Source organism: Granulicella sibirica, from assembly GCF_004115155.1.
GTDB classification, from domain to species: domain Bacteria; phylum Acidobacteriota; class Terriglobia; order Terriglobales; family Acidobacteriaceae; genus Edaphobacter; species Edaphobacter sibiricus.
On sequence record NZ_RDSM01000001.1, the window covers coordinates 517,267 to 632,609 of the forward strand.

Genomic DNA, 115,343 nt, shown 5'->3' on the forward strand with positions numbered 1-115,343 from the left:
ACGGTAGGCTTGTCAGACATCGAAAGGAGCTGGTGAAGAGCTTCCGCGCTGATGAAATGCTGCATCATTTCCCTGCGCCGATCTGCTCGCCGTCTCCCACGCAGCGCTGCAAACACGACGAACAAAGCGGCAAACGCAATAAGCAATGGCACGAGCATATTTATCCTTCCCGAATCCGCGAGTACCGAACTCGGCCACCACTTTCCGACGTGCGATGCCTCGGCAAACCACTCCATCATGGTTGCCAGCCACCGCCAAGAGCACGGAACGACCCAACTGCGGCACGCGCGGCGTCCTCTCGGCTTACCGCCAGGTCATCCTTGGCAACCAGTAGTTGCCGGTCAGCGTCCAGCACATCTGTAAGCCCGATGACACCGGCGTTGTACGATTCCTGGGATCGATCACGAACCCGTTGCAACTGCGCGATCTCTCGAAGTAGCTCCGTTCTGCGCCTTTCCGATTGGACAAGCAAGCTAAACGCATCTTCCACATCTTCCGCTGCGTGTAGGACAGAGCTTCGGTAACGCACCAATGCTTCTGCATTCACCCCTCGTGCCTGCTTTACTTCAGCGTCAACTCTCCCGAAATCAAACAGCCTCCAACGCAGGCCGGCGACTCCGATTGGCTGAAAACCCTGCTGCTCAAAAAGGTGCGCGGGAGCTAACGCCTGCGAGCCAACAATGCCGGAGAGCGACAACTTCGGGTAGTACTCGGCGAGCGCCTGACCGATGCGTGCATTGGACGCAGCCACTTCTCGCTCCGCGGCGATGATGTCCGGACGCCGGCGGAGCAGATCCATCGGTGCCCCCGCGTTAGGGATATTCGGAATGACCGGGATGTCCGCCTGGATTTTCAGTTCCGCGGCATACGTGCCGGGTTGTGCCCCCATGAGGACGTCAAGACGGTTGAGTTGTGCCTCCAGCACCGTCTCGAGTAGCGGGATGGTAGCCGTCGCACCAGAGAGCAGAGCCTCAGCCTGCGCGAGCTCCCGATCGGAAGCAACGCCCGCTTCTCGCCGCTGCCGAACAAGATCAACGAGGTGTCGGTCAGTGTCGATTTGCTCATGAGAGAAGCTCAACCGAGCCTGGGCACCTCTAATTTGGAGATAGGCGTCCGCCGCTTCCGCAGCCACCGAAATACGCGTGCCGGTGCGAAGGGCCTCGGCTGCCTGGGCCTCGGCGGTCGCAGCCTCGGATCCCCTCCGCAGACTGCCGAAGATATCTGTCTCCCAGCTGGCGGAAACGCCAAGGTCATAGTAATTTTGGTCGCGGTCGTAACCCGGAATGATCGGCGAAAGACGACCGACCTGGCTTTCCGTGGATTGCGAAAGAGAGGTTGTCGAGCCGTACGCGGTGCCAGCGGGGAGACGCCGTGCGCCCGCTTCTTTCGCGACCGCGCGCGCTTGTTGAACCCTTGTCATCGCCGCAGCCAGGTCGAGGTTTTCGCGCAGCGCCCTCTCGACGACTTCGGTCAGCTTTGGATCTTGAAATCCATCCCACCACCGGTCAAGCGCAGGAGCAGGCAGCGCGTCCGTCCGTGCCTCAATCGCAGGGGCGTTATGGAACGGCTGCAACTGTACCGACGGCTTCTGGTAGTTCGGTCCGACTCGGCAGCCACTTATCCCCGCAAGAGAGAGGACTACTCCTAGCCGGAAAACAACATTCCACTTTGCCAGGTTCGACGGATCGATGGCATTGCCGTAGCGTAACTGGATTTCGAGTTGCCGAGAAGGATTGCACCGGGTCATAGTTAGTGAATAATATTTTATTTCGTTACTTGTTGTCAACGAAACTCGGGTAAGTCGTGAATTCAGAATGCAGGTGGCGTGACAAGATATGGCAAAAAGGTCACTAATTCACGGTACTCCCTCCTTCGAGCCATCCTATAGGAATGAATGACGATTTGACAATTTTGTCACACGTATATAAATTCACCGGGAGAGGCATCAGGAGAGCAACCAGTGAGGATTTCACAGAACAGTCTTTTAGCCTTGGCAACTGCCGCTGCCGCGCTCGGCCTCGCCGGATGTCATCGCAAGGTGGAAGCCGATCCGAGAACTGAACCGCAGCTGGTTCGTGCTGCCGAAGTCGGACTTTCATCCGACGCCGCTCGCGTTTTTACTGGCGTGGTCACTGCCAGGGTAGAAAGCAATTTGGGCTTTCGGGTGCCGGGAAAAATTACAAAGCGTCTCGTCGACACCGGCCAGGTTGTCCATGCGGGGCAACTGCTGATGACGATCGACCCGACGGACTACGCCCATGCTGTGACCGCCAGGATGGAAACGGTCGAAGCCGCCAAAGCGCGAGCGGTGCAGGCAATCGCTGATGAGGCTCGCTACCGGGGCCTGGTTAAAACGGGTGCAATCTCGGCATCCACGTATGACCAGATCAAGGCGGCGGCAGATGCAGCGGAAGCCGAGTTGCGAGCCGCTGAAGCACAGCAGAAGGTAGCGATGGACGAGGGCGATTATTCAAAGCTCATCGCAGATTCAGACGGAGTCGTCGTCGAGACGACAGCCGAGCCGGGTCAGGTAGTCTCTGCCGGTCAAACCGTGGTGAAGCTTGCGCATGCGGGGCCACGGGAAGCGGCAGTCAACCTTCCGGAGACCATCCGTCCAAAGCTGGGCTCGACCGCCTTCGCCGCGGTCTACGGTCAAACAGACCGGGTGCCGGCAAGACTGCGGCAGCTCTCGGATGCAGCCGATCCACTCACCCGTACCTACGAGGCACGCTATGTCCTCGGCGGCAAAGATGCGAATGCTCCCATCGGAGCCACGGTAACCATTCATCTGGAGAGCGAAAGTCAGGCCCTGTCCACAATTCCTGTCGCCTCCATTATTGATCTTGGTAAGGGGACAGGAGTTTGGGTTGTAAACAGTTCGACGAACACAGTTTCGTTTCATCCGGTTCAGATTCGCAGCATGACCGAAGAAGAGGCGATCGTGAGCCAGGGCCTGCGTCCCGAAGACAAGATCGTTGCGCTTGGCGCTCATCTTCTCCATGAGGGCGATAAAGTCCGCGTGGAAGAGCAGCAAGCTGAGGTCTCTCGATGAATCCGCACGATACCGATCACAATCAATACCAGTTACACGAAATTACGGGTCCGGAAGTACGCGAGAAGGCAACCTCAACCTTTCTCAACCTTTCTTCCCTTGCCGTCCGGGAAAGAGCAGTCACCCTCTTCCTTCTTATCGCCGTGCTGGGAGCCGGTATTGTTGCCTTCTTCGGGCTTGGGCGCGCGGAAGACCCGACCTTTACGGTGAAAGTCTTCACGGTCGCGGCGGTCTGGCCAGGAGCCACGGCACAGGAGATGCAAGACCTCGTTGCGGAGCCGCTTGAAAAACGCATGCAGGAACTCCGCGATTACGATCGCGTCGAGACGTTCACTCGCCCCGGTCTCGCGCTGATGAAGGTGTCCCTCAAAGACAGCATGAATCCGAAAGACGTGCCCGAGGAGTTTTACCAGGCACGTAAGAAGCTCGGCGACGAGGCGCACAAGCTCCCTCAGGGAGCCTATGGGCCATTCATCAATGACGAATACTCCGACGTCACGTTCGCCCTGTATTCGGTCGAAGCGCACGGCCTGCCGCTGCGCATCCTGACCCGCGAGGCTGAGGCGCTCCGTCAAAGGCTCCTCCACGTTCCGGGCGTGAAAAAGATCGACATCGTCGGCGAGCAACCGGAAAGGATCTTCGTCGAATTCTCTTACTCTCGCCTTGCGAATCTTGGAGTAAGTCCCCAGCAGATCTTCGACGCCCTCACCCGCGAAAACGCTGTTACTCCTTCCGGATCGATCGACACCCATGACCAGCAGGTGTTCATCCGCCTGGACGGCGCCCTGAACGATCTACAAAAGATCCGGGATACACCGATCGTTGCTGGCGGACGTACGTTGTCGCTATCGGACGTCGCCGAGGTCAAGCGAGGCTATGAAGATCCGGCTACGTTCATGATCCGCCATAACGGCGAAAATGCCTTGTTGCTTAGCATCGTGATGCGTGAAGGATGGAATGGTCTGGATCTTGGCAAGGCTCTCGAAGCGGAGCAGAAGAGCATCGCAAACGCTCTTCCGGCGGGATTTGCTTTCAGCAAAGTCACCGATCAGGCGGTAAATATCACCGAAGCGTATGACGAGTTCATGCTGAAGTTTTGCGTAGCGCTCGCGGTCGTCATGATCGTGAGCTTGATCAGCCTCGGCTGGCGTGTTGGTATCGTCGTCGCCGCTGCTGTCCCCGTTACGCTTGCGATCACATTCGTCATCATGCTGGCGACGGGGCGCGTCTTCGATCGTATTACTCTCGGCGCTCTGATCCTGGGCCTTGGCCTTCTTGTAGATGATGCCATCATCTCGATCGAGATCATGGTCGTAAAAATGGAAGAAGGCTGGGATAGAATCCGCGCAGCCGGATATGCCTGGAGCCACACGGCTGCTCCAATGCTCTCAGGAACAATTGTCACGGTGGTTGGACTCATGCCGGTCGGCTTCGCGAAGTCCACGGCTGGCGAATATGCCGGCAATATCTTCTGGGTGGTCGCGTTTGCTTTGCTGACATCCTGGGTCGTTGCGGTCACGTTTACGCCGTACCTTGGCGTCAAGCTTCTCCCGAGTCTTGAACCCATTCCCGGCGGTCACGCGGCGATCTACGCGACGCCCGGTTATCAAAAGCTGCGGCGCATGGTGAAGTGGGCTGTGCATCGGAAGTTCCTTGTGGCAGGTTCAGTTGTCGTCATCTTCCTGATGGCATTCGTGGGTATGGGTTCGGTTCGTCAGCAGTTCTTTCCAGCTTCCGATCGGCCTGAGCTATTGGTAGAAGTCACCCTGCCCCAGGGAAGCAGCATTGAGACGACAAACCAAGCCAGTGCGAAGGTAGAGACCTGGCTTCGTCGTCAACCCGAAGCCAAGATCGTTACCGCGTATATCGGAGCAGGCGCTCCCCGCTTCTTCCTCTCCTACAATCCTGAACTCCCGAATCCAAACTTCGCAAAGATCATTATTCTGACACCGAGCGAAAAAGACCGCGAGACGCTGAAGATGCGGTTACGACAGCAGGTTGCCGCCGGCATCGCACCAGAGGCGCGTGTTCGTGTCACTCAACTTGTCTTCGGCCCATATACACCGTGGCCGGTTGAGTTTCGCATCATGGGACCGGACATCGGGAAGGTGCGCGGGATTGCGGAACAGGCTCGCCAGATCATGGTGGCCAATCCGCATACGCGTCTGGTGAACGCAGACTGGGGAGAGAAGGCGCCGACCGTCCATTTCGTTCTGGACCAGGACAGGCTCCACTTGCTTGGTCTCACGCCGTCAGAAGCTGGCGTTCAGATTCAGTTCCTCCTGACAGGCGTACCAGTGACGCAAGTGCGTGAGGATATCAGAACGGTCGATCTCGTCGCCCGCAGTGCTGGCGGAGACCGATTCGATCCGAGCCGGTTGCAGGACATGACCATTATCAGCCATGACGGGAAGCTCGTCCCGATCAGTCAGATCGGCCATGTCGAAGTTCGGCAAGAAGAGCCGATCTTGAAACGGCGCGACCGCACGCCAACGATAACCCTGTCTTCCGATATCGACGAAGCGTTCCAGCCGCCACAGGTTTCAGCTGAGATCATGCAATCTCTTCAACCCCTGATTAAGAGTCTTCCCGCGGGCTACAAGATTGAAGTAGGTGGCAATGTCGAGGAAGCAACCAAGGCCAATGTAGCGCTGCAGGTCGTCTTTCCCATGATGATCATCCTCATGTTGATCGTCATCATGCTTCAGGTCCGGTCGTTCTCGGCGATGTTCATGGTGGTGCTTACTGCCCCATTGGGACTCGCAGGGACTGTACCGATCCTGCTGCTCTTCCATCAGCCGTTTGGCTTCAATGCGATCCTTGGATTGATCGCCTTGGCCGGAATCATCATGCGCAACACCCTCATCCTGATCGGACAGATCAAGACCAACCAGGAAGAGGGCTTGGACAACTATGATGCCGTGATCGAAGCCACCGTCCAGCGGGCACGTCCCGTGCTGCTCACAGCGCTTGCTGCCGTTCTTGCCTTCATCCCGCTAACCTACTCTGTGTTCTGGGGATCAATGGCATATACGCTCATAGGCGGCACAATGATCGGCACCGTGCTTACCTTGCTATTCCTTCCTGCTCTCTATGCGATCTGGTACGGCGTAAAGCCGGCGCCTGTGCCAGCAGGTAAAGGAGAGGTTGTATTGGCGGAAGCATAACGCTAAGGCTGGCGACGGGATTTCCGTATCGCGCCGCCAGCCTCGTGCTCGGGCCACATACCCGTCCCACCTGAAGGCCGATTCGTGGCTTTCCTTCATAGCGAAAGGACCTTGTGGGAGCATCGATGGCGAGCGAGAGCACTGCAAACGCAAATTTCGTCTACGGTAGTTCGGCTAAACTTCAGCCGACTTCTTTGAATGGCAAGGTTGCCCTGGTAGTTGGTGGTACGCGCGGAGTAGGCGCTGCGATCTCCCTTGCGCTTGCGCGTGCGGGAGGGGAGGTTGCTGTAACTTACTCGGCTTCCGAGACGAGAGCCAGAGAGCATGTCCAGGCTTTAGTGAGCGCACGTGGCAATCGTGCAACGCTATTCAGGCACGATCCCGGTGACTCCAAACAAGCCCTACCATTGGTACAGGAGGTCACGAGAGAATTTCGACATCTCGATATTTTGATTCACACATCTTCGTTCGCACTTCACGGCAAGACGATCGATGATCCCACGATCAACAATCAGGCACTCGACCTGCAGTGGCAGGTGAATGTTCACGGATATATCGCCGTGGTACGCGCCGCGGTCCTGCGGATGCGTGCGGGCGGCCGCATCATCGCTCTCAGTTCGTCGCTGGCTCAGAGAGTTGGCATCGCTGGAGCAGCAGACTATGCAGGCACTAAAGCTGCTGTGCTTGGCTACACAAAGGGTGTGGCAAGAGACCTTACATCGCGCGGTATTACCGCGAATGTGGTTTTGGCAGGCACCTTAAAGTTCGAAACGCCGAAGACACGGCGCGGTCCGGTGAACGGCCCATACTCTCAGGAAGATGTCGGGGACGAGACCGTTACAAATGAAGATGTGGTGAGGGCTGTTATGTTCCTGGCATCTCCTCTTGCCGGAGCGATTACGGGTACAGCACTCGATATCACGGGAGGGGATCTTGCTTAGAGGTTGTATAGCCCTGATCGAACTCCCGAGGTATATTGCGCTTTCAGCTTGAATCTTGGCCTTTGAATCGATTGGCGTATCGCTATACTCTAGAACTCATCGGTTCGCTGCGAGTCGGGCGAAGCTGGAAGGGTCCTATGAGGCGGTCCAAGGCAGATAAGGCGATTACCCATTCAAAGATTCTTACCGTGGCCGCAAAGCGCTTTCGTGAGCGGGGTCTGGAAGGAATCGGAGTTGCGGATGTGATGAAGGAGGCCGGTTGCAGCGTCGGGGGCTTCTATAAGCATTTCGGATCTCGAGATGAACTCGTTGTGGAAGCAATGGCCGAGGCGTTCAAGGATGTCGACCGCTGGGAAGAACAAGCTGCAGACCTTCCGGCGTTCCTGGAGGCGTTCCTCTCAGATGCCGACAGCAAACGTGCCGCGCTTAACTGCGCCGTGACCGCCTTCGCTGGAGATGTTCGTCACGCCAGCACAAGCGTGAAGACGGTTTACACCCAGCGCGTGAAGCACACGATTGGCTACTACAACCACGGTCTAAAGGGTGGCGACGCGCAATCGAGACGCACACGAGCAATCCTTCTTCTAAGTGCAGCGGTCGGTGCGGCATCCCTGGCGCGTGCCGTGAACGACAAAACCCTGTCTCAAGAAATCCTCAAAGCTGTCCGAGACGAGTTCATCGATCTCGCACAACGGCCTTTGCCTCGACCCAGCAGACTCTCAGGAGCGCCCAATGACGATAGAAAACCGGGGCCTCTGGCTGGAAGAAATTGACCATGCCACTATCTGGCTACTGGCACTGAAACGCCCCGATAGCCAGAGGGCACTCGCATGCTTCAGGGCGCAAGAGACCGCAATACCAAATTGGCGACGGCCGTCGCATCTTCTTCGAGATGATCCAGATTCTGTTCGAGCAAGATCGGGTGAAAGAAGGACTGCATCGTATGTTGAATCGCTCGGCAAGCCTCCTCCAATGAAGTCTTCCGCTCGAATTCCCCAAGTTCGCGTCCGCGAATCAACACCCGCCGGATAATACCGATGAGGTCGTGGTTGTAGGCCTCGAGATTGCCCCAACGTTCCTCGAAAGAGGCCGTCACAATGTCGTGCATCTTCCGGTCCTCAAAGAAGAGCCGGGCTCCGCTCAGCGCTAAACTTTTGTAGATCTTTCGGATACTCTCAACCGGAGAAGCGGTCTCTTCCACAATTTTTCGCAAAGCCCCGGTTCGTTCCCCAAGACACAATGCACAGACAGCCTCGCCGATCGCCTGCTTAGAGACGAAAAACTTGTAGATGTAGGCGGGTGATAGGCCAATCGCCTTGGCCAGATCAGCAACGGTGGTCTTTCGATAACCGTAGTGACGGAAGTGCTCTCCAGCGGCCCGAAGAATTTGCTCCCGCCGCTGATGTTCCGCGGGGCCCCGCTGCCCTGGATTCGTTGCCGTTTGATCGAACTCGTTTACCGTGGCCACCATCTCATAACAATAGTCTCTTTAGCGTTTTTTGGCTACGGATGATGAAGCTCCACATCCGTCACACTTGACACAAAACTAGCAAGAGGAACTGTGCAAGCTCGTCTAGCCACGCTGGTGTATCGCCTGAAAGATGGGATTCTCGACAGCTAGTTGCCTCTGTCGCTCCGCGGGCTGGAGCTAATCGGCAAAGAAGAAGTTCCGGAGTTCAATTTGTCCTAAGCTTGCTGCGTCGGTTCTTCTCCCCTTGGAATCGCACGTGAACAGTTCTCTCGAGGAGGCGACCTGGAGGCCGTTCATGCTTTCATAGCGCGTCACGTCCTCAATCAATTCCACCCCACCTAATACATCCGGCTTGCTTTGAACTCGCCGTAAGAGGCCATCTGGGCCGAAATATGCGATGTGGGACTGAAAGGGAGTTTCGACATTTCCTGGAAAATCTACCCTAAGCACCCGCCAGACTTCGCCTCGTTCGTCCCATGGTGCAAGCTCCTCAGTACGGAACCCAGGCAGGGTGTACAAGAAAGGACCAATGGCGGCATGCCGGATCACATGAGCCATGAAAAAGGCACTTCGAAGGTTGTCCCAGTCCGACATCGAAGGCTCCTGCAGCAACGCTTGTCCTGGATGCGCGAGCGACGCCAGCTTAGTCCTGTGCAGATGGAAACTAGAAATTCGGCTCGGCTCTATGATCAGCTTTCCTCCGTTATCGGGCAAGATGATGATCATCCGTTGACTGCGGAGGGAGAGGAGTAGCCGAGACCGAGGTACGATCGTGTGCCATCTGTCTGGCTCACGCAGCCTTCCCTGCGCGTCGACATCCGTGAAGAAGTCGGAGAACCGATTCCATTCCGCTAAACCGCCATGTGCGTCTACGACGAAACTTAGTAGATTTTTCAATGATGTCTTCCTTGATAGAGTCGCACTCCGAAGCAGTAGCGAACGCACTCATCCTTCTGTTTGGCCAAGACAGAAGGATGAGTGTGTAGAGCGCCTTCAGGGATCCGCGATTCGGGATAAGCGTCAACATGCTTCTCAGCTCGCTCAAGATAGCCGGCTTGCCTGTCAAAACGATCAAGCGCCATCGCACCTTCAAGGCATTGTCAGATCAGACCCGGTGTCCAGGTCGAAGACGTTGTCTCAGTGACCATGTCGTTGCATACATGATCCCTAAGCTGATGTGGCGCAAGCTCTACCAAGGCAATTCTTTTCCATCATGGATGAATTTGCCGTTTGGCCCGTCTTCACCAGTGAGGGCGAGCTCAACGCTCGTCTTTGCTCCATCAGCGATTTCAAGTTGGGCATGCAGCGTGCCCAGATCTGTCTTCACCCATCCCGGATGCGCCGAATTCACTTTGATCTTGGTGTCTTTCAGCTCCGCAGCAAGATGAACGGTGAATTGGTTCAGAGCCGTTTTAGAGGCGTTATAAGCGAACGCCTTCATGGGAGCGATGGGACTGTTCGGCATCGCTTGAAGAGTCAGCGATCCGAGGATGCTCGAGACATTCACAACGCGCCCAGCGGCGCTCTTCTTGAGGAGCGGCAATAATTCTCTGGTCACAGAAATGACCGACAAAACGTTGGTACGGAACACGTTCTCAAACTCGGCGTCCGTCGTCGCGATGGTGTGGGGATGCAGAATCCCACCTTCGCCACCGACACCCGCATTGTTCACCAGGATATCCAGGTGCCCGAACTTGTCGGCGACAAACTTTGCGGCTGCTTTACGATCTTCCTCTTTGTTGACATCCAGGGCGACGGGGTACGCCTCGATGTTCTCTGATGTCAGCGTCTGAGCTGCCTGTTGAGCCGCATCGAAGGTTCTGGCAGCGACGATCACGATTACATTCTGCTGTCCAAGCTGACGAGCCGTTTCAAGTCCAATTCCGCGGTTCGCTCCGGTAATAAGTGCTACTTTTCTTTCGCCAGGCATGTCATTGCCCTCCTGATCAGATTGGATACTGAAAGGCTGAACCGGATTCGACAAAAACGACCATTCGTTCGCTTTTATTGTTCTGCATTTTGGATTACGTTTAGACTCTTATAGGACGGGCTAACGTATACGATATTTCTTATATTCTTCGAATATCCATTCTCCTCAGCTATTTTTACTCCTTAGTAAAATTCTCTCCTCCAAGAATAGGTAGATATTTAGGGTATGAGTATAATCTATAAAGTTACCGCTCGGCACGGTACACCGGCTTTCGTTTGCTGCTCCAACATTTGCGAGCTGTCCGCATTACCGAGGACGCCGATGCAGATCAATATCGGAATCCGTCTTCAGGCTGCCGTACTTACGCTTGCAGAAGCGTTCAACGTCACTCGCGCCGCGGAGCGTTTAAGAATCACACAGCCTGCCTTGAGCAGACCGGTTGTCGAGCTCGAATCCCGGCTGGGGTTTCCCGTCTTTATCCGAGGCCAGAAACGCGTCCACGCTGCCCCGAATCCCCGATTGCGGATCCTCTCTTGACCGCCGTGGACCTAGGACAGTGCCTCAACTTCAGCAAGGACTGGGTGTGGGATCACTGCTGGAGAAAGACTCCCAGGCTTTCCGTCATACCAAGAGCTTGGGCAAGATGCATCTTCCGGATGACCTTGTCACCGAACTCAACGCGTGGAAGTTGGAGTGTAAAGAAGCATCCTGCCGGGGTAGTCTCTGCAGGAGCGAGGCCCACCGGAGATGCTCTCCAGATGACGCGATGTTTCCGACCGCGGAAGGAGGGTTCATCGACACCTCCAACTACCGCGAAAGGGTCTTGAAGCCTCTCGGGGAAACAGTAGGTATTGAGAAGCTGAACTTCCAGATCATCCGCCGCACGATCGCAACTCACCATGATGGCCGGTGACACCGCACGACTATCATGGCCCTGTGGTAAAGGTAGCGATCGCTTCGTATGTGTTGAGATGGTTGCCCGCAATATCCGTGAGGTACCAGTTGGGATTTACTACCTCGAAATCGTAAATCGTACCTGCTGCGAGCGGAGAAACGGGTGTGAGCGAGACCGTCGTGTTATCGGTCGATATGCTCAGCGTAGTGGGGATGACAGCCTGCGTGTTGTGGTTGAGCAGAACAACGTGATTGCTGTCGATCAGCACTGGGTTCATTGGCTCGCTGAAAGTCACTTTCAGCGGTGTTCCCATGGATACGCCGGTGGTCGCGTCCGCTGGAATAAAGCCTGCGACGGTTGGGCTCACGAAGTCTACTCCCGAGCCGGTGGTAAAGGTACTTGTGACTAGAGCGATCGGATTGCCCGAATAATCCGTAACGCCAGTAATGCTGTAGGTGTATTGGGTATTCGGTTGCAGAGTGTTAGCCAGAAACACGCTGACCTCTGTGTCCCCGATGTTCTGCCCAGTCGCGATGTACAAAGGATTTCCGCCCTGTGGCTTAAGGGTGACGTTGCTCAACGAATTCTCCGAGAGCGGCTTATCGAAGAGCAGGCCAAGGCTGGTTGCGTTGAACGGCCCCTCGCCAGTGTTCAATGGGACATTTGTTGCTCCGCTTGGGGGATTCGTGCGAAGTAGCGTTGGACCAGTGCTGCTCGGCCCGCTGCCCGTGGTGAACTGAACGTACCCCGTATAGGTATTGTTGCCCGTAAGATCAAGAGCTCCGACACACTGATAGCCATAGCTGGTGTCTGCGGTCAAGGCTGAGACCGGCTTTATGGTCACCGATTCCATGTCCGAGGAGAAGAGGAATGTGGATGGCACGCGTGCGTTGGTACCCGTGAGGCTGACATAAGTCTGGTCAGCGCTGACACTGCTGGGGTCGACCGGCTTCGAATACCGGCAGGAGAAGGTCGCATTGGTTCCGATATCCGTGGTTCCGTAGCCAAAATCAAGCGTCACGTTCGCGGCGCTGAAGTCCGGTGCAGGCGCTGTGGTGAACTGGGATGAGGCTTTCGCAAGCGCGTTGCCCGCGTAATCCTCTACCCCGTCGACACTTACCTGGAGAGTCGTCGAAGGGGGCAGAGGATTCACCGGGGTAAACGTCGCCCCGATGAAGTCGTATCCGCTTGTCCCGTAGTCGGAGCTCAGCGTAAGTGTGCCCGGTATGCTTACGCTTCCATGCATCACTTTTACAGTATCCGTGGTCACTGTAGTCGCGTCGACGGGTTTGGAGAACACCAGCCGAACCATGCCATTCGTGCCGACATTCTTTGATCCATTCGGCGGCCCAATCTTCACCGCACCTTGCGAGGTATCCGGACCCGCCGTCGTGGTGAAATTGATGCAGGTTCCCTGCGCGGTCACCCCATTGGTGCCCTTGATCGATCCGCTCTGGCATACATAGTAGGCGGTCGAGGGCAACAACGGCGTGGCTGGTGCAATGCGCACCACGGCCGGCGATAGAAGGGTCACGTTCAGCGCAGGAATGGCCCCATAGTAGCTGTAAAAGGACGCCGAGCTCAGTGTGGACGCATCGATGGGCAGGCTGTACTGCTCATCGAATACGGCGTTCGTCGGGACATTCGTCGAAGAGGAAGCCGGGCTCCCCGCAACGATGATCGGCGCACCCATCGGATCGGGTACCGCCTGCACATAGAAATAGCCGGACCTCGCCTGGATAGCGTTGCCGTTCGTATCGTAGACATTCGAGAAGAACCACTGGACGACTGCCCCCGCCGGGAAGGGTACCTGCGGCGTATATTGCACCTCGTATCCGCTGGCGACTGCCTGTACCGTTCCCGGATATACCTCTCCGTTCACCGTGACAACCAGGTTTCCCTGAACGGTGGAGGGGTCGACCATCTCGTTGACAAAGAGCGTAAGCAACGAATCAGACGGAACGTTACCCACTGAAGACGGAGCCGTCGTCGTGACGTATCCGGTGGCGTTTGAAGTGGCGCTCATCGTCTGGAATGTACTATCGAAGGTTGTGGCTAGACCGTTGCCCGACATATCGGTAATACCCCCGGCAGGCAGAGTCACGGTGTACTTCGTACTGCCGTAGAGTGCCCCGGTGTTGAAGGTCACGGTAAGGTTATCCGGCGAGAAGCTCACGCTCCCATAGTTCTGAATACTCTGTCCCGCTGAGAGCAACGCGCTGCTGCCGCCATAGCTTACGCTCGATGGGTTGATCGACTTGTTGAAGGTGACGGAGACCTGCGTCGTGAGAGGAACGCCGGTTGCATTCGCCGCCGGATTGATCGAGACGACCTTCAAAGGAGTGGTGTCGGGTGACGCCGAGCTCACCGTGAACGAGAGAAGCTGCGAGTAGCAACTGCCGTTGAGGAAGACATCACCCTGCACATCCGAGGGGCCGCCGCAGGAGACAACATAGATCTGCGCTCCAGCCGGATAGGGGGCGACCGGGGTAAACGTGACCTGGTTACCACTGACCAAATAGGTGCCGGCCAGACCGAGGCTCCCGTTATAGGTATTCAGGACGCGCAACGTACTATCGTTGACCGAGGCCGGGTTCAGTATCTGGCTGAACGTCAGGATGATCGCCTGCGTGTTCGCTACGTTCGCCGCACCTGACGGGATGTTCGTGCTGGCGAGCGTCAGCCCATCGGTACCGGCGGACGTCCCGGTTCTGAAGTTTGTGTTCGAAAGTGTCGCGGGATTTCCATTGGCATCGTTGAAACCGCCTGCCTTTACGGTGTAGGTGACGTTCTGGCTCAGCGGGTTCGTTGGGACGAAGGTGAGTGTCTGCGTGTCCGTCAAGCCGATGGTGCCCGCGACGGCTTGACTCAGGTTGTCGAGCACCTGGATGGAGCTCTGCGTCCAGCTTGTGGGATCGATCGGGGCGCTCGAAGTTGCCACGACGTGCGTGTCGAGCGGGATACCCGTTGCTCCCGCGCCCGGGCTGACCGTAATCGAGGGCCCGGTCGTGTTCGTTCCCGCGCCGGTGGAGAAATAGATAGTGAGCCCATTGCCATTGTTGCCGTTTGCATCCTGGAATCCATAGCCGGCTGCAAACTCGTACTGTCCATTCGGAGCGATCGCGTGCAGCGGTTCCAAGGTCACGCTCAATCCATTCGTGGCAGGAATCACGCTGATCGGAATGTTTTGACCGGTGTCGTCCCGGTACATCCGGAAGCTACTGGTCGTCACCGTGATCGGATTCAGCGGCTTATTGAAGTAAAACTTCGGCGAGATGTTCGTCCCGACCTCAGCGCCGTTCGGCGGATCATAGGCGACGACCTGTGGCCCGGCCAGATCGAACGTGGCTCCCGTTGTAAAGCTGTTGGTCACGGTCGAGAGCGTGTTTCCGGCAGGATCCTTCACCCCTGCGATCCGCACCTGATAGGTGGTATTCGGCGTCAACGGGGTCTGCGGCGTCAACTGAAGGATGGTGTTCCCATTGCTGGTCGTGGTAGTGATCGGGACGGAATTGACTCCCGCCAGAAGCTCCACACCACTAAGAGTGTTCGGGTCGATTCCACCCGTGAACTGCGCTTCAATCAGCACGTTCACTCCGACTCCTGTCGCTCCACGCAGCGGGTTCAGATACTGCAGCGTGGGTGCCGAGGATGCCGCCGCAAGCCCTGCGGTGAATGAGAAAGAGTTGCCCTGGAGCTGGTTGCCGGCAAGATCCATCCCGGAGTAGACCTGCAGCACGTACTGTCGTCCCGCAGCCAGCGGGGCGTTCGGAACGAGATACGCCACGGACTGGTCTGCGCTGAAGGTAAGTGTCGCCGGGACATAGGTGCCAAGGAGGTAGTCGTAGATATCAATATTTCGGGTATTCAGGGTGGTGATATCCATTGACTCGCTGAACTGCACGGTAACCGTCGCGTTGACCGGAACCGTCTCTCCATCACCGACGCTGCTGTAAACAATCGTGGGCGGCGTGAAGTCCGGACCCGAGGCGGTCTTGAAGTGCGAGGAGAACGACGCCGCGTGGCCCTCGCCGTCGAGCACACCCTCGAGCGTCATGGTCAGGTCCGCGTTCACCGGCAGAGGCGAACTTGGGACAAACTGCACGCGCGTGTTATCCGTGCTGATCATGTAGCCGCCAGGGAGTGACGCGCCTCCATTCGCGACCTTGAAGGTATTGTTGTTAATGCTTGCCGGATCGATAGCCTTGCTGAAGACGATCCCCGGCGTTGCGTTCACACCGATGTTGATCGCCCCGTTATACGGTACGGCGCTCACGATCGTCGGGACCGTTGTATCGTCCGCACCAGTCGGGAAGAAGTAATATTCCGTCTGCTGCGCAGGAACGCTTGTCGTGCTGCGCAGCCCGCTCTCGATTACCAAATATACCGGAGACCCTGTTAGATCGCTCTGCGGAATAATCCGAATCGTGTTTGGCTGCGGCTGCGAGAGGGTGGCAGCCAGATTGGATCCGCCGTTCCCCTGGTAGGTGAGGTATATGTTCGTCGCGTTGACTGTGCCCGGATCGATCGGAGCACTGAACTGAAGTTCGAAGATCGAGTTTGGTACGGTGCCTCCCCCTGCAGCGGGATACGCGGCCTGGAGTGTAGGAATGGTCATACTGGTATCAGCTGCCACCGTGAAGTAGCCCCCCGTCGCCGTGAAGCTACTGCCGTAGGTGGCATCCACGAGATCGGCTGTCACGGTCCACTGGATGAGCGCCCCCGCGACGTAAGGCGAGCTTGGAGTGAACTGCAGGGTATAACCGCTATCGAGAACCTGGATAGCGCCAGGGATCAACACGCCGTTCTGCGAGACTTTCAGGGCGGCATTGGCGCTTGACGTGCTGATTGGCAGACTGGTGAAGAGAACGAGCGGAGAGTTGGCCGGCACGGACGTAGCGCCGCTGCCCGGCCGTGCCGTCACGATCGTGCCGTGGGTATTCGAGTCGACCGGTGCCGTTGTGAACTTGCTGCTGAAATTTGCGACTCCCTGCCCCGACATATCCTGCAGATTGCTTTTGATCAAAGCCGTCATCGCCGTACTCGCGGGCAATGGGTAGCAGTTGAACTGCAGCGTCGTGTTGTCCTGCGACTTCATGTAATTCGTACAGTTCAGGTTGTCGCCGGCGTAGAGCGCAAAGTCCGTTCCACTGCTGGTGGGATTGATCGTCTGCGGATTGAAGGAGCGGTTGAAGGTCGCAACGACGGGAGCGTGCAGACCGATGTTCGTACTATCGGGTGCGGGAGAGAAGGCCGTCACCGCGAACGGTGCGCTCGGCGCGATCGACGTTGCGTTCGTGGTGAAGTAGAGGAGTGTGTTGACGTTCCCGAGCGACTCTCCGGCCGTATCCACGGGACCGCCATAGCTGTTGACGTTGATCTGCGTATTCGCCGGGAACGGGCTATCCGGGGTGTAGATCACCTGGCTTCCGTTCACCTTGTAGCTCCCGGCAATCTGGCTATAGCTCGCGCCGGTGTTTAGGACCTGAATGGTATTCGCGTTGACCGTAGCTGGATCGAGCGGATGGTTGAAGGTCAACGTGATGCTTGTACTCGTGGCCACCCCCGTCGCCTGTATCGCGGGCGTGCTCCTGACAAGTTGCAGACCGCTCGTAAAGCTGACGCCACATGTCTGAACGGTGGCTTCCAGGCGGAAGGCGTCAATGTTGTCGTTCGTCGTGGAGTAGACCATCGAGAGCGTGTTCACCCCCGCGTTGAGTGAGGCGACAGGGAGGGCGACGTTCAACGGCACGAGGGAATACGTGTCGATGGGCTGCGTAATGGGAGTGCCGTTCAATTGCAGGCCCCCGGTGATATCAACGGCCATCGAGCCAACAAGGCAAAGATTCGAGAGGTTATAGCCTGTAAGGTTGAACGTCCTTGAGAAGACACCAGCCGTATTCCCCGCAGGACTGTCCGGATTCAGCGTAATCCAGGAGGAGTTAGGCCCATTCGATGCGTAGCTTGTAGACCAGTCTCCATCTCCCGGCCCATCGATCTTCGCCGCGACCGGAGCGTTCGATCCTACCGTCACCACCCAGTTCGCGTCGCTTGTGTTGTCGGTCGTGCTGAGCATGCCCGAAGCAAGGAAGCCCGTGGAAAGAGAGATCGGCGTAACGGTGGTGGTCGTGGTGAACTGGCTATTGAAATTCACCCCAACGTTGCCTGCGAAGTCCTGATACCCGGTGAGCGCTACCGTGTACTTCGTCATGCCTTTCAGAGAGTTCGTTGGAAGGAAGGTAAGGGTAAGCTGGTCGCTCGACAAAGTCGCAGTGCCGGGTATTGGGACGCCACCATCGGGCGTCACCGTCATGGTCCCGGGGAAGTCCGGATCGACCGGTTCGTTGAAGTGAATGGCCACCTGTGCGTTCAACGGTACCGTGCTCGTTCCATCCGAGGGACTGACGCTGGCTACCTGGGGTGGAGTCGAGTCCGACGAGGCGCCTGTGATGAAATACGCGTAGTTGCCATAGAGGGTGTTGCCATCCATGTCGAACGTGCCGCCGCTGAAGGCGAAGGCGTAAGCCGTGTCGGGGAGCAACGGCATTGCCGGCACGAAGGTCGCGCTCAGCCCGTCCGCCGCTACGTTCACCGTGCCGCGCAGGTATTTGCCGCTGTCGTAGTCATACAGGAAGAGGTTGCTGGCATTGACGTCGATCCGGTTGACCGGCTTCGAGAAGTTCACCTGGGGAGTGAAGTTCGTACTCATGTCCGGCTGGAAGTACCCGAAGCTCACGCCCGAACTTCCGTTCGTCGTGTCCGGTCCAGCGCCCGTAGTGTACGCGAAGGAGCCGGTGCCAAGGACGTTGCCCGCCGCGTCGGCCAGTGGCGCGCCATAGTTCACCGTATAAGCCTGGTTCGGTGCGAGCGGCTGAGAGGGAGTGAACGTGACGATCGTGCCTGCTGTGCACTGATACGAGTAGTAGAACGAATACCCGTAGAAGCAGTTCGTGTTGGTGTTCCAACTGTATGAACCCGGGATGCTATTTACCCCGTCGCTTACTGTCAGACCGGTCTGCGTCGACTGATCCATCGGCGTGTTGAACTCGACCTGGATCGTAGCGTTTGTTCCCACGTTTTTGATATCGGCGATTGGGTTCACCGCGACCACCTGGGGCGCGGTCGTGCTCGCCGTGAAGCCAGTGGAGAAGAGAGTGGCGTAAGCATCGAGTGCATTTCCTGAAGCGTCGGTGATGGCGCTCGTCAGGTACAGTTCATAACTGGACCCGACGGCGAGGGGCACCGTCGGGATGAACGTAAGCACACGGCCCGAGGCATCCAGGCTGATGGAGCCAGAAACGCTGATCTGTCCTTGGACGCTGCTCTCGAGGTACACGTTCACGTCGGTGGCGGTAAAGCTCGTCCGGTCCATAGGCTGGCTAAAGACCGCGGTGATCTTGGTATTGATCGGCACTCCGCCTTCGTAGTAAGCGGGGCTGGAGAAGAGCACCGTCGGTGGAGACACCGTCGTTGGTTGGACGGTGAAGCCCGCAGGGACTGTCTCTACCTCACCACCGGTCGTCACGGTAACGTCTCGCGGTCCGAGGTCCGCATCCGCGTCGATATTCAGGGTGGCTGTCAGGGTGGAGGGACCATTGACCGTCACCGGGCCCGCCATCCCGTCCACGCCGGTGCCCACCGTAATGCCCGGTCCGAAGCTCACCTTGGTGGACGCGCCCCAGTTGGTGTACTGCCCCGTGATCACTACCGTGACCGTCTGGTTTGGCGTGCCGATGTTCGGGTTGATCACGGTGATGACGGCAGTGCCTGGTAGCACAGTGAACCCGCCGGAGAGCGTTTCCGTCTCGCTCGCGGTCGTCACGGTTATGTCGCGCTCGCCCGCGTAGGTGTTTGCATCGATCGTGATGTTGGCCGTCAATTGGGTAGCGTTGGCTACCGTTACGGAGTTCACCGTGACTCCAGAGCCTAAGCTGATCGTGGAGACACCCTGCTTGAACGTCGTGAACTGGCCCGTAACGACAACGTTGGCCGTGTCGCCGACCTTGAGCGATGCGGGTGTAGCGGAGATCAAGCCAGGCTGGCCTGCGAGCACGGAGAAGCCGCCGGTGATCGACGCCGTCTCACTGCCCGTGGTCACCGTCACCGTCCTCGATCCTAGGGTCGCTGACGGACTGATGGTTATATTCGCCGTCGCGGACGTGGGGCTATTCACGGTTAACGAGTTTGTTGTGATTCCGGCGCCAAAGCTCGCCGTACTGGTGCCATTCAGGAAGTTGGTCAGCACGCCCACGAGGCTTACGCTCAGGTTGGTTGCGCCTTGAGGACCCGTCGACGGAGACACGTTTCCGAGCTTCGCGCTGCCAAGCGTGACGCCGAAGCCACCAAGGATGGTGCTCACTTCTCCCCCGGTGGTGAGGGTTACATCGTAGCTGCCGATCGGGGTACTGGTCGGGACGGAGACCGTCACATTGGCGTGGAGGGCATCGACCACGCTGACGCTGGTCACTGTGATCCCTCCGCCAAAGCTGGCCGACGTCACGCCGCTCATGTAGTTGGTCTGGCTCCCGGTGACGAGCACGGTCACCGATCGCCCCTGTCCGCCGCTTGCGGGGCTCAGGCTGAGGATGGCCGCGGGACCGTGGACCACCTGGAAGAGCGTGCTGCTTGAGACCACCTCGGTGCCGGTCGTAATCACGACGCTGCGCGATCCGAGAGCCGTCGTCGGCTGCACGGTGATGTTGACCGAAAGCGAGGTCGGACTGAGAGCGTTTACGGAGTTCACTTTGATTCCCGGGCCGAAGCTGGCTGTCGAGCCGGATCCAAAGTTAGTGTTGATCGTCGTGATCGTGACGGTCTCGGTCTGTCCAAGCGCTCCGGTGGCGGAGTTGATAAACAACATCTCCGGCTCAGTCTGCGTGATCTCGAACGCGTTCACCTCGGTTGCGACCTCGCCGAGTGTGGTCGTCGTGATATTGACCAAGCCAGGCGTGGCGTAGCTCGAAACCGTGATGGTAGCGGTTGCCAGCGTCGTGGAGTTCACATTGAAACTGTTGATGGTAACGCCCGGGAACGCAAGTTGGGTCAGCCCCTGCTGCCAGTGCGTGTTTGTCCCATGAAGCGCGACCGTGTAACTCGAGCCCTGTCCTCCACTCGATGGAGAGACGCTGCCGACCGCCGCCGGACCGGGGCTGATGGAAACCGCGTTAGGAAGCGTAAGCGTCTGCGTGCCATTGCTCACGGTCAGCGTTCGCCCACCGGGGCTGGTCAGCGGATCGACATAGGCATCTACGGTCAACGACGTATCGCTGGTCACAATCGTGTTGGAGAGCGTGATGCCCGCACCGTAGTCGACTGCCGGAGGATTCGAGGTCCACTGCGTCGCCTGGCTCAGAATGGTGAAGGTCACTCGACTCTGCTGCTGTATCGAACCAGGTCCCGAAGAAAGAAGAAGCGGGGTGCCTGCCTGGACGACGAATCCATTGTTGATCGTGGCGACCTCACCTAGCGTCGTCGCGGTAACGTACGTGGGCCCAATCGGCGCAAGTGCAGGCAGGGACAATACAAGCGTGGCGTCCGTCGGGCTGTTGACCACAACGCTCGCAGTCACGATGCCTGCTCCGAACTGGAATCGAGTCGCAGGTCCCCAGTGCGTATTCTGCCCTGTCACTTCTATCGTCAACGTGCTTCCCTGTAACGCCGTGTTCGGCATCAGCGCCGAGATCAAGGCAAGGCTGGGCGTTACGGAGAAGCCGACGCCGCTGGCCACGACTGTTCCCATGGTCGCCGTAATAGTTCTTCCTCCGAGCGGCGCCAGTTGGTCGATGCTGATATTCGCCGTTGCAATGGTCGGGCCAAGCACGGTAATCCCGTTGACCGTTATGCCAGACCCGAAATCGAACAGGGTGTTGGCGTCGAAGGTCGTGTATTGACCGATGATGTTGATCAGTACGTTTGCTGAGCCCTGCATCGCCTGTCCGGGGTCGATGACGCTCAGCATCGGGGTTACGCCGCCCGGACCGGAGGTGGATGAGACGACCGTGAAAGTGGCGGTCTCCGTCTCCGACCCCGTGGTGAAGACGATCAAGCGGGTGCCTGAAGCCGCCGACGGAAGAATCGTGATATTCGCAAGCGCGCTTGTCGGGCCGGTCACCTGGAAGGTGTTTACCGCTATGCCATCGCCGAACGTCGCCGTCGTGGCGGCATTGATCGGGCCTGGATCCCAGTGTGTATTGGAACCTGTGAAGCTGATCGTGAAGGTCTGACCAGTCAGCCCCTGCGAAGGCACGTAATACGTGATAGCAGGAACCGGCGGTGGCGGAACGTAAATCTGGAAGTTACCCGTAAGGACCTGCGTTCCGGTACGCACGAAAACAGTCCGATAGCCGATCGGCGCGTTCGGATCGATAGAGATGACCGCATTGAGCGTCGTGGAGTCCTCTACCTGCTTCGTCACCAATGTGATACCCGGTCCAAAGTCGGGCGTCGTGGTCGAGTCCCAGTTCGTGTAAGCCCCGTGGATCGTGACCTCGAGTCCATTCGTGCCGGGCTGCCCATAATTCGGGTCAAGCGCCGTCACGACCGGGATGCCACCCGTAAGCACGAAGCCTCCGGTATCCACCAGCGCCTCGCCTGCGGTAATCATGTAAATGGAGCGTGCCCCCGGGAGTGCTGTCGGAGAGATGGTCAGGTCGACCGTCGCGCTCGTCGGGCTGTTGATGATGACCGCATTGATCTTGATGTCGGTGCCATAGCCCGGAATGCTGAACTGCGTAATGTTCTGTGCCCAGTGAGTTGCCGAGCCGGTGATCTGGACACGACCTGCTGACCCTGGTTTCCACCGGCCGGCGCAACCTTCGTGATGGTCGCCGGTCCTGTGGCAACGCTGAACACCCCGGCGGACACGATTTCGCTTCCCGTCGAAGCTCCAGGCGCGCAGACCGAGCCCGCGCCCGGAGTAAGAAGTGCGCAAGGAACTCCCGGAGTTGTCACCGTGACTGTCCGAGTCCCGGTGTAGGAGAGCGGATCGATGCTGAGATTCACGGTGAGGTCCGTCGCGTCGAGATAACTCACGCTGTTGACCGTGATACCCTCGCCGAACGTTACCATGCTGGCAGAGTTGAAGTGGGAGTATTGCCCGACCAGTTGAACCGTGACGTTCTGCATACCCTGCTGGGCGTGATCCGGAAGCGCTTCGTTCAACGTCGCCACGCCTGCGCCGACCTGGAAGGCAAATTGCTGCGAGGCGCTCTCGCCAAGCGTCGACAGCGTCACGGTGTGATAGCCCGTTGGTGCGGCAGTGGTCACTGCAATTGAAACCGTGGCGCTTGTAGCACTATTCACCATGACGTTGCTCACGTTGATGCCGGCACCGAAGCTAGCCGTCGTTTCCCCCGGACTGAAGTGCGTCGCGGAGCCCGTGATCGTTACCGATGCAGTTGAACCCTGGACACCGCTTGCCGGCGAAACCGCATTGATCTGGGCCGCGCCCTGGGTCACGCAGAAGGATCCCGGCAGACTTACCTGCTCGCCTCCCGTCGTCACGGTGATCGTGTGCCCGCTCGGCGTGCAGATCGCATCGATGTAGGCGAGGGGACTGATCGTGATATTTGCGATCGCACTCTCGGAGTCAAGCACGGTGAACGAATTCACCTGGATATCCTGGTTGAACGCCGCCGTCGTCACTCCCTGTACCCAGTGCGTGAATCGCCCAAGAAGCTGGAGATTTATTGTCGCTCCCTGCTCCCCACTCAAGGGTGTTGTACTCAACAGCGACGGAAAGCCTGCTTCGATGTCGATGGCCTGGTCCAGTGTCACCGACTCTCCATCGGTCGTCATCGTCAACGAGGTAAACCCGAGCTGCGCCCCCGACAGCACGGTGACCTGCACCGTAGCGGTGGTTGGGCTGTTGATCGTAAGCGCGTCGATGACAATTCCCTGTCCGAACGCCGCCATCGTCTCGCCCTGGAGCCAATGCGTTCCAACGCCGATAAAGTTCAGACGCACGGTCTGGAGCTGCGCGACCACCGGTGGGCCCGAAGGCACTCCGGTGAGATCCTGTACCGCCGGTTGCACCTTCACGATCTCGGCCCCACCTGGTGTAACGCTGAACCCGGCGCCGCTCACGACATCATCGCCCGTAATGAGGATGACTGTGTTCTGCCCGACAGGAGCGCTCGGCGAAATCGCGATGGTCGCCGTTGCTGTCGTCGGACTCGTCACCTTGAAGTCCGAAACCGTCACACCTGCCCCGACGATCGCCTCGGTCTCCCCGTCGACGAAGTCCGTGAGAGACCCCGTGATCATGATGTCCTCTGTCGCCCCCTGTGCTCCGCTCGGCGGCGTCACGCCCACAAGCGTCTCGCTCGCCGGTGCATCCACGCTGAAGCCGATCAGCAGTTGCTCCGCGCCGGTGTTCACATAAGCTACGTGGTACCCCGGCATCGCATTCGGCGAGACTGTGATCTGCGCAGTGAGGTCGGTGATGCTATGCACGATAACCGTATTGACAGTAATGAACGGATCGAACAGCACCGCCGTCACAGCCTGCGTGAAGTGGGTGTTGACTCCCGTGATCTCCACGTCAAGCGTGGTGTTCTGCGCCGCGTGATAGGGCGCGATTCCGAGCAGTCCCGCAGAGCTTACATTGAACGAAGTAGAGACGATCTCGCCGCCGGTGGTAAACGTAATGGTGCGTGCTCCGGGCGTAGCGGATGGATCGATGATCAGTTTTGCGGTGGCGCTGTAGCGGCTTGTGAAGTTCAGGTTCACGAGCCTGACACCCTGCCCACTCACAACCGGAAGCGTCGCGGTGTTGAAGTGCGTGAACTGCCCTGTGAAGCTGACGCTGACCGTGCTGCCTGGCTGACCGTTCGCAGGGCTCACCGTCAGGCTGGGGGTCTGCGCATAGACCGAGACGGACGCGGAGACCACCTCGCCGCCAGTCGCCATGTAGAACTGATGCGAGCCCACTGGGTTATCAGAGGGAACGGTGATTCTTAGCATGGCCTGCGTCCCATTGACGATCGTCACCTCGTTGATCTGGATCGGGTCGAAGGGATCCGGATAGAACGCCGCCGTCGTCGTGCCCTGCACCCAGTGCGTATTCGAACCGGTGACGGAGAGAGTGACCTGCGCACCCTGCGCTACGCTGCCTGGGCTCACGCTCGCGATCGCGGCGCTGGAAGCGGTCACTGTAAAGGTGAATGGATAGATTGTGGCATTGCCCGCAGGACCGCTCGTCAGTCTCGCTGTGCGCCCCCCCACCGAAGCGTTCTGGCTGATCGTTAGACCTAAGACCACGTCTGTCGTCGAGATCAGCTGGTAAGAGTTGACAGTAATGTCGCCGCCAAAATCTGCAAGCAGAGCACTCGCGTTGAAGTTCGTAAAGACGCCCTTGATCTCCACGTTAAGGTTCTGACCCTGCTGCCCCGAAGAGGGCGAGACCGACGCAAGATAAGGAGTCGCTCCCGTAACGGTGAACGCGTTCGGCAGCGTCGCGAGCTCCCCGCCCGTGGCGACCTGCACATCGCGCAGGCCTGGCGTAGCTCCCGGGCTTATGGCGATATTCACCGTTCCCGTGTTGGCGCCGACCTGCACATCGCCGACATTAATACCATCGCCAAAGCTAGCCGTCGTCGCACCCTGTACAAAGTGCGTTCCCGAAGCCTGGAGCGTGATCACCTGGTTGCCGCCCTGCGGTGCCGTGTTGGGGCTTATGCTGATGAGCGCGGCGTGGTTGGCCATGACGGTGAAGGCGCCACTCCTTGACGTTGCGACCTCGCCACCGGTTACGAGCGTGATCGTGCGTGGCCCAATCGGAGTCGTGTTGCTGATCGTAAGGTTAGCGATCTCTTCCGTCGTGCTCTTCCAGGTCAGCGAGTTCACCGTGATCCCGTCGCCGAAGTTGGCGTAGGTCACCCCCTGCACGAAGTGAGTTCCGTCTGAGATCAGGTCGACATTGAGTGTCTGACCCTGTGCTCCAGAGTTCGGGTTTACCGTCAGGATAGTGTGGGAATTCGCGGTGTCGGCAATGATGAACGCGGCGGCCAGCAGCGCTGTCTGCGTACCGGTGACGACGCGGATCCTCCGCGCTCCCGGGATCGCGTCCGGGGCAATCTTGAGCACGGCATGAATCGTGTTGGCCGTCGCATCTGTAGTGGTGGCAATGATCCCGCTCGGAATCGTGCTACTCGGCGCGTCGAAGGTCACGATGGACCCTGGCCCGAAGCTCGTGTACCCATTGCCGGTAATCGTCACCGCTACTGTCTGTCCCGGGACGCCTGCGCCCGGCGAAACCTCGGCGACCGAGGCCGGGGGATCCTGCGTCGTCCCCGATCCAAGCAGCCCGACCGATAGCGGCAATCCACCTGCCGCCGTGCCCGTGATCGTCAGCGTCCCCGAACGGACCCCGGTCGAGGCCGGGGTGAACGCGACCGAAATCGCACACGACGACTTAGCTGCAATTCCACCCGCCGGACAATTGCTGGCAGTGGAAAAGTCCCCCGACGCCGCCATGGTGAAGATCTCCGCCTGGCTCTCATGGTTAGTCAGCAGGATCGTCTTTGGTGCGCTCGTCGTGCCGATCTTCTGTGCGGTGTAGTTCAGCGAAGCTCCACTTACCGTCAGTGGGAGGCTGCCTGTCCCGGAGAGATTGACGACCTGTGGACTTGTATATGCATCGTCATAGATCTGCAGTTGCCCGTCGCGCACTCCACCTACACTCGGCAGGAAACTCACAGTAACAAAGCAGGATGCTGATCCCGCCAGGGTGGCCGGGGCCATTGGGCAGGTCGTCCCAGTCTGGACAAAATCGCCGTTGAACTGCATCCCTGTGATGGTCAAGGGCACACTTGGATTCGCGTTACGCACCGTCACGGTTCGGTACGGGCTTGTGGTTCCGACAGGCGCGGCAAAGTTCGTGATGGAGGCCGGCGACATCAGCACCGGCGCGCTTCCCGGTCCGCTGAGTGCGACAGTCCGTGGACTGCCCATCGCGTCATCGACGATCGTCAGCGTGGCCGTCCTCGTCCCCGTCTCCCTCGGCGTGAAGGTAACCCCAAGCGTGCAGCGCGCCGTCTCCGGAACGGCTGACGGAGCAACGGGACAGTTGCTCGTCACGGCGAAGTCGCCCCCGTTCGGCCCACTGATCGTCGCGGACGCGATGTGCAGCGGCACGCTCTGTTGGTTGTAGACCGTCTCGAGCAGTGGAGCACTCGTCGTTCCTAGAAACTGGGCACGGAAGTTGAGCGCGCTGGGCTGCAGCTCCACCGGCATCACGCTGGTAGCTCTGAGGGAGAACGTCAGGCTGCCTGCGCCAGGTGCGTCGTCCTGGATCGTAATCGTGCCCGGGTTCGCTCCCGCCGTGGTGGCATTCAGGCTGACGGCGATGGTGCAGCTTGCACCGGATGGAAGCGTGTTCGGAGCCGCGGGACACGTGCTGCCGGCGTCGAGCGTATACCCGCCGGCGAACCCGCTGATCGAGGCGATGGTCAGCGGAATCGCCTGGTTATTCTTGAGCGTAACGCTCGCGATCTTCGGCACGTTCACTACCACGGTGCCAAAGTTGAGCGCAGTCGTACTTAGACTCGCGGGCGGAATCCCGCTCCCCGTTAGCGTCGCGGTCTGCGGGCTTGTCACCGCATCGTCGGTAATCGTCAAGTGGCCCGCGGGGATGGCTCCCACCACGGTTGGCGTAAAGATGAGGTTCACCACGCAACTGCTGGCCGGTGCGACCGGGGTGCCGGCGACGCACGTCGTTCCCGCAGGAACGATGGCATACGGTCCGGAAACGGCAAGGCCGCTGATGTTCAGCGGGGTCACCTGGTAGTTGATGAGCTTGAGGCTCTTTGCCGCGCTCGACGTATTGACGACTACTGCGCCGAATCCAGCACCGGACGGCGAGAGTACGGTCGCAGCCACGCCTGTCCCGGAGAGCGACGTAGCCAGTGGGCTGTTATTTGCCACGACCGTAGCCTGTCCTGTCGTCGGCGCAGACGCCGTCGGCTTAAAGACGATCCCAAAGACGCAGGTAGCCCCCGCGTTCAGTGTCGCGCCCGGCCCAGTCGAGCAGGTCGTCGTGCCTGGGTCGAGTGAAAAAGGACCGCCGAACAGGATGGATTCGATCGAAGCCACGCTCGTCTGGTTGTTCCTCAGCGTGATCAGCTTCGGCGCACTTGCTGTGTTTACCGCGACGGCACCGAAGCCAAGCCGCGACGGGCTGAGCGTGAGCGGAAGGATGCCGTTTGCGCTCAGCGTGACGGCCTGGGGGGTATTTGCCGCATCATCGTTGACGGTCAACGTGCCTGGCTGTTCGCCCACGCTCGCGGGTAGAACCTTGAGGGCAATCGTGCAGCTCGCACCAGCCGCCAGCGAGCCGTGTGTTGCGCAGGACGTGGTGGAATCGAGGGAATAGACACCTGGAGATACACTGATAGAGCCAATCTGCAGCGGCACGGCCTGGTAGTTAGTCAGCGTGACAGTCCGAGTTATGCTCGTCGCGCCTATGACCACGTTGCCGAAACCAAAGGCAGCGGGCGACAGCATTGCCGGATTCACGCCCGCGCCGCTTAACGCAAGGGTTATCGGCGAAGCGCTTGCGCTATCCGCAATGCTCAACGTCCCCGTCTGCGTCCCAACGCTCGCCGGCGCAAAGCTTACCGAAACCTTGCAGCTCTTCCCTGTCGCCAGGTTGATCGGCATTGGGCCGCATGCGGAGGGATCGGCAATGAAGATGCCGCTCGTCGAGCTAATTGCGCCAATCGTCAACAGGCTCGCCTGGTTGTTCGTCACCGTAACGAGTTGAGGAGCGCTGTACGTCCCGATCACCGTCGGCCGAAACGCGAGGGCGGTGGCAGAGACCGAAACCGGCGGCAGTCCAGTTCCGGCCAGATTGACCACCAGCGGACTTAGGTCTGCAGAATCCATCACAGTGAGGGCCCCGGCACGCGCGCCGGGGGTGGTCGGCATAAAGCTTACTGAGATCGTGCAACTTGCACCCGATGCGACGGACGCCCCACACGTCGTGATGCTGACCGCGAAGTCACCGCTCGCCTGAACAGACCCGAGCGTGACGGTCTGCGGTTGGTTATTGGTAAACGTGACGAGTTTGCTCGAGGAGGTTTGCCCTACAAGGAGTGAGCCGAAGTTGATAGCTCCGGGAGATACCGTAGTTGCCCCGCCCGTGGTGCCCGTGCCGTTCAACCGGACCGTTGCAGGGGAACTGCTTGCATCACTGCTGATCGTCAACGTTCCTGTCGCTGCGCCACTCTCGACCGGCGAAAACACGAGCGAGACAGAACAGGAGAGATGCGCGGCAAGCGTATTCGGCGAAAGAGGACAGTCAGTCGCGGTAACATTGAAGTTCGCGGAAGGCCCAATTCCCGAGATCGTCAGCCCCGTCCCCTGCTGGTTCGTCACGTTCAACGTCACTGCCGGAGATACCGTGTTCACCGGCGTCGATGGAAAGGTGACGCTACCCGGACTCAACGAAACTTGTGCAAAGGCGACGCCGGAGAACAACCAGCAGAACGACGCAAAGATCAGCTTGACCAGTTTCCCGGCGGAAAGTGCACTACGGCTCGACATCTCAACTCCTCCACGAGCGCATCACTGCCGCCGGGCGGGGAGACATCTACCGGCTGCTTCGGATGTTGCTACCTGGCCCGTTCGCGCCCAATCTCCGCGCAGTGGTCAAATTCGGGAAACCGATACAGCGGGGCCAGGTTCTGGAAAGCCAACAACCTTGCAGCACAGGTGACGAAAGCTCCATTCGCAAAAGGAGCTTTCTTTGATACAACCGAATTATTCCTAAACGCAAAGGAAGTCAACGATGATCTGCGTTCGCATCGAGGAATTGTTCAAAGCGGACGAATTGGACGAAATCGAAACGAGGCGAAGGACTTGCTAGAACGGCGTCCTCTAGCCGCTTGTCGACCCTTTTATACAGACAGGTCCCAATCGCATTCTGCGACCTGATTCCGGTGCAGACGCAAAGGACGGCAGGGGCTGTTCTTTAAAACACCGCTGCACTGCGTCAACCGTACGCCGGGTATCACGGCACATGTTCGAAGAGGCCCTTACCAGAATGAATGAGCGGGCGACCGCAGCTGCGATGCGGCTGCGAAGATCTGTCGTCGAACGTCCCTTCTCAACCATCAAATACCGCATCTTCGGTCATCCACGTCTCCTCATGCGCGGACGGGCAGGCGCTCACATCGAGCTCAGCCTCGCAGTCATGGCCTACAACCTCGAACGGATGGCAAATGTCCTCGGAAACGCCAGGCTGACGCAGGCGCTCCAGATAAAGTGATCGAAGCTGAGCTCTGTCCGCTCTAAGCGGCGCGAAGACCAGGTGTTGGGGCGTTGAACCTGTCGAGTTCGTAATAGACTCGTTCCTCCTCCTGCACCTTTCCCCTTCTTCTCCGTCAATTAGGGTTGATGGCCGAGAGAACCATGAGCTCGAACTCTTCCGCAGCACGAGTTGAACGCTCAACCTTAGCTCGCAGAGCAGAGCCCTGAAATAGATTGACGATGAAGCGAGCCATTGTGCCGGGAGAGAGACTGGTATCGAGGGTACCGTCTTGCTGCCCCTCGACAATTGCACGTTCGAAGGAATCGCTCCACACATCAAAAATCTTTACCAGTTGCAGGCGCAAGGCCTCGCTCTGGTGAGCAAGCTCGAGCGCCATATTTCCGACGAAGCAGCCTTCGTAATTTCCGGCGGCCTTCGATGTCGCGATCGCGAGCAGAGCGATCAACTTCTCTTTCCCGGTGGTATCGGTCCGATTAATAACTGCTTCGCACTCCACAATCCACTGATGAAAATAGGCGCTCAGAGCCTCGCCTGCAAACTCTTCTTTAGAACGAAAGTGGTTGAAGAAGGAACCCTTGGGCACTCCTGCAGCCTCGACGATGCTATCGACCGACGACACCGCGTAACCGCGCTTGTGAAGCTGTCGAACACCAGCCTGCAAAATGTCTGCTCGCTTCGAAAGACGTGCCAAGAAAGAATCCTCTCGTTGCAGGATACATCAAACTGACCGGTCAACTTAGCAACCAGGAAAGGACGGAAAACGAGTGAAAGCAGCTGTCTATTACGAAAATGGGGGACCTGAGGTCTTCCGCGTCGAGGATGTTCCGCTTCCGACCTGTGCGCCAGATGGCGTACTCATCAAGGTATCTTCCATTTCCATTGAAGGCGGGGATCAGATCAGTCGCGAGACTGTACCACCCGTAAATACACCCCACATCGTGGGTTATCAGTGTGCAGGAGAAATTCTGGAAGTCGGTTCTGAGGTTCGAGATCGGCTGGTCGGGCAACGAGTCGTTTGCATCGTGAGTTGGGGCTCTCACGCTGAGTATGTCGCGGCACCCGCCGCGATGACATGGCCGCTTCCCCCAAGTCTCAATATAGACATTGCTTCCGCCGTTCCCGTGGCTTTCGCGACGGCCAACGAGTGCTTGTTTACTGTGGGCAACTTACAAAAAGGACAATCGGTACTCATCCATGGCGGCTCGGGCGCGCTAGGCCTTGCAGCAATTCAGATGGCAGTCCATGCCGGCGCGTCCGTTTTCACCACTTCCTCGGACGATGCAAAGTTAGAAAGGCTGAAATCTTATGGGCCGGTTGTCACCATCAACAATGTTCGCGAGAACTTCGTGGAAGCGATCCGGGCTCAGACCGGAGGTGTGGGTATCGACCTGGTAGTTGACAGCATCGCGGGCAAGACTCTCCCACTCAGTGTCGCTACCTTGAAATTCGGAGGCCGGGCAATCTTCGTTGGCGTGTCAGGACGCGATCTTGAGGGATTCGATCCCTTTGCGCTGTGGCCGAACTGCACCAGCCTTCACGGGGTCTACATGCCCCGAGCCTTTGAAGCGGACTACGTACGCAATCACGCGGTGGTCGCCGACTGCTTGGACAAAGTTGCACGAGGAGAACTAAAAGTTGATATCGATCGCGTTTTTTCGCTTTCAGATGTCGTCCCCGCATACGAATATCTTCAGAGTCGTAAGGGCTTCGGCCGAGTTCTTCTGCGGCCCTAAACGGCCGCGCCATAGAGCATCTCTAAGAACTGCGATTGCGGAGCCTCACGGGAACTACCAAGCGGTGCTCGTGAGGCTCCGCGATCTCAAGCAGTCAACGCTGCGCGATTCCTCTCGATAAACTCGCGGAACGTTGTTGGTTTCTCTCCGCCAATCTTTTCCACTAGATCATTGGTGCCAGCGAATACGCCGTTATGGTGATCGATTGAAATCTCTCGAAGATGCTGCCAAAAGAAGTCATCGTCAAATTTCCGGCCCTTGCCTTGAAGCATTGCTCTGAGTGCGGTCGGTTCAGTACGTTCGTATCTCACGGCCTTCCCTAAGATCTGCGCCACCATCTCCGTCATCTCGGGGAAAGACATCTCCTCCGCTCCATAGAGGGGATACACCTGTCCGCTGTGGGCCTCAGGAGCTACGAGGATGTTCGCGATAACACGCGCCTGATCTCCAGTGGTGATGGGAGCGTGAACTCCAGTGCCCATAGGCAGCGGCAAAAGCCCCGCTTTGATGAAACCGGCAAAATACAGGATCCATTCCGCGAACAATGTCGGCCGAAGATGAGTGACAGGAACCCCTGAACGACCAAAGAGTCGTTCAGCGATCCAATGGTTTTGAGCTGCATGGCTCTTCGCGACTCGGCGCGCCGAAGCCTGGGACATGTTTACGATCGCTTGGAGTTTCGCTTCCTGCGCCGCCTGTGCGAAGTAGGCGGTGGCTTCGAGGATACCCGGAGCAATCGGGTAGATAAAGTACGCGCTGTGAATACCCTCCACAGCCGCGCGAACCGAATCGAAATCGAGTAAATCGCCTACACAAATCTCGACACCTTGCCGTTTAAGGTTCTTCGACCGCTCATCTTCTTTATGCACCAGAGCCCTTACGGATTTTCCGCGTTCTGCCAGCAGTTTGATCGTTGCTGATCCAGTTGCACCCGTCGCTCCAGTGACCAAAATCGTTTTGTCGCTCATTTCTCTCCTTGTGGACTGAAGCTCGAGTTCGATGCTTCACGCCTACAATGATTTAGATACCTAACGACATCTAAGCGATGCGAGATCGTGTGAAGTGATTTGGACTTCCTGGGGCGGTTGCGATTTCAGACATCCCTCAAAGAAAAGTCTGGGTTCGCTTTGTTGGTAGTGCTGATGGGGTGATCCTCGCACACAGGCGAATCGCACATGCTCAGACGAGTTGCCGATGATCGCGAGGCTTGGAATTGATAAGATTCCGTCTAGCATCTAAAAATTGTTGATTCGTCCGATAGAGAGGAATAGATGATGCGAAAGTCCCGTCACGAGACCGAGGCGACGCGCAAACGCATCGTCCAAACGGCCTCAGAAGCTTTTCGAAAAGACGGCATTGCCGAGACAGGGTTGAAAGACCTCATGTTGGGCGCAGGGCTAAACACCAAAGGCGGGTTCTATAAACACTTTGAGTCGAAAGACCAATTAGTAGCGGAAGCCATACGTTTTAGCTTTGGACAAGTAACGAACCGGATGCAGGCTTCCACTGCCGGCCCAACCCCGGAAAAGCTCTAGCGGCGCTGGTGAAAGGCTATCTCGCCCCAAGGCATCGCGATCGAATCTCCGACGCGTGCCCTCTTTCGGCTTTGGGGACCGAACTCCGCCGTTCTGATGATTCAACCAGCGAGGTGACCCGCGAGGGCTTAAAGAGCTATGTCGCTCTGATCGCTCAACGGATCGACGGCGTGCCGGCCGAGCTTGCAATGAAGAGAGCAACAGCTATCCTCTCGGCGATGGTAGGTGCCCTTGTTTTGTCCCGCATCGCCAATAATGCAACTTGGTCAAATGCCATCTTGAAGGACACGTCTGATTTCATACTGCAGGAATAAGCCAAACTGCGCCGTCGGCGGCAGGTAGTCACTTCGATCTTCACCACACTTTATCCAATTCCGTCGCTTCCGTGGGCCGGGCGGCAGTGCTGATGATGATCCAGCCATTGCCTGCTCGTCTAAGTTCGAACGATACCGCAGCGCGATCGACTTCCGCTCCATCACTCCCGCGACGCGACATGATCGTCTCCACTCGACTGGCATTTTCGTTATAGGTGGTGATCGTCTTGTCGAGCGCTTCCGTGTGCGTGTAGCCGATCTTTTTCAGTACTTCTTGCATTTCATTCAAGACTGCGACGACTTCCTGTGGGGTATTCAGCCACTTCGCATGTTTAGGGCTTGAGGTGTGGAGAGGAATCCCCCAATAGAGAAGAATCCTCTCCGGATTCATCTTGCCCGCACCAATGGCGATAAACGCATTGAAATACTCCGTGAACCATTGATCAATTTCGTCGCGAATTGAGGTGAGTGTAGTCATTGTTATGCGCTCTCTTATTAAGCCGTTAGCTGGGCAAGTGTTTCGGAGGGGTTCTCTGGATTGAGCAGACCAGCAAGAAGCTCATAGGAATGGCGACGGGCAGCCCAATCAGTGGTCATGTCCTGTACCACGAATTCATCGATCTGAAAATCTTGTTCTATCCAATGCAACTGCTCCGCTACCTGCTCAAAGGTGCCTGTGACGTAGCGCGGAGGGACATAGCTTCTACGCTTGTATCTTTCGATAACGGGGACGCCACCTAACAGGGCTATTGCTTCTTCAGGAGATGGTTCGAGAAACTGCAACTTGCCCTGGCCGAGATAGTTATATGCCACCTGCACGGGACCGATCTGTCGACGTGCCTCAAACTCGGTATCGCTACAGACCACATGGAGTCCAAGACGAACTTCCGGCGATTGGACACCCGCCGATCCGGTAGCTGGTTTGAAATGCTCTCTATAGGCGTCCACGCATTCTCGGGTTGAGAATTGATTAAAGAAGCTAGCAAAGACATAGCGTAGCCCCCGCGAACCGGACGCTCGCGCACTCCAAGAGCTAGTGCCAGTAACGTGGAGCTGCGGACGGCTCTTGATGCTGTGAATGGGAATAGCTCCCAGAATGGAGTCCGCCTCAAAAGAGTTCTGGAGCCAATTTACGAGTTCATTCAACTGAACATCCGAATCAGGATGGAACGGTTTCGAGCGGTCCTGCTGTAAAGCGAGATCGATGATCGGCCCCGCAGTAGCGCGACCAATCCCGAGATCAATGCGGCCGGGATACAGCTCGTTTAGGGTGCAGAACACTTCTGCAATCCGATAAGCACTGTAGTGATTGAGCAGCACCGCACCAGACCCGATACGGATTCTCTTCGTACGAGCCGCCGCGGCCGTAATTAGCACCTCAGGCGACCTACCGACCAAAGATTTTGCGTGGTGCTCTGCGAACCAGATTCTTTGATAACCGAGATTCTCCGCCAGCACCGCGAGATCCAAGCTATGCTGTAACGCTTGAGATGGTGTCTCTCCTGGCTGCACGACTGAAAGATCCACGATTGAAAGTTTCACGCCTCCACCTCTTCCGACATGCTTCTATCGAACTCTTGAGACCACCGTGAGATGTTGCCTTCGGCCCTCGCTACGAAGTAGGTATCGCCTGCTGTTTTCGCACCATCAACGGAAGTCTTGGCGTACTGCAACGCCGCATCTGTGTTACCCAGCTTGGCTTCGATTTCAGCCTTGAGTGCCCAGTAGAAGTAGGGCTGTCGCTTGTTGATACCTAGCCCCATATCGATTCGCAGCAACGCGCCTTGGAGATCACCTATCTCATAGCAGAACTTAGCCGCCATGTAGTAGTCATCAAACGACGGTCCGCCGGATTCCGGAGCGGCATCTTCCAGTGCATTTCTCTGAGTCGGAATCTCGAATGGCACCGAAACTCTTGTCCGATCCCATGCAATTTCAAGGTTCGCTTCGAAATGACTCTGTTGCTCGATTGAAATGCTCAGCATCTCCGTGACCGATTTCGACCCGCCCGATGGCACTTCGACCGAGAGAGCGAGTGCTCTATCATCCCAGCACCTCGGAAGGCCGTAGCTACTCGTATCGGTGTAAAACATCACCTTCCAACCTTCTGGCCAGGGAACGACGTACAAGGCATATTTTCCGCGGGGCAAGATGCCGCTTTCAAAATTAAGATCTTGACTCGTGAATATCGTCGTGCATCCATTAGCACCGACGCGCCAAAGCTGTCCATAAGGCACAACTGCGCCAAAAATTTCGCGGCCTCTCTTGAGAGGCTGCGAGTATTCAATCTTTACGTCGATAAGACTCGAGTGGCTAATGATCGTCGTTGTGTAGGTTGATCTGTTCATCAATTCCTCCTGCGTTATGCCGCGATCTGATGTTCCAGAGCATCGGGGCTCAGGGCTTGCTAGACGCGAATGATTGCGGCTGATGCTGGGGCCAACAGCCAGCCAGTGATCTGTAGAGGCTGACGGCATCGGCCGCGCTTCCGAGGTGACTAGTTGGCTACGGCGCCGGTCGTCGTGGCCGTAGCCACAAAGCCGAGCCGAGATATATAGTCTGGTGCTTTCATTAAGTTGACTCCTGATTGTTGAGACAGATTAAGTGTGTTCAACGATGTCAGATCGTGGCTGCACCTCGCCCCTTTGTCCTTCTTGGCCCGTGGGCTGCGAAAAGTGAAACCTCCAACTGGGCCCGGCTGCTACAAGCCCGCGTCGAACGCTTAAGTTGTGCTGCGACTAACGATCTTCTCGGCGGAAGTTTCACGCTTTGCCCTTAGAAAGGTAGTGCAGGATAGGCTCAACGAGGCCTTTCGTCAGGGCTTTGGTTCACTCTGAGCATGCGGCGGGTTCAGAATAATCGGAGTGCCCTTCTCGCCGAAGAACACCGCAAGGAAGCGCATCTCGCCCGAACCCGTGTTGATGCCACGATGCCACTTCGTCCGCGCTTGCATGAACGCTTGGCCGGTTTTGAAGACGAGGTGTTTTCCATCCGCGAACTCTACGGTCAGTTCCCCCTGAAGAATGTACAGATAACCGGGAACCGGGTGTGTCATCCAATCCGTCTTTCCCCCCCGAGGTAACGCTACGATGACGGAAATCACTTCAGGAGTCGGTGTCGAAAGATAAGTAATGGGCTCGCCGGCGTCCGTCGTTGTGTCCCTGGACACAGGAGTAATGGTGGTCTGTACGGCCTGGGGCGGTGGCAGGCTGGGTGTTTGCATCTGAAACATATTTGCTCCTTCGGATCAACGATGGTTTCTGGTGCAGCTCACTTTAGATTCTTATCATACTCCAAATGGATCGAACTCATCTCGAAGCCAACGAGCGTCAAACTCACCGATGCCGGACAGGTATTCATTCGAGGCTGCAGGGATGCGCATGCCATCTCGAAAGAGCGATTCGACTTGCTAAATCAGCGCAAGATGAGGTGCACCCAGTCGTCACGATCGGTCACGGCCCTTACGCGGATCCTTCACTTCTGGCCTCTGTATGGGCGATCCATCTACCGCTTTATCCCAATCTCAGGCTACGGATTGAAAGTATGTTCGCGTCGGGTGTTCGCTAGGAAATCGCATCCTGGCATTTGCGATCGGCTCATGGAACAGGCGCGCGTGACTGCCGTTTCCCCAATCGAGTTGCATCACTACGTCAGCCCACAAGAGACGGTCCAGCTCATTTCAGAAACTTCGGTGTGGCGTTTGCGGCAAAGGGCATCGCTGAGCAGTTGAGCAGCCACGACATTGGGGTCAGACCGCTCTCCCATGCAGCCCTTCAGGTCACTTCCTAGCTTGTTCTGCGCTCTGACCAGGCGTCTCGGCTCATAAACGAATTTGGACGTGCTCTGATACGCAAAGCGGTTCCTATGCCGAAGCTCGACGCGGGCTCGGGTCAACTGCTTCCGGGCCTCTAGGCTGCATTCCGCGTGACGTCCGAACTCGATTCACGCCGAACAGCCGACGTTTCTTTCTGATCAGGAATTCCTCACAGGAATACCTCCAATACGAGAAGGGATTGGACTCAGAACCCCTCGACAGTCAATCCTCTTTCGCACAGCGATATCTAGGACGACACCCCGCTGCAGGAGAGGACATGCCACTAATTGGACCCGCCCCCGAGCCAATGCCAAACGACGGGTCCGAGCTGCCAAGCGGCATGCTGACACTCGTTCCCCCCAATCGCCGTAAAGGCCCCCAGCGGGCTCTGACGCCTAATCCTGCGATGGCGGACCCTCTCTTGACGGTCGAGGACGTAGGACGGCGCCTCAACGTGAATAAGGACTGGGTTTGGATCACTGCGGGAGAAAGACTCCCAAGCTTCCGGTCAATCGGATGGGAGACGGGGCGCTGCGCTTCCGCGCGAGCGCTATTGAGGACTTCATCAACGAGCGTGAGCGCTCCTCGGCAACGCGGGCTCGCAGAGGGTGAATTAAGCATTTGCTACCAAATGCTACCAATCACCGATCCGTACAGCCTGTAAGTTGTTGATTACATGGTGGGCACAGCAGGATTCGAACCTACGACTTCCACCGTGTGAAGGTGGCACTCTACCGCTGAGTTATGCGCCCAATCATTGTGGGTTCCTAAATAAAAGTTCGCTACAGAGCGAATCCTCAAAACTCAGGACCGACCGCTCCGGCCAACATTTTTATGATAGCACCCACGTGCACGCGCGGCTGTCCTCCGGCGCGGACAAATCGCCCGCGGAGACATTGCTTTCTGCTTCTCCCCTTCCTAAGTAGAATCATTCGAGTACGATGCCTTTCCCTCCTCACATTCCGGCGCCTCCCCAGCCAGACCGCGAATCGGTCCCACCCGCATCTCCGCTCCCTCCTCAGGATCAAGCCACGGATGGAATCGGTGACCAGCAGCGTGCTTTACCGGAAACCGCCCTGGAAACGGAGAATCCCGCGCAACCTGGGGACGAAGGCCGGGTTACTAAGGATATGGCTACCCTCGCGGTCCATTCCGGTCTCTTCGAAAACGTTCCCGACGCGCCCATGCAGCACACGCCGGGTGATTTTGCGACGATGGAAGACTCCGCCATCATGCTCGAGCTTAGCGCGGGCAACATGGCCGGATTCGATTACCTGATCCGCAAGTACCGAAAGCCGATCATCAATTTCATGTACCGGATGACGCACAACCAGGCCGTCGCCGAGGAACTGGCGCAGGAGGTCTTCCTCCGTGTCTACCGGTCCCGCGAGACCTACCGCGCCGAGGCCCGGTTCAGCACCTGGCTCTACCGCATCGCGACCAACCTGGGCGTCAACCACGCACGCGACAACCGCCACGAGCGCACCGCGTCGACTGTTTACCTCGACGAACCAGATTCCGAGACGGGGAGCACCCCGGACGTCGCCGACACAACACCAAGCGCGGAGGCGAATCTCCTGCGGGATGAGCGCATGAGCGCCATTCGCGAGTTCGTCATGGGCCTGCCGGAGCGCCAGCGCATGGCTGTCCTGATGCACAAGTACGAGGGAATGGACTATCGCCAGATCGGCGACGTCCTTAAACTCTCTGAATCAGCTACCAAGTCACTCCTTTTCCGCGCATATCAGACTTTGCGCGACAAACTGAAAGGCTTTGTCTAACCGACATGTTGCTCTCGCCTACGCCGGTTGATCTGGATAGCCCGACAGAAGCAAGGATAGAAGGACACAGACGACAGGCGCGCACCACTCCCCACGACGCGCCGACAGAAAGGAAACATCATGAACTGCAAGACGTTTCAAACTGAACTACCGGAGCTGATCCTGAATCCCGCCGCCGCGTCGAACGTGGCCGCGCGGGCTCACATGCTCACCTGTGCGCCTTGCGAGAACGAGTACATCTCACTGGTCGAAACCATGTCCATGATGGATGCCTGGGAGGCTCCCGAGCCATCCCCCTACTTCGACCAGAAGCTAGGCGTCCTGCTGCGCGAGGAGCAGAACGCCCCTCGTCTTGGCTTCTTCGCCCGCCTGCGTGACCATGTGCTGTTCAACACCGGCCGCCAGTTTCGGCCTGCGGTTGCCGGTGCGCTCGCCCTCGTGCTGATGCTTGGAGGGGGAGGATACGCCGGTTTCCAGAACCTCAACAACCATCCGGCCGCTCCGCAAGTGTCGGCTACCGTGCAGGATCTTCAGATTCTCGACAATAATCAGCAGGTGATCCAGCAAATGGACCAGCTGCTCCAGGACGAGGATTCGGGCGACGATGCGAATGCGCCGAGCTGATGGGCGACTCCTGGAAACGTTTTACGGATACAGCGTCTGTCTGCTCAAATTCCTGCCTGAGAGGTGCGGGTAGCGTTTACACTCGCCGTGGGGCGGCTTCCAAGGCCTTCTGAATGCATTCAAGGTCCACCCTCGCACGAACGTTTCGAAGATTGCCACCATGCGATTCCCTCTCCCAACTCGCTCGAATCAGGTAGATGCTGCGGACGCCGGGTCAGCCCCGAGCGTTTTCCTTCCTGCGAGCGTGGCGAGAACCCTGCTTCGGAGAAGCGTCACCGCTCTTATCCTGTGTGGATTGTATTTTTCGGTATCGACGACCCTCCCCGGTCAGCAGCGCGGAGGTTTTCGACCGCCTCCTCCACAGGCACATCAGGCCAGCCGGCCGCAGGCGAACGGCGGCGGAACCGGTCAGGCGCCACGGAATCAGGAGCATCTCTCCGAGTGGATGAACCGCCACAGGGATCTCCCCGTCCAGCAGCAGCAGCGCGCGCTGGAGAGCGAACCCGGCTTCCGCGAACTCCCGCAACAAACCCAGCAGCGCATGCGCGACCACCTAGCCCAGCTCAACAACATGCGGCCTGACCAGCGCAACCGAATCCTCGAGCAGAACGAGCGGATCGAGCGTCTTTCCGTGCCTCAACGGCAGCAGGTGCGTGGCGCCATGACGCAACTTGGCGGCCTTCCCGAAGACCGCCGGCGCGCCGTCGCGCGTGCCTTTCGCGATCTGCGCTCCATGCCGGACAATCAGCGCCAGCAGTACCTCAACTCTCCGGCCTACCGCAGCCAGTTCAGCGATCAGGAGCGCGGGACGATCAACAACCTGATGTCGGTCGAGCCTTACCTCCCCGGCCGGCCCTAGTAGGCTGCCGCCGAGAGTTCCTGAGGTTGACCCCGGCCCGGCAAAGTCCTAACCTGCTAATAGCAATGAAGCAGATACACCAAGCTCGCTGTTGTCGCGGCCTCTCCCCCCAGGCCCACGCAGACGCGCGTCTCGCCAGCTAGCTCCGCGAATCGCGCCCGAGCAGTCCTTCATCTAAATCCCAGAATCGAGTTGTGTCATGAAGCTTTTTGCAAGCCTTCTCCTGCTTTCCGTAACTTCGCTCGCCCAAACCTCTCCTCGCCCCATCACCGGCGATTGGGAAGGTACCGCTACCTCGCACGGCCAGCAGGTTCCCGTTCACCTTCGTCTCTCAGGTTCGCCCAGCGCTTTGACTGCGGCCCTCGTCAACGGGCCCGAGAGTTCGCCGGCCTCGAGCGCGACGTTCTCGGGTGATCATCTCCTTGTCACGTTCAACTACTATGCGAAGACGCTCGACGCCACCCTTTCCCCCGACGGCAAGCTCACCGGAAGCTTCGGCACGGCAAGCACACGCTATCCGTTGACCCTTGCCGCAGGTCACGCGAGTGCCGGCAAGAGCAGCGTCCCGCCCGACATCCACGGCGACTGGGAGGTGCTCGTCAAGAGTTCCAAGGGTGAAGCCGCCTGGCAACTCATCGTCGCGCAGGATCACCGCAACGTGAAAGCCGTCATCCAGCGCATCGACGGCGACACTGGCAGCCTATTCGGCACATGGAACTCCGATCCCTCCGCGCCGAATACCTATCGCATCTCCCACTTCACTGCCGCCGGCCCCGCGCTGTACAGCCTCGCTCCGCAGCCCGACGGGACGCTCCTCGTATCTAACCTCCTGCGTGCCGATCAGAAGACCGACACCCAGCAAGACCTGCCAGCGCGCCGCCCCGCCGACGCGCGCGCAGCCAATCTGAAAGCGCCGACCGATCCCACCCAGCAAACGACCATGAAGGATCCCAACGCACGCTTCGCCTTCAGCGCTCCGGACCTCAATGGCAAGACCGTCTCAAACACTGATCCGCAGTTCGATGGCAAGGTCGTCATCGTGTCCATTGGAGGCTCCTGGTGCCCCAACTGCCACGACGAAGCTCCGTTCCTCGAGAGCCTCTATAAGCAGTTCCACAGCCGCGGGCTTGAGATCGTAAACCTCTCTTTTGAAGAGGAGGACCAGCTCAAGGATCCCACCCGCCTCCGCGCCTTCATCGCTCGCTACCACCTCGACTACACCGTTCTTCTTGCCGGGACCACCGACCAACTCAACGAGAAGATCACGCAGGCTGACAACCTGAACTGCTGGCCCACGAGCTTCATCATCGGTCGCGATGGACGCGTCCGGCAGATCCACGCAGGCTTCGCAGGCCCCGCCAATCCAGCCGCTCACGAAGTCTTGGTGAAGGAACTGACCGCGTTCATCGGCGAGTTGGTCGAGCAACCGGTTCCGGCGCAGTCGGCTATGCTGACCCACACGGACGATCAGTAACGTTCGTGGCGTAGACGCGGACCTTGGTCGTCGATCACCGTTCATGGTTCTTCCGCGCCGTCCGCGCAGTAAGGCAGTTGGGTGGGGTCTTCGGTGAGTTGGGAGCGGATGGGGTTCTGGTGGATGTAGGCGAGGCGGGTCTGGTAGTCGGCCTGGTCGCGGATGCGGTGGTCGGGGAAGCTGCGTTGCCAGACGGGGAGGTTGGAGGCGAGGCGACGGGAGAAGCCTCCCTTGATGAGGCCCATGGCTCGTTCGAGGGTGATGGCTTGTGGGGTGAGGAGGAGGTGGACGTGGTCGGGCATGACGACGAAGGCGTGGAGTTTGTAGTGGCCTTCGTGGCGGTAAGTGCTGGAGGGTGGCTAGGAAGAGGTCGGCGTTGGTGGGGATTTGGAAGAGGCGGCGGCGGTTGTAGGTTGCGGTGGTGATGAAGGAGGTGCCGGGTTGGACGGTGCGGGCGCGGATCGCCATGGATGCGATTGTAGGGTGGGTTGGTGGGTGGGGATTGTGCTTCGGGAGTTATTTGTTGGGTTTTTCGGGTGGGGGTGGGTGGAGTGGGAATTTGGGGCTTGTGGCTGGTTGGAGTAAAGCGTACTTCAGGGGCTAAAGCCCTCGGTGCTTTTATGGCGTTTGCGGCACGGTTGAAGCCGTGCCCTTAAGCAAGGCAAGCTGGAGCGGTATCGCCACCGTCAGATTACATCCCCTATGGATGAACACGGCACGGACTCAAAAGCGGGCGTTTCCCGTCATCGCTCCCCCCTGAGAAAACATTCCTGAAATATCGGCGCTCTTTTGTCCGTTGGAGCAGTTATAGGAGATCAGAGGCTTCTCGAGAGCTCCTCTGTTCTGATTAATGAAGGAACTCATGAATTTGGGAAGCTCGGCCTTATCAAGGCTCCTTGCATTGAGAAAACCCGACATAACGGTTGTCAAATCGGGGCCATACTCATTTGGTAAGGGTTTGAATTCCGCGTCCTCACCTCCAAAGTATTTCCAAATAGTGAGCTTTGTTTCCTTGAAGTAGTTTACTGGCCCGCTCAGAACAGAAAAGTTAGCATTTGTCATCGGAGAATATTGCGCGGGCAGCAACGGGGCAAGTTGTGCCTGAGAGATACCATCTAACGGAACTGCTATGGTAAAAGCCGCTTCGCGAAACTTAGTACCGACGAGGAGCGCCTTGTTAAACTCATCTCTCATATTTCCGCCGTACACGCCATTTCTGTAAATCAGAGTAAACACTGTTCTCCCGCCGAAATCGGCATACGATAGATCTGAGCAAGCGAAGATCGTTCCCCAAGATGAAGCCAGCTCTCCACTATTCGCAGCAGCGCTAATACTCCACGGCTCGAAAACCGAGTCAGCTGTGAACTTAGCTCTTACGAGCTTGGCGCCGATGAAATCGGCAAGAATAAGGTCCGCGTTGTGGAAGGAGGCCAGTTCTAGATCAGCAGCGGTGAAAACCGCTCTTCGTAAGATCGCATTTTCAAAGCTGACCCCGACGAGTCTTGCCGGCCGCTCACGAGAGGAGAACGAACAGTTTGGGCAATAGATCTTCGATAGGTCTTCGATGCTCGCTCCAGCCCGAACCAGAGCGGCAATCATCCGTGAGCTGATCTCCAATGGCGAAATCTCTTCTGGTGGCGGGTTACCAATCAAGACTTCCGTAAACTTTTCGTCAACTAGTCGCTTCTTCGCGTCCGTCTGTTGCTTAATAAATGCATTTGTCGCGCGTATGTATACCGCACGATTTCGATCCCTGGCGGCAGTGAGGCCTTCATTCAGCACAGCCGCATCTAGATTTAGATTAGATATCGAATCAAAGAGATTTTCTATTGCACTTCTCACCGTTGGATCGGGTTCAATCACGCCAGCATTTACTAAATAATTCAGTGCGCTGATCTGACGGCTCCGATCGGGACTTTGAAGGAAGGGTCTAAGGCCGGCTAGTCCCGTGAGACGTTCAGCGATCTGTTGGCTACCAAGTCGGGTGACTGAGCGTTCAAATCTTTCATCATCACGCGAAATACGGGTTTGTCTTTGCTGAGACAAACCAAGGAGTAGGGTGCCGATTATCCCCAAACTGGTGAGAAACGTCCCGACGGCTTTGACGACCTCAAACTTGTTACCGCTTACGACATCTGACTTCAGCTTAGCGATCTCAAGTTCCAACTTCTGTGTTTCCAAGGAGTGGTTGGGGTCAGTGATCGCGTCTTTAGGAGGGACCACCATTCCGAGCGAAGCGCCGCCAGCTCCTTCTGAAGCAGGTTTCGAACCTTTGATCTTACCCGGTGGCCTTGCCATTGATTTATCCGCTTTCTGGACCTCAGAGGAAGCTTTCTGGACTTCAAAGGAAGCGAACTGATGCTGCGAAAAGAAGCAAAGACAAGCTGCTATTAGAAGTACGGCGGGTAAAGTTCTCATCTCCGAACCTACTGATAAGAATTGAATGACGACGAGAAAGACAACAGCCCCGAGTGTAGGGGCTGCTATCTATCAAGTTGCTAAAAGTTCGGGGCCTAAACCTAGCTGCAGCCGCTTGTGCTTCCGCATTCGTTGCAGCGGTAGCAGGATCCGGATCTTGTCATGATGGCTCCGCAGGTGGCGCAGCTTGGGCTGTCGCCCATGTCGTAGAGATCCTTCATGGCGTTGGCGGTGTGGAAGATGCCCCGGTCTTCGGGGGTGCGGTAGTCGGCTTCGGTCGATTGCAGGCCTTCGCGGGCCTGGAGGTCGGGGGCTATGCCGCCCTTCGGGGCCGTGCGGTCGGAGTACTCTTCCGGGGAATAGGTAGGATAGCTTGCGGTGGACGCGGGTGCTTCGGCCGCGCTGGCGTGGAGGCTGATGGTGTTGGATGGGGCGTTGATGGTGCCCTGGACGGGGATGCTGGTGGGGGGCTTGAGGCCGGCGAAGAGATCCATCTGGGTTCCGGAGAGGAAGCGGAGCTGGATCCAGCGGAAGATGTAATCCATCACCGACTTGGCGTAGCCGATTTCGGGGTTACCGGTCCAGCCGCTGGGCTCGAAGCGGGTGTGGGCGAACTTCTCGCAGAGGACCTTGAGCGGGACGCCGTGCTGGAGGGAGAGCGAGATGGCGGTCGCGAAGGAGTCCATGAGGCCGGAGATGGTGGAACCCTCCTTGGCCATGCGGATGAAGATCTCGCCGGGGGTGCCGTTGGGGTAGAGGCCGACGGTGAGGTATCCCTCGTGGCCGGAGAGCGCGAACTTGTGGGTGACGGAGGCGCGCTCGGCGGGGAGGCGGTGGCGGACGGCGCGTGGCGGCTCTTTGGCCGATGCGGTCTCGGAGTTCTGGGTGATGGAGTGGATGAGCTGGGAGAGCTGCTTCTCGAGCGAGACGATGCGGGTGTTGGCCTCGTCGAGGGCAGCGGCGGTCTGCTTGTGGATGACGATCTCTTCGGACGTCGGGGTGGCGGTGTTCTGCTTCTCGGCGGCGACGACTTCGGCGATCTGCATGGTGCCGGCGGCGGCGGGCGGGACATTTCCGCCGACCTTGGTCCCCTTCTTGTTGTCGTCGGTCTGGGCGGAAACGTTGAGGGGCTGGGTTCCCTTGGAGCCGTCGCGGTAGATGGCTACGGCCTTGACGCCGAGACGCCAGGATTCCATGTAGGCGTCGGCGACATCCTGGACGGAGCAGTCGTTCGGAAGGTTGACGGTCTTGGAGATGGCTCCGGAGAGGAAGGGCTGGGCGGCGGCCATCATCTTGATGTGGCCCATGTACTGGATGGAGCGGGTTCCCTTGGCGGGCTTGAAGGAGCAGTCGAAGACGGGGAGGTGCTCGTTTTTGATGCCGGGCGCGCCTTCGATAGTGCCGGTAGCGTCGATGTAGCTGACGATGGCGTTGACGTCGGACTCGGAGTAGCCGAGCTTGATGAGGGCGGACGGGACCGTCGAGTTGACGATCTTGATCATGCCGCCGCCGACGAGCTTCTTGTACTTGACGAGGGCGAGGTCGGGCTCGACGCCGGTGGTGTCGCAGTCCATCATGAAGCCGATGGTTCCGGTGGGGGCGAGGACGGTGACCTGGGAGTTGCGGTAGCCGTGCTTTTCACCGTGGGCGAGGGCTCCGTCCCAGGCATGCTTGGCGGCTCCGATGAGGTCGGAGAGCTGGGGTGCGGTGAAGGGCTCTTTCGAGGTCTTCGACGCGCCGATCTTGTTGACCTCGGAGCGGTGCATGCGGATGACGTCGAGGAAGGGCTCACGGTTGACGTAGAAGCCGGGGCAGGCGCCTCCGGTGATTTCGGCGCGCTGGGTGGTGGGGGTGGCGGCTCCGAGGGGGGCACAGGTCTCGGCGATGCGCGAGGACTGCCAGTAGGCGTCGCCGCAGAGGATGGCGGTGAGAGTTCCGGCGAAGTCGCGTCCGGCGTCGGAGTCGTAGGGGAGGCCGAAGGCCATGAGGAGAGCGCCGAGATTGGCGTAGCCGAGGCCGAGCGGGCGGTAGTCGTGGGAGTTTTTCGCGATCATCTCGGTGGGGTAGCCAGCCGAGTCGACGATGATCTCCATGGCGGTGGTGACGACGGCGATGGCGTGGCGGTAGGCGGGGATGTCGAACTGGCCGCCGGGGGTGAGGAACTTCAGGAGGTTGAAGGACGCAAGGTTGCAGGCGGAGTCATCGAGGAACATGTACTCGGAGCAGGGGTTCGAGGCGTTGATGCGGGCGGTGTTCTTGCTGGTGTGCCAGCGGTTGATAGTGGTGTCGTACTGCATGCCGGGGTCGCCGCACTGCCAGGTGGCTTCGGCGATCTTGTGCATGAGGTCGCGGGCCTTGTACTCCTTGACGACTTCCTTGCCCTTGACGGTGCGGGTAGCGAAGGTGGAGTCCTTCTCGACGGCCTGCATGAACTCGTCGGTGACCCGGACAGAGTTGTTGGCGTTCTGGAAGAAGATGCTGGAGTAGGCCTCGGAGTCGGGACCGGAGCCGTCGTAGCCGGCCTGGACGAGATGCCACGCCTTCTCTTCTTCCTTGACCTTGCACTCGATGAAGTCTTCGATGTCCGGGTGGTCGATGTTGAGGACGACCATCTTGGCGGCGCGGCGGGTCTTGCCGCCGGACTTGATGACGCCGGCGAAGGCATCGAAGCCGCGCATGAAGGAGAGCGGGCCGGAGGCGGTTCCGCCGCCGGAGAGGGTCTCCATCGAGCCACGGATCGAGGAGAGGTTCGAACCGGCTCCGGAGCCCCACTTGAAGAGCATGCCCTCGGTCTTGGCGAGGGTGAGGATGCTATCGAGGGAGTCCTGGACAGAGTTGATGAAGCAGGCCGAGCACTGGGGCTTGGAGTAGCCGGTGACGGAGAACTCGATGGCGCAGGAGTGGGGGTTCCAGTGCCAGTTCTGGGCGTCGGAGTTGGGCTCGAGGCGGTCGCAGCCTACGTTGAACCAGACGGGGGAGTTGAAGGCGACCTTCTGGTTGAGGAGAAGGTGGGCGAGTTCGGCGTAGAAGATCTCGGCGTCTTCGGGGGTCTTGAAGAAGCCGTCACGGATGCCCCAGTCGCGGATGGACTCGGCGACGCGGGTGATGAGGGCGCGGACGCCGGACTCGCGTTCCTGGGAGCCGTTGAGGCCGTGGAGGTACTTGGAGGCGACGATGTTGGTCGCGGTCATGGACCAGTCGGCGGGGACTTCGACGGCCTTCTGCTCGAAGATGAGCTTGCCCTTCCAGTCCTGGATGACGGCGTCACGCTTTTCCCAGGTGACCTGGTCGTAGGGGGAGACGCCGGGGGTTGTGAAGTGGCGGGTGAAGGCGAGGCCGGGGGCCGATTTGGACTTCTTCGTCTCAGGCTTGATAGCTGCGGGGGCGGCGGTGAGGTTTTGGATCGGGGCCATGAGGGTGGATCTCTCTTTCCTGGTACGGGGGTCGGCTACGGATGTCTGGTGCTAAGGTCTGGGCTGCGGGGTCAGGGATCGGCCCGGTGAAATGCCCCAAAGTTGCTGCTCCGGCGTCTGCCAGGCGTGGGGAGTTGCGCCTGGCCCGGTGGGCGGCTGGGTGAAAGTAAAAGGTCCTCGATTGGCAGGCCGGGGTTTCTCCGCATGCCTTGTAAACGTGACGTTACTGCCCCTAATGGGGGATGTCAACAGGTTTAAGTCTACATCTTGTGTTGTCGTTGCAGATACGGTAGAACGCGGGTTTTCCTTATGCTTGCGGGGAAATTCCCTGGAAATGTTCTGTGGAACGTGCTTTTGGGTGCGTCCCCGTTCGAGGAATAGACACGCTTCGCGGCGCATGTTTGAGGCTAGGCTTGCGGGCGGGAGAGCGCAAGGGGTTGGGGGTGTGGGAATGTGGGTATCCGAGCCGAGTTGCGCACTGCGTGTATCACGTGTCATAGTACGGCCATGATTCCCTTCCGGGTTCAGTTTCGGGCTGGTGCTTCGATCTTCGAGCAGACCGTGTACGCGGCGCGGAAGGCGATGATCTCGGGACAACTGAAGCCAGGGGATCCGTTTCCTTCGGTACGGGCGCTGTCGCGGGAGCTGAAGATCAACCCGAATACGGCGCACAAGATCGTGTCGCAACTGGTGACGGAGGGGTTGCTGGAGACGCGACCGGGGATCGGGAACGTGGTGGCGGTGATGCCGGATTCGACGCGGCGGGAGCGGGCTCGTCTGCTGGATGAAGAGATTGAGGTGCTTGTGGTGGGAGCGAAGAAGCTGGGGATTTCGCTGGGCGAGGTGGTGGAGGCGGTGGAAGGGCATTGGGAGAGGTTGAAGGTGAAGGAGTGATGGGCGGGGCGACGGAACACAGGGGTCCTTCACTGCGTTCAGGATGACGTCGAGGACAGGCAACGGCAGGGGCGAGGACTGCGGACGTTTACGTTCCCACCCTCACCGAGGTGAAGCTGTCGGTGAGGATGGGGTGCCCGGACGGTTTTGGCGGTAACGGCAAAGGAGGGGTGATGGCTGGATTTGCGATTGAGACCGTCGGGTTGGCGAAGGGGTACGGGCGGACGCAGGCTTTGCAGCCTACTTCCCTTTCGGTGCCGATGGGTGCGGTGTTTGCGCTGGTGGGGCATAACGGCGCGGGGAAGACGACGCTCATCAAGCTGCTGATGAATATTCTTCAACCTTCGGCGGGGTCGGCGACGGTGCTGGGGGAAAATTCGACAGGGCTTACCGGGGAGGCGTTCACGCGGATCGGGTATGTGTCGGAGAACCAGGAGCTGCCGGAGTGGATGACGGTGCGGCAATACCTCGATTATCTGCAACCGTTTTATCCGGAGTGGGACGATGCGGACCTGGTCCGGGTGCTGGATTTGCCGCTCGACCGGAAGCTGAAGCATCTTTCGCGGGGGATGCTGATGAAGGCGGCGCTGGCGAGCGTGCTTGCGTTCCGGCCCTCGCTGATCGTGCTGGATGAGCCGTTCTCGGGGTTGGATCCGCTGGTGCGGGACGAGTTGATCGAGGCGCTGCTGGAGGAAGTCGAGGTGGATACGGCGGCGGAGCGGACAGCGCCGACGACGATCCTGATCTCTTCGCATGACCTGGCGGAGATCGAGTCCTTCGCGACACATGTTGGGTATCTGCACCAAGGGAAACTTGTGTTCGCGGAAGAGATGGCTACGCTGATCGCGCGATTCCGCGAGGTTACGGTGACGCTTGGGGATGGGGCGGCTTCTGACGCGGCGGCTCCGGCTTCGTGGGTTCTGCTGGAGACGGCTCCGTCGGTGGCGCGCTTTGTCCATAGCCAGGCCGATACGGAGCCGGTGGAGGAGCAGATCGCGGCGGTTTTCCCGCAGGCGGTTGGGGTGGAGATGGAGCCAATGACGCTGCGGACGATCTTCCTGGCGCTGGCACGGTCTGGGCGCGGGCCGGTGGATATGGCGGCTCTCGAAGAGCGGCGGAACAAGCGGACGCAGAAAACAGACAAGAGCGACAAGGCAGACAGGAGCCGCGCATGACCGCACCCGCACAGATTCTGCACATCCTGAAGAAGGATGCGTGGCACCTTTATCCGGAGATCGCGAACCATCTGGCGATGCTGATCGCGTTCGGCTGGGTGATGCCGAAGACCTGGACGGGAGGTCCAGGGAGCATGGATCAGACCACGCAGTTGATTGGGATGGCGCTGCATGTGCTCCTGCCGACGGCATGGGTGATTCTCGTGTCTCGGTTGGTGCATGACGAGTCGCTGGTGGGGGACCGGCAGTTCTGGCTGACGCGACCGTATAGGTGGGAGACGCTGCTGGGGGCGAAGGTGCTGTTCCTTGCGGTGTTTGTATGGCTGCCGCTCTTGGTGATGCAGATGTACCTGCTGCACCATGCGGGGCTTGCAGTGGTTGCCGGAATTCCGGGTCTGCTGAAGAGCCTGGGCTTGACGGTGGGGATCGTGTTTCTTCCGCTGATGGCGAACGCGGCAGTGACCTCCGGATTTGGGAAGATGGCTCTGACGCTTCTGGGGAGCTTTCTTTACTTGCTGCTACTCGGGACGGGTACGGCGCAGTTGAGCGCGTTCCAGGAAACGCCGCCGTACGTTTCAAAGTTTGTCGCCGGACTGGCGGCTGTCTTGATCAGCGGAATTATTGCATTCCAGTACAGGAGACGGCGCACGGTGGAGTCGAGATGGATGCTGGCGGGAACCGCTCTCATGGCGTGTGTGCTCGTGCTCCTGGGGCCGGCAGGGTTGTTGTTCCGGCACGCTTATCCCGAGATAACGGCCGCGGCAGATGTCCATCCGCAGATGAGCTTCAATATGGATCCTGCGCATGGACAGCCGGGTGTGGGTGCGCCGTTCCTGATGCGGGGAAATGTGTTTCTTCTTCTGCCGGTGACGGTATCCGGAGTTCCTGCGGAGATGGAGCTGGAGGGCAAGGCGATCCAGATGCGGCTGGAGGGAGCAGATGGTTTTCGCTGGGATTCGACGTGGCAGATCTTTCCAGGGATGGTCGAGAACGGCCCTGCCTATTTCGGCGTGGTGATGCCGCATTCGGCGTTCGCGAAGGTTGGTGTGGCTCCGATGACGGTGACGCTGACGATGGCTGTGTCAGAGTTACGGAAGGGGATGCCGGAGGCGGTGGTTTCAAGAATGGATGGATACCGCACGCCGGGCGGTGGGGTGTGCTCGTTCTTGCCGGAGCAGTTTATGCTGCCGGTCTGCCGGTATCCTATGCCGGGGCCGGAGCTGACGCTGATCTCTGCTCCAGTGATACAGACACCGTGTGGGCTCGATTCGCCAGCGACGACAGAGCAGACAGGGACCCCGGGGTTGGCGGCGCTTGCGGGTGTGCAGCATCTGCCGATCGTGCTGGACCCGGTTTTGCCGATGGGACTTAGGTTTCAGACGAGAGGTGCAGGGCCGAACCAGGCTCCGAGGGTGAATGCGCTTTGTCCGGGGACGACGGTGACGTTTGCGCCCTTCGGGCGGGTAAGTGACTTTCGGATGGAGTTGTCGCAGGTCGGGGTGAAGTTGGGAGACTATGTGAGGCATGGACGGGTAGGGCCGGTGGAGTAGCGGCGCATCCCCGGGGGTAGAGGCCGTTCGTGGCGGGTCTTTAGGCACTGCTGAAGCTGTGCCCTTGAGCAGGGTGGGTTCGCAGGCGCGGGGACGGGGTTGGATGCGAGGTACAACCGTGGGGGCGGGTTGGGACTCTAACGACAGAACCCGTAATTTCAGGTGAGCGCGACGGCTTAGGCCGGGGGCTCGACCTGACGCACTTTTGCGATCCGCCTGGGCAGGGAGACCTGTCCCCCAAAACGGAAGCGAGCTCGATGACCCGTGTCCCTTTTTCTACCTACAGGCTGCAGCTCCACAAGGGCTTCACCTTCGATGATGCTGCTGCTATCGCGGAATATCTGAGCGCGCTCGGGATCTCTCATGCTTACTGCTCGCCATACCTGCAGGCTGCTCCGGGGAGTATGCATGGGTACGATGTTGTCGATCATCGTCATGTGAATGAAGAACTTGGCGGCGCCGCTGGGCATACGCGGCTGTGCAAGGCGCTGGGCGACAACGGCCTGGGGCAGGTACTGGACATCGTGCCAAACCACATGTCGCTTGGGCAGGAGAACCACCTTTGGTGGGATGTCATCGAGAACGGGTCGACGAGTCGTTACGCCTCATTCTTTGATATCGACTGGAATCCGCAGGAAGAACGGCTTCGGGATAAGGTGCTGGTGCCGATCCTGGGGGACCAGTATGGCGTGGTGTTGAGCGCAGGGGAAATTCGGGTGACGCGGCGGGGGAACTGCTTTTTTGTGGAGTGCGCGGGCCAGAGGCTGCCGGTGGCTCCGAATTCCCTGCCAGCGTTCCTGACGAAGGCGGCGGAGTACGCGAAGTCGGACGAGTTGAACTTTATCTCGGCCTCTTATGGGCGGCTTCCGGTGCCTGCATTCGCGGATCGCCGGAGGATTCTGGACCGGAACCGGGACAAGGTCGTGCTGAACGATCTGCTGAAGAGGCTGTGCGCGGAGCAGCCGGGGGTGTGCGAGGGTATTGACCGGTCGATGAACGAGCTGAACCAGAATCTGGATGGGCTCGACGATTTCTTGAACCAGCAGAACTACCGGCTGGCGTACTGGAAGACGGCGGATCAGCAGTTGGGGTACCGGCGGTTCTTCGATGTGAATACGCTGATCGGGCTGCGGGTGGAGCTCGACTATGTGTTCGACGAGACACATGAGCTGCTGGTGAAGTGGTTGCGGCAAGGAGTGCTGGACGGGATCCGGGTGGATCATCCGGATGGGCTAAGGGACCCGCTGGAGTATTTCAAGAGACTGCGGAACGCGGCTCCGAACGCCTGGATTATCGGGGAGAAGATTCTTGAGCCGGGTGAATTTCTGCGGGAGAACTGGCCCATTCAAGGGACCAGCGGGTACGACTTCCTGAACGTGGCGGCGGGCGTGCTGCTCGATCCGGTGGGGATGGCGAAGCTGAACGACATCTATGCCCGCTTTACGGGTGAGCCGACGGACTTTCCTACCATCGCTCATGATAAGAAGATTGCCGTGACGCAGGAGGCGCTGGGATCGGATGTGAATCGACTGACAAGCCTCTTTGTGGATGTGTGTGAACAGAATCGGGATCATCGAGACTCAACACGGACGGAGATACGGCGGGCGCTCCGTGAGGTGGCGTCGTGCTTCTCGGTTTATCGAACGTATGTCGTGCCAGAGCGCGGCGAGATGACGGACGAGGACTGTGAAGTCGTGGAACTGGCCGTCAAGTGTGCGAAGGACAACAAGCCGGAGATCGGCGGAGGGCTGTTCGACTTCATCGGCGATGTGCTGACGCTGAAGGTAACGGGGAAGCTGGAGAGCGAGTTTGTACTGCGGTTTCAGCAGTTCACGAGCCCGGTGATGGCGAAGGGTGTTGAAGATACGGCGTTCTATTGTTACAACCGGCTGACTGGGATGTGCGAGGTTGGTGGAGATCCGGGGCGCAATGGTTACAGCGTCGCGGAGTTTCATGCGTACTCTGAGAAGATGCAGGCGACGCATCCGGCGACGATGGTGACACTTTCGACGCATGATACGAAGCGGGCCGACGATGTGCGGGCGCGGCTGGCCGTTCTGTCGGAGATTCCGGAGGAGTTCGGAGCCACAGTCGAGCGGTGGACGATTGCGAATGACAAGTACAAGACAAATGGGCTACCGGATCGGAACTCGGAGTACTTCTTCTACCAAACGCTGATTGGGGCGTGGCCTCTGTCGCTGGAACGGGCGAAGCAGTACATGCAAAAGGCGATGCGGGAGGCGAAGCAGAAGACCTCATGGGTGGCGAACAACCAGGAGTTCGAGGACGCGCTCAACAAATTCATGGAGAGCGTGCTGGACGACATGGTGTTTATGCGGGCGATGGAGAGCTTCGTCACAGGGATCAACCGGGCGGGACGGATGAACTCGCTGACGCAGACGCTGCTGAAGTACACGTCGCCTGGGGTTCCGGACCTGTATCAGGGATCGGAGATCTGGGATCACAGCCTCGTGGATCCGGATAACCGGAGACCGGTGGATTATGACCTGAGGCGGAAGCTGTTGAAGGAGATTCCCTTGCTCACGCCAAGGGAGATCATGGACCGGATGGAGGATGGGCTGCCGAAGATGGCGCTAATCCGGGGTGCGCTGCACCTGCGACGTGAGAAGCCGGAGTGGTTTGGACCGGAAGCGGAATATGTCGCGCTGACGGCGACCGGGCCGAAGGCAGATCATGCGATTGCGTATCGGCGTGGCGGGAGGGTGGTGACGGTGGCTCCGAGGTTGACGGTGAGTCTTGGGAACTGGGATGGGACGACCGTAACGCTGCCGAAGGGCGATTGGCGGAACCGGGTTACAGGGGAGATTCTTGCCGGGGGTGAGGTTCCGATCGAGCAGCTCCTGCATCAGTTTCCTGTAGCTTTACTTACTTTGGAGGGCCTGGACGTGGCAGGCGGACAGGAGCAGAAGAAGCATGCATGAGTTCAAAGTGTGGGCACCCAAGCCGAAGAAGATCGCGGTAAAGATGGCCGATCAGACGGTGGAGATGGTTGGACCGGACGCGAAAGGGTGGTGGAAGGCGAAGGTGCAGATGGCGGGTAACGGGACCGACTACGGGTTCCTGCTCGACGACGACACGACGCCGTACCCGGATCCGCGGAGCCTGTGGCAGCCGCATGGGGTGCATGGGACCTCGCGAGTCTATGACCAGCATGCCTTTGCGTGGAAGGATAGGGACTGGTACGGGCCCCCATTCGGGGGCGCAATTTTGTACGAGTTGCATATCGGGACGTTTACCGAGGGCGGGACGTTCGATGCGGCGATTGAAAGGCTCGGATACCTGAGGGACCTCGGGGTGACGCACATCGAGATCATGCCGGTGAACTCGTTTCCCGGGGCGCAGGGTTGGGGCTACGACGGGGTTGCGCTATACGCGGTGCAGGATAATTATGGCGGGCCGGATGGGCTGAAGCGGTTTGTCGACGCGGCACATGCGACGGGGTTGGCGGTGATCCTGGACGTGGTCTACAACCACTTTGGGCCTACGGGGAATTACACCGGGAAGTTTGGCCCATACGTGACGGATCGGCACCGGACGCCATGGGGCGACGCGGTCAATTTCGAAGAGGCGGGCAGCGACGAGGTGCGGCGCTTCTTCTGCGATAACGCTCTGATGTGGATGCGGGATTACCACATCGACGGTCTGCGGCTGGATGCAATTCACGAGTTCATGGACCGGTCGGCGGTGCACTTCCTGGAACAGCTTTCGGCAGAGGTCGAGACGCTTGGGGCGACACTGCAGCGGAAGCTGATCCTGATCGCGGAAAGCGATTTGAACGATCCGAAGATCGTGAAGCCGATCGAGGCTGGCGGCTTCGGAATCGATGCGCAATGGAGCGATGACTTTCACCATGCGCTGTTCACGCTGATGCATATGGAGCCGGAGGGTGCCGGGTACTACAGCGACTTCGGATCGTTCGAGAAGCTGGTGAAGGCGCTTACGCGGATCTTCGTATTCGATGGCGGGTACTCACGGTATCGGAACCGTTCCCACGGGCGACCAGTGGACGGGCTTTCGGCGCATCACTTCATCAGCTTTATTCAGAATCACGATCAGATTGGGAACCGTGCGAAGGGCGAACGGCTTGAGCATCTCGTCGGAATGAAGCGGGCGAAGATGGCGGCGGGGCTTTTACTGACGGCTCCATTTATCCCGATGCTGTTCCAGGGGGAAGAGTTTGCGGCTTCGACACCGTATCTCTACTTTGCCGATCATGAAGACGAGGTGATGGCGAAGGCGGTCTCCGAAGGGCGCAAGAAGGAGTTCGCAGCGTTCGGGTTCGCCAATGAGGAGATCGCGGATCCGGAGAAGGTGGAGACGTTCCAGAGGTCGAAGCTGGACTGGAGCGAGGTGCATGAGGGCAAGCACGCGGAGATGCTGGAGTGGTTCTGCGCGCTGATCAAGCTGCGGAGGCATTCTCAGTCTCTGAACGATGGTGACAAGAACCATGTCGAAATCCGGTACAGCGAGGAGAAGCGCTGGCTGGAGATGCGACGCGGGCTGATCGCGGTGATCTGCAACCTGGGGAACGAGCCGGCAACGTTTGGCGCGATGGAAGACGCGCGCGTGGTGCTGAGCACGATCGAGGGCCTTTGTACGGTGGATGGGAAGGTAGAAGTCGCTGCCGATGGATTCGCCATCCTCTCGGCTGAGTACGAGTCGATCGACTAGGGCGGAAGGCCTAAGCGCCTGAATTTCAAGATTGGGACGGGTGGTTTTCCGTCCGAATTTTGCTTGGGCGAGAAACTTTTAGGTGTCTGGTTCGTATCACTTGCAGGCTCGGCAGAGTATGACCGCCGCGAGTTGCCTGCATCTTGAACGGTTTATCCGTCGTCTGTACGTTCCGAGGAATACAACATGTTGCCCGTGTGCCACGACACTCTCCCTGCGCCTGCTCTCTATGCCTCTACGGAACGGGTTAGCTGCTTTTCCTTCCTTCCTTCTCTCCTGCTGGGTGCGGCACTTCTATCGCCGGGAGCGTTTCTGGCCTCGGCTCGAGCGCAGACCCCTGCCGCTGCACCGGCGGCCACAGCGAGCTCTCAGCGTGGGACGGTAAAGGCTGTTACGGGAAGCAGCCTGACGCTTTCGACCGACGCAGGCAAAGATGTTGCAGTGACGCTATCCGATAAGGTGCGGGTTCTGCAGGTTGCGCCCGGAAGCAAAGATCTTAAGGATGCGACCACGATTCAGGTGACGGATGTCGCGGTTGGGGACAAGGTTCTGGTGACGGGTAAGGCCGGCGACACTCCGGATACAATGACGGTGTCGCGTGTGATCGTCATGAAGTCGACCGATATCGCGGAGAAGCATGCGGCGGAACAGGCGGACTGGCAGAAGCGCGGGTCGGGTGGATTGGTGAGCGCGGTGGATGCGGGGACCGGGACGATCACCGTTTCGAACGGCGCGAAGAAGACGCAGGTGATGACGAGCGGCACCACGGTATTTCGCCGGTACGCCGGCGACTCGGTGAAGTTTGAAGACGCGCAGCTTGGCACCATGGCGCAAGTCCAGCCGGGCGACCAGGTGAGAGTGCGGGGCGCAAAATCCGAAGATGGGACGTCGATCCAGGCAGAAGAGGTTGTAAGCGGAAGCTTCCGCAACATTGCAGGGACGGTAGCGTCGATCGACGGTGCGGCTGGGACCGTGACGATCAAGGACCTGGCGACGAAGAGGACGGTCGTCGTGAAGGTCACGGCCAACTCCGAGGTGAAGAAGCTTCCGCCGGAGGCCGCCGCTCGGTTTGCAGCACGGGCGAAGGCCGCAGGCGCCGGTGGCGATGCCAAGCCCGGCGGTGCAGCTCCAGCTTCGGCTTCGGCGGGTGCACCGTCGGGTGCGGGCGGAGAGGGCGGGCGGCGTCCGGGCGGCGAGGACGGACCGGGCAGCTCTGGCGGTGGACGCTCCGCCGGGATGGATCTTTCGCAGATGCTGGCGCGTCTTCCTGATGGGAAGCTGGCGGACCTGAAAGCGGGCGATGCCGTGATGATCGTCGCCTCGCAGACACAGCCGGGAGCCGGTTCGGTGACGGCGGTGACAATGTTGTCTGGGGTTGAGCCGATTCTTGCGGCGACTCCGAGCGGAAGCCCGGCGATGACACTCTCGCCTTGGAGCATGGGCGGTGCGCCGGAAGGCGGCGGCGGTGGTGGTGGCGGGCGGTAACGGCGGTTCAGCCGCACTTAACCGGCGGCATGCAGACTTTTAGACACTTTGACGATTTTTCAGGAGATTGGATGTCCTTTCGATTGCGCGCGACCCTTATGCTTTGCCTTCTAATGATCCTGGCGCCGTTTCTCGCGCCTCCCGGCGCGAACGCCCAACAGACTGGCGCGACCGTACACGGGAACGTGGTCGATCCAGACGATGCGTTGATTCCGGGAGCGGTCGTGACCCTGACGCCGACCAGCGGCAAAGCGCTGACGTCGACGTCACAGAGCGACGGCACCTATACGTTCAAGGCGGTTCCGGCGGGGACGTATTCGCTGACGGTGACGGCGACGGGTTTCGGCACCTTTGCCAAGCTCGGGCTACGGATTTCGGCAGGCCAAGCATTGACGCAGGACATCAAGATGACCCTGCAGGAACAGTCGCAGGTAGTGCAGGTGACGGCAAATACCGCGCAGGTGTCGGTCGATGCGGACTCGAATGCGAGTTCGACGACGATTAAGGGCAAGGATCTGGAAGCGCTGTCGGACGATCCGGATGAACTGTCTTCCGAGTTGACGGCGCTGGCTGGTCCCGCGGCGGGACCGAATGGCGGTCAGATTTACGTGGACGGATTCACGGGTGGGCAGCTTCCACCGAAGTCGTCAATTCGCGAGATTCGAGTGAACCAGAATCCGTTCTCGGCACAGTACGACAAGATCGGCTTCGGCAGGGTTGAGGTGTTCACCAAGCCGGGTACGGATAAGTTTCACGGGAACGCGAGCATCCAGGGCAACGACAACAATTTCAACACGTCGAACCCGTTCCTTGGAGCGACGAACGTGGCGAGTCCGTATCACACGATCTTCTTTCTTGGGTCGCTGACGGGACCGGTGAGTCATAAGGCTTCGTTCACGCTCTCGGGCTCGCGGCGTCAGATCCAGGACAACGCGATCGTGAATCCGACGAGCTTCTATGCCTCTTCCGCGACATCGACGACGCTTTGCAATCCGGGCGATCTGACCTGCTCAGCGATTCCAACTGGATATCCAACAACGGCGCGCGCGATCTTTCAACCGAAGACGCGTTGGGACATCAGCCCGCGTATCGACCTTGCGTTGAGCGAGAAGAACACGCTAACCGCCCGGTATCAGTACGAAGAGAACCAAACGATGAACGATGGGCTTGGCACGACTTCCCTACCGAGCACGGCGTATAACGACGGGAGTTCGGAGTCGACGCTGCAGATCAGCGACTCGCAGATCGTGAGCCCCAAGATCGTGAACGAGACGCGATTCGAGTATCAGCACACGACAACGAACCAGTCTCCGGTATCGACGCTGCCTAACCTCACGGTGCAGGGTAACTTTGCAGGCGGTGGCTCGAGCCTGGGAACGTCGAACTCGACGGGAAGCCATATCGAGGGGCAGAATTACACATCGATCGCGCTGGCGAAGAACTTCATCCGGTTCGGCGGTCGTGTGCGCTACAACAGCGAAACTCTGACCTCGAACGCGGGCTCGAATGGAACCTTCACTTATAGCTTCCTGCTCGACCCTTGCGTGACGCAGGGATCGACTGCGGCGACGAAGACGTGCGCGAACAGCACGGACATCTGCTCGTCCGCAAACCTGACGGCAAACGGCGGGAGCTACTACTCGTCGTATCAGTGCGGATTGGCCAGTCAGTACAACATTACGACGATCAACCAGCCGACCATCAATACGAATAGCACCGACGTGGGACTGTACCTCGAGGATGATTGGAAGCCGAGGTCGAACCTCTCGATCAGTTATGGGTTGCGATATGAAGCTCAGACGAAGATCAGCAGCGCGCATGACCTTGCGCCGCGCGTCTCGATCTCGTTCGGCATTCCACGCAAGAAGGGCAACCCGGTGACGGTACTGCGCGGCGGATTCGGTATCTTCTATGACCGATTTACGCTGGCAAATATCCTGTCTACGGTGCAGAACAACGGAACGAACCAGGTGACGGCTACGTTGCTGAACCCAGGGGCTAACTGCCAGCCGGGTGCGACGTCCAGCTGCGCGAGCGCGACGGTGGTCTCGAAGAACAACATCTATACATTGGCGCCGGATCTGCGCAGTTCGTACAACATGGAGTTTGGGGCTGGCGTAGATCAGCAGCTTGGACGGTCGGCGACGGTCTCGGTGAACTACCTGCACACAGAAGGCCAGCATCAGTTCTTCTCGCGCTCGCTGCCGACGGCGACAAACTACGATTACCAGTTCGCCTCAGGCGGCGTGTACAACCAGAATCAGTTGACGTCGAACATCAACCTGCGCGGAAAGAACTTCACGGTGTTTGGGTTCTATTCGCTAAGCTTTGCGAGCGCGGACACGGGCGGAGCGACCAGCTTCCTGAGCAATCCTGACAATCCGCGCCAGGACTATGGGCGTGCGTCGTTCAACCGCAGGAACTTCGCGGTGCTTGGCGGGAACGGCACACTGAAGTACAAGATCTCACTCTCTCCGTTCATGATCTTCCAGGGTGGAGCGCCTTACAACATTCTGACAGGAACGGATATCAACGGGGACTCCGTCTATAACGATCGGCCGGCATTCAAGACCGGAGCGACGGCGAGCTGCACGAATGCCAACAGCTTCACGATTCCGACGACGGGCGCGTCGTATACCCCGATTCCGATCAACTACTGCACCGCTCCGAGCGTATTCACGTTCAACCTGAGAATCGCGAGGACGTTCGGATTCGGTCCGAAGACGGATGCGGCGAAGGCTGCTGAAGCGGCGGCTGCCCAGGGTGGCGGACCTGGCCCCGGTGGACGTGGCGGACCGGGCGGTGGCGGGCGTGGCGGGCCGGGTGGTGGTGGCGGAGGCGGTGGACGTGGCGGCGGTGGTGGCGGCGGACCGTTTGGTGGTGGTGGCGGCAACTCCGGCCGCAAGTACAACCTGACGTTCGGTGCGCAAGGCTCGAACATCTTCAACGTGATTCCGTATGGAACGCCAGTCGGGCAGTTGAGCAGCACGAAGTTCGGGCAGTCGATCAACATTGCGAGCGGACCGTTCGCTTCGGGGTCGGCGGTGCGACGAATTACGCTGCAGGCTACATTCAACTTCTAACTTAGCCGTGAGGGATGAAGAAGGCCGTGCCTCTGGGTGCGGCCTTCTTCTTTTTCAGTCAGGGTTTGCGAAGGAGAGTAATCGAGGGAAGAGCCCGGCTTGCCGTGGAGTGAGTGGTGCGGCGACGCAGGCGGAGGCTTGCGGTGACTTCGCGATGACAGGGCAGGCAGAGTGTCCGGAGGTTGTCGAGGTCGCATTGGCCACCGCCTTCGGCGACCGGGAGAATGTGGTCGGCATCCCACAGGGAGCGGCGAGCGTGGATGGTGGCGAGGCCGTAGAGGCAGAGGCCAGCTTTACGATTCGGCCCTCGGGCGCGCCTGAGCGCGTTATAGATGGCGATTGTGTCAGCCTGGCAGAGAGCGCAGACGCCTCTGTCCCGAGCGAACACCTGATCGCGGAGGTAGCCAGGGTCGGTGCGCAGGCGCCACTGGTGAACGCAGTAGTCCGAACAGAAGGTGCGGCGGCGTTTATTCAAGATCTCAAGGTCGCACCAGCGGCAGAGCGGGAGATTGTTCGGGCCGAGAGGAAGTGCGGCTCGGTGGAGACGGCCGCCTGGCATGGTGCGAGTGGGGGGCATCTACGGTTAAAGATACGAGCCGTGGGAGCGGATTGGGAGTGGTGGGGTAGGTTCGGGGTCTTCCTGGATCAATGCTGGGGTTTCCACTGATCGGCAATGGTGACGGCGGCGTGGACCAGGGCGATGTGGGATAAGGCCTGGGGAAAGTTTCCCAGCATGCGTTTGGCCTGCGGGTCGTACTCTTCGCTCAGCAGGCCCACGTCGTTGGCTAGAGCGATGAGGCGTTCGAAGAGAGCCTTGGCGTCGTCTTTACGACCGATCAGATGAAGGTTACTGACGAGCCAGAAGCTGCAGGCGAGGAAGGCTCCTTCGCCGGCGGGGAGACCGTCTTCGCCGGTTTCGGTGCGGTAGCGGAGCACGAAGCCGTCGCTGGTGAGGTTCTTCTCGATGGCCTCGACAGTGCCGATCATGCGTGGGTCTTCCGGCGGCAGGAAGCCGACCATGACGAGGCGCAGGCAGGAGGCGTCCAACTCTTCGGAGTCGTAGGACTGGGTAAAGCTGTTGAGCTTCTTGCTGAAAGCGCGCTCACAGACCTCGGCGTGGATCTCGTCGCGGAGACTGCGCCAGCGCGGAAGGTCGACGTCCGGATAGTCCCCGATATCGGCGTGTTCGGCGAGTTTGATGGCGCGATCGAGGGCTGCCCATGCGGAAACCTTGGAGTAGGTGAAGTGCTTGCGGCCTCCGCGTGTCTCCCAGATGCCATCGTCGGGCTCGCGCCAGATGTCGCAGACGTGGTCGGTGAGACGGGCGTGAAGAGCTCCGGCCGGAATACGGAGATCGTCTTCGGCCTGGGGCATACGCGATAGGGCTGCGGCGACCTCACCGAAGACGTCGAGCTGAAACTGGTCGACAGCCCCGTTTCCGATGTTCACTGGTCGGGAGTGCTCGTATCCCGGCAGCCAAGAAGCATTCCATTCGGGGATTTGGCGATCGCCATTAATGCCGTACATGGTCTGAATCTGCGAGGGCGAGCCGGCAATGGCGCGAAGGAGCCACAGGCGCCATGCGCGCGCCTCCTCCTGATAACCGGCGCCGAGGAGAACGAGAAGGGTGAAGGAGGTATCGCGCAGCCAGCAGAAGCGGTAATCCCAGTTGCGTTCGCCGCCGATCTTTTCGGGTAGCGAAGCGGTGGGAGCCGCGACAATACCACCGGAACGCGCGTAGGTGAGCGCTTTGAGAGTGAGGAGAGACCGTTCGACGATAGCGGTGTAGGCGCCGCGATAGGTGTTGACTGAGGACCAGTCTTTCCAGAAGGATTCGGTTCGCTGGAGCTCGCGCTCGACGTCGATGGGGGGCGGGGCGTCGGCGAATGCAGAAAGGTAGGTGAGAATAAACCAGGCCGTCTCGCCTTCAGGCAGACTGAACTCGGTGACGGTGGAGAGATCCTTTCCTTTATTTGGCAGAGTGACGCCGTTGGTGGCTCCGCTCCGGAGGATCACTGTGTCCGAGCCGGCGATAGCATGAAGGATGTCCGACTGGCCATGATGACCTGGCTCGCATGTGACCCAGGGAATGGTTCGGCCATAGTCGAAGCGGATCGTGAGATCGCTTTTGAGATCGACGGTGCCGCGGAGGGCGCGTACCACGCGAACGATGCTCGAGTAGGCCGGCCCCTTCCTCTTCGGGTCAACGGGCGGCATGAAGTCGATGAGCATGATGACGCCTTCGACGGTTGCGAAGGTGGTCTCGACGATCAGGGTGCCAAGCCGATACGACCGGGAACAGCTGGTGATCTCGGCTTTCGGGGCGATCTTCCAGTAGCCGTGGTCCTTGGTGCCGAGGAGGGCCGCGAAACAGGCCCCGGAGGCAAAGTTGGGCCAGCAAAGCCAGTCGATCGATCCGTCACGAGAGAGAACCGCGGCAGTCTCTCCGTCGGCCAAAAGGGAGTAGTCTTCAATCCGTGCAGCGTGCAAGGGTAGTTGCTGAGCTTCGTTTCTTTCGGGCACTGCGCCTCTGATCTTGTTTCCCTTTAGATTGCGGTGCCGTCTTCGGGGGTTGGATGCAAGTATCGCGATAGCGGTCAACCTTCGACAACCGAGGTCATCCGGCTTGCATCTGTTCATATGTAAGAGCACTCTCTGGAAGATTTCTCTTTCTCGTCCCTCGTGGGCTCCCTGCCTGTTGGATGCAGGACATGCCTTGTGTTGACCGAAATGCGCACGATGTCGCGAAGAAAGTTCGCAGGTAACTGGACGATATGAAACCGGTAGAGGGTCGTAAGAGGGTCGTCATTGAGCAGGTCGCGCCGCAGGTGGACTGCGGACGGTACCCGGCGTGCCGTATTGTTGGCGACGTAGTGACAGTTTCGGCTGCGGTGTTCGGTGACGGGCACGATCACGTGGCAGCGCGTTTGCTATACCGACATGAGTCGGAGCGGCGATGGCGTTCGGTGAAGATGGTCGACCTGGGAAATGACGTGTGGTCGGCGGGCTGGACGGTCGATCAACTCGGCAAGTGGTCGTTCACGGTGCAGGGGTGGGTGGATCACTTTGACACCTGGTGTTCGGATCTGAAGAAGAGGCTGGCGGCGCAGGCGGATCCCTATAAGCCAGATCCGAATGCGATCGTGCAGGATATTCCGTTGGCTTTGCAGACCGGTGCGCTTCTGCTGGAAGAAATCGCAGGTCGGGCGAAGGGCCCGGACGCACGACACCTAACCGAGGTGGTGCTGTCGCTGCGGTGGATGGCGGATCAGAAGGCTAGTTTCTACGAAAATCCAATTACGCCAGAGATCATGGAACTCGCGGCACGGTATCCGGACTTAACACTGGCGACGAAGTTCGAGCGGGAGCTGCCGCTGTGGGTCGATCGGGAGCGAGCACGTTACTCGACCTGGTACGAGTTGTTTCCTCGTTCGGCGTCGACCGACCCCGCACGCCGTGGCACGTTTGCGGATGTCGAGGCGCTGCTTCCGGAGATTGCGGCGATGGGTTTCGATGTGCTGTACATGCCTCCGGTTCATCCGATCGGGGTTGCTTACCGCAAGGGGCCGAACAATAACGTGGTGGCGCAGCCGGGAGACGCTGGAAGCCCGTGGGCGATCGGTGCGGCAAAGAGTCCGGGAGTCGAGGGGGGCCACAAATCGATTCATCCAGAGTTGGGGACGCTTGCGACCTTTGCTCACCTTGTGAAGGAGACGCGCAAGTACGGCATGGAAGTGGCGATGGATATTGCGTTCCAGGCCTCGCCGGATCATCCGTGGGTGATCGATCATCCGACGTGGTTCAAGCATCGTCCGGATGGGTCGATTCAGTATGCGGAGAATCCGCCGAAGAAGTACCAGGATATTTATCCGCTGGACTTCGAGTCGGTGGACTGGCGGGGGTTGTGGGAAGAGCTCTACCAGGTGTTCAAGTTCTGGGTGGATCGGGATGTGAAGATCTTCCGCGTGGATAATCCGCATACCAAGGCGCTTCCCTTCTGGGAGTGGTGCATTGCGGCGATCCACGAGGATCATCCGGACGTGCTTTTTCTGGCCGAGGCATTTACACGGCCCCATGTGATGTATTCGCTGGCGAAGGGTGGGTTCACGCAGTCGTACACCTACTTCACCTGGCGGAACACGAAGGCGGAGCTGCAGGCTTATCTCGAAGAGATTACCAAGCCTCCTGTTACCGACTTCTTTCAGCCGAATCTGTGGCCTAACACGCCCGATATCCTGCATGATTTTTTGCAGAAGGGTGGACGACCCGCATTTATGCAGAGGCTGATCCTCGCGGCGACGCTTGGCGCCAACTACGGTATCTACGGACCGGCGTACGAGCTTGGCGAGAACACACCGGCGAAGGCCGTCAGCGAAGAGTATCTGAATAGCGAGAAGTATGAGGCTCGGGTTTGGGACCGGAAGGCGAGCCACTCGATCGCCCCGTTGATTACGAAGGTGAACCAGATTCGGCGAACGAACCCCGCGCTGCAAAGCAACGATTCCCTGCAGTTCCACCCGGCCGATAACCCGAACATCCTGTGCTATAGCAAGACACATATGGGTGAGGATGGCCAGGAGAACGTCATTCTCGTCGCGATCAACCTCGACTACTCCCAAGAGCAAGCGGGATGGATCGACCTCGACCTGAAGGCGCTGCACATTCCGCATGGGCAGAGCTTCGACGTGGAAGATCTGCTGACGGGGAACCACTATCAGTGGGCGGACCGGAGCAACTACGTGGCGCTGCGGCCAGAGGTGCTTCCGGCTCATGTATTTCGCGTGACCAAGCAGGGTAGTCCGGCCTAGAAGTCTTGCATCAGACAGAGAGAAGTACCCTGGGGCGGATGTATACCTCAGGGTTTGAAGCCCGGTTTTGGTAAGGCTCTATCGCACGAATGAAGTTGTGCCCTTAGCAAGGCTACTTGCACCAAGCTGATTATTGGCGCCCGCGCAGGTGGCTGGAAGAACTCTGGAGTTGCGACGAGTGAAGAAAGCCGGAAGCGCTACCGATCCACTTTGGTTCAAGGACGCGGTCATCTACGAACTGCACGTGCGAGCCTTCATGGACTCGAACGGGGATGGCATCGGCGACTTTGGAGGGCTGCTTTCGAGGCTCGACTACCTGCAGGATCTTGGGGTAACTTGCATCTGGCTGCTGCCGTTCTTCCCTTCCCCGCTGCGCGACGATGGGTATGACATTGCCAATTATGTCGATGTGAATCCCTCGTATGGGACTCTGAACGATTTCAAGCTCTTTCTCGACGCGGCGCACCAGCGTGGAATGCAGGTCATGATCGAACTGGTCATCAACCACACCTCCGACGTGCACCCGTGGTTTCAAGCGGCTCGGCTTGCGCCACCTGGTTCGCCGGAGCGCGAAATGTACGTGTGGTCAGATACGGCGGAGAAGTATCCGGGCGTGCGCATCATCTTTACCGACACGGAGAAGTCGAACTGGACGTGGGATGAGACGGCGCAGCAGTTCTACTGGCACCGCTTCTTTTCGCATCAGCCGGACTTGAACTTCGACAATCCTCGCGTGATGGAAGAAGTTCTGACGGCGATGCGCTTCTGGCTGGATATGGGCGTGGACGCGCTACGGCTGGATGCAATTCCGTACCTTGTCGAGCGGGATGGGACGAACTGCGAGAACGTGCCGGATACGCACGTCAAGATCAAAGAGATTCGCGCCGTCATCGATGCCGAGTACGAAGGCAGGACGATTCTGGCCGAGGCAAACATGTGGCCGGCGGATGTACGGCCGTACTTTGGCGATGGCGACGAGTGCCACATGGCGTTCCACTTTCCCCTGATGCCGCGCATCTATATGGCGCTACGGCAGGAGGATCGCCTTCCGATTACGGACATCATGGCGCAGACGCCGGATATCCCGGCGAACTGCCAGTGGGGGCTGTTCCTTCGCAATCATGACGAGTTGACGCTCGAGATGGTGACGGACGACGAACGCGACTATATGTATCTTGCGTACTCGGCCGATCCGCGCATGAGGATCAATGTCGGAATCCGGCGGCGGCTGGCTCCGCTTGTCGACAATAACAGGCGACGGATCGAGCTGCTGAACTCGCTTCTGCTGAGCTTTCCCGGTACACCGATCATGTACTACGGCGACGAGATCGGGATGGGCGACAACATCTATCTCGGCGACCGGAACGGTGTGCGCACGCCCATGCAGTGGAACTCGGATCGGAACGCTGGGTTTTCGACGGCGGTTCCGGCGCGGCTCTACTTCCCCGTGATCATGGACCCCATTTGGGGATACCAGGCGATCAACGTGGAAGCGCAGCTGAGCGATCAGTCGTCGCTGCTGCACTGGACTCGCAATATGATCGCGCTGCGGAAGCTGTTCCAGGTGTTTGGACGGGGGACGCTCGAGTTCCTGCATCCGGAGAACCGGAAAATCCTGGCGTATATCCGGGACTATGACGGCGGGGTGGCGAGGGAGACGGTACTGTGTGTCGCTAACCTTTCGCGCTTCGCGCAACCGGTTTCGCTCGACCTTGGGCGGTTTGCCGGGATGCATCCGGTGGAGATGCTTGGATATGTGCCGTTCCCGACGATCACGAGCGGGCCGTATCCGCTGACGATTGCGCCCTATTCCTTCCTTTGGCTGGAGTTGCAGGCGGGCCCGGTGAAGATAGAAGAGCCTGTCGATCAGCCGCTGGATGCAATCGACGAGAACGAGGAGGCAGCGCTCGACCTGCTGACGAAAGGCTGGCCTGCGCTGATCGCGGGACACGGGCTCGAATTGCTGCAGAAGGCGCTTCCGGGATATCTCCCGAGGCAGAGATGGTTCGGGGCGAAGTCGCGGACGATCGAGTCGGTAACGGTGGTGGATTGGGCGGAGCTTCGAACTCCGGCAAGCCATTCGGAAGGCCATTTGCTTGATGTGTCGATGGTGAGCACGCCGACGAAAGGCACGCTTGGCGGGGCGCTGTTTTTCCTAAGAGTCTGCTACCAGGGATCGAAGCACCAGGATTCGGCCGTGAATGCCGGAGAGTGGGATCTGTACCAGGTTCCGCTTGCTTTTACGACCGGAGCTGAAGCTGAAGCAATCCGGACAAATTCGCCAGGGTCGATTCTGGCGAGTTTTTCAACGCCTGTCGGGCCAGCGCTTCTGCACGATGCGACGACGCGCGAGGATTTTCGTCAGGGCCTGCTGCGGCTGATTGAAACTAGCGGGAGCGAGCCTCTCACCACGGTTGGGCTGGCGGCTCTGGACGTCGCTGCGACGCTGAGTGCAGCAAGCACGGGTCATACGGCGACCGAGGCGCTCTCCTCCGGAGAAGCAGAGGCGCTGCTCGGACATCCAGAGGAGGCGACGACGGGACCGGCGACAAAGGGGGAGCCAGTTCATTTGCGACCCCATGAAGTCTTCCCGAAGACGAAGGCTTCGCTGGAGGTTGACGGCTCAATCAATGGGACTCATGGGTCCGCGTTCGAAAAAGCGCGGGGGAAAGGCGAGTTGGGCGCGCGGACAGGATCTGCGGAGCAGTCGAATACTTCTATTCTTTATGGAAAGTCTTTGATCCTTAAACTGTTCCGCAGGCTACAGCCGGGTGAGAACCCGGATACGGAGATTGGGCGTTTCCTTACGGAGGTGGCTCACTTCCCGCAGATCGCGCCCTTTCTAGGCGAGATTATTCTGAAGCGCCCGAACGGTGAGGCAACCACGATCGGCATGCTGCAGGGACTCGTTCAGAACGAGGGCGATGGTTGGGAGTTCACGCTTGAAGAGCTTGGCCGTTACTTTGAGGCGACGGCTACCGCCGCGCTTCCGGCAGAGGTTAAGGCAGCAACTCTGACGGAACCGGCTGAGATGTCACACCAAGCGCGAGAGCATGTCGGGATGTATCTCGGGATGGCAGCCCAGCTTGGGCGTCGGACGGCGGAGATGCATCTTGCACTTGCCACTCCTACCGATGACCCGGCGTTCGCGGCGGAGCCGTTCACTGCCAAAGATCTCGAACGGGATGCTTGGCGGGTTGATGCACAGATCAATCACACCCTGGATGCGCTGAAGCGGGGAATGTCAGGACTGATGGATCTGACGGCGGATGCGGCGGCACTTGTGCTGAGCCGCAGAATCGATCTGTTTGCCCGGGCGCATGCAATTACGGGTACATCTCCCGAGCTCTCGGGGCAGAGGATTCGCATTCATGGCGACTACCACCTTGGGCAGGTGCTTCGGGCCAAGGGCGATGTGGTCATCCTGGACTTTGAAGGGGAGCCGGCACGTTCCCTCGAAGAGCGGCGGGCGAAGCAGTCTCCGCTGCGGGATGTCGCGGGCATGCTGCGTTCCTTCAGCTACGCCGCTGCCGCAGGGCTTGAGGCCTACAGCCAGAGACATCCCGATTCCGGACGTGGAGGACGATCGCTCGAGCCGTGGGCACGGCTCTGGCAGAATGCGATCTCGACCGAGTTCCTGAAGGCGTGGCAGACTAGCATTTCCGCTAACTCAGCGCTTATGCCTGATGCGGTGCAGGCGCAGAAGCTGCTGGAGGCTTTCCTGCTCGAGAAGGCTTTGTATGAACTGCTGTATGAATTGAACAACCGCCCGGCTTGGGTTCGAATTCCGCTCGCGGGTATCCTTGCGCTGTCCCACTAGACCCGGGCTTCCGGGACGCTTCAACCAACTTCGTCGAAGATTAAGAAAGCTGCACACCGATGGCCACAGCCGATACCTTTACCACCCAATCCGCGACCTCCTCCGATGCTCCGGCGGGGAGTGCGTCTGCTGCCACGACCCAGGGCTCGCTCCTCGTTAGTCTTTCTCCACTCGATCATGACGGGTTGCAGGCCACTCTTGCGAACCTATCGGCCGCCTTCCCCCGGGAGACGTTGCTGGTTGCGACGCCGGATGCTTCTCCGGACAATCAGGCAGAGAAACCTGGCGCAACGGCTGAGAGCTACGGTGCGACCGGGAGGGAAAACGAGAACCTTCGCATCATTCCATACACCGCGACCGTGAACTCGCCGAGTTCCTGGGTCCTGACCGCTCCTGATTACTTCAATGCTTACAAAATCGCGAAGGACCATGGCGCCACTTCGGTGCTGATGCTTGGAGCGGAATCCGGAAAGATCACACCGGAGACCCTGCGGGCGATGGTCGACGTGGTGGACAATGGGGCGGACCTCGCCAGCCCCGGCTATGTTGTTGGCCCGCGCGATGCCTTGGTGAATGCAGCGATCCTGTACCCGGTAACGCGCTCGCTCTTTGGGACGAAGCCCCGGTTTCCGCTGGCGATTGACCTCGGGCTGTCGCTCCGGATGGCCGAGAGACTGGCGACTGCGGCGCAGCGTTTTACGGCGATCAATCAGACGGATGCTCTGCTCTGGCCGGTGGCCGAGGCAGCCGCGGCGGGATTCAACATCTCGGAGGTGCCTGGTGTTGTGCGGACTCTTCCTCAGCCAGGTGGAACGGATCTGAACACGGTGTTGGCGAGAGTGGCGGGATCGCTGTTCGCGGATGCGGATGCGAAAGCGGCCTTGTGGCAGAGAGTTCGCACGACTCAGGCGCGGGCGACGCTGCCGCAATCGCCGGAACACTCGGGCGACCAGCCGCCGGATATCACGCCTATGCTTGAGAGCTTCCGTATCGGGTATTCGAACCTGATGGAGATCTGGTCGCTTGTACTCCCGCCGAACTCGCTGCTCGGGCTCAAGAGACTCTCGGTGACGCCGGCTGCATCATTCCGCATGCCGGATGCGCTCTGGGCGCGGGTTATCTTTGATTTCATTTTGGCGTATCGGCTTCGGACGCTCAATCGCGGACATTTGCTGGGCGCGTTGACGCCACTATACCTAGCCTGGGTCGCATCCCATGTGCAGCAGGCGACGGATGCGGCGGCGGCCGAGAGGCATATCGAGTCGGTAGCCGCAGCATTCGAGGCGGACAAGCCGTATCTTGTGTCGCGGTGGCGGTGGCCGGATCGCTTCAATCCGTAGCTTCTGCGATAGCCTTCGCTCGCTCCACCTTTGAATTTTTGACTTAAGCAATGTCCCTGCATCAGTGGACAAGTAAGAGGAGAAACCCATGCGTCTACTCCAACCCGACCAGCCCCTTCAGAATTTCCAGCCCATGTATTCGGAGAGCCCGTCGATCTGGCACAACATGGGCGATGCCCTGCACCAGTCGGTCCTGCGTGTGTTGTCGTTGCTGATCAGTATTCTGCCGGGCTTCCTCGCGCTTCTGCTCGCTGTCATTGTGTTGACGCTGATCGGGTTAGCGCTGAGCGTGATCGTGAAGCGGATACTGACCTCCGTCCGATTCGACGACCGGCTGGCGTCGAACCAATCATCGGGGATTGCGGATTGGTCTCCCTCGCACTCGCCTACCCTCCTGGCCTCGCGAACCGTACTCTGGGGGTGCGTGCTGCTTGGGCTGGTGATCGGGATCTCGGCTTTCAGCGCCTCGTACTCATCGGACTCGCAGACGCCCTATGTATTTCTGCCTTACCTGACTCGTTCGGTCGGGGCGATTCTTCTGCTGGTCGTCGGGAACCTCATTGCGCGGTTCCTGGCGCGGTCCGTGCTCATTGGAGCCGTAAACCAGAAGCTTCAGTACGCGCGCTTCCTCTCGGGCGGTGTGAAGTGGCTTGTTCTCGTGCTTACCGGCGCGATGGTTCTTGATCATCTCCAAATCGGCGGAACGATCGTCGAACTGGCGTTCGGCATCCTGTTTGGCGGCATCGTGTTGACGCTGTCGCTCGCGATAGGGCTTGGGTCCAGGGACCTGGTATCGCGGTCGATCGAGAAGAGCATCGACCGGTCTGACCTGCTAACGCAGCGGGATCCGATGGAACCTCTGTCCGGGGTAGAGACCGGCGAGACACTGCGGCATTTCTGACCGCGGGCGTTACGATAGGTGGACCGTGGCGCCCTGCCTATGACGCTGTCCGAACGACGACTTGCGCTGGTTCCCGTTGCCTTTTATTTGGTCCTCGTAGTGGTGCTCGTGGCGGGGGTGCTGGCCACAACTCACGGGCACTTCGTCTATGCACTGGATGATCCCTATATTCATCTGGCGATGGCGGAGAACCTCGCGCACGGGCATTATGGGATCAATGCGGGCGAGTTTTCGTCGCCGTCTTCGAGCATCGTCTGGCCCTTTCTTCTAGTTCCCTTCGCCGAAACTCCCGTCCATGTGTTCGTTCCGCTGGCATTGAATCTCTTGTTCGGCTGCGTTGCTGCACTTTTGCTTGGGCGTGTCGTTTCTGGATGGCGGATGGCGTGGTGGCAGAGGGCGATCACAGGGGCGGCGCTCGTGCTGGCTGCGGATCTTCCGAGCCTGACCATCATTGGGATGGAACATACGCTACAGGTCATGCTGGCGATCGCCTGCGCATCGGGTCTGCTGGAGGTTCTGGATGGAGGGGAGCTTCCGGGTTGGAGCCTCGCGGCCGCGGTGGTGGCGCCGATAGTTCGGTATGAGGATGTGGCACTGACGCTCGCCGTGTGTGTTGGGCTTGTGGGGATGAAAAGGTGGAAGGCGTCGTTTGCTGTGGGCGGACTCGCGATGGCCCCACTGATAGCCTTTTCCGTTTTCCTAAAACAGCTTGGACTTCCTGCTCTGCCGCTTTCGGTTCTGGTCAAGGGAGATGTGTCGGAGGTCTCGGACCTTGGGGTTCGAATACGGATAGCCTTCGAAACGTGCGTTCTGCAGGCGGTGAAGGACCCGGAGCGATATCCGGTGCTCGTGCTCTTTCTGGTGCTGACCTACATGACGATCCGCTCGCGCGCGCGGGCGCAGCGGTTTGTGCTCGGCGGGTCGGCGATGCTGGCGGCACTGCAACTTCTGATCGGCAGATTCGGATGGCTCTACCGCTATGAGGTGTACGCGGTAATCTTCCTGACACTGATCTGCATGCACATGCTTGCGCGGTGTGAGGGGTTCCGCTTCTGGCATGTGTCGCTTGTGGTGGGTGCGGCGACGTTCAGCATGATCGGGACGGCGAGGACGGTCGGTGCTTCGAGCGGGATCTATCGGCAGCAGTACCAGATGCACCGGTTTGTCACCGGCTTCTATCGTGGAGACTATGCGGTCAACGATCTTGGGCTGGTGAGCTTCGAGCGGCGGCCGGGCTCATACGTGCTGGATATCTACGGGCTCGCCTCTCTCCAGGCGGCACAGCAAGACGATAAGACGACCGCGTGGTTAGACCGATTCGTGAAGCGGCGCGGGGTGGCACTTGTGATGATGTATCCGGAGTGGTTCGATGATGTACCCGACTCGTGGACGGAGCTCGGAAGAATGTGCGAAGCCGATCCTCCCGTGTCGATCGGCGAAGGATGCGTGAGCTTCTACAGCAGCACGACCGACGGGACACCGGTGCTGCGCGAAGAGGTGAGGGCTTTCGCGAAGACACTTCCTGCCGGAGTGACACTTACGCAGAAATAGTGCCCCCTCCCCTTCGCGCGGCTGGTCTCCCAGGTCAGTAGCAATCGCAGTTGTCCGAACCTCCCTTTCTGAAAATCACACTTAAGTTTGCCCTGTGAGCCAAAGTGGGATGGTCTGGAGCGTGGGATGAGGCGATGCTGGGCATGCACTCGAAAGAGAGTTTGGAATCATTTGTTGTTCGTACGCGACGCATTTCGGGTTCTGTCCGTGAGAACGGCTCGAGTCGGCGACGACTCGACCGATAAACCATGCAAGAGCAAGAAAGCGTTTCGCAGGTTAGTGACGAAGTGCGGATTGAACCGCTCTTGATAAGAATGTGCCGGACGTGATGTGTACCGCGTCATGGAGCAGGTGAATTCCTTTGCAGCCTTGTCCCTCGGTAAGACGTTGGGCGTGGCTTGTAGTGCTTGAGCAAGAGGTGCGTCGATCGCATGTGGATCAGGAAGCTTTCTCTTCGGAACTCCCCCGTAGCGCTGATCGTCGCGGCCGCGATTGGATCCATGCTGTTCACGCTTGGCGCGGGCGTGTTTCTCTATCGCAGCAGCAATAGTTTAATCGCCGCCGCCTCCATGGTCGAGCACACGCAGGATGTGCTGAGTTCGCTGCAGAGTGCCTCGTCGATGGCGGAGCGCGTAGGCACGGCCTCGCGACTGTATGTGCTCACGAAAGATGAAGAGCAGTTGAACACGGCGCGCGGAAGCCTGGCCTTTTTGCAAACCACCACGGTGCATATCAGGAGCCTGGTCTCCGATAACCCGAATCAGACCCCGAATGTGGAGCGCCTGGAAGGGTGCGAGGTGAACCTGACCCGTGCGCTGGAGAGACTCCAATCGAACAAGGAGCTACCGGCGAATCAGCTTCTGGAGTGCCGCAAGACGCTTGGGCTGATGACGGAGTTGGAGCGCCGGCTCCTCAAGATGCGGACCGAACTCTCCGCAAAGACCTCATTTGTCTCGATTGCCGGGGAGCTTGCCTTTGTAGGTTTGTCGTTGGCGGCGCTTGCAATTCTGTTTGGGCTTCTGCTGCGGGATGCGCTTAGGCGCAAGGAAATCGCGCGGGAGGCTGCGCTGGTCAACCAGGAGTTGGCGAAGAGCGTGACGACACTGAAGGACCGAGCGAGTGAGTCTCGACTTCTGACGAGCGCGCGCGATGAGTTGCAGCTTTGCGTGAATCTGGCGCAGGTGTACCGGGCGGCAGCGACGAGCCTGGCCCAGTTACTTCCAGGGTCCTCCGGTTCTCTGTGCATGATCAATCACTCGAGACACATTGTAGAAACAGTATCGGAATGGAATGAAGGAGGTACACGATGCGAGGTGCCGGAGATATTTTCCACGGAGGCTTGCTGTGGGCTGAGGTCCGGGAGGCTGAGATGGAGGAGGACGAAGGTCTCGGAGATACATTGCGACCACTTCCTGCATGGGGCTCCCGCGTGCTACTTGTGCATACCGATGGTGGCGCACGGCGAGACGATCGGGATACTGCATATCGAGTGCGGGACTGAGGACGCTGAGTTGCTGGTTGAGCAGAGGATCGACGGGGTAAGGCAGCTCGTTGAGCTGACGGGCATGGCGGTGGCGTCGCTGCAACTGCGGAATAAGCTCGAAAACCAGTCGGTTCGCGATGGTCTCACCGGGCTCTTCAATCGGCACTTCATGCAGATTGCGCTGGAGCGGGAGCTTGCGCTGGCACGTCGACGGCAGAATACGCTCGCAGTGCTGATGGTCGATGTCGACCACTTCAAGAAGTTCAATGACCTGTTTGGCCATGGAGCGGGTGACTCGGTGTTGAAGCAGGTCTCCGAGGTCTTTCGAGCCAGCGTACGGACCGAAGATATTGTCTGCCGGTATGGCGGCGAGGAGTTTGCCATCATCCTTCCAGACAGCAGCCCGCTTGGGTCGTACGAGCGCGCTGAGGTGATCCGGCAGAAGATCGCGGAGATGCGGAAGGCGTCGGACACGGCTTACGGTCAGGTGACTGTTTCGATCGGCGTGGCAGTGTTTCCGCAAGACGGACGGACTGCCGAGACACTCCTGAGAATGTCAGACGAGGCACTCTACCGCGCGAAGCGTGCAGGGCGGAACCAGGTGGTGCTGGCCGAGCCGTTCGCGATGGAAGCGATGCAGCTCGAGGAGATCAGCCAGGGCTCAGCCTAGCCTTCCTTCTGGGAAAAGGTGTGGATGCCGCACTCTAGCTTGTTGCCACCCCAGCGTCCGCTGCGTGGGTCGGCTCCGGCGGCGGGGATGGCGGTGCAGGGCTCGCAGCCGATGCTGGTGTAGCCACGATCGTAAAGTTCGAGGCGGGGGATGTTATTGGCCTCGGCGTAGGCGAGGACGTCGGCCCATTTCCAGTCGGCGAGGATCGAGACCTTCTTCATCTTCTTGCCGGTGGGGGTGGTGTGGTCTTCGACCTTCTTGAGGTTGGCGCGAGTGGGGCTCTGCTCGCGGCGGAGGCCGGTGAACCACCAGTCGAAGGGCTCGAGCGAGCGCATGAGCGGCTCAACCTTGCGCATGTTGCAGCAACTGGTCGGCTGGACGATGTGAAGCTTGCCGTACTGGCCTTCGTGCTCTTCGAGGGAGAGAAGAGGCATGGCGTTGATGAGATTCAGGTTCCACTCGCGGGCCATGCGATCGCGGTAAGCGATGAGTTCCGGGAAGTGGTAGCCGGTTTCGAGGAAGATGACGGGGACGTTCGGTACTTGCTTGCGGAGGAGGTCGAGGACCACCATGTCTTCGGTCTGGAAGCTGCTGGTGAAGCAGACTGGGGCTCCATCGGCGTCATTGAGTATCTGCTCGACGACCTGCTCGGCGGTGAGGGCCTCAAAGTCGATAGGGGCGAGCCACTCGGCTACGGATTCGACGAGACTCATGGTTTTCTCCTTCTCTATGACTCAGTTACTTGATTCGGTGGCGGAGGTGGCGGATTCATCGAGGCGCATGGCGTCGGTGCCGGCAATGGCGAGGGCGGCGGCTTCGATCTCGGGATCCAGAAGGCGGGCGGTGATTGCGATGACTCCGGCTAACTGCAGGGCGCGGACGACGGCCGGGATGGCGGAGTCCGGGATATCTGGATCGTCGATGAGGACGGCGTGCTCGCCTCCAGCAATGAAGGTGGCGAGGAGCCGTTCGGCATCAAGTGGCCGCCCGGGCAGGAGGCAGAGTGTCGGACGTGCGGTGATGGCGCTTGTGGCGACAACGGTGTCTGCTTCGACGACATCGAGGATCATGGCAGCGCCGACCGTGGCGTTGGTGACGGCGTCGATCAGGATAAGGGAGCCGGTCCATCGGCAGTCAGCGTAGGAATCGAAGAAGAGAGGAAGGCTGGTTTCGAATTCGACCTCCGCGACCTCGTTCATCGCGAGGCTCTCGGAGGGGACGTGGTCGAGAGTGCCGACGTCGACCTTGAAACGAAGGTCTTTGACAGTGGCTCTAACGGTGCGCGTCGTGTGCTTGGCGATGTAGGTGCGGCCCGGTACGAGTGGGTCTTCATGCATCCACACAACCATGGCGCGGAAGCGATTGCCGATGTGCGGAAGGGCTGATTCGGAGCCTGCCTGGACGAGCATCTCGCCTCGGCTGAGGTCGATCTCGTCTTCGAGTTCGACGGTAACACTCTGTGGATAGGAGGCTGCAGTCAGGTCGCCGTCGTAGGTGACGATGCGCTTGACGACGGATTCGCGGCGCGACGGAAGAGCCATGACACGCTCCCCCGCCCGAAGGACTCCACGGGCGACCTGTCCAGAGAACCCGCGAAAGTTCAGGTCAGGACGCAGGACTAACTGGACCGGAAAACGCAACGGAGCCGCATCTTCTTCCGCTTGGCTTGTCGTCGTGCCGAGTGGGACGTCTTCGAGGTACTGCAGCAGCGTCGGCCCTTTGTACCAGGGCATATTCGTGCTCGGGGCGACCACGTTGTCCCCTTCGAGAGCGCTCACTGGGATCATCGCCACCGAGGTCAAGCGGAGGCGCTCGGCTAGAGCGAGAAACTCGGCCTGGATCGCCTTGAAGGTCTCTTCCGAGTAGTCGACGATGTCCATCTTGTTGACGGCAGCTACAACGTGGGGAATACCGAGAAGACTTGCGATGGTTGTATGGCGGCGGGACTGCGGCAGCAACGTGCCAAGGCGGAGGAAGGCACGAGCGTCGATGAGCACAATGGCGACGTCAGCGGTCGAGGCTCCGGTGGCCATGTTGCGGGTGTACTGCTCATGCCCGGGGGTATCGGCAATGATGAACTTACGCTTGGCGGTCGAGAAGTAGCGGTAGGCGACATCGATCGTGATTCCCTGCTCGCGCTCGGCCTTGAGGCCATCGGTAAGGAGGGAGAAGTCGACGTGGCCGTTCGAGGCGCGGTTGACGCGGCTGCTCGCAACGGCGGCAAGCTGATCTTCGTAGACGCTCTTGGTGTCGTGGAGAAGACGGCCGATGAGGGTCGACTTACCGTCGTCGACGCTGCCAGCGGTGGTGAAACGGAGCATCTGCTGCCCGAGGTGAGCGGCGAGGAACTGCTCAAAGTGATCGTCGGATCGAAGCGCAGTTTCGGGTTGAGGTGTGACGACGTGCGTTGCCATTTAGAAATACCCTTCGCGCTTCTTGACTTCCATGCTGCCTTCTTCGTCGTGGTCGATGGCGCGGTTCTCGCGTTCACTGCGGCGGAAGGTCATGAGCTCTTCGATGATCTTGGGCAGGGTGTCGGCTTGGCTGCGCATGGCTCCCGTACAAGGCAAGCAGCCAAGGGAACGCATGCGGACCTTCTCCGTGAAGATCTTCTCGCCGGGGAAGAGCTTCATGCCGTCGTGATAAAGGGTCATGGCTCCGCCGCGCATGATGATGGGGCGGTCCTGAGCAAAATACAACGGCACGATCGGGATCTTCTCGGCGTAGAGGTAGAGCCAGATGTCGAGCTCGGTCCAGTTGGAGAGCGGAAAGACGCGGATGCTTTCGCCCTTGCGCAGGCGGGCGTTGTAGAGGCTCCAGAGTTCGGGGCGCTGGTTCTTGGGGTCCCATTGGCCGGCAGAATCGCGGAAGCTGTAGACGCGTTCCTTCGCGCGGGATTTTTCTTCGTCGCGGCGAGCGCCACCGAAGGCTGCATCGTATCCGCCGGCTTCTAGGCCGTCCAGAAGCGCGCGGGTCTTCAGCAGGCCGCAGCAGTTCTGCGTTCCGAGCTCGTATGGATTCGCCCCGCCCGCGATAGCGGCTTCGTTGCGATGCACGACGAGGTCGGCGCCGATCTCCTTCGTGTACGCGTCGCGGAAGGCGATCATCTCCGGGAACTTGTAGCTGGTGTCAATGTGGAGCAGCGGAAAGGGGATCTTGCCGGGAAAGAACGCCTTCTGTGCGAGCCGGAGCATCACGCTCGAATCCTTGCCGATGGAGTAGAGCATGACAGGCCGAGCAAATTCAGCGACGGCCTCGCGCATGATCGCGATGGATTCCGCTTCAAGAGCCTGCAGATGGTTGAGGCGCTCGGGAGCCTGAAGTACAGGCGCGAGAGTCTCGGTTAGAGGTTCGAATTCGGCGGTCTGGTAGGTCAACGTGCCCTCCGTCTCATCGATGCGCCAGGATGACGCCGGCGGAAATAAGACTCTTGGATTGGATGTCAGGGGAGTGCGGCGGATGCAGCAGGCGCTAGGAGCGTCGACACGGCCGATGCTGAGGTTGCGTGCAACAACAACCGAGCTCAGCGCAGAAGGTCATGACTCAAGTATAGCAATTCGGCCTTCCTGTCCCGGCAAAGGACCGCAATGGCACTCCCCTGCCCCCGCGAAGGAAGCATTTTCTGCTAGACTCATGGAGACGGTGCGGTGAGTGAGCGGGCTGAAATGCCTGCCGATTCCCGAAGATTCCACACGCACCATGCGCCGTCAAACTCCTGTGACAACATGAGTCGGTTCGGGGCGTAGCGCAGTCTGGTAGCGCACCTGGTTCGGGACCAGGGGGTCGGAGGTTCGAATCCTCTCGCCCCGACCATCTATGACAACAAAGACAATGACCCGCACGTTTTCGACGTGCGGGAGAACTGTTTGTCGGGTGAGCTAAACGGCGAAAATGTCGGATGACGCCGAACCGCTGAGCTCGGTGAGGTGCGCGACCATCTCCTTGATTGACTGCGACTGCGCAGTAAGCTGTTCGGCCGCGGCGGCAGTCTCTTCGGAGCTTGCCGCGCTGCTTTGGGTGATTTCTTCGATCTGATGAAGAGCGCGGGAGATCATGTCGACCCCCTTGGACTGCTCCTGGCTACCCAGATTGATGGCGTTGACGAGCCGCGTGATCTGAGAAGAGTCCGTAGTGATGGAACGGATCTCTGTGGCTACCTGGTTGACCTTATTGAGTCCGATGTTGGTGATCTGGATGGACTCTTCGATGAGGACCGCTGTGTCGCGAGCGGCCTGGGCACTGCGTTGGGCGAGGCTTCCCACCTCATCGGCAACGACCGCGAAACCGAGTCCCGATTCTCCCGCGCGGGCGGCTTCGACTGCGGCGTTGAGCGCGAGGATCTTGGTCTGGAAGGCGATCTGATCGATTACGCTAATGATCTTCGAGATTTGTTTGCTGGAGGTGTTGATGTCTCCCATGGCGGTGAGCATGTCGGCGAGTGACTGCTCGGTGGCGCCGTAGCGGGCATCGGCCTGCGAGACCATCTCGGCGGCCGAGGCGGAATTCACCGTATTCTGACCGGCCATGGTGTTGATCTGGAGCGCGGAGGACGAAGTCTCCTGAATGGACGCGGCCTGTTGAGTGGCTCCGCGAGCGAGCGACTGGCTGGACACGGAGACCTGGGCAGCCGCCCCCGCGATCTGCTCAGCCGCGGCTCCAAGATGCTCCATTACGATTCCCTGCGCCTCGATGGAACGGCCAAACTGACGTGCGATCCAACATGCCGGAATCACCTCGAGGCCGACGTAGACGGCGTGCAGGATCACGGTATCGAAACTGGCCTTGTAGTTGAACACACTCGTTGGCAGCCAGAGCCAGAAGACAAGGTGATGAAGGGCGATCGTTCCACCGGCGATGAGAGGTGGCGCGATGCGACCGAAGATCGCGAGCATCGAAAGCAGAACGAAGATTTCGAAGTGCGCCTCGATGAGGCCACCAGTAATGTGAATGGCGAGCGCGCTGACTCCCATCGCGGCGACCGCGAGGACGTTGCCACCGGTATCCGAGGTTGGGTCGTTGAGGAGGGCGAAGGCTGGCCCGGCCAGGAGAAGGAGCATCACTCCGCCCGTTACGAGCACGCTGCTATGAAGCACCATCGCCACAACGCACAGTACCGGGAGATGCAATGTGAGGAAGCAGAATCCGAGGATGTTTACTCGCTTCGTGTAAGCACGTTGGTACTGTGTGACGTCGCCGCTCATGTCGTTACCGTCGTTCCTTCGCCGCTTTCTGCAACCTGTTGGGTTCAGCTGTCTGCTGCGGAATCCGCTCAATACTTGAGATGAAGCGGATCGACCGCTCTCCGGAGCCTGCCTCCGACCGCACATCCGATGACTTGGAGTGACTTCTGCGGCTTGCCTTCGCTGATGTTTGCGTAGACTGCGGCATCCTGATCGCCGGCTGGTCCATAGCCGCCGACATAGGCTGCCCTGCCTTCGGGCGAGGCGAACACAAGGAGAGGAACTCCGCTGAACCCTGCTTCGTCTGGAATACGGTCCGCCGCGATGTGTCTTACCGGGAAACCTGCATCTTGTAGCTTGCCCAGAAGAGACTCGACGTCGGGCAGGTAAGGGACTTGATCGTCGACCATGAGCACCTGCTCCACAACATGGTCCATCTTCTTGCGCTCCAGAAGGTGCAGCATGACGCGTCGAGAGCAACCGCATCCTCCTGAGAGGACGTGCATCGCTCGCCATCCGCCGCGACCAGGACCAGCCATGAGAACGAGAAGCTTCTCATCCGGGGTGCGAAACGGCTGATGAAAGGACGTCAACGCGGCGCCGACAAGAATGACGAGCACCGCCCACGCGACGAGGAGCCGGGGAACGTGCTTTCCAGTCGGCCCTGCCGTCATTTCTTTCCTTTCAAGAAACGCACTCGAAATACTTATCGGCTGAAACTCGTCTTTGTTTCTGCTCTTCACGAAAAAATCTCTTCCGGAGATAAGCAGGGCTTCCCGCTCATGGGTGTATTGCCGTGCCTGGCGAAGGTGAGCGCCAGCTCCTGATGAACCTGCTCCAGAACCTGATCCCAGCATCCTGACTCTCCCTGGCGAAATAGGCGGGCGGTGGGGTACCACGGGCTGTCGGTGCGTTCCTTGAGCCATCGCCAATCGGCGGTGCGGGGTAGAAGGATCCAGACTGGCTTGCCCATCGCGCCGGCGAGATGAGCCACGGCTGTATCGACCGTAATGACGAGATTGAGATTCGCGATCACGGCGGCAGTGTCGGTGAAGTCGCGCAGATCATGCTCGAGATCGATCGGTCGGCGGTCCTGTGAAAGTTCGGCGAGCTCAGCGGCGGCGGGCCCTTTCTGCAGCGAGTAGAACGTAATGTCCGACAGGTGGAGGAGATCCTCAAAGCGGGAGAGTGAGATAGACCGTAGCCGGTCGCGGGAGTGTTTTGGATTGCCGCTCCAGACCAGGCCGACGCGCGGCTTATTGCCCTGCATGCGTCGGGACCACTGGTTTGCAGTCTCATGGTTTGCGGACACGTAAGGCGCGCCCGCCGGTGGATTGCCGCAGTCCGGATGGAGAATGCTCGGAACACTCATGAGCGGGGAATGCAGGTCGAATTCCGGGAGAGGCATTCCCTGCTCTATAACCTGCGCGGCTCCGTCAAGCGTTCCCAGGGTGTCGAAGACGGCAGGCTGGACCTCGAGAATCACCTCGGCACCAAGATCCGCGAGCATCCGGGCGTAGCGAGCGAACTGGAGAGTGTCTCCGAGCCCCTGCTCGGCATAGAGGAAGAGGCGCAGGCCTGCGATGTCTTCTCCGCGCCATGGTGGCTGCTGGAACGGCCGACGCGACGCGGAAAATTGTTGTGTGAGCCACCGGGCTTCATAGGCACGCCATCCTGCCGTGAAGTCTCCCTCGGCAAGGAGATGCGTACTGAGGTTGAAGAGCCCGAGCGGTTCATCCGGCTGGGATGCGAGGGCCAGGCGGTAGCAGTTCACCGCAGCTGGGGCGTCACCAAGGTTATCGAGCATGAAGCCGAGGTTGCAAAGCGTGGGAACGTGCGTTGGATCAAGGGTAAGGGCGTTGCGAAAGCTCTGGGTGGCGCCGACGGTGTCGCCACGCTTTTCGAGCAGACGTCCCAGGTTACAGTGGGCTGCGACGAAATCCGGCTGTAGTTGAACGGCGTGCCGCAGAAGCACCTCGCTGGGCTGAAGTTCTCCCACATCCATATAGATCGAGGCGAGATTTGAGAGAGCCTCGGCAGAGCTTGGGTCGAGAGTGACGGCCCGCTCGAAGCATTGACGTGCCGCGGCAGGGTCCCCGAGTTCGTGCAGTGTGCGGCCAAGGCAGAGGTGCACCTCGGCTATCTCAGGATGCAGTGAAAGCACCTTTGCATAGGAGCGCGCTGCGTCGGCGAGGCGGTCAGCCTGGGAGAGAAGCTGGGCGAGTTGGAAATGACTTGCGCCGTCGTCCGAGGCGCTGGCGACGATCCGGCCATATAAGAAGATCGCCTGCTCAACTTCCCCCGCTGCCGCGAGTTCCAGGGCGCGAGTCTTCATCGAATCAAGATCGAAGAAGGCAACCGGGAGCTGTGAGCGCGTGATGGGAGTAGCGGTTGGCGGCTGGACCCGAAGGAAGACAGACTCACTTGAGCCCGTGCCTGCAGGTTTTCCGGCCGGACTGCTCGTCTTGTTTGTCTCTTGCGTCGTCTGTGTCATCGTTTGGTCAAATGGAATAGATGAAGCGGATATCCTTCTCAGGCACAGTGCACACTGAATGCCAATCGCGGGTGAAGACGCGCCGTAAACATCGAAGACTGTTTGGCAGTGAGTTTTTTTGATTTCCTGAATTTACCCGGTCATTCTGGAAGGAAGATCCTAAGCCGCCCGGCAAGATGAGCAGGACTCGTTCCTGAGCTGCGGAAAGGGAGAAGCAAAGATGAGGCAAGAATGAGAAAGAACTTGAACTTCGGAACTGCTCGATCCGGTTCAGTAAACCTTAAGGTTTTCCCATTAGTCTTTTGCTCTATGGGCCGGATGCACGTCAACCTGCTGCGCCTGGTTTCACGGGCCGCCACAGTTTTCTATCTCTCTGGCATCTGCGCTGGACTAAACGCGCAGACGCCCCCGGATCCGGGTCCGCAGCGTCTGTCGCTCGCACAGGCAATCCAACGCGCACAACAGAACGAGCCGGTTTTCGCGAATGCTCTCGCGGCGCAGAAGACAGCTTCGATCGACCACTACCTCGCGAAGGCCGCGCTTCTACCATCTGCGACCTATCACAACCAGGTGCTGTACACGCAGCCGAACGGCCAGACCAACCAGGGCGGCCAAGTCGGCGCACAGCCTTCTCCTGTCTTTATCGCGAATAACGCGGTACACGAGTACACGAGTCAAGCAGCTATCACCGAGACGCTCGGATTCAAGCAGCTTGCCGACGTGCACGTCGCCTCGGCAAACGCGGCGCGGGCTGCCGCCGAGTTGGAGATAGCGCGGCGCGGGCTGGTGGGCTCCGTGGTGAACCTTTACTATTCCGTGCAGGCCTCCGAGACCAAGCAGCGGCTGCTAAATGACGCCCTGCATGAGGCTCAGGCCTTCACCGATGTGACGCAGAAGCGCGAGGCGGCGCGGGAGGTCGCAAGGGCCGACGTGGTGAAGGCACAGTTGCAACAGCAGCAGCGCCAGCGGGAGTTGAGCGATGCAAAGCTGGCAGCGGATAAGGCCAGGCTCGAGCTTGCGGTGCTGCTCTTTCCCGACCCGCGGACGTCCTATATCACCGACGCTGCCGCCGCACCTGGGGCGCTGCCAACGCATGATGAGGTGAACCAACTCGCCTCTGCGAACAATCCAGAACTACGGAGCGCACTCGCGGATCTGCAGGCGGGAAACGCTGAGGTCATTTCCGCAAAGGCTGCTTACCTCCCGGATCTTGCGCTGAATTTCAACTATGGTATCGACGCACCGCAGTTCGCCAAGAGCGGGCCGGACGACGTACGCAACCTGGGTTATTCGATGAGTGCGACGGTCGACATTCCAGTATGGGACTGGTTCTCCACGCAGAAGCGGGTGAAGCAGAGCGAGATCCGGCGCGATGCCGCGAAGGTGACTCTGACAGCAACCCAGCGGAGACTTATCGCCACGCTGGAAGAAGCGTATGCCGAAGCGGCAGCGGCTCGCGACCAGGCTGACTTGCTCGACCTCACCGTGCGTACAGCAGCAGAGAGCCTTCGGCTAACCAAGCTGCGCTACACGGCAGGCGAGGCGACGGCGCTTGAAGTCGTCGATGCACAGGCGGCATTCCTCGCGGCCGAGAGCGCTCAGGCTGACGGGATCGTTCGATACCAGACCGCACAGGCCGAGTTACAAATTCTGACAGGAACTTTGTGAGCAAATACGTGACGCTATTTCGACATACAGCATGCGGCCGGCTTGCGACGCAGTCCGCGGCCATGTTTCTCCTTGGCTTATCGCTCGACGCCTGCAAGAAGGCGCCGGAGGCAGAGACCGCTGTTCTCGTCTCCGTGCAGGCGGAGCATCCCGAAGTTGGCGCGATCTCTGAAAAAATCATGGCCGATGCAACGCTCTCTCCGCTCGCGCAGGCAGCGATCTCTCCCAAGATCACCGCACCGGTTCGAACGTTCTACGTGCAACGCGGAGCGAAGGTCAAAGCTGGGCAGCTGTTGGCCGTGCTTGAGAATCAGGATCTTACCTCGCAGGCTCTCGACAACAAGGGCCAGTACTCAGCCGCGCAGGCTTCGTTCGAGATGCAGACGAAGGCTCAGCTTCCAGAGGACATGAAGAGGGCCGAACTGGATGTAGCCCAAGCCAGAGCGCAGATGGACCTGCAAGGCCAGATCGTGGCGGCTCGCCAGAAACTCTTCCAGGAAGGTGCAATCCCGGGCAGAGACTACGACACCGCCGCCGCCGCGCTTGTGCAGGCGAAGGCCGCGTACGACGTGGCGCAAAACCATCTGGATTCGCTCAGAGGCGTCAGCAACCAGGCGACGCTGCAGCAGGCACAGGGTCAGTTATCCTCCGCGAAGGGTAAGTATCTGGCTGCTGAAGCGCAGGTCTCTTACTCCGAGATTCGCAGTCCGATCACAGGTATTGTGACCGATCGCCCCCTCTTCCCTGGCGAGACCGTGACTTCGGGTAGCACGCTCATCACCGTCATGGATACATCGTCGCTGCTCGCGAAGGTACATCTTTCGCAGACAGTCGCACAGAGGCTGAAGGTCGGCGACGAAGCTTCGGTAATCGTCCCCGGAGCCGACGATCCAGTGCCCGCGAAGATCTCGCTGGTAAGCCCCGCGCTCGACCCCGGAAGCACGACGGTTGAGGTGTGGCTGCGCGTCGCAAATGGCTCCGGAACATACAAGGCCGGCACGCCGGTGAGGACGTCCATCGCCGGTCGCTCGGTCGAGAAAGCAGTCAAGATACCGCTCACAGCGATCCTCACCGGGCAGGACGGTACGAAGTCCGTGATGGTCATCGGACCCGACAGCGCAGCACACAAGAAGGCGGTGCAGCTTGGCATCAACGATGGCGACGATGTTGAGGTGACACAAGGATTGACGGTCGCGGACACCGTCATCACCACAGGCTCGTATGGACTCGATGAAGGCGCCAAAGTGAAGGTGGGCAAGGCAGAGGATGACGACAAAGACGCCAAGGATAAGGCCAAGGCCGGAGACGACAAGTGAGCGGCGTGCCCTTGGCTTCTTCGACCGATGAGTCTTTCTGGGTCGCGCGCTTTCGCGGGCCGATCTTCTTCTTCCTGATCGTGCTTTCGCTCGCAGGCGTTTACGCAGCCACCCAGACGCCCATCTCTGTCTTCCCCGATACAAACTTTCCGCGTGTAGTCATCGGTGTCGAGAATGGCGTGATGCCGGTCGAGCAGATGCAGGTCACCGTCACAAAGCCGATCGAGGACGCTGTCAATTCCGTCCCGGGCCTGAAAACCGTCCGCTCGACAACAAGCCGGGGGTCGGCTGAGGTGAGCCTCTTCTTCGACTGGAACGTGGACATGTTTCATACACTCCAGCTTGTGGACGCGGCCATCGGCAAGGCTCGGCAGACATTGCCGGTCGCCGCGAACATCACGACGAACCGGCTCACGTTTGCGACCTTTCCGATCCTCGGTTACAGCCTTACCTCAGACCACATGTCGCAATCGCTGCTCTGGGAGTTGGCGACTTATCAACTCAAGCCACCGTTGAACCGGATCCCTGGGGTGAGCACGGTTACGGTGCAGGGAGGCAAGGTTCCAGAGTTCCACATCGTGCCGAACATGGCTCGGATGCAGACCGCAGGGGTCACCATTCTCGACGTCGTGAACGGAGTGCAGGCCTCGAACATCATTGATTCACCGGGCCTGTACGAAGCCAATCATCAGCTCGTACTCGGCCTCGTGGGAGCGCAGGCGCATGATGCCGCGCAGCTTGGCAGCCTCGTTATCAAGACGACCCCGGGTGGAGCTCCAGTGCGTGTTTCGGACGTAGCCACAGTGCAGCCCGGGGTGCTGCCGGTCTATACCGAAGTGACTGCCGGGGATCGCGAGGCTGTGCTGTTGAACGTCTCCCGCCAACCGGCAAGTAACACGGTGGCCGTAGCCGATGCGGTCGCAGCGCAGGTAGAGCAGTTGCGCAAGACGCTGCCGCAGGGTGTCAACCTTGCCCCGTACTACGACCAGTCCGAGCTCGTGCGCGAGAGCATCAAAAGCGTGCGCGACGCCATCCTCATCGGGCTTCTGCTCGCCTGCATTATCCTGTTCCTCTTTCTCGGCGACTGGACCTCATCGCTGGTTGCGGGGCTAGTGATTCCTGTAACCGTGGCGATTACGATTCTCTTCCTCTGGACCATCGGCCAAAGCTTCAACCTCATGACGCTTGGTGGACTCGCGGCAGCCATCGGGCTCGTCATCGACGATGCCATCGTCGTCGTCGAGAACATCGTCTCGCATCGCGATCGCGGTGAAACACGCACGGAGGCCGCCCGCCTCGCACTGCATGAGATCGCTGTGCCGCTGGTCGGCTCGACGATCACGCCTGTCGTTGTCTTCCTGCCGCTGATCTCCGTGACGGGCGTGACGGGAAGCTTCTTCCGCGCGCTTGCCATTACCATGACGATCGCACTGCTCACGTCGCTTCTGCTGGCGGTCACTTGGACACCAGCACTGAGCTTAGTCATCCTCCGCGACCGGCGAGAAGCATCTGAGAAGCAACACGAGGAGCATGGCCGCTTCATGCGTGCGACCCTTCACTGGCATGAGCGAGGCCTTAGCTGGTCGCTCGGCCGCCCGTTTCTGCTGCTCGGACTATGTGGACTCCTCGTGGTGGGAAGCTTCCTGTCCTATCGCGCGCTTGGGTCGGATTTGCTTCCCGAGATGGACGAAGGCGGGTTCATCCTCGACTACATCATGCCCGCAGGCAGCTCGCTCACCGAGACAAACCGGGTGCTTGAGCATGTGAACCGCATTTTGCATGACATGCCCGAGGTCGAGAGTACCTCGCGGCGGACGGGCCTGCAGATGGGTCTCGCCGCGGTCACCGAGGCCAACACCGGCGACATCACCGTGAAGCTCAAGAGCAAGCGGGACCGAGGTATCGATGAGGTGATAGCCGACGCACGAGCCGAGATCAAGAAGACCGAACCCGAGCTCGACGTCGAGTTCACGCAGGTGCTGCAGGATATGATCGGCGACCTGTCGAACGCTCCCGAGCCGATCCAGATCAAAGTGTTCGCAAGCGATCCTACGCTTCTCGCGGATCTTGGTCCGCGAATCGGGGATGCCATCAGCAAGATAGGTGGAGTGGTCGATATTCAAAACGGTATCGACAACACGATCAGCGGCCCAGCGACAAACTTTCAAATCGATCCCAGCATCGCAGGCCGTATGGGCTTCACTCCGGCGGAGGTCGCGGAGGATGCGACTTCGATTCTCGATGGGGTCACGACCACCGACCCGCTGATCGCCAATGGCAGGCCTTACACCGTGCGTCTTCGGCTCGGTGACGAGACACGGCAGTCGCTCGATACGATTCAGAACACGGTCTTCAACAGTTCCACAGGAAAGCTCGCAACGCTCGGCTCGCTGGCACAAATCACCCAGTTACCTCCGCAGAACGAGATCAAACGCGAGAACCTGCAGCAACTCATTACGATCACGGCGAGGCTCGAGGGATCCGATCTCGGCACCGCGATTGGCAAGGTGCAGGCCACGGTCGCTGCGATGCATCTTCCGCCTACCGTCCGGATCGAGTACGGTGGCACCTACCAGGAGCAGCAGCAGTCCTTCCACGAACTTCTGCGCGTGCTCATGCTGTCGCTCGCTCTTGTCTTCGGTGTGCTCCTGGTCGAGTTTCGTAACTTTTCCGCGCCGACCGCGATCCTCACATCGTCCGTGCTTTCGATTGCCGGCGTGGTTTTCGCACTCCTCGTCACGGGAACCACTTTCAATGTCGCCTCATTCATGGGGCTCATCATGGTCATTGGGATCGTCGCCAAGAACGGCATCCTCCTACTCGATGCCGATGAACGCTATCGCGGCCAAGGCGTCTCGGCACGCGAGGCGATGATCGATGCCGCACAGCGACGCCTGCGTCCCATCCTGATGACAGCATCGGCCGCGATCTGCGGCATGCTTCCGCTTGCGTTCGCACTCGGAGCGGGTTCGCAGATGCTGCAGCCTCTGGCGATCGCGGTGATCGGCGGCCTGGTCATCTCGATGCTGCTCAGCCTGATCGTTACCCCGGTGATCTACTACCTGCTCACACGCTCCAAAACGCAGACAGCATAAGAAAGGCCTGCGACCCCGACTGGGAACCGCAGGCCAGAACGAACTCTTGCAGGAAGCACTAAGGGGCGACAACGAGGACGCTGAAGCTATCGGGCACCACACTCGGGCGCGGATGGGGGGCTGCTGCAGTGGCGGCGGCAGCCGGTCCGAACTCTGCCGTCACCAGATACACACGACCCGTTGAGGCGTCGAATGCCATCGTGCGCGCACCCTTGGCCGTCTTCACCGTTTGAATTGCGGGAAAGCCCGGCTTCTTCGTGTCGACGACCGTCAGCGTGCCATCGCCGTTCGAGGAGAAGGCGAGACCGTGCTTCGGGTCGAACCCTGCGGCGTCCGGCGAATCCCCGATGGCAGCAAGCCCAAGCAGCTTGCCCGTCGCGTAGTCGACTACTGCCATCTTGCTGCCATCGCAGACCGAGAAGAGACGCTGCTTGCCACGATCGATCGCCATGCCGGACGGCGACTCGCATCCCGTAAGAGGCCAGGCACCAACGACCTTCCGGCCTGCCGCATCGAGTTTCACGATCTCATTCTTATCTTCGATGTTGACGAACACAGACCCGTGCTCATCAACCTGCGGAAACTCCGGCTTCCCTGGAAGCGCAATGGTCGCGATGATGGTGTTCGAGCCTGTATCCATAACGGACACATTCTTGCTGCGGCCATTGAAGGCCCAGACCGTCTTCGTCGTTGGCTCGAAGGCAATGCCGTCAGGATTGGTACCGGCGGGAACGGTCGCTTTCACCGAGAAATCCGAACGGTCGAAGACAATAATGGCATTGCCTGCTCCGTCGCTCGCATAGCCGGTCTTGCCGTCGGGGTTGAAAGCGACGCCATGCGTGCTCTTCAGACCCGTAATCGCGCCAACGCTCTTGCCGGTCTTGCTGTCGATTACCTCGACCCGCGAGTTATGCGTAATATACAAACGCTGCGCTGCATCGTCGCTGATGAGATAGTCCCAGCCGCCCTGGCCACCCACTTTCCATGTATCGGTGACGTGGTAGCTCTGCGCGGTGGCTGCGACTGCAAAAGAGAGAAGGACCGTGGCGGCCGCTCCGGAATATAAGCGCATGAGAAACTCCTGAAAAAACTCGGCATGATGCCGGCATCCTGAGTGTGGCCCTTAAGCCTTAAGTGAAGATGAAAGCGCGCCTTCGCTTTCGATGGGCAGCGCGGGTAATCGAACCGTCACGATCGCTCCACCATTCGGGAGATTTGCGATCTCGATCGATCCATCGGCACGAACGCAGATGGCTTTACAGATCGATAGCCCCAAACCGGTGCCGCCGCTTTTCCGGCTTCGCGAGGGATCACCACGGTAGAAGGCCTCAAAGACATGAGGCTTATCCTCCTCCGCGATGCCCTCTCCTTCATCGGTCACCCTCAGTTCTGCCTTATGACCATGCATCGTCAGTTCCATGCGAACCATTGCTCCCTGCGGGCTATGTTGCACAGCATTGATGAGAATGTTCGAGCAGAGGAGAAGCGCATCGCGGCGATCGATCGGTACCCTAGCATTTGCGCTCCCATCCAGGCGTACGCCAACGGCCTTCAACTCGGCAAGCGGCGTGCCGAGTTCCACAGCATCTTCCATAACATCGAGAAGGGAGCAGTACGGGCGCGCGGCTTCGCCACTGAAGTCCTGGGTGGATTGTTCGAGACGGGCAAGCGTCAGCATGCTCTGCACCGTTGTCTCGAGGCGAGTGAAGTCTTCGAGGCTCAAAGCAAGGCCGTGGCTATACTCTTCCACCGTTCGTCTGCGCATCGAGAGCAGTTGCAGAGATGACTTCACGATGGCGACGTCTGTCTTAAGCTCATGCGCAGCGTCGTTCGTGAAGCGCCGCTGCTGTTCGAAGGAACGCTGCAGGCGGCCGAGCGCTGCTTCAAGCGCTGTCGCAAGAGGCTGTAGCTCCACTGTCTCTTTAGCACGTGTAGGCGCATTGAAGTGCCATGCGCTGGACGTGATGCGTCCTGCTTCGAAGGCAAGTTCATGCAGAGGAGCGAGGCCCTTGCGCACAAGCCACGCCATGATGATTGCCGTCAGACCCAGAAGAAGAGCAGTGGCAATCGTAAAGAAGCGTACCGCTTCCAGAACTTCGTGCCAGACATGGCCCATGGGGCTTCCGTATACGATCGTGATATTGTGACGAACGCCTCCGCCCTTCTCTCCGGGATCGATGATGCGTATGCCGTGCAGAACGACGAAGCGGTATCGGCGACCGGAAATCTCAGCGTTCTGAAACACCGTGGACAAGGAGCCCTCGAGGCGAGGGGCATCGCCTTTTGAACCGAGCAGATGCCCATTGTCTTCCTCTACGCGGAAGATCGGATCTCGTCCAAGACGCACGCCGCGGAGATCCAACAACACGTTGTCCCCTTCATCATCCGCCTCCTGCACCGCTCCCATGATCGACTCCGCTGTGCCCTCGAGCGTTGCATCAAAGGCGTGCAACTGCGTGTGGCGCTCGTTGACGACAATCGCTCCGATCAAGGTCACGGCCGACAGCAGTTCGAGGACAAGCACCGTGACGATAAGCCGCCGTGTAATGGAGATAGTTCGACTCACCGCGCAAGACTCTCTTCGCGAAGCCGGTACCCTCGGTGACGCAGCGTCTCGATCAAGGGTTCGGTCTCGGGAATGTTGAGCTTCCGCCGCAGGTTTGAGATATGCGCCTCAATGACGTTTGAGTGGTGCTCCCAGTCGAAGTCGTAGAGGTGCTCGAGTAACTCCTGCTTCGAGACAATGGCGCGCGGCCGATGGATCAGATACTCGAGGATGCGGTACTCAGTCGGAGAAAGATCGATCGGCTGACTTCTCCGATGTACCGTCTGCTGCACCGTGTTCAACTCGACATCCGACACCTTCAACACGGAGGTCGATACGCCTTTAGCGCGACGGATCAGGGCCTTCACGCGCGCCAGAAGCTCACCCAGGTCAAAGGGCTTACTAAGGTAGTCGTCAGCTCCTGCGTTCAATAGCTCGACAACGGACTCCTTGCCCTCCTGTGCTGTGAGGATCAGCACGGGGGTGTGATGCTTCGTGCGGCGCAGGTCACGCAGGATACGCTGCCCGCTCTTACCAGGAAGCATCAGGTCGAGCACGATGGCATCGTACATGCCCTGCTCTGCGAGGTAAGATCCAGCTTCGCCATCCGCCGCATGATCGACCGCTAATCCGACTTCGCGCAGCGCTGCGACGATGTTCTCCGCGAGTCGATGCTCATCTTCAACGACAAGTACGCGCATGTTGAAGGCCTCGCGTTTATTGTCTCAAGGCTTGCTTAAGCGTGCCTGAAAGATTGGCTTACCTGTTCATCGATGCAACTTCGGGCCGTAGGTTGATGAGTGAGTTGAGGAACCACGCTTCAAGCATGCCGCTGTTTGTTCCGCCGGAGGCAAGTAGAGTTGGCACACCGAAAAAGTGATTGCTCTTTGGCGTCGGGCTGCCCATCGCGGCGTTCGGTCCGATGATCGTCCATGTCCCGTTCACGGCGGTTGTGCCGATGGTGGAGAAGGCATTGGTGACGAAGCCGACGACAGGCATCGAATCAAACGCGTTGCGGGAATCGCTGCCTACCCGGACCGCCATCATGCGTAACGGGTCATGCTCCACTCTCGTAGAGAGAACGCCCGGCCCCGAGGCTTGCGGGAATCCGCCATAGAAGTAGATTGGCACCGAACCATTGTGCGAGACGACATACTGGCCGGCCTGCCAGTCGATCAGCGTGTTGTCTCCCTTGATAGCGCAGAGACAGCCACCCTGAAGATACAGGCCGGAGACCTTCGCGGCGAAAAGCTGTGCGCCTGTCTTCGGTGAGATCGTGTCGGGCGGGCTCTGCATAAGGTCCATGATTCCGCGGAATCCTCCCCCCACGAGAATAGCGACCTTGTCCGGAGAGTGAGCAAGGAGCGTCCGGTACATGGTCGCGGCGCGGCCGTACTGCGAGATCGCCGTAGGCGTACTTGGGTCGTAGGACTTGGCGTCCGCGGTAGGGCATGGTCCGGCTTCGCCCTCATTCTGGGTGAAGAGGCTAGGTACAGCCAACGGCACCTTGGTCATGCCAGCCGCATCCAGCATCTGGCGATACTTCGCCGCTCCCGGTCCCCAGCCATCGGTCGACACCGCGCCACGGAGGGCGATGTAGCCGAGCCGGTCGAGCGAAATAGCGAGCGCAAGCGCGTAGAGGTTGTCTGTGTCCTGGCATGTGTCGTTATCGAAGATCACGGGTTGCGGATGAGCTGGAACGCGAGGCAGGAAAGCCTGGTAGAACTTCGTATTCGTATAGAGCCCATAAATCGTGGACGGATCGGGTATTCCGGGAATCAGGGCGAACTCGTCGAAGAGCAGGGGCGAGGACAACCTGTTTCCATTGTTCCCAGTGCTGATGCCCCCCTTCGTCGCTCCCGCCAGAACGAGCGGACTGGTCAACGCCGTCGACATGGAGATGCGGTTGTTCACGACCGAGAACTCTGCTCCCGTTCCTGTGGGAGAAACCAGCGTCAGGGCAGGAACCTCGGTGCACCCGTAGTTACTGGTGAAGACGAGCGCACCCGTCGGGACACCCGCCGACGAAACCATGTGCCCAGCCACCACGCAGTTGCTTCCCCCGCCAACGCTGGTGAAGTCCGTCGTATCGGCATATCCCCCTCCCCCATGCACCGTAGCCGAGACCGAGCCGAAGAAGTTGCGATAGTAGCCTGTCACCGCTGTATGTGTATTTGCCGGCGGGATGCCGTTCACCACCATTCCAAGACTCGTCGGCGCACCCTTGCCATCGTTAGTCAAAACGATATGGTAGTTATACCCGTTGGGAAGATCGTTCGCGTATCCCCCGATCGTCTCGCACAACGTGTAGCGGGCGAAGCCGATCGCTCCTTTGCCCTGCATCTCAAAGCAGAGCTGCGAGGTGTTGCTGCTACTCAGGACATAGAGCATGTAGTAAGCGGTTTGCTGGTCGCCCTTCATGAAAAGGACAGTGCCCGTGCTCCGGGACGAAGCTCGAGGCAGGTCTAACCGATCGAGGTTGAGCGAGACCGTAAACGGCTGATCCCACTCGAAGTCGCCGATGGAGTTGTTAGGAGACGCAAGGTACGCATCATAGCTGAGCGAAGCCGAGGTGTTCTCGGGGTCGGTCTTATCGAACCCTTGCTGTCGCGGGAGGACTATTCCAGTCCCGCTGTTGACAAAGGCAGCGCCCGATACCTGGTCATGAAAGACCGGGATAGCCTCATTGAAGTTCAAATAGACGGATGGATGCGCCGCCAGCATCTGCGCCACAAAAGTTGGCTGAGACTGCCCCATGACGAGCGGGGCGCAGAGCAGCAGCCACATGGATCCGAGGAGTCGGAGCATTGGTCCTGTAGTGTACCAAGACACTATCGCAGGCGCGGCTTGCGTCATTGAATGATATTTACCCTCCAACGATCGCGAGACTTCTCACGCAGTTCTCATTTTGGGAAGCTCGCGATGAATCCGTCCTGCAGAATTCCCGTCCCAGAACAGTAAGGATGGAAGTCAACGTGCTTCTCATCTCTCCAGGCCAGGAAGGGCAATCCTTTCCGTACGATGGCCAAGTATTGAGGGTAATCGGGAATGGCAATGGACAAGACGGTCACGACGGATCTTCTCGAAAGAGCGCTTGCGCTTCATCAGGCTGGACATCTGGATCACGCAAAGGGCGCTTACCTTCAACTGCTCGCTCAGGATCCCGCCCATGCGGACGCGCTTCATCTTCTGGGCGTGCTCTTCGGCCAACTGGGCCAGGTCGCTGAAGCGGTTTCCCTGGTCGAACAAGCAATCACGAAAAATCCCCGCTACTCCCCGTACCACAACAATCTCGGCAATCTCCTCAAGCGCCAGGGCGAGCAGCAGAGGGCCCGCGCGTCCTACCATCGAGCCATACGCCTCGACCGCCGCAACGCCGACGCCTATCTGAATCTCGGCAAGCTCCAACACGAGATGGGAGATCTCATCTCCTCGCGCGACAGCCTCAATAGCGCCCTCTCGCTCGCACCCGCATCGATCGAGACACTGATGTCGCTGGGCCGGCTGGAGGAGGCTTGCGGCAATCTCCGCGCCGCCGCCGCACGTTTCGAAAACGTCATCGAACTCGCACCGGACTGCGCGTCCGCTCACCTTATGCTGGCCAGGTGCTGGGCCGCTGGAGGGCACTCCGCCAACGCGGAGGTCTGCCTCACGAAGGCCATTGCGCTCGATCCCGGATACGCCGACGCGTACTACAACCTTGGCAATCTGGAGCGCTCGCGCAACCGCCTGCAGAGCGCCGTCGCGGCCTACTGGAGGGCCATCGAACTCGCCCCGCTTGTCGCCGCCGATGCCTATAACAATCTCGGACTCACCTTCCTCGCCCTGGAGCGCCCCGAAGATGCGATGTCGGCTTACATGAAGGCCATCGCGCTCAAGCCCACCGACGACGCGGCGTTCATCAATCTCGGCAGGCTCTCCGTCACCAAGGGCAACGACGATGCTGCCGTTCAGCTCTTCCAGAAAGCCATCGCGCTCAACCCGAACAATGTGGGTGCCTATCAGGATATGGCTGCCATCTATGCACGGCATGGAGAACAGGATGAGGCGGTACGTCTCTGCCGCATCGCAATGGACCTCGCCCCGCCGTCGCTCTCCCTGCGTATCGCGCTCGGCACCCTTCTCGCCCAGATGGGAAACCCGGAAGGTTCGCAGATGATCGAGAGCCTCTTCGCGATCCAGCCCTTTACCGCCGAGACACACTTTCACGTGTACATGAATCTTGGCGTTGTGCGGAAAAACGAGGGACGTCTCGAAGAGGCGATCGAGTGTTACCGCGCCGCCGCCATGGTGCCCAGCAGCTCGAGCGCAGATCTCGAAAATAACCTGGGCATCGCGCTCGCGCTGCACGGCAATGCCGAGGGCATCGCAATGCTGGAAAAACTCGTCCGCAAGCACCCCCGGTCGGCCGTCTATCACTTCAATCTGGGCGTGGCCCTCTTAACCCATGACCGATATTCCAAGGGTTGGGCAGAATTCGAGTGGTGGCGCAAGGTCGAGCGTCTCCAGAAAGACTCTCGCCCGGTAGAAGTTCCCCGCTGGCTCGGTGATTCCCTCGATGGCAGGTCGATCCTGCTGTATGCCGAGCAGGGCTTTGGCGATACGCTTCAGTTCATCCGCTACATTCCTCAGGTCCTGGCGCGCGGCGGACGGGTGGTGCTGATGGTGCAGGATCCGCTCGTGCGCCTGCTCAAGGATCTCCCGGGCATCGTCGCATGCATTCCTGTTACCGGCCCAATCCCCGCGTGCGACGTGTCTGCGTCGCTGATGTCTCTTCCGCGCCTATGCAAGACCACGTTTGAGTCGATCCCGCCGCCTGCCTATCTCGGCGTGCCACCCCGGCGTCCGTCGCCAGCAAACCGGCCGTACCAGGTCGGCTTGGTCTGGGCAGGAAGCCCAAGACATAGCATGGACCGGATTCGCTCGATCTCGCTCGATCAATTCCGTCCATTAGCCGGGTTAGGCGAAGTCGCCTTCACCTCCCTCCAGATCGGGCCAGTCGCCTCGCAAATCGATGCTCCCGGACAGTCCATCTCGTTCGTTGCCGATTGTTCACACGTGAAGGACTTCGCCGATACCGCCGAGATCATCGCCGGACTCGACCTCGTCATCACGATCGACAGCGCCGTGGCACACCTCGCCGGAAGCATGGCGAAACCCGTCTGGATGCTTCACGCCGTTGTTCCGGACTGGCGCTGGGGCCTTACCTCGAACGAGACCGCCTGGTACCCAACCGCGAAGCTCTTCCGGCAGGCGGAGATTGGTGACTGGCAGCCTGTCATGCAGCAAATCTGCTCTGAACTCGCTGAAGAGGCACGCCGGCATACCGCGTCAACCTACAAAGAGCTGCTCTCTGCCTGAGCTCTTTATCCAGCCTCCCCACGCTCCAGAAGGCGGCGAGGCTGGATAAAGAGCCGCTTCCTTGCTACAGAAGGCGGCTACAGCAGGCGGGGAGGCCAGACGAAGAAGTCCTGCATCGCGCCGGGACGATGGGATAGCTGGTCGAGCTTCGCCATCGCCGCATAGTCGAGCATCTTCTCAAAGGAACGCTCTGGCGGATTCAGCCGCTTGAACGCTTCCGATACCTCAATACCCATTTCCACGGCGGCGGCTTTATTCGAAAGCAGGTCGTTGACTCGAGTCTGCAGGCACTCTTTCTCGAAGCAGAAGTTGAGCCGCTCGCGGTGAGGCAGATCCTGGAAGAACGTCTGACCGTGGTTGGTAAGGCATAGCGTCTTCGCACCAAAGGCCCGCATCACGCGGTCATGTGGCATCGATCCAGTATTCGCCGACATATCGATCGTGCCGAGCGAGTTGCGGATCAGGCCGATCGATTCGACATAGTCACAGTCGTCGATGTACTTGGCCTTCCCTTTGCTGAAATCGACATGATCCCAGTTGTTGCCGCGAATCTCGACCGGAAAGTCCATCAGGGCCTCGGCCATGCGTGTGCATTTCACCGCCCTGAGATAGTCGTCAAGTTGCGCAATGAAGAACAGACGCAGCCTGCGCAGGTTCTCGATGTCGAGACCATAACTTTCGAAGTACCGCATCACAACATCGTCGATCTGGTTGCTCGCCGGATCATCGAGATTGGCCTCAAGCTGATCGGCAATCTCCAGCAGGGCGCGCAACGGACGAGGCTCCATCACAGCCTCCCACATTCCGCGGATCAGGTTGGGATTCTTCCCGTTCTTCAGGAAAATCAGCGTGCCATTCTTCTTAGCCTCGATATCGATCTCGTCACGCGGTATCTCGTCGAGCACGATCGGAGGAAGCACGGCAATCGGGCCGTTGATGTTCGGGAGACGCCGTCTCAGTTCACACTGCTCGGCGAAGGCATAGAGCGAGATGAAATTACTGCTGCGAACGACGTGACGATCGAAAAAGTAAGCGGGCGAATCTCCATGCAGCGTGATGAAGGGAACACCGAGTTCCTGCCACAGGCTGACCTCCCTGCCCTCCTTCTGGATCGCGAGGTCCATCCCCATACCCACGCAGGAGAGCACGAACCGCACGCTTTGAAAGTTGATGCCTCTCAGCTGATCGAGCAGGTCGTTCATGTCGAGCAGGCTGACTTCGACAAGTTCGACACCAAGATCCTGGAGAACCGGCGCGAATGCTCTGCCAATGCCTTCCAGGGTGCCGCCGCGTGTCGTTCCGGAAAGAAAGATTACTTTGTCCAATGCATCCCTCATGTGACCTTGATCTTCTAGGGAAGGAATGCAATTTGATCGCCAACCGGGGGAGACCAGGGATTCGAATTCTCATAAGCCTAGCTAGAACTTCATTTAGAAAAGCCAGTCGAGAGGAATCACGCTAACGAATATGTCGTATATCCGACATAAGCTGTTACACTCACCCCGAGTCGACCCCGCGCTCAGAGTGCTTAGGAGGGAGTCCCATGTCCGTACCTCGTGTGCTTCTTGTCGATGACGACGAAGTCGTTCGTTTCAAGCTGGTGAAGGTCCTGGAAGAGCACGGCTTCGAGATCACCACAGCGAGCAACGTGCCGGAAGCCCTTCGCAGCATAGGTTCGGACGAGTATGACGTGCTCCTCAGCGACCTGCGTGCGCCCGGCCCTGGGGACGGACTGACCGTGGTGAGTGCTATGCGACAGGCCAATCCACGCGCTGTCACCCTCCTTCTACACGCCGAACCCGAAGTCGAGATGACGGATGCAATCTTCCTTCAGGCCGATGAGGTCATGATCCGGAAGACGGACGCGGCAACCCTGCTTGAGCTGATCAAGCAAAAGCTCGTAGCCGGGGCAGCTTCGCCGCGCGCCATCGAAACCGTTGCTTCCATTCTTGAGAGGACGATGGATGACACAATCCTGCATTGGCTTTCCATGGCACAGGCCTCCTCCATGTCGGCCGAAGTGCCTGTACCCCTTGAACGGCGCGCCGGCTATCTGAAGCGGATACTTCGCGATATCGTCGCGCGTCTTCGACTGCACGAGCCTCTCGGCACACATGGCATTCCCTCCCCGAATGCCGTCGCCCACGGGATTGCCCGAAGGATGCAGGGATACAGCGCGGCGATGGTCGTGGAGGAGTCACGCTTCCTTCAGGTCAGCATCTTTCAAACCTTGCAGAACAACCTCAACACGATTGATTTCAGCGTAGTGCTTCGCGACGTGATGACCATCGCCGACGAGGTCGACTTTCAGCTCGCCCAGATGCTTGAGAGCTTCGCCGACAAACAAAACGAAGCCATCTAAGACATACGGGCTGTCGCACCGCTCAGCGCGACCGCTCAGACGCCTCGATCGAAAACAATGGCTCGCGGGGAAGAAGAAGGCTGAACACCGTGCCGGTCCGCGGAAGCTGCGAGCTCGATTGCACCTGCATCCTTCCGCGATGCTTTTCGATGATGCCCTGCGAGATCCAGAGTCCAAGCCCCGTCCCGTTGATCCCCTTCGTCGTGTAGAACGGCTCGAAGATGCGGCATAGCACCTCCGCCGGCATCCCCCCGCCCGTGTCCGCAATGGTGATCCGCACGCCGGGAACGCCTGCCTTCCACATCCGGGCGTTACTTGTCCGGACTGTCAGCCTTCCTCCCGTGCGCATCGCGTCGACCGCGTTGCCGATGAGGTTGTTCAGCACTTGGCGAATGTCTCCCTCGTAGCACGTCACTGCATCAGCTCCCCGGTGATCGAGCCGCAACTCGATATTCGAGTTCCCCAGTCGTCCGTGATAGAGCGCAAGGGCGGTATCAATGAGCTCTTCCGGTTTCACCGCTCTCGGCCGGGTCGACTGCCTGTGAAAACGAAGTGTCTGGCTCGCGATCTGCGAGACCCGCCGAAGTTCCTGGTCCGCGAGGTCGAGCAGTGTGCGCACGGCCTCCGGAAGTTCGCCAGTATGCCGCGCCAGGTAGAGCAGATTCGTCACCGCCTCGAGCGGGTTGTTGATTTCATGTGAGATCGAAGCTGCCAGCCGCCCGACAGCCGCGAGCTTTTCACTCTGCACAAGCGCCGCCTCCGCCAGCTTCTGAGTGGTCATATCCGTCAGGAAGACAGCGACCTCGCTCAACCCCCTACTATCCTTTTGCGATGGAATCACCGTCGCCCCGAGCAGAAGAGGAATGAGCCGGCCATCCTTCGCTCGGAACTCCTTCTGGTACGGGTCGGCGACCCCGCGGGTGCGAAGCTGCTCAAGCGCGGTCTGGTCCACCTCGGCAAACTTTGGGGGTGTGATGTCATCCCAACGCACCTCGCCCCGCTCCACCTCTTCCGCCGTATACCCGAGCAGCTTCAGCAGGGTCGGGTTTGCGTAGGAGATCGTTCCCTGCTCCGTTCCGATCAGTACCCCAACGCTCGCATTCTCGATCAGCCGCCGGAACCGCTCTTCGCTCCGCCGCAGCTCCCCGTCTGCCCGCTTCTGGCGATCGATATCTGAGATCGCCACAACCCCGCCCGTCACCACGCCGTCATCATTGAAGATCGGTGCCGCCGCGATGCTGAGCCACGCCAGCGTCCCGTCGCCCCGCTCATATAGATAATCCTCCGGAGGAATCACGCGGCCTTGCATCATCGCACGTGGCAGCGGATACTCTTCTCCGCTCACCCTTCGTCCATCCGGGTGGAACGCCACCCATCGGCCATGGGACTCGATATCGGCTGTCTCCAGCAGCGGGTGCCGGACAATCGCCTCCAGGCTCCGATTGCCAAGCACGATCTCTCCCGAAGGTTTCGCCAGCAAAACTCCAACCGGGAGGTTATCGAGCATCACCTGCAGCGTCTCGCGCTCCTGTTTCAGCTCCGCCAGAGCCCCATCCCGCTCCCGCAGAGCATCGCGAATCTCGTACTGCCGCTTTCGCGATCGCACCGCCGCGCGCACCGTGCTCACCAGCGTCGCCGTTCGAATCGGCCTCTCCAACAGGATCGGCACACCAAGCGGAAGCCGCCCGTAATCCATACGCGGAGCCTCTTTGCCTCCGCTGGTCAGTAGGATGATCGGCAGATCCGACCACGCAGGCTGCTGGCCAATCACATTTCCCAACCGCCCGACGAACGCCGGGGTCAGCGCCTCTTCCGCGATAAACAGGGGCCCAATCGGATCCTCCTCGCCCCGTTCAAGAATCTCGTCGGCGGGCAGAACCGATTCCGCCTCAAGCCCATTCGCCCTCAGGACACCGGTAATCAACTCCCCATCGCGTCCCGTCGGAGCAATGACCCGCACAACAAGACTCATACCTTCGTTGCCTCTCCCGAGGTCTCAGTCATTCCGGCCGATCAGGTTCGGCACACCCGTTAAGACACCCCGGAAGGTTCTCAGCGGCTCTCCGATTGCGAGACCGCTATCGTCCTTCATGCTGAACTCTCGCAGCGTTCGCTCATGTCGGCCGACCCGTTGCTTGAGAACGGAAATCACCTGCCGGATCTCCCCCTCGTTTTCGAAGTATCGCAACAGGACAACGGTGTCAGCCAGATAGCTCACATCGATCTCGGTCTGCATCTCGCCCACGAGGCCATGCTGCGTCATGATGATGAACGTGACGACCCCCTTCTGGCTCAGATACGCCAGGAGCTCGTGCATCTGCAAAATCAGGTCGCGTTCGCCCGGCATCGAGTTCAAAAAGCCATTCAGGCTGTCGATGACGACGACCCGCGTATCCCGCTCCTCTACATCGGACCGGATCTGCCAGATGAACTCTCCAGGTGACAACTCCGCCGGATCCACCTGCGACATCGCCAAATTTCCATCCCGGATATGCCTTCTAACGTCCAATCCGAGCGCCGTGGCCCGATCCTGCGCGATCCGCAGCACCTCGTCGAACGCGTACACGATCGCGCGGTCGCCACGAGCTGTCGCGGCGCACGCGTACTGAAGCGCCACGGTTGATTTGCCCGCACCCGTCGGCCCGATCAAAAGCGTCGAAGACCCTCGGCAGATGCCGCCGCCGAACATCGTATCCAATTCCGGCAGACCGCTTTTAACCCGTTCCTCATAGAAATCATCGCCATGCTCGCCCGCGATCAGGCGCGGGTAGATACGGATCCCGCCTGTCTTGATGGTGTAGTCGTGAAAGCCCTCGCGATACGCCGTCCCCCGCAGCTTCACGATCTCGATCTGGCGACGCGTCACGCCGTAAGTCCTCTGCACCTTGTCCAACCGCAGCACGCCATGCGCGATGCTCTGTAACTGCATGTCGCTTCCTTCGGCGGTTTGGTCGTCGAGGAGCACCACAGTCGTGTCGCGCCCGGCGAAAAACTGCTTCAGTGCAAGCAGTTGCCGGCGATAGCGCATCGTGTCCGCAGCCAGAAGACGAAGCTCGGAGAGCGAATCGATCACAAGCCGATCCGGTTTCACCTGTTCAATAAGCTCGGTCAGCTTTTGAACCGTCGCCGCCAGTTCGACTTCGCTAGGGTGGAACACCGTATATTGCTGCTCCGGCGAGAGGCTCGCCTCCTCCGGGATAAATTCGGCGATCGGAAGGTTGTCCGCGTCCCAGCCGTGTGAGCGGGCCGAAGCCTGAAGCTCCAACTTTGACTCCGAAAGCGTCACGTAAAGCGACTTCTCCCCGCTCTTGACCCCCTGGATGATGAACTGCATCGCCAAGGTTGTCTTTCCAGTCCCCGGCGTCCCTTCCAGAAGATACATCTGCCCTGCCGGCAGGCCGCCCGAGAGAATGTCATTGAGTCCGGCGACGCCCGTGTCAACTCGTTGAGGTTGCTTGATGGTGTCCATACTCCTCCAGCATATCCGCTTGGATGCACCATGGACGGCACTCGTTTTTCCGTTCGTCATCCACCCTACTTACAGCGCAAAATGCCCCTTTAGTACAATCTTCGCAAATACCCTTACTATCGGCTCTCTATAGCCTCAGCCCAAGGGCGGGAAAGATGTTTCATCCGTATGCCACGTCCTTTATGAAGGATCTTCGACGCAAAGCACGCACTGGCCGCCGTCCTTGGGAGAGACAGAGGGACACTGCGCTGCGGGCATTGTTTGCGTACCTCCGGCGTCCGCAACCGTACGCTTACCCTCACCTGAAAGGCTTCATGCTCCTCCACCCGGGACCTAGGCTCAGCGTCACGCTTCTTCTAGCCGCCGTCTCTCTATGCCCCGCGCGAAGCGCACAAGCCCAATGCGACGGTGTGGCCTCGACGCCGGCTTCCGTCGCAGACTGCGCCGCCCGCGCCATCCCCGCCGACACTATCGCCAAGATCGATCCCAACCACACCTACAGCCTCGCCGAACTCATCGACCTCGCCGAGCGCAACAACCCACGCACCCGCATCGTCTGGGAACGCGCCCGGCAGAGCGCCGAACGCCTCGGCCTCGAGAAGAGCGAGTACTATCCCCTCCTTGCAGCCGCCGCCACCTTTGCTGACCAGCGCACCATCAGCCCGTTCCCCAAACCGCTCGCTCCCCGCGGGTACACCCTCGCCGAGATCCCGCTCACCGAGCCCGAAGTCACCCTGAACTATCTCCTCTTCGACTTCGGAGGACGCGCCGCCAGGGTCGACTCCGCCCGTGCCGAAAAGCTTGCCGCCGGGGCCAACTTCATCGCCGCCAACCAGCAGGTCGCCTTCTCCGTCGCCAGCAACTACTACAAGCTGCTCACCGCGCAGGAACGCCTCGTCGCCACCAAAGACACTCTCAAGACCGCGCAAACCACCCAGGACGCCGCCGAAAACCAGCTCGCCAACGGCCGTTCCACCATGCCCGACGTCTTGAACGCCCGCGCCGAGACTGCCCAGGCCGTGTTCGACATGGAATCGGCCGACGGTGACGAGAAGATCGCCCGCGTGCAGCTCTCAGAAGTCGTCGGTGCCGAGCCATCACCTTTCATCACCATCGACGCGCAGAAAGACTCGCCCCTGCCCGCAAGCCTCTCGCTCTCGATCGAAGAGTTGATCGACCGAGCCATCAAGGATCGCCCCGACCTCGCCGCCGAGGTCGCTGACATCCGCGCCGCCGAAGACGCCGTCCGCAACGCCAAAGCCGCCTATCGCCCAAAGATCGAGCTCTCCGGCTCTGCCGGATACCTCTCCATCTTCCCCAGCACGGACTACGGTCAGCTCGGGAATGCCAGCGCCGTCGTCTGGTCGGGAGCCCTTGGGATCGAGTGGCGCGTCTTCGATGGCGGCGCCCGCAAGAACAACCTCCTGATCGCCAAATCCAGGGAGCGCGAAGCCAAGGACAGCCTGAGGGAAACGAAAGACAAGGCCGTCCGCGAGGTCTGGACCGCCTACATCGCCTTCCACACCGCACAGCGCCAGCACGATGCCTCGATCGCCCTTCTTGACTCCGCCAACAGTTCGTACTCCGCCTCACTCGAGGCCTATCAATATGGAGTGAAGAACCTCGTCGATGTCGTCACCGCCGAGCGCCAGTTGGCACAGGCGCGGCTGTCCGGCGTCACGGCCCGCTCGCGCCTCCTGCTCGAAGCCGTCGACCTCGAATTCGTCACCGGAAATCTCCTGCGTAGCCTGCCGCCCGCAGCGAAGCTGCAATCCCTCGATACAGTAAAGCCAAAGGACGGTACTTTGAAGCAAGAGGATGGTCAGAAGCCATGAAGACGCGGCGTCAACCAGCACTACTCGCGGCGTGCTGCCTGCTCTGCACAGGCTGTGCAAGGAACGCGCCCAATGTCAGCATCATCGGCTCCTTCTTCCCCGTATGGATGGTGTGCCTCGCCATTGCCGTCGTGCTCACCTTCATGGTCCACACCGTTCTTGTCCGCCTTCGCCTCGACACCGAGGTCGGTCCCGTCGCGCTCTTCTACCCAAGCGTCGTCGTCCTCTTCACCAGCCTGCTCTGGCTGATTTTCTTTCGCTGATTTCGATAAGGAACATCCCATGGCAACCCCTGAACCAACGCCTGAAGATCTAAAACGCAAACGTACCGGCAGGATCATCGCGATCGTGGCCGTCTCAGCTGCGATCCTTTTCCTCGCGCTCGTCGTCATCCAGACCCAGGAGCATCCACGCACCGACGACGCCAGCGTCCGCGCCAACTTCATCGAAATCGCCCCGGAAGTCAGCGGCAAGCTCACGGAACTTCCCGTCAAAGACAACGCGTTCGTCAAGAAGGGTGGCTTGCTCTTCGCGATCGATCCGCGCCCCTATGAATACGCCCTCCAACAGGCCCTCTCTGATCAGGAAGCGCTCGAGCAGCAGATCATCGACGCCAAACGCAAGATCGCCGCCCAGAGCAGCGCCGCCCAAGCCGCCAAGGCCAACGTCCACACCTCCACCACGGGCATCAAGACAGCATCCAGCAGCATCGACCTCGCCAAGGCGACGGTCGTTCGCGCCCAGGCGGCGGCCGATGCCGCCAAGGCCAACCTCACACTCCAGACCAACAATCTCCACCGCATCGAACCCCTGCTGAAGAAGCAGTATGTCACCGTCGAACAGATCGACCAGGCCAACACCACCGTCCGCGTCGCCCAGGGAACCTACGACGAATCCGAGGCAGCTCTTCTCGAAGCGAAGGCGCAGCTCGACGAGGCCATTCTTCGCCACGAAGCCGCCGGTGCAGCGGCTGCGGAGTCCGAAGCCAAGTTCGGACAGGCCATCCACACCATCGACACTGTCGATACGTTGATGTCCGAGCGCCCCGCAAAAGCCGCCAAGGTCCTGAGCGCGCAACTCGACCTGGAACGCTGCAAGGTCGTGGCGCCCTTCGATGCCTACGTCACCAATCTGAACATCTCCGAAGGTGCCTATGCCCATCCCGGCGCCGCTATGTTCACCTTGATCGACACCCGCACTTGGTATGTCATCGCCAACTACCGCGAAGCCAAGCTCCGCCACATCCACATTGGCTCGCATGTCGACCTGTACCTCATGGGCCATCCCGAGCGGCGCTTCAGCGGCCTCGTCGAGAGCGTCGGCTTCGGCGTCTTCCCCGAGGACGGCAAGGTCTCCGACGGCCTCCCGAACATCGACCGTACCCTCAACTGGGTCCATCTCTCGAGCCGCTTCCCTGTCCGCATCCGAGTAGAGAATCCTGACCTCGATCTCTTCCGCATCGGGGCCACCGCCGTCACGGTTGTGAGATAGCCGTGCCGGCCCCGCCAAGTCCATCCTGGTTCGACCGTCTCCTCCAGGACCTGCAGCCCACCCCCGGCCGCATGAACGGCGCGCTGCGGGTCGTCCTCGCCTCCGTCATTGCACTTATCCTGCTGGAAACGCTGCAGATGCCGTTCATCTCGATCGGCCTCTACTTCATCTTTCTCGTCGGACGCGACAGCCCCGCCGTATCCCTGCGCTCGGCGTCCTTCTCTTTCGCGGTCGTAGCCCTCGCGGTCATCATCGAGTTCGCCGTTGTCATCCTCACCGACAATGACCCCATGGCGCGCATCCTGAGCGTCGCGCTCTGCACCTTCCTCGGAGCGATGCTCGTCGCCGCCAGCAGCGCCCCCGCGCTGGGCTCCGCGTTCGGCCTCATCTTCTGCACCGTTATCGGTCTCTGGGAGAACCATGCCACCGCCGACCGCCTGACCAAGACCTCGCTCTACCTCCTTGGCACCTTCTCTATCTCGCTCGGCTGCGCGGTCGGGGTCGAGTACATCTTCGGAGACCGCAATCCTGCCGACAAGCTGCAGCAGCAGCGCCTCATCCGTTACAAGGCGCTCGAAAACATGTTCAATCTCTATGCCCAGGGCGCTCCCAAGGAACAGCGCGCAGTCGCCGCGGCCGCGGTATCCCGCCTCGCCGTCGCTGGACAGTCCGGAATGATGTCCCTGTACAACACGATCGTCGAACGCAACCTCAAGACCGGGGTACTCCCCATCGCGCTCCGCGTGCGCATCACGTTGCTCGCGCAGTTGATGGACGTTGCCGCCGCCTTCGGCCTCCAGAACGAGACCCAGGACGACCCCGCCTTCCGCGCCCGCTGCGCCCGTATCGCCGTCGAATGCAGCCATCTCGCGCCCGGCTACTTCACCCGGGCAGATGAACTCGACGAGCGCGACCTCGACACCAATCCGACGCTACTCGACCGCGTCGAAGCCGTCCTCCACTCCATCCTCATCATGCCGCTCGACCTCGGCGACATTCGCAAGCAGGAACTCGTCGCCCTACCCGCAAACAAGGTTCCCTTCTTCATTCCGGGAGCCCTGCGAAGCGCAAGCTCCGTCGCCTTTGCCCTGAAGATCAGCCTCTGCGCCACACTTTGCTACATCATCTACCATGCCCTCGACTACCCCGGCATCTCCACCTGCGTCACCACCGTCATGGTCACTGGCCTCAGCAGCACCGGGGCCATCAAGCAGAAGTTCGTCTTCCGGCTGCTCGGAGCGATCATTGGCGGACTCATCCTCGGTCTCGGAGCCGTCTCCCTTTTTTTTCCATACATGGACTCCATTACCTCGCTCGTCGTCATGGTCATCTTCATTGCGTTTATCTCCGCGTGGACGGCCGAGGGCCCGCGCTTCAACTACATCGGCCTGCAGATCGCCTTTTCCTTCTACTCGGTAGCCTTCGACGGCTTCACCGCTCCCACCGAGCTTGCCCCCGCGCGTGATCGACTCATCGGCATCATGCTTGCCCTCGCCGTCATGTGGTTCGTCTTCGACCAGATATGGCCCGTACGCACCGTTGTCGTCATGCGCCAGGGCTTCGCCTCGGTGCTGCGCGCCGGTGCAAGCGTCTTCAACATCGTTCAGAATGACGAACCCTACGACCAGCTTGTTCGGAAGGCAGACTCTCTCCGCGACCGCGTCGGCAAGAACATCGCCGGCCTCCGCACCATGAGCGAGTCCGTCGAGTTCGACTTCGGTGCCGACCGCGACCTCCAGATGCACTCCAGCGAACTCATCCTCCGCGGAGCCATCACCGCCGGAGCACTCTTCTGGAACCAGCTCGCCGTTCTCCACAGCGAAGCCGATGCCGACTTCCTCACAGAACCAGGCCTCATCGCCATGCGCGAACGCCTCGCTGGCCATCTCAACAGGATGGCCGACTACGTGACCGAAAAGATACCCTTCCCTACCGAGGATCCAGCCGCTCTCGTCTCCCCAGAGCTCCTCGCCAGTGCCCGCTTCGGAGAGTATGCCCAGAACACCGTGGCCCGCTTCGACGAACTCCAGTCGAACGTCTGCTCCATGATCAGCCTGAAGGTCTAGCGATCAAAACCCGGTAAATACCCCCTGGCCGTCAGGATTGAATGCGTGGGGACCTTCGCTTTCTCTTTGTTTTTGGCGATAATAGAGATCTATGTCGAAGCGCGAATTTCAAACTGAAGTCTCCCAACTCCTCCAGCTCATCATTCATTCCCTCTACTCGCATCCTGAGATCTTCCTGCGCGAGCTCATCTCGAACTCGTCGGACGCTCTCGACAAACTCCGCTATCTCACCCTCACCGACGAAACCTTCAAGAGCTTCCCCTTTACCCCCCGGATCGACCTCGAACTCGACGAGGAGAACAAGACCCTCACCCTCGCCGACAACGGCATCGGCATGAACGAAGAGGATCTCGTCTCGCATCTCGGCACCATCGCACGCTCGGGAACAAAGAACTTCCTCTCCCAGCTCTCCGGAGATGCAAAGAAGGACTCGAACCTCATCGGCCAGTTCGGCGTCGGCTTCTACAGCGCCTTCATGGTCGCCGACAAGATCGAAGTCGTCTCCCGCAAAGCTGGCGAAGACAAGGCCTGGCGCTGGATCAGCGACGGCAAGACCGGCTTCGACATCTCTCCCGCCGAGCGCGATACCGCTGGCACCACGATCCTTCTTCACTTCAACGAAGAGGGCAAGGTGTACGCCAATAGCTGGCGCTTGCAGGAGGTCGTCAAGAAGTACTCCAACCACATCGCCTTCCCCATCTTCCTCACGTACGACAAGAGCGAATGGAACGCGGAGGAGAAGAAGTCCGAGAAGACTCGCACCACCGAGCAGGTCAACGCGGCCAGCGCACTCTGGCGTCGCTCCAAGAGCGAACTTACCGACGAGGACTACAAGGAGCTCTATAAGTCGATCACAGGCGAGTCGCAGGATCCGCTCTTCTGGTTCCACACCAAGGCCGAGGGAAGCCTCGAATACACCACGCTCTTCTACATTCCCGCGAAAGCCCCGCTCGATCTCTATCAGGCCGAGTACAAGGTTGGCGTCAAGCTCTACGTCAAGCGCGTCTTCATCATGGACGACGCCAAGGAGCTTCTGCCGCAGTATCTCCGCTTCGTCCGCGGCATCATCGACAGCGAAGATCTTCCGCTGAACGTCAGCCGCGAAATTCTCCAGCAGAACCGCATCCTCACCACAATCCGCACCGCCAGCGTCAAGAAGATCCTGACCGAGCTGAAGAACATCGCAACGAACCAGCCGGAGAAGTATCTCGAGTTCATCACCGAGTACAACCGTCCCCTCAAGGAAGGTCTGCACAACGACTACGCGAACCGCGAAACCCTCCTCGATCTCATCCGCTTCAAGTCGACCAAGGTCGAAGGCCTCACCAGCCTCGCTGACGTCAAGTCGCGCATGAAGGACGGGCAGAAGAGCATCTACTACATCACCGGAGGTAACGAGGGTCTTTTGCGAACTTCGCCTCTGCTCGAGATCTACAAGAAGAAGGACCTCGAAGTGCTAATCCTCGATGACGACATCGACGAGATCGTCTTCTCCGGCGTCGATAAGTATGAGGAAATCGACCTCAAGGCGGTCAACAAGGCCTCCACGAGCGAAGACCTCAAGGACGATGCCGAAGCCGAACAGACAGCCGACAAGACCAAGGAGCTACAGCCTCTGCTCGATAAGCTGAAGGCAACGCTCGGCGACCAGGTCAAAGATGTTCGCGCTTCGGTTCGCCTCGCCGACAGCCCATCCTGCATCGTCTCCGATGAAGAAGAGCCATCACTGCAAATGCTGCAAATGCTCCGCGCCATGGGCCAGAAGGACATCCCGGCGGTAAAGCCCACCCTCGAGATCAACCCCGATCACGAGATCGTCAAGAAGCTCCTCGCCCGTTCCGACGACTCCGTCGCCCAGGACGCCGCGTGGCTGCTCTTCGACCAGGCTTTGCTGATGGAAGGCGTGCCGCTCAAGGATCCTGGCACCTTCGTTCAACGCCTCAATCGCGTCCTCAACCTGTCGATCTAGCTCGCGAACCGTGTGGCTGCGAACTGTCGTAGCCACACGGTCCATCACTGCGAAGCCTTGCAACTGAAGTTGGCCGCATCGTCGATACTCCCTTGGCCGCTGTAGCGAGCCAACTGCGGATAGGGGCAGAGCGGACGCGTACGATCCACCTTCCCTGCCGTTGCATGCGAGGCAACGATCTTCTCCGGAGCCTGTCCCTTCTCCACCCATCGTTCCATCACATCGACCTTGTCGAATCGATCCGGCCCCTCGCCACCGGAGCAGTGCGCCATTCCCGGCACCATGAAGAGCCGAGCCCAGTCGGACGTGCGAGCACCCGTTCCGCTAGCCTCAATCATGGCTTTATAAAAGTCCGTGCTCGACCCAGGCGCCACTTGCTGGTCCGCCCACCCGTGATACAGAAGCAGCTTTCCGCCGCGCTTCGCGAAAGCACCGAGGTTCGGGTCGAGTTCGTCAACATCCTTATCCACTGCATTCGCTTTCATCGAATCGCGCTCAAGATCGAAGCTCTTCCAGTCCCAACTCGGGTTCTGGTACACGACATACCGGAACTGGTCCCAGAACAACTCCGCGGGCTCCGGCCCACCAGCTACCCGTCCCCAGCGAAGCTCCGTCCCGGGCTCAAGCCGGGGAAAGTAGACCGCGCCCTTCGCATCCATCGCCGGGCTCACGATCGTCTGCGCCGTCTTCACCTGCCGCGTGGTGAGGCAATCCGGCCCGTCGCTGGCCTTGCACGTAAGCCCGTTAAAGTCCACGTGACACCTCTCCGGGTCTTCGATCAGCCCGTCCTTCACCCCATCCTTTAGATCACATGTATTCAAAACGAACTGGTGAATCATGGAATACTTTTCCGGCGGTATATAACCCGCAGGATCCTTGAACGTCTCGTTCGCCAGCCAAAGCGCCCAGGCGTTACGCCGAACGTTCGCCGGATCCCCCGCAATCACCCCATCAAACTCCTCCGGATAGCGATAAGCCTGCAATAGCCCCTCGCGCCCGCCACCGGAGCATCCATTCCAATACGAGTAGCGCGCATCCCGGCCGTAGTACGCCTTGATGAGCCTCTTCGCTTCCATCGTCATCTCATGCTCCGCCCGGTAGGCGAAGTCGACGAACTTCTCCGGATGCCCAACCACAAAGCTGGCGCTTCCTCCCGTGTGTCCGTCATCGGTCGCGCTCGTGGCATATCCGCGCCGCAGCGCATCCGCCATCCCGTCGTAGGCAATCGACCCACCCCATCCGCCGCTCCCCACGGCCATGAACTTGCCGTTCCAACCCGACACAGGAAGCCATATCTCGGCATGAATCTCCGAGTCGGACGTGGGTCTCAGCGTCACCGCAACGCGACAAAAAGCAGAGAGCCCCGAGATCGCTTTCGCTCCGTCATCTGCCTTGAACGATCCGCCCGGTGACTTTGCTGCGGAAATTGAGGCGGCGGACGAATCCTGCTTCGAGAGCGCATCGCACGAGTCAGCCCAACTTGCACGCGTGATGAGCGCGATGGCCAGAAGTCCGGCGAGGCAAGCGAACCATTTCCTCATGACGGAACTATATCCGCTCTTGCAGGAGAGTGAAGCCATCCCGATACAACCGACGGAGAACAATTCCGTGACAATTCCGTGACACGAGCGAGGAAACTCGCTTCCTTGATTCTGCTATGAAGGTTTTCAGCAATGCCGTATTGGATCGAAATCGGCCTCATGCAGTCATTTCTTCTCTGGCAAATCCACGCGGGCGGGAGTACAGTTCTCGCGTCCTCTTAAGTAAGCGCCGGTCACTCCTTCGGGAGAACTCTCACGAACTTCGAGCAGAGGGATGTCTCCCCATCCTCTTTTCGATCCGGCGCCTGCAGGATTCAAGGCTGTAAGTACGTTGTGAAGGTAACCGTGCAATGGGCGAGCGCAGTGGCTCGCGCACTCTGTGAGGTATTCCGCAATGAAGTTGCGCCTTCTTCGATTCGCTGCGTCTCTCTGGATCCTTCTCGGCCTCTCCCTTGGGCTTGCGCCTCAGGCTGCCTGGGGCGCTCCGTCCTCCCCTGCGGACCGGGCGGATGCTAGCCCCCCCATCGCGCTACCAGACAACGTCACCATCCCCGGCCCGCTCGCCTCGTTTCTGCGCCTCGCCGGCATCAGCCAGAAGATCGCCCCCGCCGAAGTCCTTCCGTTGCTCACCCGAAACGTCTACCTCCAGGGCTTTCAAAACGGCCAGCCGACTGAGTTCCTCCGCCTCCTTGACCGTTATGTCGCCCAGGCGCGCGAGCTTCAGATTCTCGCCGGACAGACCAGCACCATCCGCGTCACCAACTGCGCCGACGCCGGAACTCTCATCCAGATCCTCGGCTATCGCCTGCGCAACGGTTGCGGCGACCACGCCTCGCTTGAAACCGCGAACCCCGAGCGCGCCTTCCTCACGATCGACTCTAACTTTCCCCTCACCGACCTCGAAGAGGCTCTCCAGAAGGGAACCCCCTTCGTCCTCCCCTATCAGTCCACCCACGTTCCCGCGCTCTTCCACGAGAGTGACTGGATCAGCCTCAGCGCGGGCCAGAGGCAGGGTTACAGCAACCTGATTGACATCCTCATCAATGACCCAGCCATCGCCCGCCTCTACTGGGCCTTTAGCAAGATGGACGTCGAAACCCGCAACGCTCTGCAGACCTCCCTTAGCCTCCGAAAACTCCTCCCGTTCAACCCCACTCTCGATTTCTACGGAAGCCAGATCAGCATCCGCTCCGGACGCGTCCTCGTCCCCGGCGGACCCACCGCCGAACCCGCCTGGAAGTCCCTCGCCGGCGCGAGCCCTGACTCCCCTTCAGACTTCACCATGAAGCTACTCGCCAGGGACAACGGATGGCTCGCCGCCTACTTCGACGTTCTCTCCCGCGTCAGCCCCGAGGAGCGCGAGCACCTCACCGCCGTCCCACGTCTCCAGCACCTGTACGAGGATTTTCACACCGCCGACACCAAGGGCAACGCCTCCATAGGAGTCTTCCGTCACGGCTCCGATCTCCTCATCCTCGACACGCGCGTCTCCTGGGACGCGAACGGCCAACCCCACGTTCCCGGCAACCTTGAGGCTTGGCGTCAGATCCTGAGCCAGCATTCCAATCTCAAGATCGTGCGCGAATACAGCAAGCGCAGCCGTTCCCTCGATCAACCGGAGCAGCTCCTTGAAGAGATGACGGCCTTCGCCCGCATTCGCACCGACACCGGCCCCCTTCAGCTCTATCTGACCCTCTGCGAGATCGACCGCGGCCGCGCACCCGGCCATCAGCTCTCACCTCAGACTGTCACCTTCCTCTCCAGCCACTTCACCCTGCTCAGCAATTGGCTCCTCACTTTCTCCGAGTTCCCTGCCCTCGACGATGAGTCCATCGTCCACTTCGTCAACGTCGCCGCGTCGATCAGTAAGATGCCCAATCAGGCGCTCCACAGCAATGTTCTCGGGGCGTTCCAGGCGAACATCGGCCTCTGGGAAATCCTCGCCCGCCAGGGCCAGATCCCCACGGCCGACCTCAACGCGTCGTGGCAGAAGACCATCCAGCCCTTCGCGAAGATCGCCTCTCCCATTCAGCTCTTCGACGCGACAACTGACTCCGTCAAAGAGCTTCTCGTTGCCTCCGGCGCCCCGCCGAACAGCCCGCCAAGCGAACTCATCGACCGCCTTGCCGGCCCCGTCCAGAACAGCCCCGACGGCCAGCGGATGCACGACGAGCTCGCCTCACGCATCCGTTCCGTGCTTGAAGATCAACGCCTCGTCTCCCTCGACACCCTCTTTGCCCTCTCCGATGGCCTCACCGAGATGCAGAAGGGCTCTCCGAAATCGACCGATGCCCTCCTCGCTCTCGCCGGTGAGTTGCGCGAGTTCGAGATGCCCCGGCAGATCTTCACCAACAGTGAAAAGATCAATTGGGCTCCCGCCGTCTACACCAGCCATCACGCCGAGCTTCAAGTCCAGACCGACCTCACCAAGGTCATCAAAGCCCCTGGAACCCGTGCCCAACTCGAAGCCGCTCGCGGCCAGCTCGCCCCGTTCCTCCGCGATACGCTGGTCGGCCTCAACTACGCCTACTACGAGCCGCCCGGCGCGCAGATCCTTCACATCAACCCGCTCTTCGTCCGCTCGCACGATTTCTTAGGCATCTCCGTCATCGGCAGCGATCTCATCTGGCAGCCGCCTGTCCTTCTCGGCGCTGGGATCTCGGCCGGCGGAGGAGCCTATCTCATGGGCTCGCTCGCCGACCTCCCCTACTCCCTCGCCACTGCTGAAGCTGACTTCATCGTGCCCGAAAACGTCCAGGCGCTCATCTGGCGGGAGCTCGTCCCCGACATGCTCGCTGACGCCTCCTTCGCTCGCTGGTGGAACGTCACGCCCGACGAACTCCACGCCGTTGGGCTCTACCAGCGCGCCGGCGAAGAGCTCCTTCGCGGCTCCGAGAAGGACCCTCAACTTCGCGCGCGCGTGGCCTCCATCCTCTCCGTGCGCATGGATCCCCGCCGCCTCGAGCGTATCTCCCAGGCTCTTCCTCACGAGAAGGAAACAGCCTCGCTCCTTCCCCTCCTCATGCCCGCTGACACCTTCTACCTCGCTGCCGAATACCGCAAGCTGTATCCCGGCGAAGCCGCCGCATCCGGCCCCGCAGGCAAGGAGCTTCAGGACCTCTGCCAACGCGCTCCGGCCGAAGCGAACTGGGAGCACCTCTCCCGCGACTTCGGCGTCGCCCACCCAACCCTCGCCCACACGAACGCCCGCGATCTCCTCAACCTCCAGCCCTTTCCCTACTCCGGCGGCTACACTAGCCGTCTCTTCGGCGAGTCGCTCGAATCGAACAACCTCTACTGGGCGCGCCTCGCTGACGAGATGGGTTATCCACCCGTCATGCTCAACCGGCTCGTTCCTGAGCTTACCCGCCACATGATCTCGAAGATCTTCGCGACCGACCTCGAGGATTGGCCCGCCATGGTGCGCGCCATGCATGAGACCGGCGACGATCTCCGCCGGGGCAAGATCGCTTCCCTTCGCAAGACCAGCACGCCATCCACCGAACAGGCAGAAAACATCGTACCCGCCCAATAGGAGCGTTATGTTCAGGAACAAATGCATCTCTCTCTGCGCGTTATCGCTTCTGTTCGGAGGCGTTACGGTCACGGCCCAGGAAGACGCCTCCAGACTCCGTGTCCAGGTCGTCCTCGTTCAGCTCAATATTGCGGTCACCGACTCGCACGGAAACTATGTCGCCGGCCTCAAGCCAGAAGACTTCGAAATCGTCGAAGACAACATCACCGAGAAGATGGCGACGTTCGAAGAGGGCAACGAACCCACACGTCGCATCCTGACATCTGCCCCAC

The 115,343-nt window shown here is 59.5% G+C and carries 70 protein-coding genes and 2 tRNA genes (2 of these 72 only partly in view); 39 read left to right on the forward strand and 33 right to left on the reverse strand.

Annotated features, from left to right (window positions below; genetic code table 11):
- Positions 1–239, reverse strand: the 5' end (the start) of a protein-coding gene (locus tag GRAN_RS02200; RefSeq protein WP_128911378.1) for a rhodanese-like domain-containing protein. It extends 301 nt beyond the left edge of the window; only the first 239 of its 540 coding nucleotides appear in the window; it begins with the start codon at positions 237–239; its stop codon lies beyond the left edge, outside the window.
- Complete coding sequence (locus GRAN_RS02205; protein ID WP_128911379.1) at positions 236–1,747, reverse strand: efflux transporter outer membrane subunit; 1,512 nt, start codon at positions 1,745–1,747, stop codon at positions 236–238. The genes GRAN_RS02200 and GRAN_RS02205 overlap by 4 nt, the downstream gene beginning before the upstream one ends.
- Before the next feature lie 213 nt (positions 1,748–1,960).
- On the opposite strand from GRAN_RS02205, the gene GRAN_RS02210 reads away from it, so the two are divergent.
- From GRAN_RS02210 to GRAN_RS02225, 4 genes are all read left to right on the forward strand, one after another.
- A complete protein-coding gene (locus GRAN_RS02210) occupies positions 1,961–3,052 on the forward strand; it encodes an efflux RND transporter periplasmic adaptor subunit (RefSeq protein ID WP_128911380.1) in 1,092 nt (363 codons plus the stop codon).
- Entirely contained in the window at positions 3,049–6,219 is a 3,171-nt protein-coding gene (locus GRAN_RS02215) for an efflux RND transporter permease subunit (protein ID WP_128911381.1), read from the forward strand. The genes GRAN_RS02210 and GRAN_RS02215 overlap by 4 nt, the downstream gene beginning before the upstream one ends.
- A gap of 125 nt (positions 6,220–6,344) precedes the next feature.
- Complete coding sequence (locus tag GRAN_RS02220; protein WP_128911382.1) at positions 6,345–7,160, forward strand: SDR family NAD(P)-dependent oxidoreductase; 816 nt, start codon at positions 6,345–6,347, stop codon at positions 7,158–7,160.
- Between the two features lie 35 nt (positions 7,161–7,195).
- Positions 7,196–7,933 carry a TetR/AcrR family transcriptional regulator gene (locus GRAN_RS02225; protein ID WP_128911383.1) on the forward strand — a complete coding sequence of 246 codons (738 nt, stop codon included), beginning with the start codon at positions 7,196–7,198 and terminating at the stop codon, positions 7,931–7,933.
- A 62-nt stretch (positions 7,934–7,995) separates the two neighbouring features.
- Here GRAN_RS02225 and GRAN_RS02230 read toward each other — a convergent pair whose 3' ends face one another.
- The 3 genes from GRAN_RS02230 to GRAN_RS02240 form a co-directional block, all read right to left on the reverse strand.
- Positions 7,996–8,631, reverse strand: a complete 636-nt coding sequence (locus GRAN_RS02230) for a TetR/AcrR family transcriptional regulator (RefSeq protein WP_128911384.1) — start codon at positions 8,629–8,631, stop codon at positions 7,996–7,998.
- 177 nt (positions 8,632–8,808) lie between these two features.
- Complete coding sequence (locus GRAN_RS02235; protein WP_128911385.1) at positions 8,809–9,357, reverse strand: hypothetical protein; 549 nt, start codon at positions 9,355–9,357, stop codon at positions 8,809–8,811.
- A gap of 463 nt (positions 9,358–9,820) precedes the next feature.
- Complete coding sequence (locus GRAN_RS02240) at positions 9,821–10,615, reverse strand: SDR family oxidoreductase (RefSeq protein ID WP_338323412.1); 795 nt, start codon at positions 10,613–10,615, stop codon at positions 9,821–9,823.
- A 267-nt stretch (positions 10,616–10,882) separates the two neighbouring features.
- Here GRAN_RS02240 and GRAN_RS26890 point away from each other — a divergent pair, with 267 nt between their 5' ends.
- A complete protein-coding gene (locus GRAN_RS26890; RefSeq protein WP_161570806.1) occupies positions 10,883–11,098 on the forward strand; it encodes a helix-turn-helix domain-containing protein in 216 nt (71 codons plus the stop codon).
- Positions 11,099–11,487: 389 nt separating this feature from the next.
- Here GRAN_RS26890 and GRAN_RS26025 read toward each other — a convergent pair whose 3' ends face one another.
- Positions 11,488–22,059 (reverse strand): Ig-like domain-containing domain, encoded by a 10,572-nt coding sequence (locus GRAN_RS26025; protein WP_338323425.1) that lies wholly within the window; start codon positions 22,057–22,059, stop codon positions 11,488–11,490.
- Positions 22,060–22,100: 41 nt separating this feature from the next.
- Positions 22,101–29,000, reverse strand: coding sequence for a choice-of-anchor D domain-containing protein (locus tag GRAN_RS02260; RefSeq protein ID WP_128911389.1), 6,900 nt, complete (start codon positions 28,998–29,000; stop codon positions 22,101–22,103).
- Positions 29,001–29,379: 379 nt separating this feature from the next.
- Between GRAN_RS02260 and GRAN_RS02265 the strand changes: the two genes are divergently transcribed.
- Positions 29,380–29,724: a transposase gene (locus tag GRAN_RS02265; protein ID WP_241654472.1), complete on the forward strand. Its 345-nt coding sequence runs from the start codon at positions 29,380–29,382 to the stop codon at positions 29,722–29,724.
- 115 nt (positions 29,725–29,839) lie between these two features.
- Here GRAN_RS02265 and GRAN_RS02270 read toward each other — a convergent pair whose 3' ends face one another.
- Positions 29,840–30,418, reverse strand: coding sequence for a TetR/AcrR family transcriptional regulator (locus tag GRAN_RS02270; protein WP_128911391.1), 579 nt, complete (start codon positions 30,416–30,418; stop codon positions 29,840–29,842).
- 73 nt (positions 30,419–30,491) lie between these two features.
- Here GRAN_RS02270 and GRAN_RS02275 point away from each other — a divergent pair, with 73 nt between their 5' ends.
- Complete coding sequence (locus GRAN_RS02275; protein WP_128911392.1) at positions 30,492–31,460, forward strand: quinone oxidoreductase family protein; 969 nt, start codon at positions 30,492–30,494, stop codon at positions 31,458–31,460.
- A gap of 86 nt (positions 31,461–31,546) precedes the next feature.
- Here the strand turns inward: GRAN_RS02275 and GRAN_RS02280 are convergent, their stop codons facing one another.
- On the reverse strand, positions 31,547–32,428 hold the full coding sequence (locus GRAN_RS02280; protein WP_128911393.1) for an NmrA family NAD(P)-binding protein: 882 nt from the start codon (positions 32,426–32,428) through the stop codon (positions 31,547–31,549).
- 303 nt (positions 32,429–32,731) lie between these two features.
- On the opposite strand from GRAN_RS02280, the gene GRAN_RS02285 reads away from it, so the two are divergent.
- Positions 32,732–32,995: a TetR/AcrR family transcriptional regulator gene (locus GRAN_RS02285; RefSeq protein ID WP_128911394.1), complete on the forward strand. Its 264-nt coding sequence runs from the start codon at positions 32,732–32,734 to the stop codon at positions 32,993–32,995.
- Between the two features lie 8 nt (positions 32,996–33,003).
- The gene (locus tag GRAN_RS02290; RefSeq protein ID WP_128911395.1) at positions 33,004–33,309 is read left to right on the forward strand and encodes an LmrA/YxaF family transcription factor; all 306 of its coding nucleotides are present in this window, start codon (positions 33,004–33,006) and stop codon (positions 33,307–33,309) included.
- Positions 33,310–33,349: 40 nt separating this feature from the next.
- Here GRAN_RS02290 and GRAN_RS02295 read toward each other — a convergent pair whose 3' ends face one another.
- The 5 genes from GRAN_RS02295 to GRAN_RS02315 all read right to left on the reverse strand — a co-directional run bounded on the left by GRAN_RS02295 (position 33,350) and on the right by GRAN_RS02315 (position 37,875).
- On the reverse strand, positions 33,350–33,787 hold the full coding sequence (locus tag GRAN_RS02295; RefSeq protein WP_128911396.1) for a DUF6841 family protein: 438 nt from the start codon (positions 33,785–33,787) through the stop codon (positions 33,350–33,352).
- Between the two features lie 17 nt (positions 33,788–33,804).
- Positions 33,805–34,851 (reverse strand): MsnO8 family LLM class oxidoreductase, encoded by a 1,047-nt coding sequence (locus GRAN_RS02300; protein WP_128911397.1) that lies wholly within the window; start codon positions 34,849–34,851, stop codon positions 33,805–33,807.
- Complete coding sequence (locus GRAN_RS02305; protein WP_161570807.1) at positions 34,848–35,657, reverse strand: DUF2911 domain-containing protein; 810 nt, start codon at positions 35,655–35,657, stop codon at positions 34,848–34,850. The genes GRAN_RS02300 and GRAN_RS02305 overlap by 4 nt, the downstream gene beginning before the upstream one ends.
- 467 nt (positions 35,658–36,124) lie before the next feature.
- Complete coding sequence (locus GRAN_RS02310; RefSeq protein WP_128911399.1) at positions 36,125–36,541, reverse strand: cupin domain-containing protein; 417 nt, start codon at positions 36,539–36,541, stop codon at positions 36,125–36,127.
- Positions 36,542–37,800: 1,259 nt separating this feature from the next.
- A tRNA-Val gene (locus GRAN_RS02315) sits at positions 37,801–37,875 on the reverse strand.
- A 378-nt stretch (positions 37,876–38,253) separates the two neighbouring features.
- On the opposite strand from GRAN_RS02315, the gene GRAN_RS02320 reads away from it, so the two are divergent.
- The 4 genes from GRAN_RS02320 (at position 38,254) to GRAN_RS02335 (ending at position 41,861) form a co-directional block, all read left to right on the forward strand.
- Positions 38,254–38,904 (forward strand): RNA polymerase sigma factor, encoded by a 651-nt coding sequence (locus GRAN_RS02320; RefSeq protein WP_128911400.1) that lies wholly within the window; start codon positions 38,254–38,256, stop codon positions 38,902–38,904.
- Between the two features lie 120 nt (positions 38,905–39,024).
- Positions 39,025–39,528: a hypothetical protein gene (locus GRAN_RS02325; protein WP_128911401.1), complete on the forward strand. Its 504-nt coding sequence runs from the start codon at positions 39,025–39,027 to the stop codon at positions 39,526–39,528.
- Positions 39,529–39,973: 445 nt separating this feature from the next.
- A complete protein-coding gene (locus GRAN_RS25360) occupies positions 39,974–40,387 on the forward strand; it encodes a DUF3106 domain-containing protein (protein ID WP_161570808.1) in 414 nt (137 codons plus the stop codon).
- 199 nt (positions 40,388–40,586) lie between these two features.
- Positions 40,587–41,861: a peroxiredoxin family protein gene (locus tag GRAN_RS02335; protein WP_128911403.1), complete on the forward strand. Its 1,275-nt coding sequence runs from the start codon at positions 40,587–40,589 to the stop codon at positions 41,859–41,861.
- Positions 41,862–41,902: 41 nt separating this feature from the next.
- On the opposite strand, the gene GRAN_RS02340 is transcribed toward GRAN_RS02335, so the two are convergent.
- From GRAN_RS02340 to GRAN_RS02350, 3 genes are all read right to left on the reverse strand, one after another.
- Complete coding sequence (locus GRAN_RS02340) at positions 41,903–42,163, reverse strand: transposase (RefSeq protein WP_128911404.1); 261 nt, start codon at positions 42,161–42,163, stop codon at positions 41,903–41,905.
- A gap of 421 nt (positions 42,164–42,584) precedes the next feature.
- The gene (locus GRAN_RS02345) at positions 42,585–44,279 is read right to left on the reverse strand and encodes a pentapeptide repeat-containing protein (protein WP_128911405.1); all 1,695 of its coding nucleotides are present in this window, start codon (positions 44,277–44,279) and stop codon (positions 42,585–42,587) included.
- Between the two features lie 101 nt (positions 44,280–44,380).
- Complete coding sequence (locus tag GRAN_RS02350) at positions 44,381–47,692, reverse strand: vitamin B12-dependent ribonucleotide reductase (protein WP_128911406.1); 3,312 nt, start codon at positions 47,690–47,692, stop codon at positions 44,381–44,383.
- Positions 47,693–48,163: 471 nt separating this feature from the next.
- On the opposite strand from GRAN_RS02350, the gene GRAN_RS02355 reads away from it, so the two are divergent.
- The 7 genes from GRAN_RS02355 (at position 48,164) to GRAN_RS02385 (ending at position 60,571) form a co-directional block, all read left to right on the forward strand.
- Positions 48,164–48,586: a GntR family transcriptional regulator gene (locus GRAN_RS02355; protein ID WP_241654288.1), complete on the forward strand. Its 423-nt coding sequence runs from the start codon at positions 48,164–48,166 to the stop codon at positions 48,584–48,586.
- Positions 48,587–48,759: 173 nt separating this feature from the next.
- Positions 48,760–49,761: an ABC transporter ATP-binding protein gene (locus GRAN_RS02360; RefSeq protein ID WP_128911407.1), complete on the forward strand. Its 1,002-nt coding sequence runs from the start codon at positions 48,760–48,762 to the stop codon at positions 49,759–49,761.
- Entirely contained in the window at positions 49,758–51,311 is a 1,554-nt protein-coding gene (locus GRAN_RS02365; protein ID WP_128911408.1) for a hypothetical protein, read from the forward strand. Before GRAN_RS02360 ends, GRAN_RS02365 begins: the two co-directional genes overlap by 4 nt.
- 257 nt (positions 51,312–51,568) lie before the next feature.
- Complete coding sequence (gene treY, locus GRAN_RS02370; protein WP_128911409.1) at positions 51,569–54,253, forward strand: malto-oligosyltrehalose synthase; 2,685 nt, start codon at positions 51,569–51,571, stop codon at positions 54,251–54,253.
- Positions 54,246–56,003 (forward strand): malto-oligosyltrehalose trehalohydrolase, encoded by a 1,758-nt coding sequence (gene treZ, locus GRAN_RS02375; protein WP_128911410.1) that lies wholly within the window; start codon positions 54,246–54,248, stop codon positions 56,001–56,003. Before treY ends, treZ begins: the two co-directional genes overlap by 8 nt.
- A gap of 186 nt (positions 56,004–56,189) precedes the next feature.
- A complete protein-coding gene (locus tag GRAN_RS02380) occupies positions 56,190–57,488 on the forward strand; it encodes a copper-binding protein (protein WP_241654289.1) in 1,299 nt (432 codons plus the stop codon).
- Positions 57,489–57,559: 71 nt separating this feature from the next.
- Positions 57,560–60,571, forward strand: a complete 3,012-nt coding sequence (locus GRAN_RS02385) for a TonB-dependent receptor (RefSeq protein ID WP_241654290.1) — start codon at positions 57,560–57,562, stop codon at positions 60,569–60,571.
- Between the two features lie 58 nt (positions 60,572–60,629).
- On the opposite strand, the gene GRAN_RS02390 is transcribed toward GRAN_RS02385, so the two are convergent.
- Together GRAN_RS02390 and GRAN_RS02395 are read right to left on the reverse strand one after the other, a co-directional pair.
- On the reverse strand, positions 60,630–61,046 hold the full coding sequence (locus tag GRAN_RS02390) for an HNH endonuclease (RefSeq protein WP_241654291.1): 417 nt from the start codon (positions 61,044–61,046) through the stop codon (positions 60,630–60,632).
- Positions 61,047–61,216: 170 nt separating this feature from the next.
- A complete protein-coding gene (locus GRAN_RS02395; protein WP_241654292.1) occupies positions 61,217–63,061 on the reverse strand; it encodes a glycoside hydrolase family 15 protein in 1,845 nt (614 codons plus the stop codon).
- 284 nt (positions 63,062–63,345) lie between these two features.
- On the opposite strand from GRAN_RS02395, the gene GRAN_RS02400 reads away from it, so the two are divergent.
- The 6 genes from GRAN_RS02400 to GRAN_RS02425 all read left to right on the forward strand — a co-directional run bounded on the left by GRAN_RS02400 (position 63,346) and on the right by GRAN_RS02425 (position 75,144).
- On the forward strand, positions 63,346–65,379 hold the full coding sequence (locus tag GRAN_RS02400; RefSeq protein WP_128911413.1) for an alpha-1,4-glucan--maltose-1-phosphate maltosyltransferase: 2,034 nt from the start codon (positions 63,346–63,348) through the stop codon (positions 65,377–65,379).
- 178 nt (positions 65,380–65,557) lie between these two features.
- The gene (treS, locus tag GRAN_RS02405; protein WP_128911414.1) at positions 65,558–69,199 is read left to right on the forward strand and encodes a maltose alpha-D-glucosyltransferase; all 3,642 of its coding nucleotides are present in this window, start codon (positions 65,558–65,560) and stop codon (positions 69,197–69,199) included.
- Positions 69,200–69,258: 59 nt separating this feature from the next.
- Positions 69,259–70,539, forward strand: coding sequence for a hypothetical protein (locus tag GRAN_RS02410; RefSeq protein WP_192897968.1), 1,281 nt, complete (start codon positions 69,259–69,261; stop codon positions 70,537–70,539).
- A gap of 88 nt (positions 70,540–70,627) precedes the next feature.
- Complete coding sequence (locus GRAN_RS02415; RefSeq protein WP_241654293.1) at positions 70,628–71,440, forward strand: hypothetical protein; 813 nt, start codon at positions 70,628–70,630, stop codon at positions 71,438–71,440.
- 39 nt (positions 71,441–71,479) lie between these two features.
- Entirely contained in the window at positions 71,480–72,991 is a 1,512-nt protein-coding gene (locus GRAN_RS02420; protein ID WP_128911415.1) for a hypothetical protein, read from the forward strand.
- 431 nt (positions 72,992–73,422) lie between these two features.
- Entirely contained in the window at positions 73,423–75,144 is a 1,722-nt protein-coding gene (locus GRAN_RS02425; RefSeq protein WP_128911416.1) for a sensor domain-containing diguanylate cyclase, read from the forward strand.
- On the opposite strand, the gene GRAN_RS02430 is transcribed toward GRAN_RS02425, so the two are convergent.
- From GRAN_RS02430 to cysD, 3 genes are read right to left on the reverse strand one after another with little or no spacing between them, the layout of a single operon-like run.
- A complete protein-coding gene (locus GRAN_RS02430; protein ID WP_128911417.1) occupies positions 75,141–75,857 on the reverse strand; it encodes a phosphoadenylyl-sulfate reductase in 717 nt (238 codons plus the stop codon). The genes GRAN_RS02425 and GRAN_RS02430 overlap by 4 nt on opposite strands.
- Before the next feature lie 21 nt (positions 75,858–75,878).
- The gene (gene cysN / locus GRAN_RS02435; protein ID WP_128911418.1) at positions 75,879–77,558 is read right to left on the reverse strand and encodes a sulfate adenylyltransferase subunit CysN; all 1,680 of its coding nucleotides are present in this window, start codon (positions 77,556–77,558) and stop codon (positions 75,879–75,881) included.
- Entirely contained in the window at positions 77,559–78,407 is an 849-nt protein-coding gene (gene cysD / locus GRAN_RS02440; protein WP_421800796.1) for a sulfate adenylyltransferase subunit CysD, read from the reverse strand.
- A 473-nt stretch (positions 78,408–78,880) separates the two neighbouring features.
- Here cysD and GRAN_RS02445 point away from each other — a divergent pair.
- A tRNA-Pro gene (locus GRAN_RS02445) sits at positions 78,881–78,957 on the forward strand.
- Positions 78,958–79,022: 65 nt separating this feature from the next.
- Here GRAN_RS02445 and GRAN_RS02450 read toward each other — a convergent pair.
- The 3 genes from GRAN_RS02450 to GRAN_RS02455 form a co-directional block, all read right to left on the reverse strand.
- Entirely contained in the window at positions 79,023–80,345 is a 1,323-nt protein-coding gene (locus tag GRAN_RS02450) for a methyl-accepting chemotaxis protein (RefSeq protein WP_161570809.1), read from the reverse strand.
- A 68-nt stretch (positions 80,346–80,413) separates the two neighbouring features.
- Positions 80,414–80,998, reverse strand: a complete 585-nt coding sequence (locus GRAN_RS25365) for a hypothetical protein (protein WP_161570810.1) — start codon at positions 80,996–80,998, stop codon at positions 80,414–80,416.
- Positions 80,999–81,063: 65 nt separating this feature from the next.
- Positions 81,064–82,818 (reverse strand): tetratricopeptide repeat protein, encoded by a 1,755-nt coding sequence (locus tag GRAN_RS02455; protein ID WP_128911421.1) that lies wholly within the window; start codon positions 82,816–82,818, stop codon positions 81,064–81,066.
- A gap of 309 nt (positions 82,819–83,127) precedes the next feature.
- Here GRAN_RS02455 and GRAN_RS02460 point away from each other — a divergent pair, with 309 nt between their 5' ends.
- Genes GRAN_RS02460 through GRAN_RS02470 form a run of 3 tightly spaced genes read left to right on the forward strand, consistent with a single transcriptional unit; the run spans position 83,128 to position 88,897 of the window.
- Positions 83,128–84,486 (forward strand): TolC family protein, encoded by a 1,359-nt coding sequence (locus GRAN_RS02460; protein WP_241654294.1) that lies wholly within the window; start codon positions 83,128–83,130, stop codon positions 84,484–84,486.
- The gene (locus GRAN_RS02465; protein WP_241654295.1) at positions 84,483–85,802 is read left to right on the forward strand and encodes an efflux RND transporter periplasmic adaptor subunit; all 1,320 of its coding nucleotides are present in this window, start codon (positions 84,483–84,485) and stop codon (positions 85,800–85,802) included. Before GRAN_RS02460 ends, GRAN_RS02465 begins: the two co-directional genes overlap by 4 nt.
- Positions 85,799–88,897: an efflux RND transporter permease subunit gene (locus GRAN_RS02470; RefSeq protein ID WP_421800753.1), complete on the forward strand. Its 3,099-nt coding sequence runs from the start codon at positions 85,799–85,801 to the stop codon at positions 88,895–88,897. The genes GRAN_RS02465 and GRAN_RS02470 overlap by 4 nt, the downstream gene beginning before the upstream one ends.
- Before the next feature lie 58 nt (positions 88,898–88,955).
- On the opposite strand, the gene GRAN_RS02475 is transcribed toward GRAN_RS02470, so the two are convergent.
- Genes GRAN_RS02475 through GRAN_RS02490 form a run of 4 tightly spaced genes read right to left on the reverse strand, consistent with a single transcriptional unit; the run spans position 88,956 to position 94,250 of the window.
- Positions 88,956–89,969: a YncE family protein gene (locus GRAN_RS02475; RefSeq protein ID WP_128911422.1), complete on the reverse strand. Its 1,014-nt coding sequence runs from the start codon at positions 89,967–89,969 to the stop codon at positions 88,956–88,958.
- Between the two features lie 51 nt (positions 89,970–90,020).
- Entirely contained in the window at positions 90,021–91,463 is a 1,443-nt protein-coding gene (locus GRAN_RS02480; protein WP_128911423.1) for a sensor histidine kinase, read from the reverse strand.
- On the reverse strand, positions 91,460–92,143 hold the full coding sequence (locus tag GRAN_RS02485) for a response regulator transcription factor (RefSeq protein ID WP_128911424.1): 684 nt from the start codon (positions 92,141–92,143) through the stop codon (positions 91,460–91,462). Before GRAN_RS02485 ends, GRAN_RS02480 begins: the two co-directional genes overlap by 4 nt.
- Positions 92,144–92,201: 58 nt before the next feature.
- Positions 92,202–94,250 (reverse strand): nucleoside hydrolase, encoded by a 2,049-nt coding sequence (locus GRAN_RS02490; protein ID WP_128911425.1) that lies wholly within the window; start codon positions 94,248–94,250, stop codon positions 92,202–92,204.
- Positions 94,251–94,490: 240 nt separating this feature from the next.
- Between GRAN_RS02490 and GRAN_RS02495 the strand changes: the two genes are divergently transcribed.
- Entirely contained in the window at positions 94,491–96,803 is a 2,313-nt protein-coding gene (locus GRAN_RS02495; protein ID WP_128911426.1) for a tetratricopeptide repeat protein, read from the forward strand.
- Between the two features lie 77 nt (positions 96,804–96,880).
- Here GRAN_RS02495 and GRAN_RS02500 read toward each other — a convergent pair whose 3' ends face one another.
- Positions 96,881–98,140 carry a hypothetical protein gene (locus GRAN_RS02500; protein WP_241654296.1) on the reverse strand — a complete coding sequence of 420 codons (1,260 nt, stop codon included), beginning with the start codon at positions 98,138–98,140 and terminating at the stop codon, positions 96,881–96,883.
- Between the two features lie 206 nt (positions 98,141–98,346).
- Here GRAN_RS02500 and GRAN_RS02505 point away from each other — a divergent pair, with 206 nt between their 5' ends.
- Positions 98,347–99,165: a response regulator gene (locus GRAN_RS02505; RefSeq protein WP_128911427.1), complete on the forward strand. Its 819-nt coding sequence runs from the start codon at positions 98,347–98,349 to the stop codon at positions 99,163–99,165.
- Between the two features lie 22 nt (positions 99,166–99,187).
- Here GRAN_RS02505 and GRAN_RS02510 read toward each other — a convergent pair whose 3' ends face one another.
- Positions 99,188–101,137: a PAS domain-containing sensor histidine kinase gene (locus tag GRAN_RS02510; RefSeq protein WP_128911428.1), complete on the reverse strand. Its 1,950-nt coding sequence runs from the start codon at positions 101,135–101,137 to the stop codon at positions 99,188–99,190.
- Between the two features lie 24 nt (positions 101,138–101,161).
- Positions 101,162–102,634 (reverse strand): ATPase domain-containing protein, encoded by a 1,473-nt coding sequence (locus GRAN_RS02515; RefSeq protein ID WP_128911429.1) that lies wholly within the window; start codon positions 102,632–102,634, stop codon positions 101,162–101,164.
- Positions 102,635–102,948: 314 nt separating this feature from the next.
- On the opposite strand from GRAN_RS02515, the gene GRAN_RS02520 reads away from it, so the two are divergent.
- The 5 genes from GRAN_RS02520 to htpG all read left to right on the forward strand — a co-directional run bounded on the left by GRAN_RS02520 (position 102,949) and on the right by htpG (position 109,995).
- A complete protein-coding gene (locus tag GRAN_RS02520) occupies positions 102,949–104,469 on the forward strand; it encodes a TolC family protein (protein ID WP_128911430.1) in 1,521 nt (506 codons plus the stop codon).
- A complete protein-coding gene (locus tag GRAN_RS02525) occupies positions 104,466–104,732 on the forward strand; it encodes a YtcA family lipoprotein (RefSeq protein WP_128911431.1) in 267 nt (88 codons plus the stop codon). The genes GRAN_RS02520 and GRAN_RS02525 overlap by 4 nt, the downstream gene beginning before the upstream one ends.
- A 19-nt stretch (positions 104,733–104,751) precedes the next feature.
- Positions 104,752–105,960 carry an efflux RND transporter periplasmic adaptor subunit gene (locus GRAN_RS02530; RefSeq protein WP_128911432.1) on the forward strand — a complete coding sequence of 403 codons (1,209 nt, stop codon included), beginning with the start codon at positions 104,752–104,754 and terminating at the stop codon, positions 105,958–105,960.
- A 2-nt stretch (positions 105,961–105,962) separates the two neighbouring features.
- A complete protein-coding gene (locus GRAN_RS02535) occupies positions 105,963–108,026 on the forward strand; it encodes an FUSC family protein (protein WP_241654297.1) in 2,064 nt (687 codons plus the stop codon).
- 91 nt (positions 108,027–108,117) lie between these two features.
- Positions 108,118–109,995, forward strand: a complete 1,878-nt coding sequence (gene htpG / locus GRAN_RS02540) for a molecular chaperone HtpG (RefSeq protein WP_128911433.1) — start codon at positions 108,118–108,120, stop codon at positions 109,993–109,995.
- A 44-nt stretch (positions 109,996–110,039) separates the two neighbouring features.
- Here htpG and GRAN_RS02545 read toward each other — a convergent pair whose 3' ends face one another.
- The gene (locus GRAN_RS02545) at positions 110,040–111,536 is read right to left on the reverse strand and encodes a tannase/feruloyl esterase family alpha/beta hydrolase (protein ID WP_128911434.1); all 1,497 of its coding nucleotides are present in this window, start codon (positions 111,534–111,536) and stop codon (positions 110,040–110,042) included.
- A 394-nt stretch (positions 111,537–111,930) separates the two neighbouring features.
- Between GRAN_RS02545 and GRAN_RS02550 the strand changes: the two genes are divergently transcribed.
- Both GRAN_RS02550 and GRAN_RS02555 read left to right on the forward strand, forming a co-directional pair.
- Positions 111,931–115,071 (forward strand): hypothetical protein, encoded by a 3,141-nt coding sequence (locus GRAN_RS02550; RefSeq protein WP_241654298.1) that lies wholly within the window; start codon positions 111,931–111,933, stop codon positions 115,069–115,071.
- A 7-nt stretch (positions 115,072–115,078) separates the two neighbouring features.
- On the forward strand, positions 115,079–115,343 hold the start of the coding sequence (locus GRAN_RS02555) for a VWA domain-containing protein (protein WP_128911435.1). It continues 800 nt past the right edge of the window; 265 of the gene's 1,065 nt are visible here — the first part of the coding sequence; the start codon lies at positions 115,079–115,081; the stop codon falls past the right edge of the window.

What these genes read in the sequence shown, in the direction of transcription:
- GRAN_RS02455 (WP_128911421.1), bottom strand. Translation starts at nt 82,818, where the DNA reads ATGACACAGACGACGCAAGAGACAAACAAGACGAGCAGTCCGGCCGGA.
- GRAN_RS02385 (WP_241654290.1), top strand. Translation starts at nt 57,560, where the DNA reads ATGTCCTTTCGATTGCGCGCGACCCTTATGCTTTGCCTTCTAATGATC.
- GRAN_RS25365 (WP_161570810.1), bottom strand. Translation starts at nt 80,998, where the DNA reads ATGACGGCAGGGCCGACTGGAAAGCACGTTCCCCGGCTCCTCGTCGCG.
- GRAN_RS02495 (WP_128911426.1), top strand. Translation starts at nt 94,491, where the DNA reads ATGGCAATGGACAAGACGGTCACGACGGATCTTCTCGAAAGAGCGCTT.
- GRAN_RS02475 (WP_128911422.1), bottom strand. Translation starts at nt 89,969, where the DNA reads ATGCGCTTATATTCCGGAGCGGCCGCCACGGTCCTTCTCTCTTTTGCA.
- GRAN_RS02520 (WP_128911430.1), top strand. Translation starts at nt 102,949, where the DNA reads ATGCTCCTCCACCCGGGACCTAGGCTCAGCGTCACGCTTCTTCTAGCC.
- GRAN_RS02380 (WP_241654289.1), top strand. Translation starts at nt 56,190, where the DNA reads ATGTTGCCCGTGTGCCACGACACTCTCCCTGCGCCTGCTCTCTATGCC.
- GRAN_RS02260 (WP_128911389.1), bottom strand. Translation starts at nt 29,000, where the DNA reads ATGTCGAGCCGTAGTGCACTTTCCGCCGGGAAACTGGTCAAGCTGATC.
- GRAN_RS02430 (WP_128911417.1), bottom strand. Translation starts at nt 75,857, where the DNA reads ATGAGTCTCGTCGAATCCGTAGCCGAGTGGCTCGCCCCTATCGACTTT.
- GRAN_RS02525 (WP_128911431.1), top strand. Translation starts at nt 104,466, where the DNA reads ATGAAGACGCGGCGTCAACCAGCACTACTCGCGGCGTGCTGCCTGCTC.
- GRAN_RS02420 (WP_128911415.1), top strand. Translation starts at nt 71,480, where the DNA reads ATGACGCTGTCCGAACGACGACTTGCGCTGGTTCCCGTTGCCTTTTAT.
- GRAN_RS02410 (WP_192897968.1), top strand. Translation starts at nt 69,259, where the DNA reads ATGGCCACAGCCGATACCTTTACCACCCAATCCGCGACCTCCTCCGAT.
- treY (WP_128911409.1), top strand. Translation starts at nt 51,569, where the DNA reads ATGACCCGTGTCCCTTTTTCTACCTACAGGCTGCAGCTCCACAAGGGC.
- htpG (WP_128911433.1), top strand. Translation starts at nt 108,118, where the DNA reads ATGTCGAAGCGCGAATTTCAAACTGAAGTCTCCCAACTCCTCCAGCTC.
- GRAN_RS02325 (WP_128911401.1), top strand. Translation starts at nt 39,025, where the DNA reads ATGAACTGCAAGACGTTTCAAACTGAACTACCGGAGCTGATCCTGAAT.
- GRAN_RS02450 (WP_161570809.1), bottom strand. Translation starts at nt 80,345, where the DNA reads ATGAGCGGCGACGTCACACAGTACCAACGTGCTTACACGAAGCGAGTA.
- GRAN_RS02215 (WP_128911381.1), top strand. Translation starts at nt 3,049, where the DNA reads ATGAATCCGCACGATACCGATCACAATCAATACCAGTTACACGAAATT.
- GRAN_RS02550 (WP_241654298.1), top strand. Translation starts at nt 111,931, where the DNA reads ATGAAGTTGCGCCTTCTTCGATTCGCTGCGTCTCTCTGGATCCTTCTC.
- GRAN_RS25360 (WP_161570808.1), top strand. Translation starts at nt 39,974, where the DNA reads ATGAACCGCCACAGGGATCTCCCCGTCCAGCAGCAGCAGCGCGCGCTG.
- GRAN_RS26890 (WP_161570806.1), top strand. Translation starts at nt 10,883, where the DNA reads ATGCAGATCAATATCGGAATCCGTCTTCAGGCTGCCGTACTTACGCTT.
- GRAN_RS02295 (WP_128911396.1), bottom strand. Translation starts at nt 33,787, where the DNA reads ATGACTACACTCACCTCAATTCGCGACGAAATTGATCAATGGTTCACG.
- GRAN_RS02510 (WP_128911428.1), bottom strand. Translation starts at nt 101,137, where the DNA reads ATGAGTCTTGTTGTGCGGGTCATTGCTCCGACGGGACGCGATGGGGAG.
- GRAN_RS02340 (WP_128911404.1), bottom strand. Translation starts at nt 42,163, where the DNA reads ATGCCCGACCACGTCCACCTCCTCCTCACCCCACAAGCCATCACCCTC.
- GRAN_RS02530 (WP_128911432.1), top strand. Translation starts at nt 104,752, where the DNA reads ATGGCAACCCCTGAACCAACGCCTGAAGATCTAAAACGCAAACGTACC.
- GRAN_RS02280 (WP_128911393.1), bottom strand. Translation starts at nt 32,428, where the DNA reads ATGAGCGACAAAACGATTTTGGTCACTGGAGCGACGGGTGCAACTGGA.
- GRAN_RS02310 (WP_128911399.1), bottom strand. Translation starts at nt 36,541, where the DNA reads ATGTTTCAGATGCAAACACCCAGCCTGCCACCGCCCCAGGCCGTACAG.
- GRAN_RS02500 (WP_241654296.1), bottom strand. Translation starts at nt 98,140, where the DNA reads ATGAGGGATGCATTGGACAAAGTAATCTTTCTTTCCGGAACGACACGC.
- GRAN_RS02320 (WP_128911400.1), top strand. Translation starts at nt 38,254, where the DNA reads ATGGCTACCCTCGCGGTCCATTCCGGTCTCTTCGAAAACGTTCCCGAC.
- GRAN_RS02400 (WP_128911413.1), top strand. Translation starts at nt 63,346, where the DNA reads ATGAAACCGGTAGAGGGTCGTAAGAGGGTCGTCATTGAGCAGGTCGCG.
- GRAN_RS02460 (WP_241654294.1), top strand. Translation starts at nt 83,128, where the DNA reads ATGGGCCGGATGCACGTCAACCTGCTGCGCCTGGTTTCACGGGCCGCC.
- GRAN_RS02485 (WP_128911424.1), bottom strand. Translation starts at nt 92,143, where the DNA reads ATGCGCGTACTTGTCGTTGAAGATGAGCATCGACTCGCGGAGAACATC.
- GRAN_RS02425 (WP_128911416.1), top strand. Translation starts at nt 73,423, where the DNA reads ATGTGGATCAGGAAGCTTTCTCTTCGGAACTCCCCCGTAGCGCTGATC.
- GRAN_RS26025 (WP_338323425.1), bottom strand. Translation starts at nt 22,059, where the DNA reads ATGATTACCGCAGGCGAGGCGCTGGTGGATACCGGAGGCTTCGTGCTT.
- GRAN_RS02285 (WP_128911394.1), top strand. Translation starts at nt 32,732, where the DNA reads ATGATGCGAAAGTCCCGTCACGAGACCGAGGCGACGCGCAAACGCATC.
- GRAN_RS02235 (WP_128911385.1), bottom strand. Translation starts at nt 9,357, where the DNA reads ATGATCATCATCTTGCCCGATAACGGAGGAAAGCTGATCATAGAGCCG.
- GRAN_RS02220 (WP_128911382.1), top strand. Translation starts at nt 6,345, where the DNA reads ATGGCGAGCGAGAGCACTGCAAACGCAAATTTCGTCTACGGTAGTTCG.
- cysD (WP_421800796.1), bottom strand. Translation starts at nt 78,407, where the DNA reads ATGCGCGAGGCCGTCGCTGAATTTGCTCGGCCTGTCATGCTCTACTCC.
- GRAN_RS02335 (WP_128911403.1), top strand. Translation starts at nt 40,587, where the DNA reads ATGAAGCTTTTTGCAAGCCTTCTCCTGCTTTCCGTAACTTCGCTCGCC.
- GRAN_RS02545 (WP_128911434.1), bottom strand. Translation starts at nt 111,536, where the DNA reads ATGAGGAAATGGTTCGCTTGCCTCGCCGGACTTCTGGCCATCGCGCTC.
- GRAN_RS02360 (WP_128911407.1), top strand. Translation starts at nt 48,760, where the DNA reads ATGGCTGGATTTGCGATTGAGACCGTCGGGTTGGCGAAGGGGTACGGG.
- GRAN_RS02415 (WP_241654293.1), top strand. Translation starts at nt 70,628, where the DNA reads ATGCGTCTACTCCAACCCGACCAGCCCCTTCAGAATTTCCAGCCCATG.
- GRAN_RS02205 (WP_128911379.1), bottom strand. Translation starts at nt 1,747, where the DNA reads ATGACCCGGTGCAATCCTTCTCGGCAACTCGAAATCCAGTTACGCTAC.
- cysN (WP_128911418.1), bottom strand. Translation starts at nt 77,558, where the DNA reads ATGGCAACGCACGTCGTCACACCTCAACCCGAAACTGCGCTTCGATCC.
- GRAN_RS02350 (WP_128911406.1), bottom strand. Translation starts at nt 47,692, where the DNA reads ATGGCCCCGATCCAAAACCTCACCGCCGCCCCCGCAGCTATCAAGCCT.
- GRAN_RS02230 (WP_128911384.1), bottom strand. Translation starts at nt 8,631, where the DNA reads ATGGTGGCCACGGTAAACGAGTTCGATCAAACGGCAACGAATCCAGGG.
- GRAN_RS02345 (WP_128911405.1), bottom strand. Translation starts at nt 44,279, where the DNA reads ATGAGAACTTTACCCGCCGTACTTCTAATAGCAGCTTGTCTTTGCTTC.
- GRAN_RS02505 (WP_128911427.1), top strand. Translation starts at nt 98,347, where the DNA reads ATGTCCGTACCTCGTGTGCTTCTTGTCGATGACGACGAAGTCGTTCGT.
- GRAN_RS02515 (WP_128911429.1), bottom strand. Translation starts at nt 102,634, where the DNA reads ATGGACACCATCAAGCAACCTCAACGAGTTGACACGGGCGTCGCCGGA.
- GRAN_RS02305 (WP_161570807.1), bottom strand. Translation starts at nt 35,657, where the DNA reads ATGAACAGATCAACCTACACAACGACGATCATTAGCCACTCGAGTCTT.
- GRAN_RS02365 (WP_128911408.1), top strand. Translation starts at nt 49,758, where the DNA reads ATGACCGCACCCGCACAGATTCTGCACATCCTGAAGAAGGATGCGTGG.
- treZ (WP_128911410.1), top strand. Translation starts at nt 54,246, where the DNA reads ATGCATGAGTTCAAAGTGTGGGCACCCAAGCCGAAGAAGATCGCGGTA.
- GRAN_RS02490 (WP_128911425.1), bottom strand. Translation starts at nt 94,250, where the DNA reads ATGCTCCGACTCCTCGGATCCATGTGGCTGCTGCTCTGCGCCCCGCTC.